General features: G+C 72.1%; 86 protein-coding genes. 41 read left to right on the top strand and 45 right to left on the bottom strand.

The features are described from left to right. Positions 1-621 (top strand): bifunctional 4-hydroxy-2-oxoglutarate aldolase/2-dehydro-3-deoxy-phosphogluconate aldolase (eda, locus tag J0911_RS09635; protein ID WP_207274784.1); only part of this gene is annotated, 621 nt, incomplete at its 5' end. Between the two features lie 108 nt (positions 622-729). Further along, the gene (locus tag J0911_RS09630; protein WP_207274452.1) at positions 730-1,836 is read left to right on the top strand and encodes a sugar kinase; all 1,107 of its coding nucleotides are present in this window, start codon (positions 730-732) and stop codon (positions 1,834-1,836) included. A 37-nt stretch (positions 1,837-1,873) separates the two neighbouring features. On the opposite strand, the gene J0911_RS09625 is transcribed toward J0911_RS09630, so the two are convergent. Then, a complete protein-coding gene (locus J0911_RS09625; RefSeq protein WP_207275252.1) occupies positions 1,874-2,665 on the bottom strand; it encodes an IclR family transcriptional regulator in 792 nt (263 codons plus the stop codon). 176 nt (positions 2,666-2,841) lie between these two features. Between J0911_RS09625 and kduI the strand changes: the two genes are divergently transcribed. The 8 genes from kduI (at position 2,842) to J0911_RS09585 (ending at position 16,615) form a co-directional block, all read left to right on the top strand. Continuing rightward, positions 2,842-3,660 carry a 5-dehydro-4-deoxy-D-glucuronate isomerase gene (gene kduI / locus J0911_RS09620; RefSeq protein WP_207275251.1) on the top strand — a complete coding sequence of 273 codons (819 nt, stop codon included), beginning with the start codon at positions 2,842-2,844 and terminating at the stop codon, positions 3,658-3,660. Beyond that, the gene (gene kduD / locus J0911_RS09615) at positions 3,657-4,448 is read left to right on the top strand and encodes a 2-dehydro-3-deoxy-D-gluconate 5-dehydrogenase KduD (protein ID WP_207275250.1); all 792 of its coding nucleotides are present in this window, start codon (positions 3,657-3,659) and stop codon (positions 4,446-4,448) included. The genes kduI and kduD overlap by 4 nt, the downstream gene beginning before the upstream one ends. Positions 4,449-4,521: 73 nt before the next feature. Further along, entirely contained in the window at positions 4,522-5,604 is a 1,083-nt protein-coding gene (locus tag J0911_RS09610) for a sugar ABC transporter substrate-binding protein (RefSeq protein WP_207275249.1), read from the top strand. Next, positions 5,601-6,620, top strand: a complete 1,020-nt coding sequence (locus tag J0911_RS09605; RefSeq protein WP_307865007.1) for an ABC transporter permease — start codon at positions 5,601-5,603, stop codon at positions 6,618-6,620. The genes J0911_RS09610 and J0911_RS09605 overlap by 4 nt, the downstream gene beginning before the upstream one ends. Further along, positions 6,617-8,179: a sugar ABC transporter ATP-binding protein gene (locus J0911_RS09600; protein WP_207275248.1), complete on the top strand. Its 1,563-nt coding sequence runs from the start codon at positions 6,617-6,619 to the stop codon at positions 8,177-8,179. Before J0911_RS09605 ends, J0911_RS09600 begins: the two co-directional genes overlap by 4 nt. A 2-nt stretch (positions 8,180-8,181) precedes the next feature. Further along, complete coding sequence (locus J0911_RS09595) at positions 8,182-9,174, top strand: ABC transporter permease (RefSeq protein WP_207275247.1); 993 nt, start codon at positions 8,182-8,184, stop codon at positions 9,172-9,174. 73 nt (positions 9,175-9,247) lie between these two features. Beyond that, positions 9,248-10,738: an aldehyde dehydrogenase family protein gene (locus J0911_RS09590; RefSeq protein ID WP_207275246.1), complete on the top strand. Its 1,491-nt coding sequence runs from the start codon at positions 9,248-9,250 to the stop codon at positions 10,736-10,738. A 129-nt stretch (positions 10,739-10,867) separates the two neighbouring features. Next, a complete protein-coding gene (locus tag J0911_RS09585) occupies positions 10,868-16,615 on the top strand; it encodes a LamG-like jellyroll fold domain-containing protein (RefSeq protein ID WP_207275245.1) in 5,748 nt (1,915 codons plus the stop codon). A 69-nt stretch (positions 16,616-16,684) separates the two neighbouring features. Here the strand turns inward: J0911_RS09585 and J0911_RS09580 are convergent, their stop codons facing one another. Then, on the bottom strand, positions 16,685-16,909 hold the full coding sequence (locus J0911_RS09580) for a tautomerase family protein (protein WP_207275244.1): 225 nt from the start codon (positions 16,907-16,909) through the stop codon (positions 16,685-16,687). A gap of 191 nt (positions 16,910-17,100) precedes the next feature. On the opposite strand from J0911_RS09580, the gene J0911_RS09575 reads away from it, so the two are divergent. Both J0911_RS09575 and J0911_RS09570 read left to right on the top strand, forming a co-directional pair. Continuing rightward, a complete protein-coding gene (locus J0911_RS09575) occupies positions 17,101-17,820 on the top strand; it encodes a YcnI family copper-binding membrane protein (protein ID WP_207275243.1) in 720 nt (239 codons plus the stop codon). Beyond that, complete coding sequence (locus tag J0911_RS09570) at positions 17,817-19,490, top strand: copper resistance CopC/CopD family protein (RefSeq protein WP_207275242.1); 1,674 nt, start codon at positions 17,817-17,819, stop codon at positions 19,488-19,490. The genes J0911_RS09575 and J0911_RS09570 overlap by 4 nt, the downstream gene beginning before the upstream one ends. A 49-nt stretch (positions 19,491-19,539) precedes the next feature. On the opposite strand, the gene J0911_RS09565 is transcribed toward J0911_RS09570, so the two are convergent. Together J0911_RS09565 and J0911_RS09560 are read right to left on the bottom strand one after the other, a co-directional pair. Continuing rightward, a complete protein-coding gene (locus tag J0911_RS09565) occupies positions 19,540-20,982 on the bottom strand; it encodes a dihydrolipoyl dehydrogenase family protein (RefSeq protein ID WP_207275241.1) in 1,443 nt (480 codons plus the stop codon). A 1-nt stretch (position 20,983) separates the two neighbouring features. Next, on the bottom strand, positions 20,984-21,544 hold the full coding sequence (locus J0911_RS09560) for a hypothetical protein (RefSeq protein WP_207275240.1): 561 nt from the start codon (positions 21,542-21,544) through the stop codon (positions 20,984-20,986). Positions 21,545-21,689: 145 nt separating this feature from the next. Between J0911_RS09560 and J0911_RS09555 the strand changes: the two genes are divergently transcribed. Further along, entirely contained in the window at positions 21,690-22,295 is a 606-nt protein-coding gene (locus J0911_RS09555) for a TetR/AcrR family transcriptional regulator (RefSeq protein ID WP_307865006.1), read from the top strand. A gap of 113 nt (positions 22,296-22,408) precedes the next feature. Next, positions 22,409-22,558 carry a hypothetical protein gene (locus J0911_RS09550; RefSeq protein WP_207275238.1) on the top strand — a complete coding sequence of 50 codons (150 nt, stop codon included), beginning with the start codon at positions 22,409-22,411 and terminating at the stop codon, positions 22,556-22,558. Positions 22,559-22,714: 156 nt separating this feature from the next. On the opposite strand, the gene J0911_RS09545 is transcribed toward J0911_RS09550, so the two are convergent. Both J0911_RS09545 and J0911_RS09540 read right to left on the bottom strand, forming a co-directional pair. Then, a complete protein-coding gene (locus J0911_RS09545; RefSeq protein WP_207275237.1) occupies positions 22,715-23,200 on the bottom strand; it encodes a hypothetical protein in 486 nt (161 codons plus the stop codon). Between the two features lie 78 nt (positions 23,201-23,278). Continuing rightward, entirely contained in the window at positions 23,279-23,908 is a 630-nt protein-coding gene (locus tag J0911_RS09540) for a TetR/AcrR family transcriptional regulator (protein ID WP_207275236.1), read from the bottom strand. Positions 23,909-24,059: 151 nt separating this feature from the next. Between J0911_RS09540 and J0911_RS09535 the strand changes: the two genes are divergently transcribed. Continuing rightward, positions 24,060-25,340 (top strand): glycosyltransferase, encoded by a 1,281-nt coding sequence (locus tag J0911_RS09535; protein ID WP_207275235.1) that lies wholly within the window; start codon positions 24,060-24,062, stop codon positions 25,338-25,340. A 106-nt stretch (positions 25,341-25,446) separates the two neighbouring features. Here J0911_RS09535 and J0911_RS09530 read toward each other — a convergent pair whose 3' ends face one another. The 3 genes from J0911_RS09530 to J0911_RS09520 all read right to left on the bottom strand — a co-directional run bounded on the left by J0911_RS09530 (position 25,447) and on the right by J0911_RS09520 (position 26,920). Beyond that, entirely contained in the window at positions 25,447-25,725 is a 279-nt protein-coding gene (locus tag J0911_RS09530) for a hypothetical protein (protein ID WP_207275234.1), read from the bottom strand. A gap of 288 nt (positions 25,726-26,013) precedes the next feature. Next, entirely contained in the window at positions 26,014-26,469 is a 456-nt protein-coding gene (locus J0911_RS09525) for an Hsp20/alpha crystallin family protein (RefSeq protein ID WP_207275233.1), read from the bottom strand. A 217-nt stretch (positions 26,470-26,686) separates the two neighbouring features. Beyond that, positions 26,687-26,920 (bottom strand): hypothetical protein, encoded by a 234-nt coding sequence (locus J0911_RS09520; protein WP_207275232.1) that lies wholly within the window; start codon positions 26,918-26,920, stop codon positions 26,687-26,689. Between the two features lie 26 nt (positions 26,921-26,946). Between J0911_RS09520 and J0911_RS09515 the strand changes: the two genes are divergently transcribed. Beyond that, positions 26,947-27,483, top strand: a complete 537-nt coding sequence (locus J0911_RS09515; RefSeq protein WP_207275231.1) for a CGNR zinc finger domain-containing protein — start codon at positions 26,947-26,949, stop codon at positions 27,481-27,483. Positions 27,484-27,518: 35 nt separating this feature from the next. Continuing rightward, positions 27,519-27,944, top strand: coding sequence for an NYN domain-containing protein (locus J0911_RS09510; protein WP_207275230.1), 426 nt, complete (start codon positions 27,519-27,521; stop codon positions 27,942-27,944). Between the two features lie 24 nt (positions 27,945-27,968). On the opposite strand, the gene J0911_RS09505 is transcribed toward J0911_RS09510, so the two are convergent. Further along, entirely contained in the window at positions 27,969-28,757 is a 789-nt protein-coding gene (locus tag J0911_RS09505) for an MBL fold metallo-hydrolase (RefSeq protein ID WP_207275229.1), read from the bottom strand. Positions 28,758-29,018: 261 nt separating this feature from the next. On the opposite strand from J0911_RS09505, the gene J0911_RS09500 reads away from it, so the two are divergent. Together J0911_RS09500 and J0911_RS21070 are read left to right on the top strand one after the other, a co-directional pair. After that, entirely contained in the window at positions 29,019-29,750 is a 732-nt protein-coding gene (locus tag J0911_RS09500) for a dienelactone hydrolase family protein (RefSeq protein WP_207275228.1), read from the top strand. A gap of 224 nt (positions 29,751-29,974) precedes the next feature. Continuing rightward, a complete protein-coding gene (locus tag J0911_RS21070) occupies positions 29,975-32,128 on the top strand; it encodes a cytochrome P450 (protein WP_207275227.1) in 2,154 nt (717 codons plus the stop codon). 44 nt (positions 32,129-32,172) lie between these two features. On the opposite strand, the gene J0911_RS09490 is transcribed toward J0911_RS21070, so the two are convergent. After that, positions 32,173-32,700, bottom strand: a complete 528-nt coding sequence (locus tag J0911_RS09490) for a putative immunity protein (protein WP_207275226.1) — start codon at positions 32,698-32,700, stop codon at positions 32,173-32,175. Between the two features lie 237 nt (positions 32,701-32,937). Here J0911_RS09490 and J0911_RS09485 point away from each other — a divergent pair, with 237 nt between their 5' ends. Further along, a complete protein-coding gene (locus J0911_RS09485) occupies positions 32,938-33,120 on the top strand; it encodes a hypothetical protein (RefSeq protein ID WP_207275225.1) in 183 nt (60 codons plus the stop codon). A gap of 344 nt (positions 33,121-33,464) precedes the next feature. On the opposite strand, the gene arfB is transcribed toward J0911_RS09485, so the two are convergent. Beyond that, entirely contained in the window at positions 33,465-33,911 is a 447-nt protein-coding gene (gene arfB / locus J0911_RS09480) for an alternative ribosome rescue aminoacyl-tRNA hydrolase ArfB (protein WP_207275224.1), read from the bottom strand. 283 nt (positions 33,912-34,194) lie between these two features. Between arfB and J0911_RS09475 the strand changes: the two genes are divergently transcribed. After that, a complete protein-coding gene (locus J0911_RS09475; protein ID WP_207275223.1) occupies positions 34,195-34,335 on the top strand; it encodes a hypothetical protein in 141 nt (46 codons plus the stop codon). A 7-nt stretch (positions 34,336-34,342) separates the two neighbouring features. On the opposite strand, the gene J0911_RS09470 is transcribed toward J0911_RS09475, so the two are convergent. Further along, positions 34,343-35,155 (bottom strand): SDR family NAD(P)-dependent oxidoreductase, encoded by an 813-nt coding sequence (locus J0911_RS09470; RefSeq protein WP_207275222.1) that lies wholly within the window; start codon positions 35,153-35,155, stop codon positions 34,343-34,345. A gap of 92 nt (positions 35,156-35,247) precedes the next feature. Between J0911_RS09470 and J0911_RS09465 the strand changes: the two genes are divergently transcribed. After that, positions 35,248-35,709 (top strand): MarR family winged helix-turn-helix transcriptional regulator, encoded by a 462-nt coding sequence (locus J0911_RS09465; protein WP_207275221.1) that lies wholly within the window; start codon positions 35,248-35,250, stop codon positions 35,707-35,709. On the opposite strand, the gene J0911_RS09460 is transcribed toward J0911_RS09465, so the two are convergent. Then, on the bottom strand, positions 35,710-36,543 hold the full coding sequence (locus tag J0911_RS09460; protein WP_242636533.1) for a CPBP family glutamic-type intramembrane protease: 834 nt from the start codon (positions 36,541-36,543) through the stop codon (positions 35,710-35,712). 44 nt (positions 36,544-36,587) lie between these two features. On the opposite strand from J0911_RS09460, the gene J0911_RS09455 reads away from it, so the two are divergent. Next, positions 36,588-37,169, top strand: a complete 582-nt coding sequence (locus J0911_RS09455; protein ID WP_207275219.1) for a TetR/AcrR family transcriptional regulator — start codon at positions 36,588-36,590, stop codon at positions 37,167-37,169. 15 nt (positions 37,170-37,184) lie between these two features. On the opposite strand, the gene J0911_RS09450 is transcribed toward J0911_RS09455, so the two are convergent. The 5 genes from J0911_RS09450 to J0911_RS09430 all read right to left on the bottom strand — a co-directional run bounded on the left by J0911_RS09450 (position 37,185) and on the right by J0911_RS09430 (position 41,284). After that, positions 37,185-37,793: a histidine phosphatase family protein gene (locus J0911_RS09450; RefSeq protein WP_207275218.1), complete on the bottom strand. Its 609-nt coding sequence runs from the start codon at positions 37,791-37,793 to the stop codon at positions 37,185-37,187. A gap of 219 nt (positions 37,794-38,012) precedes the next feature. After that, entirely contained in the window at positions 38,013-38,909 is an 897-nt protein-coding gene (locus J0911_RS09445; protein ID WP_207275217.1) for an NADP-dependent oxidoreductase, read from the bottom strand. A 154-nt stretch (positions 38,910-39,063) separates the two neighbouring features. Next, positions 39,064-40,479, bottom strand: a complete 1,416-nt coding sequence (pdxR, locus tag J0911_RS09440; RefSeq protein ID WP_207275216.1) for a MocR-like pyridoxine biosynthesis transcription factor PdxR — start codon at positions 40,477-40,479, stop codon at positions 39,064-39,066. Between the two features lie 44 nt (positions 40,480-40,523). Further along, positions 40,524-40,808 carry a hypothetical protein gene (locus J0911_RS09435; protein WP_207275215.1) on the bottom strand — a complete coding sequence of 95 codons (285 nt, stop codon included), beginning with the start codon at positions 40,806-40,808 and terminating at the stop codon, positions 40,524-40,526. Beyond that, positions 40,805-41,284 (bottom strand): hypothetical protein, encoded by a 480-nt coding sequence (locus tag J0911_RS09430; RefSeq protein ID WP_207275214.1) that lies wholly within the window; start codon positions 41,282-41,284, stop codon positions 40,805-40,807. Before J0911_RS09430 ends, J0911_RS09435 begins: the two co-directional genes overlap by 4 nt. A 190-nt stretch (positions 41,285-41,474) precedes the next feature. On the opposite strand from J0911_RS09430, the gene J0911_RS09425 reads away from it, so the two are divergent. The 3 genes from J0911_RS09425 (at position 41,475) to J0911_RS09415 (ending at position 43,806) form a co-directional block, all read left to right on the top strand. Next, positions 41,475-42,413, top strand: a complete 939-nt coding sequence (locus J0911_RS09425) for a GlxA family transcriptional regulator (protein ID WP_207275213.1) — start codon at positions 41,475-41,477, stop codon at positions 42,411-42,413. Between the two features lie 104 nt (positions 42,414-42,517). Further along, on the top strand, positions 42,518-43,234 hold the full coding sequence (locus tag J0911_RS09420) for a GOLPH3/VPS74 family protein (protein ID WP_207275212.1): 717 nt from the start codon (positions 42,518-42,520) through the stop codon (positions 43,232-43,234). Positions 43,235-43,359: 125 nt separating this feature from the next. After that, on the top strand, positions 43,360-43,806 hold the full coding sequence (locus J0911_RS09415; protein WP_207275211.1) for an Hsp20/alpha crystallin family protein: 447 nt from the start codon (positions 43,360-43,362) through the stop codon (positions 43,804-43,806). Positions 43,807-43,897: 91 nt separating this feature from the next. Here the strand turns inward: J0911_RS09415 and J0911_RS09410 are convergent, their stop codons facing one another. Both J0911_RS09410 and J0911_RS09405 read right to left on the bottom strand, forming a co-directional pair. Then, a complete protein-coding gene (locus J0911_RS09410) occupies positions 43,898-44,551 on the bottom strand; it encodes a response regulator (protein ID WP_207275210.1) in 654 nt (217 codons plus the stop codon). Continuing rightward, entirely contained in the window at positions 44,548-45,654 is a 1,107-nt protein-coding gene (locus tag J0911_RS09405; RefSeq protein ID WP_207275209.1) for a sensor histidine kinase, read from the bottom strand. The genes J0911_RS09410 and J0911_RS09405 overlap by 4 nt, the downstream gene beginning before the upstream one ends. Positions 45,655-45,800: 146 nt before the next feature. Here J0911_RS09405 and J0911_RS09400 point away from each other — a divergent pair, with 146 nt between their 5' ends. Both J0911_RS09400 and J0911_RS09395 read left to right on the top strand, forming a co-directional pair. Further along, complete coding sequence (locus J0911_RS09400) at positions 45,801-46,718, top strand: ABC transporter ATP-binding protein (RefSeq protein ID WP_207275208.1); 918 nt, start codon at positions 45,801-45,803, stop codon at positions 46,716-46,718. After that, positions 46,719-47,492, top strand: a complete 774-nt coding sequence (locus J0911_RS09395) for an ABC transporter permease (RefSeq protein WP_207275207.1) — start codon at positions 46,719-46,721, stop codon at positions 47,490-47,492. Between the two features lie 27 nt (positions 47,493-47,519). On the opposite strand, the gene J0911_RS09390 is transcribed toward J0911_RS09395, so the two are convergent. The 4 genes from J0911_RS09390 to J0911_RS09375 form a co-directional block, all read right to left on the bottom strand. After that, positions 47,520-48,536, bottom strand: a complete 1,017-nt coding sequence (locus J0911_RS09390; RefSeq protein ID WP_207275206.1) for a hemolysin family protein — start codon at positions 48,534-48,536, stop codon at positions 47,520-47,522. Further along, complete coding sequence (locus J0911_RS09385; RefSeq protein WP_207275205.1) at positions 48,529-49,899, bottom strand: hemolysin family protein; 1,371 nt, start codon at positions 49,897-49,899, stop codon at positions 48,529-48,531. Before J0911_RS09385 ends, J0911_RS09390 begins: the two co-directional genes overlap by 8 nt. 164 nt (positions 49,900-50,063) lie before the next feature. Then, complete coding sequence (locus tag J0911_RS09380; protein ID WP_207275204.1) at positions 50,064-50,342, bottom strand: DUF7218 family protein; 279 nt, start codon at positions 50,340-50,342, stop codon at positions 50,064-50,066. A 46-nt stretch (positions 50,343-50,388) separates the two neighbouring features. Beyond that, positions 50,389-51,261 (bottom strand): SDR family oxidoreductase, encoded by an 873-nt coding sequence (locus J0911_RS09375; RefSeq protein ID WP_207275203.1) that lies wholly within the window; start codon positions 51,259-51,261, stop codon positions 50,389-50,391. A 113-nt stretch (positions 51,262-51,374) separates the two neighbouring features. Here J0911_RS09375 and J0911_RS09370 point away from each other — a divergent pair, with 113 nt between their 5' ends. Continuing rightward, a complete protein-coding gene (locus tag J0911_RS09370; RefSeq protein WP_207275202.1) occupies positions 51,375-51,611 on the top strand; it encodes a hypothetical protein in 237 nt (78 codons plus the stop codon). 90 nt (positions 51,612-51,701) lie between these two features. On the opposite strand, the gene J0911_RS09365 is transcribed toward J0911_RS09370, so the two are convergent. Next, on the bottom strand, positions 51,702-52,535 hold the full coding sequence (locus J0911_RS09365; RefSeq protein ID WP_207275201.1) for a sigma-70 family RNA polymerase sigma factor: 834 nt from the start codon (positions 52,533-52,535) through the stop codon (positions 51,702-51,704). A 150-nt stretch (positions 52,536-52,685) separates the two neighbouring features. Further along, positions 52,686-54,884, bottom strand: coding sequence for an MMPL family transporter (locus tag J0911_RS09360; protein ID WP_207275200.1), 2,199 nt, complete (start codon positions 54,882-54,884; stop codon positions 52,686-52,688). A gap of 79 nt (positions 54,885-54,963) precedes the next feature. Here J0911_RS09360 and J0911_RS09355 point away from each other — a divergent pair, with 79 nt between their 5' ends. After that, complete coding sequence (locus tag J0911_RS09355) at positions 54,964-55,512, top strand: MarR family winged helix-turn-helix transcriptional regulator (protein WP_307865005.1); 549 nt, start codon at positions 54,964-54,966, stop codon at positions 55,510-55,512. Positions 55,513-55,539: 27 nt separating this feature from the next. Here J0911_RS09355 and J0911_RS09350 read toward each other — a convergent pair whose 3' ends face one another. The 9 genes from J0911_RS09350 to J0911_RS09305 all read right to left on the bottom strand — a co-directional run bounded on the left by J0911_RS09350 (position 55,540) and on the right by J0911_RS09305 (position 67,099). Then, positions 55,540-56,496, bottom strand: a complete 957-nt coding sequence (locus J0911_RS09350; protein ID WP_207275199.1) for an NAD(P)/FAD-dependent oxidoreductase — start codon at positions 56,494-56,496, stop codon at positions 55,540-55,542. Further along, a complete protein-coding gene (locus tag J0911_RS09345) occupies positions 56,493-57,581 on the bottom strand; it encodes a glutamate-cysteine ligase family protein (protein WP_207275198.1) in 1,089 nt (362 codons plus the stop codon). Before J0911_RS09345 ends, J0911_RS09350 begins: the two co-directional genes overlap by 4 nt. Positions 57,582-57,692: 111 nt before the next feature. After that, positions 57,693-59,360, bottom strand: a complete 1,668-nt coding sequence (locus J0911_RS09340) for an HNH endonuclease signature motif containing protein (RefSeq protein WP_207275197.1) — start codon at positions 59,358-59,360, stop codon at positions 57,693-57,695. 321 nt (positions 59,361-59,681) lie between these two features. After that, on the bottom strand, positions 59,682-61,517 hold the full coding sequence (locus J0911_RS09335) for an ATP-dependent DNA ligase (protein ID WP_207275196.1): 1,836 nt from the start codon (positions 61,515-61,517) through the stop codon (positions 59,682-59,684). Positions 61,518-61,647: 130 nt separating this feature from the next. Further along, entirely contained in the window at positions 61,648-62,526 is an 879-nt protein-coding gene (locus J0911_RS09330) for a metal ABC transporter permease (RefSeq protein ID WP_207275195.1), read from the bottom strand. Continuing rightward, positions 62,523-63,368: a metal ABC transporter ATP-binding protein gene (locus tag J0911_RS09325; RefSeq protein ID WP_307865004.1), complete on the bottom strand. Its 846-nt coding sequence runs from the start codon at positions 63,366-63,368 to the stop codon at positions 62,523-62,525. Before J0911_RS09325 ends, J0911_RS09330 begins: the two co-directional genes overlap by 4 nt. Then, positions 63,365-64,360: a metal ABC transporter substrate-binding protein gene (locus J0911_RS09320; protein ID WP_207275194.1), complete on the bottom strand. Its 996-nt coding sequence runs from the start codon at positions 64,358-64,360 to the stop codon at positions 63,365-63,367. The genes J0911_RS09325 and J0911_RS09320 overlap by 4 nt, the downstream gene beginning before the upstream one ends. Positions 64,361-64,724: 364 nt before the next feature. After that, the gene (locus tag J0911_RS21065; protein WP_307865003.1) at positions 64,725-65,666 is read right to left on the bottom strand and encodes a response regulator; all 942 of its coding nucleotides are present in this window, start codon (positions 65,664-65,666) and stop codon (positions 64,725-64,727) included. Beyond that, positions 65,663-67,099, bottom strand: a complete 1,437-nt coding sequence (locus J0911_RS09305) for a sensor histidine kinase (protein ID WP_307865002.1) — start codon at positions 67,097-67,099, stop codon at positions 65,663-65,665. Before J0911_RS09305 ends, J0911_RS21065 begins: the two co-directional genes overlap by 4 nt. Positions 67,100-67,279: 180 nt before the next feature. Between J0911_RS09305 and J0911_RS09300 the strand changes: the two genes are divergently transcribed. The 3 genes from J0911_RS09300 to J0911_RS09290 are packed head-to-tail and all read left to right on the top strand — an operon-like array spanning position 67,280 to position 70,348. Beyond that, complete coding sequence (locus tag J0911_RS09300) at positions 67,280-68,284, top strand: Bug family tripartite tricarboxylate transporter substrate binding protein (RefSeq protein ID WP_207275193.1); 1,005 nt, start codon at positions 67,280-67,282, stop codon at positions 68,282-68,284. Continuing rightward, entirely contained in the window at positions 68,281-68,844 is a 564-nt protein-coding gene (locus J0911_RS09295; RefSeq protein WP_207275192.1) for a tripartite tricarboxylate transporter TctB family protein, read from the top strand. Before J0911_RS09300 ends, J0911_RS09295 begins: the two co-directional genes overlap by 4 nt. Beyond that, positions 68,837-70,348, top strand: a complete 1,512-nt coding sequence (locus J0911_RS09290) for a tripartite tricarboxylate transporter permease (protein ID WP_207275191.1) — start codon at positions 68,837-68,839, stop codon at positions 70,346-70,348. Before J0911_RS09295 ends, J0911_RS09290 begins: the two co-directional genes overlap by 8 nt. A 49-nt stretch (positions 70,349-70,397) precedes the next feature. On the opposite strand, the gene J0911_RS09285 is transcribed toward J0911_RS09290, so the two are convergent. Beyond that, the gene (locus tag J0911_RS09285) at positions 70,398-70,970 is read right to left on the bottom strand and encodes a dihydrofolate reductase family protein (RefSeq protein WP_207275190.1); all 573 of its coding nucleotides are present in this window, start codon (positions 70,968-70,970) and stop codon (positions 70,398-70,400) included. Positions 70,971-71,160: 190 nt separating this feature from the next. Between J0911_RS09285 and J0911_RS09280 the strand changes: the two genes are divergently transcribed. After that, positions 71,161-72,924: an ABC transporter ATP-binding protein gene (locus tag J0911_RS09280; protein ID WP_207275189.1), complete on the top strand. Its 1,764-nt coding sequence runs from the start codon at positions 71,161-71,163 to the stop codon at positions 72,922-72,924. A 73-nt stretch (positions 72,925-72,997) separates the two neighbouring features. Here J0911_RS09280 and J0911_RS09275 read toward each other — a convergent pair whose 3' ends face one another. Together J0911_RS09275 and J0911_RS09270 are read right to left on the bottom strand one after the other, a co-directional pair. Continuing rightward, a complete protein-coding gene (locus J0911_RS09275) occupies positions 72,998-73,594 on the bottom strand; it encodes a DNA alkylation repair protein (protein WP_207275188.1) in 597 nt (198 codons plus the stop codon). A gap of 107 nt (positions 73,595-73,701) precedes the next feature. Beyond that, positions 73,702-75,000 carry a purple acid phosphatase family protein gene (locus tag J0911_RS09270; RefSeq protein WP_207275187.1) on the bottom strand — a complete coding sequence of 433 codons (1,299 nt, stop codon included), beginning with the start codon at positions 74,998-75,000 and terminating at the stop codon, positions 73,702-73,704. Positions 75,001-75,246: 246 nt separating this feature from the next. Between J0911_RS09270 and J0911_RS09265 the strand changes: the two genes are divergently transcribed. Continuing rightward, positions 75,247-79,023, top strand: a complete 3,777-nt coding sequence (locus tag J0911_RS09265; protein WP_207275186.1) for a GH92 family glycosyl hydrolase — start codon at positions 75,247-75,249, stop codon at positions 79,021-79,023. A 198-nt stretch (positions 79,024-79,221) separates the two neighbouring features. Further along, positions 79,222-80,880: a vWA domain-containing protein gene (locus J0911_RS09260; protein WP_207275185.1), complete on the top strand. Its 1,659-nt coding sequence runs from the start codon at positions 79,222-79,224 to the stop codon at positions 80,878-80,880. An 8-nt stretch (positions 80,881-80,888) separates the two neighbouring features. On the opposite strand, the gene J0911_RS09255 is transcribed toward J0911_RS09260, so the two are convergent. After that, positions 80,889-82,190, bottom strand: a complete 1,302-nt coding sequence (locus J0911_RS09255; RefSeq protein WP_207275184.1) for an Nramp family divalent metal transporter — start codon at positions 82,188-82,190, stop codon at positions 80,889-80,891. Between the two features lie 94 nt (positions 82,191-82,284). Between J0911_RS09255 and J0911_RS09250 the strand changes: the two genes are divergently transcribed. The 5 genes from J0911_RS09250 (at position 82,285) to J0911_RS09230 (ending at position 89,021) form a co-directional block, all read left to right on the top strand. Further along, a complete protein-coding gene (locus J0911_RS09250) occupies positions 82,285-83,232 on the top strand; it encodes an alpha/beta fold hydrolase (RefSeq protein ID WP_242636520.1) in 948 nt (315 codons plus the stop codon). Between the two features lie 88 nt (positions 83,233-83,320). Then, positions 83,321-85,750 carry an NUDIX hydrolase gene (locus tag J0911_RS09245; protein ID WP_207275183.1) on the top strand — a complete coding sequence of 810 codons (2,430 nt, stop codon included), beginning with the start codon at positions 83,321-83,323 and terminating at the stop codon, positions 85,748-85,750. Positions 85,751-85,992: 242 nt separating this feature from the next. After that, the gene (locus J0911_RS09240; protein WP_207275182.1) at positions 85,993-86,646 is read left to right on the top strand and encodes a choice-of-anchor P family protein; all 654 of its coding nucleotides are present in this window, start codon (positions 85,993-85,995) and stop codon (positions 86,644-86,646) included. Positions 86,647-86,783: 137 nt separating this feature from the next. Continuing rightward, complete coding sequence (locus J0911_RS09235) at positions 86,784-87,086, top strand: hypothetical protein (protein WP_207275181.1); 303 nt, start codon at positions 86,784-86,786, stop codon at positions 87,084-87,086. 360 nt (positions 87,087-87,446) lie between these two features. After that, positions 87,447-89,021 carry a phytoene desaturase family protein gene (locus tag J0911_RS09230; RefSeq protein WP_207275180.1) on the top strand — a complete coding sequence of 525 codons (1,575 nt, stop codon included), beginning with the start codon at positions 87,447-87,449 and terminating at the stop codon, positions 89,019-89,021. A 7-nt stretch (positions 89,022-89,028) separates the two neighbouring features. On the opposite strand, the gene J0911_RS09225 is transcribed toward J0911_RS09230, so the two are convergent. The 5 genes from J0911_RS09225 to J0911_RS09205 form a co-directional block, all read right to left on the bottom strand. Then, positions 89,029-90,222, bottom strand: a complete 1,194-nt coding sequence (locus tag J0911_RS09225; RefSeq protein ID WP_207275179.1) for an NAD(P)/FAD-dependent oxidoreductase — start codon at positions 90,220-90,222, stop codon at positions 89,029-89,031. A 108-nt stretch (positions 90,223-90,330) separates the two neighbouring features. Further along, complete coding sequence (locus J0911_RS09220) at positions 90,331-90,450, bottom strand: multicopper oxidase domain-containing protein (RefSeq protein ID WP_242636519.1); 120 nt, start codon at positions 90,448-90,450, stop codon at positions 90,331-90,333. A 4-nt stretch (positions 90,451-90,454) separates the two neighbouring features. Continuing rightward, positions 90,455-91,651, bottom strand: coding sequence for a tyrosine-type recombinase/integrase (locus J0911_RS09215; protein ID WP_207275178.1), 1,197 nt, complete (start codon positions 91,649-91,651; stop codon positions 90,455-90,457). Next, positions 91,651-91,896 carry a helix-turn-helix transcriptional regulator gene (locus tag J0911_RS09210; RefSeq protein ID WP_207275177.1) on the bottom strand — a complete coding sequence of 82 codons (246 nt, stop codon included), beginning with the start codon at positions 91,894-91,896 and terminating at the stop codon, positions 91,651-91,653. Before J0911_RS09210 ends, J0911_RS09215 begins: the two co-directional genes overlap by 1 nt. Before the next feature lie 14 nt (positions 91,897-91,910). Next, positions 91,911-93,277 (bottom strand): replication initiator (locus J0911_RS09205; protein ID WP_207274746.1); only part of this gene is annotated, 1,367 nt, incomplete at its 5' end.

Raw genomic sequence — 93,277 nt, 5'->3', positions numbered from 1 at the left:
CGTCTCGGGCGCGCGGGGGTGGTTCCTGTTGTTGTTGTCGATGATGTCGGGCAGGGGCTTGGTGTGGCGGGGGCGTTGGATGAGGGTGGTTTGCCGGTGGCTGAGGTTACTTTTCGTAGGGCTGGTGCGGGGGCTGTCATCGAGGCGATCGTTGACCGGCATCCGGGCATGTTGGTGGGTGCTGGGACGGTGGTGGATGCGCGTCAGGTGGACGAGGCGGTGGCGGCTGGTGCTTCGTTCGTGGTGTCGCCGGGGTTGAGTGTGTCGGTGGTCCGTGCGGCGCAGGAGGCGGGTGTGCCGGTTGTGCCGGGTGTGGCCACGGCGTCGGAGGTGATGGCCGCGCTGGAGCTTGGTATCTCGACCGTCAAGTTGTTCCCGGCCGGTGTCGTGGGTGGGCCTGCCGTGATCAAGGCGCTGTCGGGGCCGTTCGGGCAGGTGCGGTTCGTGCCGACCGGTGGGGTGGGTGCCGGGAACCTGCCGGACTACCTCGGTCTGCCGTCGGTGCTGGCGGTGGGTGGGTCGTGGATGGTGGACAGGGGCTTGGTGGTGGCGGGTGATTTCGCGGAGATCACTCGTCGTACGGCGCGGGCTGTGTCGATCGTGGCGGGGTCGCGTGCCTGAGGTGTCGTGCCTGTGTCCTGTTGCTCCTGGCGTGCCTGTGCCTGGCGTGTCTGGTGTGTCTGGCGGTGTCCGGTGGCCTTGGTGGCCTTGTTCTCGTGAAGGAGTTCGATGATGAATGCTTCGTTGTCTGTCCGTCCCGCGGCCGAGTGCCGGTATGACGTTGTCGCGCTCGGGGAGGTCATGCTTCGTCTGGATCCGGGTGAGCGGCGTGTGCGTAACGCGCGCCGGTTCGATGTGTGGGAGGGGGGTGGTGAGTACAACGTGGCTCGGGGGTTGCGGCGGTGTTTCGGGTTGCGGGGCGCGATCGTGACGGCGTTGGCGGACAACGATGTGGGCCGGCTGGTGGAGGATCTGATGCTGGGGGGCGGGTTGGACACGTCGTGGGTGCGGTGGCGGGAGTTCGACGGGATCGGGCGGCGGGTGCGTAACGGGTTGAACTTCACCGAGCGGGGGTTCGGGGTGCGTGGGGCGTTGGGGGTGAGTGACCGGGGGCATACCGCGGTCTCGCAGATGCGGCCGGAGGATGTGGACTGGGAGGCGTTGTTCTCCTCGGGGGTGCGGTGGCTGCACACGGGTGGGATCTTCGCGGCGTTGTCGGAGTCGGCCGCGGATGTGGCCGAGGCGGCGATGGCGGCCGCCCGCCGCCACGGCACGGTCGTGTCCTATGACCTGAACTATCGGCCTTCGTTGTGGAAGGGGATCGGTGGGGTGGCCCGGGCGCGGGAGGTCAACCGCAGGCTGGCGCGGCATGTGGATGTGATGATCGGGAACGAGGAGGACTTCACGGCCTGTCTCGGGTTCGAGGTGGAGGGCGTGTCGCAGGATCTGACGGATCTGGACACGGGCGCGTTCCGGGCCATGATCGAGCGGGCCTCGGGCGAGTACGACAACTTCCAGGTCGTGGCGACCACGTTGCGGGGGGTGCGGACCGCGACGGTGAACGACTGGGGTGCGATCGCGTGGTCGCGTCTCGAGGGGTTCGCCGAGGCGACCCACCGGCCGGGTCTGGAGATCTTCGACCGGGTGGGTGGGGGTGACTCGTTCGCCTCGGGGCTGGCGTACGGGCTGATGGAACTGGACACCCTGGAACAGGCCGTCCAGTACGGCGCCGCGCACGGCGCCCTGGCCATGACCACTCCCGGAGACACCACCACCGCCACCCTGCCCGAAGTCACCAAACTCGCCCGCGGCGGCAGCGCCCGCGTCGACCGCTGACGCCGGCCACTGCCCGCACGGTCCGGCCCGCAGGGCCTCAGCGCACCAGGCTGTGGCCCTGCACGGCCGCCAGTTTCGCCTTCACGCTGAGCAGGGTCTCGATGATGAGGTCCTCGCGGCCGTTGCCGAGCCGGCTGATCGGTACGGCGACGCTCATGGCGTCGACGGCCCGGTTGCTGAAGGGGAGTGCCACGCCGAAGCAGCGCACGCCCAGGCACGACTCCTCGCTCTCGGTGGCGTAGCCCTGGTAGGCCGCGCGGTCGATGATCTCGAGCACCGCCTCTTTGTCGGTGGTCGTGTGCGAGGTGATCGCGGAGATCGAGTCCGGCACCAGATCGCGGCGGGACTCGACCGGCATCTCGGCGAGCAGGGCGCGCCCCAGCGAGGTGGCGTACGCGGGCAGCCGCCGTCCGACGGCGGAGTGCATGCGCAGCGGGTGCACCGACTCGCGTTTGGCCGTGTAGATGACGTCGGCGCCGTCGAGGCGGCCGAGGTGGACCGTCTCCTGCGTGGCGGCGGCCACCTCGTCGAGCACGGCCGTGGCCCGGGCCAGCACCGGATCGCCGTCCAGATAGGCCGAGCTCACGACCAGCGAATGGATGCCGAGCTGGTAGACGCTCCCGGTGGGGTCGGTCTGCAGCCAGCCCCGGTCGGTCATCGTCCGCAGCAGCGCGTGGAGGCTGCTCTTGGGGATGCCGAGGCGCGTCGACAGTTGCAGCTGGGTTCCGGGGCCGTTGGCCGCGATGTCGTCCAGCAGGTCGAGCGCGCGGGCCGCCGACTTGACCGGCCCGACGTCGCTGGAGCCGGACGTCTCCCTCTGAAGCTGCATGAACGCTCTCCTCTGCTGCTTGCCGCGCGCACCCGGGGCCATCCCGGGTGAAACAAGAGTACCTCTCAGTTCGCATACATGGACAGGTTTCCACCCCTTGACCCGTGACCCGCCTCACGTCTATCGTCGGACGGGTTCACATGGACGAACGCAGTTCACAAACCGAGGGTGACTTCATGATCCAGGTTCGATACTCGACATCTCCGGCCACCGCCGAGACGGCCACCACTGCGGACCTGCGGGAGAACTTCCTGGTCCCAGACCTTTTCGTGAGTGGTGAGGTCCGGGGCACGTACACCCACGACGACCGGATGGTGATCGGCGGCGCCCAGCCCGGTGCCGACGAGTTGGACCTGCCGGCCTGGACCGAGGTGCTGGGTACCGATCACCACCTCGAGCGCCGGGAACTCGGCGTCATCAACGTCGGGTCCGCGGGGCACGTCGTCGTCGACGGGGAGAAGTTCGAGCTGGAGCACCTCGACGGGCTGTACGTCGGCCGGGGGAGCGAGGTGTCGTTCGGCGGCGCCGAGGCCGCCTTCTACTTCGTGTCGGCCCCGGCCCACGCGACGTACCCGACCCAGGCGCTCAGCCACAGCGAGGTGGAACCGGTCTCCCTGGGTTCGGCCGAGGCGGCCAACGAGCGCAACCTCTTCCGCTACGCCTGGGGTCAGGACCTGCGGACCTCGGTCCTCCAGTTCGGGGTGACCGTCGTGGCCCGCGGATCGGTCTGGAACACGTTCCCGCCGCACCTGCACGACCGTCGCACCGAGGTCTACTGCTACGTCGACCTCGCCGAGGACGACCGCGTCTTCCACTTCCTGGGCCGGCCCGGCGCGACCCGGCATCTCGTGCTCCGCAACCGCGAGGCCGTGATCTCGCCGCCGTGGTCGATCCACTCCGGGGCCGGCACCGGGTCGTACGCCTTCATCTGGGCGATGGCCGGAGAGAACAACACGTACACCGACCTGAGCCCCGTGGCTCTGGAGGAGCTGTGACGACCGACCCGGCAGCGCGTCCGTCCGACGCGCCACGCTCTCCCTTCGACCTGACCGGCAGGTGCGCGGTGGTGACGGGCGCGGGGCGGGGGCTCGGCCAGGCGATCGCGCTCGGGCTCGCCCGAGCGGGCGCCGACGTCGTCCTGCTCGGCCGGCCGGGCCGCCAGGACGAGACCCGCGACCGGGTCATCGATCTGGGGGCGAAGGCCGAGACCGTCGATCTCGACGTGAGCGACCTCGACGCGGTCGAGCGGGTCGGCGCCGACCTGAACGCCTCACGCCGGATCGACGTCGTGGTCAACAACGCCGGGATCATCGACCGTGAGGACTCCGTCGCCGTCGGCCGCGGCTCCTGGCAGCGGGTGCTCGACGTCAACCTCAACGGACTCTTCTTCCTCACCCAGCAGCTCGGCCGGCCGATGGTCGAGCGCGGCCACGGCAAGATCGTCAGCATCGCCAGCCTCCTGTCCTTCCAGGGAGGCCTGCGGGTGGTGTCGTACGCCGCGAGCAAGCACGGCGTCGCCGGCGTGACCAAGGCGCTGGCCAACGAGTGGGGGCCGCACGGCGTCCAGGTCAACGCCATCGCGCCGGGATACATGGTCACCGACAACACCACGGCGCTCCGCGAGGACGCGGACCGCGCCCGTGCCATCCTCGACCGCATCCCGGCCGGACGTTGGGGCACCCCCGAGGACATCGCCGGCGCAGCCGTGTTCCTCAGCTCCTCGGCCGCCGACTACGTCAACGGGCACGTCCTGGCCGTCGACGGCGGCTGGATGGCCCGCTGATCCCGTCCCCCGTCTCCTTCCTGCTCAGTCCCACCGCCGGAGTACCGGCACCGAAAGAAATCGAGGAATGACAATGAAGTTCACCTCTCGACACACGGCAGCCGCCATCGGGGTCACCCTGGCCGCCGCCACTCTCACGGGCTGCACCGAGGAGGTCGGCGGGGGCGGACCCGCCGCCGCGGCCGGTGCCTGCGACCCGGCGGACGTCACCCTGGTGGGCCAGGTGCGCAACGAGTCCAATCCCTACGAGGCGGCATGGCTCGACGGCGGCGACACGTTCGCCGAGCAGGTCGGTCTCACGCAGCAGCGGCTCACCTACGACGGCGACTCGACGCGCCAGCAGGAGCAGATCAGTCAGCTGCTCGCCGGCGACACCGAGTGTCTCGTCATGAACGTCCTGCCCAACGGCGACTCCGACACCCCGCCCATCGTCGAGGGGGCCGAGGAGGCGGGCGCCTACCTCGTCACCCAGTGGAACAAGCCCGCCGACCTGAACGTCACCGACTACGACTACTGGCTGTCGCACATCACCTACGACGGCGTGGAGTCCGGCCGGCAGATCGGGGACGCGCTGGCCGAGGCCATCGGCGGCTCGGGCGGCGTGATCGCCCTGCAGGGCGTCCTGGACACCGGCGCCGCCAAGGACCGGTTCGCCGGGTTCGAGGAGTCGCTGGCCGCCAACCCGGACGTCGAGCTGCTCGACGACCAGACCGCCAACTTCTCCCGCGCGGAGGCCCTGGAGGTCACCAAGACACTCCTCACCAAGCACGGCGAGGATATCGAGGGCATCTGGGCCGCCAACGACGACATGGCTCTCGGCGCCCTGGAGGCGCTGCAGCAGGCCGGCCGCACGGACGTGGCCGTGGTGGGTATCGACGCCGTGCCCGACGCGCTCACGGCGATCGAGGAAGGCAGCATGACGGCCACCGTCTCGAGCGACGGCCCCTGGCAGGGCGGTATCGGCCTGGCCATCGGCTACTGCGTGGCCACCGGTGAGCTCGCCGCCGGGGACATCGCCGACGAGGACCGCGCCTGGTTCGCGGAGCAGTTCCTCATCGACCAGGACAACGTCGCCGACTTCGTCTCCCCGGAGACCACCGAGTCGGACTTCGCCTGCGACAACCTGTTCAGCCGTTCGCAGGGTGCGATGTCGTGACCGTGACATCCCCCGCCGACGCCGACCTCGAGGTCGTGCACGCGCGGCGCCCCCGGCCTCGGCGGGGGGTGTCGCTCCGGGACGCGGGCCCACCGGTCGCCCTGGTCGTCGTCTTCGGGGTCTTCGCGGCTCTCAGCCCGGGATTCCGGACCCTCTCGAACGTGCAGAACGTCCTGGACGCCGCGGCCGTACTCACCGTTGTGACGTGCGGCATCACGTTCGTCCTGATGATGGGGTCGATCGACCTGTCCGCCCCCGGGATCATGGGCGCGTCCGCGATCGCGGTCGCACTCCTGGTCGCCAACAACCGCAACGACAACGACTTCGGGCTGCTCGGCGTCGTCGTCGCTGTCCTGCTCGGCGCCGGGCTCGGCTGCCTCAGCGGGCTCGCCCTGGTCACGCTGAAGGTGCCGTCCTTCATGACCACGCTCGGGATCTCCGCGGTGGGACTCGGTGTGGCGACCCTGATGTTCGCGGGGGTGCAGCCCAACGTCTCCGACCGGATGCTGGAGGGCCTGGCCGTCGAACGGTTCCTCGGTCTGGCCCACCTCACCTGGATCGCCTTCGCCTGCGTGCTCGTGGGCTGGCTGGTGCAGCGCTACTCGCGTCTGGGCCGGTACGCGTTCGCGATCGGCGGTGCCGAGGAGGTGCTGGCGCTCTCCGGGGTGCGGGTCGCGCCCTACAAGGTGGCGGTCTTCACGATGGCAGGCGCGTTCTACGGCCTCGCCGGCGTGATGGTCACCAGCCAGCTCGGCGCCGGGCTCGTCCAGGCGGGCAAGGGCTACGACTTCTCCGCCATCGCGGCCGCCGTCGTCGGCGGCACACTGCTCATCGGCGGCCGCGGAGGCATCCTCCACTCGGCGGTCGGTGTCCTGCTCGTGACGGTGCTCACCAACGGTCTCGTCCAGATCGGGGTGAGCCCGTACTGGCAGGGCGGTGTCCAGGGCCTCATCGTCGTCGCGGCCGTCGCGGCCGCGGTCATCCCACAGCGTCGTAGGAACCAGGTGACGAAGTGACCACGAACCTCTCACGCCGGCCCGAGCCACGGGTACCGGCATCCGCGCCCGCCCTCGAGGTGCGCGGTCTGGTCAAGCACTACCCGGGCGTCAAGGCGCTCGACGGCGTCGACCTGGTCGTGCGCCGGAACGAGGTCCTGGGGCTGGCGGGCGAGAACGGCGCCGGCAAGTCCACCCTGCTCAAGGCTCTGGTCGGGCTGGTCAGGCCGGATGCCGGCGAGATCTGGGTGCGGGGGGAGAAGGTGCGGCTGGGCAGCATCACCGACGCCGCGAACCACGGCATCGGCATGGTGTTCCAGGAGCAGTCGCTCGTGCCCAACCTCACCGCCGCGGAGAACATCGTGCTCGGCAGCGAGGGGCCGGGCGTGCGTCACGGCATCTACCGCTGGAACACTCTGCGCCGGCTCGCGCAGGAGCAGCTCGACAAGATCGGGTCGCACATCGACCCGCTCGCCCGCACCGACTCCCTCACCTTCGCCGACCGGCAGATGGTCGAGATCGCCAAGGTGCTCCGCATCGAGGAGCGCACGTCCCACCCGCCGGTGATCATCCTCGACGAGCCCACCTCGGTGCTGGAGTCCAAGGAGATCGAGACCCTCTTCACGCAGGTACGCCGGCTGCGCGAGTTCGCGTCCGTCGTGTTCGTCTCGCACCGGCTCGACGAGGTGCTCGACGTCTGCGACCGGGTCGCCGTGCTCCGCGGCGGCCGGTCGGTGGGCGAGGTGCCGGCCGCGGAGGCCGCGCCGGCCGAGCTGCACCGGATGATGATCGGGTCGACCGGGTCCGACGACCACTACCACGGCGCGGCCGCGGAGCGGCGCGACGAGCCGCGCCGGCCCCGCCTCGTCGTGCGCGGGCTGTCCGGCAGGTCCTTCCGGGACGTCGACCTCGACGTGCACGCCGGGGAGATCGTCGGCATCGTCGGCGTCCACGGTTCCGGCCGCGAGGACGTGTGCCGGGCTCTCTTCGGCGCCGAGCCCACCACGGCCGGCGACGTCGTGCTCGACGGCGAGAAGCTGGACCTGTCCGGTACCCGCGCGGCGTGCGCCGCCGGCGTGGGGTACGTCCCGGCCGAGCGCAAGACGGAGGGCATGGTCGGCCCGATGTCGGTCGCGGACAACATGACGCTCACCAAGCAGAAGTCCCGCTGCACGGGCCCCGTGGTGCGGCCGGGGAAGCAGGCGAAGCTGGTGGACGGATGGATCGAGAGGCTCTCGATCCGCACCCCGGACCGCGGTACCGCGATCCAGCGCCTGTCGGGCGGCAACCAGCAGAAGGTGGTCCTGGCCCGCTGGCTGGTGGCTGGCGACGTCCGTCTGCTGCTGCTCGACCACCCGACCCGCGGGCTGGACGTCGGGGCGCGTTCGGAGGTCTACCGGCTCCTGCGCGAGCTCGCCAACCAGGGCGTCGCCATGGTGCTGCTGGCCGACAGCCTCGAGGAGGCGATCGGCATGTCCGACCGGATCGTCGTGATGAGCGACGGCCGTGCGACCACGGAGGTCGCGGCCCCGACGGGGGACAAGCCGACCCCGCTCGACCTCGTCAAGGAGATGGTCTGACCATGTCCACACCCGTCATCACCACGCCGGCGGCCGAGGCGGCCGTCACCGGCCGTGCCGGCGTGGGCCGGCGTCTCACGTCGTTCATGCCGGTGATCGCGCTCGTCGTGCTGCTGGCGGCGCTGACCGTCGCCGACCCCGGCTTCCTGACCCTCAACAGCCTCACGGCGGCGGCCCGCACCTCCGCACCGCTCGTCGTGCTCGCCGCCGGCGCCACCCTCGTGGTGCTGTGCGGCGGGATCGACCTGTCGATCGCCGCGCTCTGCTCGCTGGCGACGGTCTTCTTCGCGCTGTGGCTGCCCGACGCCGGAGGGCTCACGACCGTCGCGGTCATCGCGGCCACCGCCGCGATCGGCGCGGTACAGGGCGTCGCCCACGTGCTGCTGCGCATCCCGTCGTTCATCGTCACCCTCGGCGGGATGAGCATCTTCTCCGCGATCGCCCTGGTGATCTCCGACGCCGGCCCGATCCGCGTGGTCGACCGGGACGCCACCCACTGGCTCACGCTGTACGTCGGCGGTGTGGTGCCGATGGCCTTCGTCGTCGCGCTGCTCGTCGTGGTGGTCGTCTCCCTCGTCCTGCGCCTCACACCGCTCGAGAGCTGGATCCGCGCCACGGGGTACTCCGAGTCGGCGGCCCGGCTCGCCGGTGCGCCGGTCGACGTGGTCAAGATCGCCGCCTTCACGGTCTCCGGTGCGTGCGCCGGCCTCGCCGCGGTCATGCTCGTCTCGCGCAACTTCAGCGGCAGCCCCACCATGGCCGACAACCTGCTCCTGCCCGCGGTGGCGGCCATCGTGGTGGGCGGTACCGCCATCACGGGTGGTCACGGCTCGCTGTGGCGCAGCCTCGCCGGGGCGCTCGTCGTGACACTGCTCCGCGTCGGGCTGCCGATCGTCGGCGTCCCGTCCGCCTACGAGCAGATCCTCTACGGCGCGATCATCGTCGCCGCCGTCGCGCTCACCCTCGACCGATCGAAGGTGCTGACCATCAAGTAGCCGCCGCACCACGTCACGGCCGGGCACCCCGGCCGGCCATCGACCGACGACCCGACACCACGGAAGGTTCCCCATGTCCGAAAGCTCCCACCTCCTGCCCGCCGTCTCCTCGTTCCTCTCCTCGCCCAAGCAGCTGCTGATCGACGGCGAGTGGGTCGAGGCCAAGGACGGCAGGACGTTCGCCACGGTGAATCCGGCGACCGAGAAGGAACTCGTCCAGGTCTCCCGGGCGTCCGTGGTCGACGCCGACCGCGCGGTCTCGGCCGCCCGCAACGCGTTCGAGCCCGGCTCGGCGTGGTCCCGGATGACCCCGCGCGACCGTTCGCACCTGCTGTGGCGGGTCGGCGACATGATCGACGAGCGCGCCGAGGAGTTCGCCCAGCTCGAGTCCCTCGACAACGGCAAAAGCATCGCGTCCGCCCGGGGTGACGTCGGCGTCGCGGCCGAGCTGTTCCGCTACTTCGCCGGCTGGGCCACGAAGATGGAGGGCACGACGATCCCGATGTCGGTGCCCGGCCGTGACTTCCACGCGTACACCCGCCGCGAGGCCATCGGCGTCGTCGCCGGCATCGTGCCGTGGAACTTCCCCCTCACGATGGCCGCCTTCAAGGTGATCCCGTCGATCACCGCGGGCAACACCATCGTGCTCAAGCCGGCCGAGCAGACCCCGCTCACCGCCCTCCGGCTCGGCGAACTGCTGCTGGAGGCCGGCCTCCCCGCCGGTGTCGTCAACGTCCTGCCCGGCTTCGGGGACGCCGGCGCCGCCCTGGTCGACCACTCCGGTGTCGACAAGGTCGCCTTCACCGGCAGCACGGAGGTCGGCAAGAAGATCGCCGCCGGCGCCTCGAAGAACCTCAAGAAGGTGTCGCTCGAGCTCGGCGGCAAGGCGCCCAACATCATCTTCGCCGACGCCGACCTCGACGCCGCGATCGCCGGTGCGGCGCTCGCCGGCTACTTCAACGAGGGCCAGTGCTGCGTCAACGGCTCGCGCCTGTACGTCCAGCGCGAGGTGTTCGACCAGGTGGTCGACGGCGTCGCCGCCGCGGCCCGCGCCATCAAGGTCGGTGACGCGTTCGACCCGGCGACCACGATGGGTCCGCTGGTCTCGGCCGAGCAGCACGAGAAGGTCATGGGGTACGTCCGTGGCGCGCTCGCCGACGGTGCCACCCTCGCCGCCGGGAGCCCCGACCCGGCCGCCGACCGCGGCTACTTCTTCTCGCCGACCCTCATCACCGATGTCACCGAGCAGATGGCCGTCCAGACCGACGAGATCTTCGGGCCCGTCATCACCGCTGTCCCGTTCGACTCGGAGGACGAGGTCGTCGCCGCCGCCAACAACACGGTCTACGGCCTCGCCGCCGGCGTGTGGTCGCGGGACCTGGGCACGGCGCACCGGGTCGGCAGCAAGCTGCGGGCCGGCACGGTGTGGCTCAACACCTGGCACGCGGACGACGTCACCCTCCCGCGGGGCGGCTACAAGCAGTCCGGCTGGGGCCGTGAGCTCGGCTCGTTCGGCCTGGACGACTACACCGAGCTGAAGACCGTCATCGCAGAGCTGCGGTGAGCACGCGCCACGAGCGCTGACACGGACCGATCCGGACCTACCCAGAAACAGGCTCCGGCCGGCCGGCCCTCCCAGGGACGGCCGGCCGGGCCGCCACCTCCATGAACACCATGCGAAAAGGGATCAACGATGAACCTGTTACGCAGACCTGACCCGCGGCGCGACGCGCACCGCACCCGCCGGGCGCCCGCCCGCCTGGCGGCCGTCCTGACGGCCCTCGCGCTGACCGTGCCCCTCGGCGGCGTCGCACAGGCCGCGCCGGCGCAGGCCGCCGTCGGCTCCGTCGACGACGGCGAACTGCGGGTCCTCCTGTTCTACAAGCCCAACTTCCACGCCTCCCACGTGCAGGCCCGCGAGGCCGTGCGTGACCTGGCGAACGAGCTGGGCACGGAGTACTCCCAGCCGGTCGACATCGAGGAGACCGACGACGCGGCCGCGTTCACCCCGGAGAACCTGGCGACCAAGGACGCCGTCGTCTTCGCCCAGACCGGAGGCGTGCTGTTCGACGTCGAGCAGCGGGCCGCGCTCGAGTCCTACATCCGGGGCGGCGGCGGCTACATGGGCCTGCACTACGCCGGATGGTCGGTCGGGCAGAGCGAGCACGACGTGAACCCGTTCTACGCCCGCCTCGTCGGCGCCGTGTCCGAGGGCCACCCCGAGGATCCCGCCGTCCGGCCGGGGCGCGTCGTCGTCAAGGACACGTCGCACCCCCTGACCGAGGGGCTGCCGTCCGAGTTCACCCGCAGCGACGAGTGGTACGACTGGGTGGTCAACCCGGCGCCCAACGTCCGCACCCTGCTGGAGGCCGACGAGACGTCCTACGGGATGGGCGAGAACGGCAGCAGCCACCCGATCACCTGGTGCCAGGAGATCGACTCCGGCCGGTCCTGGTACACCGGGATGGGGCACGAGGGCTCGGCGTACTCCGAGGCCCCGATCCGCACGCAGATGAAGAACGGCCTCGCCTACTCCGCAGGCCTCCTGCCGGCCGACTGCTCACCGCCGGACAAGGCGGAGCAGGGCTCGTGGAGCGGGGTCACCCCGTGGCCGCTGGTCCCGATCAACGCGGCCCTGACGTCCGACGGGAAGGTCCAGTCGTTCGGCAGCGTCTCCTCGGGCTGCACCGACAACACGCCCTACGACTTCGGCGGCAACTCGTGCGTCACCCAGGGCGGCCAGATGGAGATCGACGTCTGGGACCCCGCCGAGGAACGCACGGCCGCCAACGTCGCGGACAACGTCGTCGCGAACACGACGTACACCGACCTGTTCTGCTCGATGCAGGTCCAGATGCCGCACCGGCAGGCCACGATGACCGTCGGCGGCGACGACGGCCTGGGCGGCAACGCGCCGAACGACGCGTCGCTCGGCGTCACCAGCTACACGACGAACCAGGGCCTGCGCGACGAGGCTCCGATGAACTACCCGCGCTGGTACCCCACGGGGACCACGCTGCCCGACGGCTCCGTCGTCGTGCAGGGCGGCAGCCTCAAGGGCGGCCCGGGTGGTCCAGGCGTCCTGACCCCCGAGATCTACACCCCCGACGAGGGCAGCTCGTGGAAGCTGCTGGAGGGCGCCACCAGTGCGGCGGCGTACGGGGACGGCGGCAACGGCAACGGCCCTGACGAGAACCGCTGGTGGTACCCGCGTGCGTTCGTCGCGCCGGGCAACGGCAACGTCTTCAACATCACCGGCACGCAGATGTACGAGCTCGACCCGTCGGGCGACGGCGAGGTGATCCTCCGGGGCACCCTGCCCGGAGACATCGCCGACCAGGGCGAGCTCGGCAACCCCGTCGGCGCCACGTCCACCGCGACCATGTACCGCCCCGGCAAGATCCTGCAGGTGGGCGGCGGCTGGTGGGCCAACGGCGGCGGTCCGGACGGCGCCCGTGCGGGCTTCACCGTCGACATCACCGGCGGCACCGACGCGCCGGTCGTCGAGGCGACCGAGCCGATGAAGCACGCCCGGCACTGGGCCACCTCCACCGTGCTGCCCGACGGCAACGTGATCGTCACCGGCGGTTCCCGGGACAACAACGGCAACGGCGGCTACGTCACGAACGCCGAGATCTGGAACCCCGACACCGGCGAGTGGACGGAGGTCGAGGTGCCCTACGCGCACGCCCGCCTCTACCACTCGACCGCGCTGCTCCTGCCTGACGGCCGCCTGATGGTCGGCGGCGGCGGCACGCCGGGCCCGCGCAACTACACGGACGTGGAGTTCTACTCGCCGGCGTACCTCTTCGACGGCGACGAGCCGGCGGTGCGCCCGGAGGTCACGGGCGTCCCGAAGAAGGTCGGCTACGACGGCACGTTCGACGTGCAGGCCGACGGGCCGGTCTCGCGGGTCACGCTGATCCGCAACGGGTCGGTGACGCACGGGTTCAACAACGACCAGAATTTCCAGGACCTGGCGTTCGCCCAGGACGGGGACTCCCTGACGATCGAGACCCCGGCCGACGGCACCTACGCCCCGCCCGGTGCGTACATGCTCTTCGTCTTCGACGAGGACGGCACGCCGTCCGTCGCCGACATCCTCCAGGTCGACCCGGAGGTCGAGATGGACGCCCGGGCCCCGCACCTGGTCGACCAGCTCGAGTACCCGCGGATCCCGGCTCAGTGGCGCTCGGCCAACCCGCCGGCGGTCGTCGACGTCGAGCCCGGCAACGGCCGCATGTCCCCCTGGGAGGTCGACAGCGACGTCCAGCTCGTCCGTGCCGCGGCGTCGAGCCAGGGCGGCCTCGGCCTCACGGGGTACCACCTCGGCGTGGGCGACGACGGCAGCCTGACCCGGACGGTCAAGGGTCTCGACCCGGGCCGCGAGTACCGGGTCTCGCTGCGGTACGCCCGCGACAGCCGGTCCGCCGGCACCGCGCCCGGGACCGCCGACCTCTCGATCGGTGACCTGTCGACGACCCTGTCGGCGACACCCGACCTCTCGTCGCAGGAAGCCTTCGGGAAGTACGTCGGGACCTTCGTCGCCGACGCGAGGTCACAGGACCTGACCATCTCGGCCGGGGACTCCGGCGCGGGACTCATGATCGACGACCTCGTGATCATCGGCTCCGATCCCGGCGCCTCCGACGTCCCGGTGCACTACGAGTTCGACGAGGGCTCCGGGACCGACACCGCCAACACCGGTGGGGACATGTCCGTGGGCACCGCCACGCTGACGGGCGCGACCGGATGGAGCGACGACGGCGTGTTCGCCGCCGCCGCCGACTTCGCGGGCGGCTCGGGCGACAACGCGGTGGACCTGCCCGACGACCTGCTCCGGGGCGAGGAGAACTTCACCACCTCGTTCTGGGTGCGGCCCGACACGACCACGGACTGGACCGGCCTGTTCCACATCGGGGACGGGCTCGAAGGAGCGGGGAGCTACTTCCAGATCCAGATGCAGACCAACGCCGCCGGCAGCACCGGGCTCGCGGCCACGTTCAAGGCCAAGGGCGACGCCCTGCAGGAGCGGGTCTACGCCAGCCCGACCCGGGACGTGGCCGTCGACGAGTGGAACCATGTCGCGTTCACCCGGCAGGGTGCGACCGGCACGCTCTACCTCAACGGCGAGCCGATCGCGTCCCGCTCGGACCTGACGATCGACATGGCCGACGTCGGGCCGACGTCGAACAACTGGCTGGGACGCAACGGCTTCCCCGACCCGGCCTACGACGGTCTCATGGACGACGTCCGCGTCTACTCCTCGGCGCTCGGCGACGCCGACATCGCGGCGATGTACGCCGACGGCACGGCGCTCGCCACGACCACGTCGGTCACGGTCGAGCCCGGCTCGCCGTCGCCGTTCGCCGAGCCGGTCACCGTCTCGGCCGAGGTCTCGGCCGGTACCGGCGCGGCCCCCGAGGGCGTCGCGGAGCTGTGGGTCGACGGGTCGCGGGTCGGCGGGCAGGCCGACGTGGTCGACGGCGCGGTGCGGTTCACCGACGTCTCCCTCTCACCGGGGGAGCACGACGTCGAGGTCCGCTTCCTCGCCGACGACGGGTGGCGCGACTCCGCGCAGACCGTGCGGCACACGGTCGAGCGGCCGCCGCCCGGTGAGGGGACGCCGATCCACTACGCCTTCGACGAGGGTCAGGGCACCACGGCGGCCAACACCGGCCTGGACGGCTCCGTCGGGGCGGCGACCCTCTCCGGGGCCGCCGGCTGGAGCACCGACGGGCGCTTCGGTGCCGCGGTCGACCTGCCCGGCGGCGGGTCGGGCACGGGTAACCAGGTGGAACTGCCGGACAACATCGAGGCGGGGATGGACGACCAGTTCAGCGTCTCCGTCTGGGCCCGGCCGGACGCGCTGCCGACCTGGGTCCCGCTGGTGCAGATCGGAAGCAGCACGGACACGTTCTTCCTGCTGCAGTCCAACACCCAGGCCAGTGGTGCCACCGGATTCGCCGCGACGTTCAAGGCACCCGGTACCCCGGGCAGCGCCCAGGAGCGTCTGGTCCTGGGACAGGGCAACGACCTGCCGCTCGACGAGTGGACGCACGTCGTGTTCACCCAGAGCGGCTCGGTCGGCAAGATCTACTTCGACGGCGAGCTGCAGGCCACCCGTGACGACTTCACCATCGACATCGGTGACGTCGGTGTGGGCGGCCAGACGACGGCGAACCTGATCGGCGGTACCAGCTGGCCGGACGCCCGCTGGGACGGGCTGGTCGACGACTTCCGGATGTTCGGCTACGAGCTCACCGCGGAGCAGGTGGGCGAGCTGCATGCCGGGACGCCGGTCAACTCGGCCCCGGTCGGAGCGGCCGACGCCTACGGCACCGTCGAGGGCGAACCCCTCACCGTCGAGGCGCCGGGCGTGCTCGGCAACGACACCGACGCCGACGGCGACGACCTGACGGCCACCGGGCTCACGCAGCCGGCCGACGGCGAGGTCGTCATGGACGGTGACGGGTCCTTCACCTACACGCCCGATGGCGGGTTCGCGGGGACCGACACGTTCACCTACCGCGCCTCCGACGGCACCGCGACGTCGGAGCCCACGACGGTGACGATCACCGTGGAGGAGGACGACCAGCCGCCGGTCAACACGGCGCCGGAGGCGGGTGACGACGCCTACGCGGCGGTGGGCGGGGAGCCGCTCGTGCTGCCGGCACCCGGCGTCCTGGCCAACGACACCGATGCCGACGGCAACGTGCTCACGGCGACCGGGGTCACCCAGCCCGCCAACGGCAGCGTCACGCTCGAGGCGGACGGGTCCTTCACCTACACCTCCGACGCCGGGTTCTCCGGCAAGGACGTCTTCACCTACCGGGCCGACGACGGAACCGACCGCTCCGCGCCGGCCACGGTGACGGTCACGGTGAAGTCACCGGCGGTGACGGCGGTGGCCGGGGTGGCCCTGCCCATCACCTACGGCACGGCGGGCACGGTCTCGGTGGCGGTGTCGCCCGACACGGCCACCGGCTCGGTCCAGCTGAGCGACGGCGACACCGCCCTCGCGACGGCCATGATCGCCGACGGACGGGGAACCCTCGTGCTGCCGGCGACCTCGCTGCCGCCCGGGGTGCACGACCTGACCCTTCGCTACGGCGGCGACGCCGATCACCGGGCGTCCTCGTCGAAGGTGCGGGTCGTCGTGGAGAAGGTGGTGCCCACCATGGAGATCTCCGCGACGAAGGCCAAGGGCAAACGAGCGGTCGTCGACGTGTCGCTGACCGCGCCGCACGACGTCCCGGTGACCGGGGAGGTGCGGGTCGCGATCCAGGGCGGTGAGACCGTCGTCGGAACGCTCCGCAACGGCCGGGTCAGCTTCGAGGTGACGCGACCCCGTGGTCGGGACCTCACGCTGACGGCGTCCTACCCGGGAAGCGAACTCGTGCTGGCGGCACAGACCCGGGTGACCGTCCGGGTGCAGTAGCGCGTGAAAGGGGCGTGGGCCCGGAGAGAAGGNGTTCTCCGGGCCCACGCCCCGTCTCGGTGGAGTCGTTCAGTCGTCGGCCAGGGAGGCCACCACGCCGGCCCGGCTCTCGTCCTCGCTGGCGAGCACGCCACCGTTGGCGACGATGTCGGGAGTGATCTCGCTGAAGACCATACGGACGTCCTGGCGGCGGGCACCGAGGATCTCGACGGCGTTGTCGGCCACGGCCCTGGCGAACTCGCGACGCTGCTCGAGAGTGCGGCCACGCAACAGCTCGACGGTGATGTTGGGCATGTCTTCCCTCCGAAAGGCAGCCGCGCCGACACACCTACGTGTTCACGGACACGACTCTGATTCGCTGACATGAACCACGGTACGCGGAACGCCGGCCCGAGTCCATGGTTCCGGCCATGTGGTTCACATTCTTGACAACAGTTCTGCCCGCTGGTTTGGTATGCGGGCACCTCCATCTGCCGGGAGCCACCATGAATCGCACGACCGTCGTCCGCCGCGTGATCCTGTCCGGACTCGCCGCCGTAGGCCTCGTCGCCCTCGGGACGGCGCCGGCCACGGCGCACGTGACCATCACCCCGTCCACCACCGCGGCGGGCGCCACGGCGGTGCTCCGCGTCGAGATCCCGCACGGGTGCGAGGAGTCGGCGACGACCGCGATCTCCCTCCGGACACCCGAGGGGGTCGGCGAGGTGAGTGCCACCGACCTGGGCCGCTGGACGGTCGACCGGACCGCGGACGGACTCACCTGGACCACCGACGAGCCGTTGCCGGACGGGGAGCACGACGAGGTCGAGTTCTCCCTGCGCCTGCCCGAGGCCGCGGGTGCCACGCTCGTCTTCCCGGTCGTCCAGCGGTGCGAGGAGGGCGAGGTGGCCTGGACCGAGGTCGCCGAGCACGGGGAGGGGCACGACGACCTCGAGCGGCCGGCGCCGGTCGTGGTCGTGGCCGGTGACCCGGAGGCTGCCGGTGCCTCGGCGGGTACCGAGGACGCGGGTGCCCCGGCCGGTACCGAGGCGGCGAGCGCCGTGTCCGGTACCGAGGGCGCGGGCGCCGCCTCCGACGGCGCGGGCGCGGGCGCCGCCTCCGGTGGCGGCTCGCGGGCCCTGGTCGCCCTGGGCGCGGCAGGACTCCTGGTGGTGGGTTTCCTGGCGGCCGGAGTGGGCGTGCTGCGACACCGCCGCCGCGCATGAACCGCCGCGACGCCAGGACGCGCGCCGGTGGCTGGCTGTTCCTGGTCGTCCTCGTCTCGGCGCTCGTCCTCGGCCCGGCGGGCAGTGCCACGGCCCACGCGACGCTCCTGGGCACCGACCCCGCAGAAGGTGCCGTGCTCGACGCCGCTCCCGAGCGGGTCACGTTCACCTTCGACGAGTCGGTGATCGGTGTGCCGGCGGGCATCAAGGTGTTCGACGCGACCGGCGCGGAGGTGGCCTCCTCGGCGTCCGTCCGCGGATCGCGGCTCTTCGTCGACCTCGACGAGGAGGTCGCCGACGGCACGCTCGTGGTCCTGTGGCGGCTGGTGTCCGAGGACGGGCACCCGATCGGCGGGTCGCTGAGCTTCGCCGTCGGCGCTCCCAGCGAGGTGGTGGACGTGCCGGCCGCGGGCGCGGACGCCGATGCCGAAGCCCCCGTCCTGCTCGGCCTGCTTCGCGGACTGGGCTATGCGGGACTGTGCGTCGCTGCCGGAACCGCGGCGTTCGTCGTCCTCTTCCTGCCACGGGACCGCGTCGCCGACCGTTCGCGTGCCCGGCTCCGCCCGGTCGCTCGCGTGGCCGCCGGCGTCGCAGCCCTCGGCTGGTGGACCGCCGTGCCGGTCATCGCGCTCTACCAGCTCGGGCTGCCGGTCCCGGCGATCACCGAGGGCTCGACCTGGTCGTCGCTCGCGCCGGCCGAGTACGTCGTCCCCGCCGCCGTCGTCGTCGGGCTCGCGGTGGCGACCTGGTCGCTGCCGGCGACGGCGGCGCCGAGCCGGACGAGGAGCGCTCTCGTGCTGGCCGGCTGCGCGGGGGCGGTCACCGCACCGGCGTTCACCGGCCACACGAGGGTCGCGACGCCCGAGGCCCTGGTGGTCGGCGTGGACGTGCTGCATCTCGCGGCCGGAGCCCTGTGGCTCGGGGGCCTGGTGGCGATCGCCGCGGTGCTCGGGGACCTCTCGCGCGCGGACGCCGGGGCCGTCGTGCTCGGCAGGTTCTCGGCCTGGGCGGCCGGTCTGCTGGCGGTGCTCGTGGTCGCCGGATCGTTCCTGGCCTGGCGGATCGCCGGAAGCTGGGACGCGCTCCTCGACTCCGGCTACGGGGCCCTCCTCCTTGTCAAGGTCCTCACGGCCCTGGTGGCGGTGGCCGTCGCCGGGTGGAACCGTTTCGTCCTGATACCACGTTCCCGTGCGACGCCGCGTCGCAAGGGCCGTGGCTTCCGGAGCGCGCCCCTCGTCCGGACAGCGCTCGCGGAGGCGGCCGTGCTGGTCGCCGTCCTGGCGGTCACCGGCTTCCTGGTGGACCGCAGCCCCGAGGGTGACGTGGCGGTCGCCGCCGGTGAGAGCGCGGTGGAGGGCGCCGTCGAGTCGGTACGACTCGGCGACGTCTCGGCGCGGATCACGCTCGCCCCGCCGGCCGTCGGGCCCGCTACCGTGACCATCGAGATGACCGACGAGGCCGGGGAGCCCACGGAGGGCTACGAGGCTCCCCGGCTCAGCCTGGCCACCGACGAGGTGGACCTCGGAACCGTCCAGGTCAGTTCCCTGGGCCCCGGTGTCTACGCCGGCGACGTCGTGCTGCCGACGACCGGCGAGTGGGACGTGCGGGTGTCGCTTCGTACCACGGAGTTCGACAACCCGGTGGAGACGGTGACCTTCCGCGTGCCCTGACGGCAGGGCAGCACGGGAACCGGTCCGGGCCGACGCCGCTCCCGCACTGCTACGCCTGCCGTCCGTAGGTCTCGAGGAGCCGCAGCCAGACCTCGCTGATCGTGGGATAGGCCGGGACGGCGTGCCACAGCCGGTCGACCGGCACCTCTCCCGTGATGGCGATCGTCGCGGCGTGGAGGAGCTCTCCCACGTCAGGGCCGACGACGGTGAAGCCGGCGATGGTCTTCCGGTCCTCGTCGACGATCATGCCGGCTCGGCCCGCGTACCCGTCGGCGTGCAGGGAGGCGCCCGCGACGGCTCCGAGGTCGTACTCGACCGCGCGGAAGCGCAGGCCGGCGGCCGCGGCGGTCGCGGCGGTGTGCCCGACGGTCGCGATCTCCGGGTCGGTGAAGATCACCTGCGGCACCGCGCGGTCGTCGGCCGTGACGGCGTGACGTCCCCAGGGCGAGCCGTCGACGGCGGTCCCCTCGGCACGGGCCGCGATCGCGTCCCCGAGCGCCCGGGCCTGGTACTTGCCCTGGTGTGTCAGGAGGGCGCGGTGGTTGACGTCGCCGGCGGCGTACAGCCAGCCGTCGCCGATCGGCGTGCCGTCGGCACCCAGGACGCGCAGGGACTCGTCGACGTCCAGCCAGTCTCCCGCTCCCAGCCCGACGTTCTCCAGACCGATCGTCCTCGTGTTCGGTGTGCGACCGGTCGCGACCAGGACGCGGTCGGCCTCGAGACGCGAGCCGTCGGTCAGGTGGAGGCGCACGGCACCGTCCTCGTCCCGTTCGACACGGGACGGCTGTGCGGACAGGTGCAGCGTGACACCCTGCTCCGTCAGCGAGCGGACCACCAGGTCGCTCGCGAACGGCTCCACGGAGGGGAGCAGTCCGTCGCGGGCGACGACCGTCACGTGGGAGCCCAGCGCCGCGAAGGCGGTGGCCATCTCGGCCCCCACGACACCGCCGCCGATGACCGCCAGCCGTTCGGGCACCGTTCGGGCCGACGCCGCCTCCCTGCTGCTCCACGGGTCGGTGTCGGCCAGTCCCGGGATCGGGGGCCGGAAGGCGCTGGTTCCCGTGGCGACGACGACCGCGTGCCTCGCTTCGAGGACGACCGGCTCGCCGTCGGCGCCTGTGACCTCGACGGTGCGGGTGGCGACGATCCGTCCGGTGCCGCGGTACAGGGAGATCCCGGCGCCGGTCAGCCACGCGACCTGACCCTCGTCATGCCAGTGCGAGGCGAAGGCGTCGCGTCGGGCCAGTACCGCGGCCGGGTCCGGGCCACCCGTCACCGCCGCACGTGCCCCCGGGAGCCGGTGCGCCGCGCGCAGCGCGGCGGCGTCGCGCAGGAGGGCCTTGGTGGGCATGCAGGCCCAGTAGGAGCACTCCCCGCCCACGAGCTCGCTCTCGACGATCGCCACGGTGAGCCCGCCCTGGACCGCCCGGTCGGCGACGTTCTCACCGACCGGGCCCGCGCCGATGACCACGACGTCGAAGGTGTCGGCCATCTCAGGCACCCTTCTTCGCCGCGTGCCGCAGGCGCAGCGCCGAGACGAGGAAGAAGATCCCGCCCAGGGTGGCGTAGCCGGCGACCGCCGTCAGCGTCGCATTCGGTCCGCCGGCCATGAGGATGAAGCTCGTCCCGGCGAACGTCGAGAGTCCGCCGCTGAGGATCATGGCCCACTGGCCGCCGAGCCCGCGGCGGTTGATCGCGACGACCAGCTGCACGACGCCCGCGGCGATCGCCCAGGCTCCCCACACCCGCAGCACCATGGGTACGCCCGAGGTGGCCGCGAGTCCCAGCCCGACGGCCGCGAGCAGGCTGAGCGCCATGTTGAGGTACAGGGCGGCGGCAGGCCGGGAGCTGCCCGAGGTCCGGAAGTCGACGACGGCCGCGGCGACGTCGAACAGCGGGTAGAGCACGAGCAGCGCCACGGTGGCCGGGCCGAGACCCGTGGCGACGGCGAGCACGAGGATCGCCCAGACGACGGCGAAGCCGAATCGGACGAGGTACAGGTGCCGCAGAGCCTTGGCGGTGTCTGTGGCGGATGCTTCCGCGATGGCGGACATGGGCGTTCCCTTCGGAGGCGGCCGCACGGTGGCGACCTTGCTGTGATACCTAGGTAGAATGACTAGTCACTCTACAGGGTGACGGTACACAGCCGCGTCGCGCGGCGCAAGGGGCGGGACGAGAGGGCCACGTATGATCGCGAGCGTGCACGGATCGATGCGGGAACGGCTGATGGAGGCGGCGAACGAGCTCTTCTACGCCGAAGGTCTGCGCGCGGTGAGCGTGGACCGGGTGATCGAGCGCGCGGGCACCACCAAGGTGACCTTCTACCGGCACTTCCGCGGTAAGGACGAGCTGATCGTCGCCTACCTCGAGGCTCGTGCGGAGGGGGAGCGGGCCGGGGTCGACGCGGCGATCTCCCACGGCGACGGCGATGTCGAGGCGACGCTGCGCCTGATGGCCGACCACACCGGCGGGATGGCCTGCACCCCCGGATTCCGCGGTTGTCCCTTCATCAACGCGGCGGCGGAGTACCCGGATCCCGGCAGCCCTGTCCGCGAGGTCGTCCGCGTCCACCGTGAGTGGTGGACCGGTGCCTTCGAGCGACTCGTCGCACCACTGGGGCTCGCCGACCCCGCCGCGGTCGCCGACGACCTCATGCTGCTGCGCGACGGAGTCATGGTCGCCGGCTACCTCGGTGAGCCCGCCCGGGTGGCGCCGTCGTTCCTGCGCAGTTCCTTGGCGGTGGTTCGAGCCGCGTCCCGCGCGCCCTCCGCCGGGGCAGTGCTCGCTCCTCGATCCGGGACGTAGCCCGACGCCGGGAAATCTGGGCGAGATGTCCTGGAGGTGCGAGTGGGTGAGAACGGCGCGAATGTCGAGATAGCGCGACGCGCCCAGCGTCGCCTCGATCGAGGAGGTGAGGTATGCCGTCCTGGCTCATCCTGATCATCATCGGTGTGGCCCTCGTGATTCTGGGGGTCGCTACCGAGATCGGCCAGTTCTTGATCTGGATCGGTGTGATCGTTCTCGTGATCAGCCTGATCCTCGGCCTGGTCCGCCGTACCCGGACCTAGGGCGCGGCTCCAGGGGCCGTCGGCGCGTCACCCGCGCCGCCCCTCGCTGAGCGGTGGGGCGCTTCCGGGCGCCCCACCGCTCAGCGGTGTCGCGGGGCGGGACGGTCGCCGACCTCCTGGCGCTGCTCCGGATCGACGTCGCCGACCTCCGTGGCGCTACTCCAGATCGACAGAGGCCTTGATCGTCTCGGCGACGATGACCGACTCGCCGGCGTACTCCTCGAACACCTGCGGGTCGTAGGGGATCTCGTAGTCCTCCTGGAACTCGCCGAGGGACAGTCGCCGGACGGTGCCGGTGACCTCGACCGTCGTCGCATCCTCGACGAGCGCGTCGGTCACGTCCAGGCCCTGGTCGGAGAAGTCGGCCGACCGGCTCAGTACGAGCACCGAGGGCTCCAGCACGCCTGGGTCGCCGATGAGGAACGCGCCGGGATCGAGGATCTCGAGGACCTGGCCCTCGACCGTGACGACGCGTTCGGCCATGCCTGACTCGTCCTCCTCGCCCAGCTCCGCCTCGGCGACGTCCTCCACCGTCACGTCCTCGCCGGGTGCGGGGGTCTCGTCGCCGCAAGCGCCGAGCGGCCAGATCAGGACCGCCGGCAGGATCGCCGCCAGGAGACGCCGTCTGCTTTCCGTGCGCATCTCTCGATGCTGGCCCGCGGACCGTGTGCTCGCATCCCGCGGTGTGTCCCGAGGGGTGAGGAGGTGTCCCGTGGCCCGTCAGCCGGCGGCGGACCCCGGCGCGAGTCCCGCGGTCAGCGCGTCGATGGCGAGGTCGAGGACGGCGGGGTAGGTGTCTCCGAACTCGTCGGCGTGCAGGGGCACGAGCAGCACCGTGCGCAGCGCGCCGACCACGACGGCGGGATCGGTGCCCGTGACGGCGCCGGCGTCCTGCTGTTCGGAGATGTAGGCGGTGAGGTCGTTCACGAAGTCGACGGGAGCGGGATCCTTGCCGGGCAGCCGGGCGTCCTGGGGGCGGACCTTGCTGACCACCATGGCGAGCTCGTCCGGGTGCGTGACCAGTCGGCGGTACAGGGGATCGGTGGACAGCACGTCGACCGCCGCGTGCAGGAACCGGCGCAGCGCGTCCCGGGCGTCGGTGCCGGCGTGCAGCCCTTCGTCGATCGTGCGGCGCCGGGTCTCCTCCGCCTGCTCCAGCAGAAGGTGGAGGTAGAGCGCCTCCTTGGACGCGAAGAACGTGTAGAACGTGGACTTCACGATGCCCGCGTCGTTCACCAGCGCCGCGAGGGAGGTCTTGCGCAGGCCCACGGAGGCGAACAGCCGCCGCCCCGATGCCTTGAGCGCGGCGGTGATCCGCTCGCGTTCCGCCTCGGTGAACGCCACCGGCATGTCGACGCCCCCTCATGAAAACGCTCCTCGGCTCCGTTTCCAGACCCTACCGCGTGGTCCGCGGCAAGGGCGTTGACGAGTCGCGAGGCCGGGCGCTACGGTCGTAAAAACAGTCTGAGCTGACTGTTTTCACGTTCTGAGGAGGTGGTCCATGGACCGCGGCCGTCCGATGAAAGTCCTGGTCATGACGCTCGGGACCCGGGGTGACGTGCAGCCCTTCGTCGCACTCGCCCAGGGTCTCCGGGACGCCGGCCACGAGCCGTTGCTCGTCGCGCCGCACCGGTTCGCCGGCTTCGCCGAGTCCCACGGCGTCCCGTTCGCCGGTGTCGACGACGGCCCCATGCGACTGCTCGACGGTGACCGTGCCGGGGAACTGCTGGAGGGCGGGATCCGGTCCAGGCTCGAGCTGATGCCGCGGATGGCGGCCATGTTCACCAAGGTCCTGGAGGATTCGTGGAAGGTGGCACGGGACGCCGGCGCGGACCTCGTGGTGCACAACGGTCAGATCGTGGCGGGCCAGCACGTGGCCGAGGCGCTGCGGATTCCCGCGGTGCTGGCGCTGCCGATCCCGATGTACGTACCCACCCGCGAGTTCGCCTGGCCCGGCGCGGAGTTCACCGCGCGACTGCCCGGAATCCTGAACCGGGCCTCGTTCCTCGGCATGCGCGGCGCGACGGCGATGTTCGGGTACGTCGTCGACCGCTGGCGACGGGACGCCCTCGGGCTGCCGCGCCGACGAGGGCGCCACGACCCGACGCGGACGCCTGCCGGCGGCCATGCCCTGGTCCTGCACGCCATCAGCCCCACGGTCCTGCCCCGGCCGGCCGACTGGCCCGCCGAGGCACGGCTCACGGGCTACTGGAATCTCGCCGATCGGCCGTCGTCGCTGCCGACGGACCTGGAGGCATTCCTGGACGCGGGCGACGCACCGGTGTTCGCCGGCTTCGGATCCATGTCGGGCGCCGATCCGGCGGCGACCACCGCCATCGTGCTGGAGGCGGCGCGCCGCACCGGCCGCCGACTGGTCGTCGGGGCAGGGTGGGGCGGCCTGGACATCACGGGCCTGCCCGATGGTGTCCACCCCGTGGCCGACGTCGACTACCGCACACTCTTCCCGCGCGTCGCAGCCGTCGTGCACCACGGCGGAGCGGGCACGACCGGGGCCGCGTTCGCGTCGGGGCGACCGCAGGTCGTCTGCCCCTTCGTCGCGGACCAGCCCTTCTGGGGGCGCCGCGTCGAGAGCCTCGGTGTCGGCCCCGCACCCCTGCCGCAGAAGAGGCTCACCGCCGCTACGCTCACCGCCGCGATCGAGGCGGCGACGGAGCGGGACGCCCAGGTCGGCGCCGAGCGCATCGCGAGGGCGATGCGCGAGGAGGACGGCGTCGCGACCGCGGTGCGGAGCCTGGAGCAGGCAGCGGCTCGCGCCCAATGACCAGAACGACGACGCCGAGACGCTTCGGCGGATGTTCGCGAGCTCGACCGACTCGGGCGAGCTCATCACGCCGTTCGGTGCGTCCGGCCAGGTTGCGGCCTCGCGGTCACGCCGCCAGGCTTCGCGACGTCTCCGCGGGCCCCACGGCCTCCAGTGCACCGGCGAGCGCGTCCTCCATGACGTCGACGTCGACGCTTTTCTCGAGTGCGGTCATGACCTGGTCGGCCGCCAGATACACCGGGATGCCCGCCTCGTCGGCGGCATCGAGCAGTAGTTGGGCGGCCTGGTCCTCCTCCACGCGCCGCGCCACGACGATCACGCTCTTCGCGCGCTCGATCATCGCCTCGCCGACAAGCGTGCCGTGGAATCGATCGTCGGATGACACATGAGCCTCCCCGGGCCGCAAGGACCGCGAGCCGCTTCATGACTCCGTGTACCCCCACCATAGAGCGAAGCGGATCATATGGACAATCCCGTGTTCGACGCCCGGAATATTGCCGGTTCACGCCAGCACGATCAGGAGAGATGCCGCCCCACCGAGTATCAGGCCGGTCACCTGGGTGCGACTCGGCCGCTCGCGCCGGACGACCAGCCCGACGAGGACCGGAACCACCGGATACAGGGCGCGAACTCGCCGGGTCGCACGTCGAGCGCGGCCCGGCGAGTGTCAGGGTCAGCCTTCGATGGTCTGCCGGCCCTCGGACGCGCCGTGTCCGAGGGCGGTCGTGCCCGCCGTGTGCGCCACCTCGATCTTGCGGGGCCTGGCCTCCTCGCTGACAGGGATGGTCAGGGAGAGCACGCCGTCGGCGTACGAGGCGGAGATGCTGTCGAGCGCGAGCCCGCGGCCCACGGTGAGCTGCCGGGCGAACGTGCCCGTGGGACGTTCGCGGACCAGCCACTGCGCGTCGTCGCCCGAGCGCTGCGTGCGTTCGGCGCGGACCGTGAGTGTCCGGTCCTCGACCGAGACGTCGATCGTGCCGGGGTCGACGCCCGGTAGGTCCATGGACAGGACGTAGTGGTCGCCCGTGCGGAACAGGTCCATCGGCATGCCGCCCGACTGCCGTGCGTTACCGGCGAACGAGCTGAACAGCCGGTCCATCTCCTGGAACGGGTCCCAGTAGGTAGCCATCGCGCATCACCTCCTCTAACGGTGCGGCCCTGGCCCCTCCAGGGCCGCGGCGCTCGACGGCGGTTCACGGTTCGCGCCGCCGTCCGGCTACACCCACAGTTTTAGCACTCTCGACCTGAGAGTGCCAGCCCTCTGGTGGGGTGGGCCGAAGTCTCCGGACCCGGCACGGTGGTGCTTATGCCCGCCGATCCGGGCGAGCGCACCGCGGCATGGAGCCCTACGGTGACGGGCGGACGGCGCGAACGCCGGCTGGCCGGCCCAGTGTCGCGGTGAGGGGACGGGGCGGGGCGTCGGAGTGCGCCTGGATGTCGACGCGCCGGTCTCCGCACCGGACGCACCGCACATAGCGCACCAGCCCTTCCGACGTCGGATGGCTCGACTCGGTGGTCCAGGCGTGTTCGTGGGACGGGGCCAGGAGCGGGTGGTCGTCGCGCGTTTCGAGGGTCGTCATGCACACCACCGTGCTGTAATGCCCTTATGCATCTCAACCCTTACGGCGAGTACGCGGTCCTGCTCGCCGCGTCCCTGGCCAACGACTGGCCGAGCACGCGCGCCGGGATCGAGACGCGGACGCGTGAACACGGCATGACCATGGCCTTCCCGGAGCGCCCCGACGACCACGAGCGGACCAGGGCCGTCGTCGACGGGTGGCTGGCCGTCGTGGACGCGGCCGACCCGCCGGAACGTGCGCGGCTTCTCAACACGCAGATGGCCACCGCCGCCGCGTACCCCCGGCTGACCGATCACGACGGCGAGGGCTGGCACCTCCACTACCGCGACCGGGACCAGTCCCTGCCCGAGGTGCTGCTGGCGGTGATCAGTGTGGGCACAGCCCTGCATCTGACCACCAGGGGCATGCACCGCCTCGGCAGGTGCGCGGCCGGACAGGTGCCGGGGGACCCGTGCACGGCGGTCGTCGTCGACGTCACCCGCAACGGACGGCAGCGGTACTGCTCCGTCCGCTGCGCCAACCGGGCGGCGGTGCGCCGGCACCGGGCCCGGGCGGTGCGCTGAGGCGCGCGAGCGTGTCCCTGTGTCAGCCTGGGGCCATGCCTCAGGTGTCCGAGCCGCCGAACGCGCGTGCCGAGGTGGTCGCCCCGCGAGCAGGCGCCACCCTGATCGACGGGATGAACGTCATCGGGTCCCGGCCCGACGGCTGGTGGCGCGACCGTACCGGGGCCATGCGGCGACTCGCCGCCGAGGTCGACCGCTGGGCGGGGCGCACGGACGACGACGTCGTCCTGGTGCTCGACGGGAGCTCGCGTGACCTCGGCGCGGTCGACCGTCTGCGCGTCGTCTGGGCTCCCGGTGCGCGAGACGCCGCCGACCACCGGATCGTGGAGCTCGTGTCGCTGGCCGGCGACCCGGCGGCGGTGCGCGTCGTCACCTCCGACCGCGAGCTGGCGGAGCGAGTTCGCGGGCTCGGGGCTGCCGTTCGTGGCTCCGGATCGTTCCTCGACGAGTTGTCCGGATGACGGCGGAGGCCGCGTGACGGCGGCTCAGCGCGCCAGCGCGGCCAGGGTGAACTCCTCCGGGTAGGGCGACCGTGCCACGGCCCGCTCCGGGGTGAGGGTCCCCGCGGCGACCTCCCGGCACAGCCTCGCGACCGTCGCCAGCTCCGCACGCTGCTCACGGACGAAGCCGCGATCCACCGGGTCGCCGTGTCCCGGCAGGACGACCGGGGCGTCCAGCGCCAGGATCCCGTCCAGTGCGGCCGGCCAGTGCTGCGGAAAGGAGTCGCCGAACTGCGGGGGCGCGCCGTGCTCCACGAGGTCGCCGGCGAACACCGCGCCCGCGTCCGGGACGTGCACCGCCAGGTCGTGATCGGAGTGCGCGGGCCCGAAGTGCCGCAGGACCACAGGCCGGCCGCCGAGGTCGAGTTCCGCGCGGTCGTCGACCAGGTGGTCGGGCAGGACCGGGCGCACGGCCGCGACGCGGTCGGCCGTCTCCTCCTCGCCGCGCTCGCGATAGTGGTGCGCCCACTCCTCGCGCTGCCGCTCGCCGGTGGCCACCAGATCGGCGCGGCAGCGCCGGTGCGCCCACACGGCACAGGGCACGAACGCCTCGGTGCCGAAACTGTGGTCGAAGTGGGAGTGCGTCAGCGCCACCCGCCATGGCAGCGGCGTCACCTCGCGCACGGCGGCGGCGAGTTCCGTGCCCTGCCCCGCGTCACCGCCCGTGTCCACGACCAGGCAGGACTCCCCGCCCACCACGAGCCCGACCGACAGGTCCAGCTCGTCGTACCGCCGTACCAGCACGCCGTCGGCCACCTCGATCCACCGTCCCATGACGCCGATCCAAGCAGACCGGGCCTGTGAACGGGCGCCTATGAGCTCGGCTGTTGGTGGCGGACCGCCCGCCGCACGATGCCGCGCAGAAGCCGTTGAGGGACGACGGCGGCCGCTGCTAGGGTCGCGGAGGCCGTGCGAGAGAACGAGGAGGTGGTACCCGTGAACGCAGTACTGACATGGGTGCTCCCCTCTGGGGTCACGGTCGGGCGATAGGTCGTCCGGGAGCGCCGTTCACGAGCACTCCCGAAAGGCACGACCATGCGATTCACTTCCGAACAGCGACTCGACGACGGCGTCCTCGAGCGCGAGTTCACCCTCGGCGAGATCCCCGGCATCCTGTGGACGTCCGGGTCTGCCTCCGCACCGGCGCCGCTGATCCTGGCCGGCCACCCCGGCGGACTGCGCGCGATGTATCCCCGGCTGGCGGCGCGCGCCCGGCACTCCGTCGCGAACGGCTTCGCCGCGGCCACCATCGAGCTGCCCGGCAGCGGCGACCGGCCCCGTGACCCCGCCGCCGAACAGGCCCGCGCCGACCTCCGTGGGGCGCTGGGGGCCGGTGAGCCCGTCGGCGACGAGATCGTCGACGCCCTCGTGCTGCCACTGGTCGAGAAGGCGGTTCCGGAGTGGCGGGCCGCCCTGGACGCCCTCCTGGCGCTGCCCGAGATCGGCGGCCCGGTCGGGTACTCGGGCGGGGTGATCGCCATCGGGGTCCGGCTCGCGGCGGTCGAACCGCGCATCGCGGCCGCCGGACTCTTCGCCGGAAGCTTCGTACCCCGCACCACGTTCGACGACGCCCGTCAGATCACGATTCCGGTGCACGTCCTGCTCCAGTGGGATGACGAGTGGAACGACCGGCAGGCGGCCCTCGACCTGTTCGACGCCCTCGGCAGCACGGAGAAGACGTTGCACGCCAACATGGGCGGGCACACCGGCGTCCCGCAGCACGCAGGGGAGGACGCGGCCGGCTTCTTCGTCCGGCACCTGAGGTGAGGCCGGGGCGGTCCGGCGGGCGTGAAGACTGTGACGCGGAGGAGTCGTCATGCGGCGGCGACGCCGGACCGCCCTTGTTGTGCATGGCGGTCCCATGGACATAGTTTACGCAATGATCACACTGTGACCGGCATGGATGGAATACGCTGTCCGGTATGAACATAATGTTCAGCGCTGTTCGTTGGAAGACAAGACCTTGTCTTGACTGAAGAGGAGCGTCCTCAGTGCCCGACCGCACCGGCAGACCCTGGACGGCGAACGACGCCGCAGCCCCGTCCGACGACGGCTCACGCGACGCCCAGCGCCGCGTGCGCCAGCTGATCCGTCGCCTTTCCACGCCCGAGGGGCGCGCCGACCCGCACGCGATCTACGACGAGCTGCGGGCCATGGGCCCCGCGGTCCGCACGCCGTGGGGTGCGTGGCTGGTCACCTCGGACGGCGCGAGCCACGAGGTGCTGCGGGGACCCGGCTGGCGCACCGTGGACGCCGCCTGGCGCACCGAGCGTCAGCCGGCATGGGTGCGCCACCCGGGCCTGACGTTCCTGCACGACTCCGCGCTCGGCACCAACCCGCCCGGGCACGCCGCGCTGCGCCGCAGTCTCGGCGCGTTCGTCTCGCCGCAGACGCTCGCGGGGTTGACACCGCAGATCGTCCGGACCGTCCACGAGTACGTCGACCGCTTCGAGGCGGCACTGCGAGCCGACGGCGAGGCGGACTTCGGCGCCCTGGTCGGTGACCGGCTGCCCATGGCGGTGCTCTGCATCGTGCTCGGACTGCCGCACGAGGACATCCCGCTGCTGTGCGACATGAGCCGCGCGCTCTCGAACGTGCACGACCTGGCGCCGGGCCGGGAACGGCTGGCGCAGGCCGACCGTGCCGGCAGGCTGTGGAACGCGTACTGGGAGCAGCTCGTGACCGAGCCGCGGTCCCGTCTCCCGGAAGACTCCCCGCTGGTGCGGTGGCTCGACACGGAGACCGACCCGGCGGTGCGCGCGGTGGCCGGATCGCAGCTCAACGTCATGATCGAGGCGGGACTCGAGACGACGACATCCCTGCTCTCCGAGGGCCTGGTCCAGCTCCTGCGCCGGCCCGACCAGGTCGCCTGGCTGCTGGAGCATCCCGAGTCCGTGAACGGCGCCGTGGAAGAGCTGGTGCGTCTCGTGACACCGGCGCAGCTCCTTTCCCGGTACGCGACCGAGGACACCGAGCTGCCCGGCGGCGTCCCGGTGGCTGCCGGACAGGTCGTGCACGTGGTGATCGCCGCGGCCAACCACGACCCCGCCGTCTACCACGCGCCGCACGACCTGGACCTGTCGCGCCCGCCGCGCCGGAACCTCGCGTTCGGCGTGGGCATGCACTACTGCCTCGGTGCGCCGCTGGCCCGGCTGGAGGCCACCACGCTGTTCCCGGAGCTGCTGCGACGCCTCGACCTCGAGCTCGCCGGGCCCGTGGGCTACGACGAATCGATCGCCTTCCGTGGTACACGGTCGGTGCCGGTGCGCCGGCGCTCGCGGACGACGACGGTACGGACGGGAGCCACGGCGGCGGCGTCGGGCACGGCGACGTCGGGCATCACCGCGCAGACCGTGGCCGCGGCGGTGCCGGTGGCATCGCGGGCCGACGCCGCCGGGCCCGTCGTGGTCGAGCGGGACGACGCGGTGCTCCTGGTGACCCTGACCCGGCCGGACGGTGACAACCGGCTGGACCGCGCAACGCTGACGGCGCTGGCCGGCGTGCTGGAATCGCTGCCCGACGACGTCGACGCCGTCGTGCTCCGCGCCGAAGGGCGCCACTTCTGCGTGGGCGCGGACCTGGACGAGCTCGGCCGGCTCGCCACGGACGACCCCGACGGCTACCGGGACCTCGTCGCGCTCGGCGACCAGGTGCTGCACGCCTGGCGCACCTGTCCGCCGGTGACGGTCGCGGCGCTGCACGGCTTCGTCGTCGGTGCCGGCCTCGGGCTCGCGACCGCGAGTGACCTCCGGGTCGCCGCGACCGGCACGCGCTTCCGCGCGCCCGAGACGATCCTCGGCATACCCGTGGGCGCGAGCGAGATGCTCGACCGTGTGATCGCCGAGACCGGTCCGAGCCGGACCCGCATGATGCTGCTGCTCGGCGACGCCGTGAGCGGCGAGCAGGCGCTGGAGAGCGGCCTGGTGCACCACGTCGTGCCGGCGGAAGACGTGTGGCGCGAGGCCAGACGTCTGGCGCGCCGCGTCGCTCGCCGCGACCGGCAGGCCGTCCGCGTCACCAAGCAGACGATGGCGCGGCTCCCGCAGGACGGACCCGATCCGGCGCACGCGACCGGAGCCGACGCGTGGGAAGCGCCCCAGGCCCGCGCCCTACGTCGCCGGGTCGCCGCCGACGACGCGCGGTAGCGACCCCGCTGCTCCGCGGGCAGGCGGTCCGGCCGCCGACGTCGTCAGAGTTCGGCCTGGATGTCGCGGATCGTGGTGGCGAGCACGCCGGAAGCGAGCAGTCCCGATCCCAGAGGTCCGGACGAGTCCTCGCCGAGGGACGGAAGGCGCCGGAGCGCGGCCCGGACGTCCGCTGTCATGTGCTCGAGCTGCCAGCGGACCTCGGCCTCGCGGGCGCCCGCCCGGCCGGGTGCGGCCAGTCCGGCGGCCTTCGCGGCGTACGCTGCCGCACCCAGGGCGTGGGCGCCCATGTGCGCGACGCCTGACGCCTGGCCCGCGGAGCGAGCAGCCGCCACGGCGGCGGGGCTCGTCGCCGACCGGGCCGCCCGACCGGCGACGAAGCGGCGACGGATTTCCTCGGCGGCACCGAGTTCACCGCGGCCGAACGCCCGTGCCCGGGCAATGCCGTCCCGCGCGCGATCGTCGGTCGGCGCCTCGGCCTCGAACACGGCCAGAACGCGCTCCGCGCAGTCCGCGGCCCACAGGGCCACGAGCCTGCGATCGGCCTCACTGAGCGCCTGCGGGGATGCCATGGCGACACTCTCGCACACACCTCCGTGCCGCGGGCGCGGATCCGGTCCTGGCCGGCCGTCCGTCACGTCGGCGTAGCCGCGAGACCCGCTCGCGCCTGAACTCGGGGCCGACGGGCCGAGCCGCGGTCGGCTGGGAGCACGGGCACCGCGACCGACGCGCCAGAACGCCCTTGCCGATGGCGCCGGGCAGCAGTCCGTGAGCGAGTCGTGTCATGGACCATGTGTATGGTCCCGGCCATGGACCAAGAGCGGTGGAACGACATCGTCGAGTCAGGACGACAGGGTGATTGCGGCCCGTGGCTGTGTTTCGACTGCGACGATCTGACCGTCGAGCAGGGCGTGCGGTTCGGGGACGACGCGGCCGTCGAGATCACCTACATGTGCAACTCCTGCGTAGCCTCGATCACCGTACCGGCCTGACCCGGGCTCCGCTCGACCCGCTCGGTGTCATCAGGCCGCACCACTCTGGCCGTCCGCATCCGATGGCCGGCACAGTAGCGTCCGCAGGCCTCGCGCATCACCCGGTCGGGCACGCACGCAGCGAAGCGGCCCGCTAACGGTCGTGGCGGCGGGCGAGACGCCGAAGCCGGCCGTCGTGCACGTCGCTCACCCCTTTCCAGCCAGGCTTGGCCGACGGGCCGAGCCGTGGTCGCCGGGAACACGAGCGGTGCTACACGGGTGGAACGGACTTCTGCCAGGGGGGCTGAACCGTGTTCCTCGGGAGGCGGGATGGTGTTGCCGGCGAGCCGCGGTCCGGAGGACCGTCAGTCCTCCCGCCCGGGTCTGGACGAGCGCTGCCGCTTGGTCGTGGATCGTTGCTTCTTCGCGGTCAGGCGTCGCTCGTGCGAAGCGCGGGTGGCGCGCGTGGGGCGGCGGGTTCGCGGGGGAGGGGCCAGGGCGTCGGCCACGAGAGCCGCCAGGCGTCGGCCAGCGGCGTCGCGGTTGCGCCGTTGTTCCCGATGCTCCGAGGCGACGACGGTCAGGGCGCCGTCGACGAGGCGGTCGCCGAGCCGCGCCACGAGGCGCCCACGCTGCGCGTCGCTCAGGACGGCGGACCGGCCGACGTCCCAGGTGAGCTCGACGCGCGAGTCCGTCGTGTTGACACCCTGGCCGCCCGGCCCCGAGGAGCGGGAGAACCGCTCGCGAAGCTCGGCTCGCGGGATCGTCAGCGCAGGGCTGACGACGAGACCGGGGCGAACGGGAGACGGCATCTCCTCATCCTCCCGCGATCCGCCACGTCCGTCATCGTCATACTTTCCGTCTCGCCCTGTCGCTGATCCCGTCTGTCTCTCCTGATCGCGAGCGAGGCCTGTAAGTCCTGGCCCCGCGGCCGCCGTCGCCGCGTACCGTGCGAACCTCGTGTACCTCCACCTCGGGCGCGCCCTCGACGGCGGACGCGACGCCTGCCCGCGATGTCAACCGCGTGGAGTGTGATTCGCGTGGTCCGGAGGCGTGCGTAGCCTGAGGGTCCGTTCGTACGCGAGGAGGTCGTCGATGGCTGGTCTGTGGGGCCGGAAGTCACGCGCGAAGAGCTGGAAGCGCGGCCTGTGGGGGAGCACGACGAAGGGTCGTAGCAAGAACCTCGGCAAGGGGTTGTGGGGGAGCAGCAAGCGCCGCAAGCGCGGCCTGTGGTGACCGGTGGCTACGCGGCCTGGACGCGGGCCGAGTCGAGTCCGAGCGTGCGGTTGAGCTTCCCGGTGAGCCGCGCGGTGGCGGTGCGCGGAAGGTACCGGGGGAGCCAGGAGGCGACCTGGTTGAGCCGCCTGCCCGGGTACGACGCGCTCCGGCCCCGGGCGAAGTCGTCCAGCGTCCGGCGTGCGACGGTGTCGGGGGAGTCGGCCATCCTCGGGTCCATGGTGTAAGAGGTCCCGTCGAAGAAGGCCGTGTCCGTCGCCCCGGGGTGTGCCGCCATGATCCGGACACCCTTGCCACGCATCTCTTCGGCCAGGGCTTCCGTGAAGGACAGCACGAATGCCTTGGTGGCGGCATAGCCGGCCTGATAGGGCATCGGCTGGAACGCCGCCGTCGAGGCGATGTTGATGATTCCACCCGAGCCCCGGGCGGCCATCGTGCGGCCCAGCGCGTGGGTCAGGGTCATGAGCGCCGAGATGTTGAGGTCGACCGACGCCTGGTTCGGTTCGAGTGCCCGGTCGAGGAACGGCCCGGCGGTCCCCGTACCCGCGTTGTTGAGAAGCAGATCGATCGCGAAGGGGGAGCCGTCGAGGGTGCGGAGGACGTCGGTGACCTGCTCGCGGTCGGTCAGGTCCGCCGCGATGGTGGTCACCGCGACGTCGTACGCGGTGCGGAGCCGGGCCGCGACCTCGTCGAGGGCGGTCCCCGACCGCGCGACCAGCACGAGGTCCGAGCCGCGCCGGGCGAGTTCCGTCGCATAGGCCGAGCCAAGTCCTCGGGAGGCTCCGGTGACGAGCGTGGTGGTGCCTCGATACGTGTACATGCGACCGCCTCGGTGAAAGTAGTTCGAGTCTCGAAGTAACACCCGGACTCTAGCACCTTCGAGTCTCGAAGTGACGCGCGTAGGATCGCCGGGTGAGCCAGACCGACCTCGAAGCCGTCGTCCGGGCGAACCATGAGCTCTTCATGCTGACGGGCGACAGGGTGACCGACCTGGTCGGGCGGCACGGGCTGACCCTCGCGACGGCGCAGGCGCTGTGGGTCGTCGACCCGGAGGAGGCGCCGCCCTCCATGAAGGTGATGAGCGAACGCCTCCACTGCAATGCGCCGAACCTCAGCTTCGTCACCAACCAGCTCGTCGACCGCGGGCTGGTCGAGCGGCTGACCGACCCGCATGATCGCCGATCACGGGTCGTCAGGCTGACCGCGGAGGGGAGGCGGGTGCGCGGCGAGATCATCGCGGGAACCCTGGAGCGCACCCCGTTCGCCGCGCTGGGCGCGGGCGAGCTGCGGGAGTTGGCCAAGCTGCTGGCGAAGGTGCTCGGCGCGGCGGATCGCGAAAGGGCCGGTGGCACGTCGGCCGTCGCGGCGCGTTGATCAGGCTGCTGCGGCGACGCGGCTTCTCGCGCGACGTCCGTTGCTCAGTACGGATGCCGCCGCGAGCATGAGGGCGCTGCCGATCGCGACGATGGTCAGCTGGTCGCCGAGGCCGAGCTCGCCGGGCTCGGTGAGCAGGTTGAGTGTCGTGAGTGGCGCCGCGTGGGCGAAGACGGCCGGCCAGACGCTTCCCCAACGCATCACGAAGGCGCTCAGCAGGATGCCCAGGGGGAGAAGCGCGAGCGTCGCGGAGACCGCCGTCGACCACGGCAGCGTGCCCTGGACGGCCATCGCCCCGTGGAGCGGGACATGGAAGGCCACCCAGACGAGCCCGATCGACGTCGAGCTCCGCCAGAAGCTCCAGCCGGACCATGCCTGCTGGAGGAACCCGCGCCAGGCAACCTCCTCCCCGAACGTGCTCACCGCGAAGACGACGGCGAACACGGGCACCATGAGTGCGACGGACCCGAGAGCGGCGGCATCGATCACCGTCGCGATCCCCAGGAACTGCGCCAGCAGCGCCGCCACGGCGTAGACGGCGACGAGCACCAGCACACCCACCGCAGCGCCGGCCAGGAGCCGCCTCCAGCCGCCCGGGCGCAGCTTCCACCAGTACACGAGCCCTCCGGGCAGCCGTGCGGCGCGGATCACGGCGAGCGCGACGACCGCCGGGATCCATCGCCCGACGGTCGGGAACCACTCGGGGATCTCCGTGTCGAGGGCGAGGAAGGCCCCGCAGACGACGGTGACGGTGGCGAGCACGGCCACGACGAACCGGAGCGCGGCGCGCCGCGCCGAAGTATTTGTTCGCTGCACAATCAGGGACGCTAGCATTGGCACGGATGACAGGGCAACGACGACGGGGACCACGCGGGGACGTGTCCGCGCAGCGAATCGTCACGGCGGCGGAACGAGTGCTGGACCAGGGCGGGCTCGGCGCCCTCACCCTGCGCCGGATCGCCGCCGAGGCGGACGTGACGCCGAACGCGATCTACACCTACATCCCCGACATGGAGGCACTGCGGACCCGCATCGGCGACAGGTTCCTCGGCACCATCGATCTCGCTCCGCTTCGCGGCCCCGCCGACGCGGCGTCGCTCGAACGGTTCCTCCACGGCGTCCTCGAACGGTTCCGGGCGTCGCCGGAACGGGTGGGGATCCTCGCCTCCCAGCGCGTCATCGGCCCCCACGCCCTCGCGCTCAACGAGGCGCTCCTGCGCTTCTTCGACGACGCCGGGCTGACCGAGGAGCGGGCCTGGTCGGCGACGGCCTTCCTCACGGAGTGGGTGCACGGGGCCGCGATCCTCTCCGCGTCGGAGACGCCGACGCCGCGGTTCCGGGCAGAACTCGCGGCGACCGACCTCACCGACTACCCGCGCACGGCCGCGATGCTCGGAGGGTCACCGACCACGGACGCCCTGGGTCTCGTCGTCCGCGCGTTGCTTGGGCTCGACTGGTAGATGGGGGCGCCTCCCTCACCGCGGGAGGGGCACGTTCCATGCCGTGACCACCGGGCGACCGTGCTCGGCGCCCAGTACCGACAGCGTCCCGGTGTTGAGCCGGAACAGCCGGCCCGCGGCCGGTTCGAGCCCCAGCCAGCGTGCGGTGAGGACGCGCAGGACGTGTCCGTGCGCGACGACCGCGACGTCACCGTCCTGGAGCCGCTTGCGAAGGTCCACCAGGAGGGCGTCCACACGGGCCCCGACCTGCTCGATCGATTCGCCGGGATGGTCCCGGTCGCCGGGGATCACGCCGTCGGTCCACAGGTACCAGCCGGGGTGCCGCCGCTGGATCTCCTCGGTGGTGCGTCCCTCGTAGCCGCCGTAGTCCCACTCCCAGAGCCGGGCGTCGACCTCGGCGCCGTCCAGGCCCGCGAGCTGCGCGGTCCGCCGGGCCCGGGCCGCCGGACTGACCATTGCGTGGGAGACGGCCTCGCGGTGTGCCAGCACCGGTGCCAGCGCCGCGGCCTGCTCCTCGCCGCGGGCGGTGAGCGGCACATCGGTTCGCCCCGTGTGCTGCCCGCTGCGGCTCCACTCGGTCTCGCCGTGACGGACGACGACGAGTTCTCCTGACCTGGTCTGCATGCCGCCAGTCTCGCTGATCGGTACGAGGTCCGTGGCGGGAACCCCTTGCTCCATGCGATCCCGGCCGACGGGCGTGGCGCAGATGGCCGGCCGCTGGACCGACGGCGGCGACGGCACGTTCACCGCCCATGACCTCGAGGGCGAAGGGACGCTCAGCTCGCCGGGGTCACGCAGCCGCTGCCTGTCGTGGACGGCTTCCGGGCGGCGATGTCCCGCCCGTCAGGGCACCAGGACGACCTTGCCGCCCGCGTGGCCGCCGTCGACCAGGGCCTGCGCCTCGGCCGCCTGGGCGAACGGGAGCACCTTCGCGACCGGGACCGACACCTCGCCGCGGGCGACGAGGCCGAGCAGCTCGGCGAGGTCGGCCGGCGAGGGCGTGCCCCCGTCGGTGAACCGGACGCCCAGCTCGGCCGCGGCCGGGTCCGCGATCGTCAGCACGCGGTCCGTGCCGCCGCGCAGCTCGATGCTGTCCGGCAGCGCGCCACGCCCGGCGGCGTCGAGCACGGCGTCCACGGTGGGCGTGATCGAACGGACCCGTTCGACCAGTCCCGGCCCGTACGAGGTGGGCGTCGCACCGAAGGACGCCACCCGGTCGTGGTTCGACGGCGAGGCCGTCCCGATCACCGTCACGCCGGCGGCGACCGCGAGCTGGGTCGCGAGCCCGCCCACCCCGCCGCTGGCGCCGTGCACCAGCAGCGTCTCCCCGGGCTTCACGGCGAGGATGCGCAGGGCCCGCCGGGCGGTCTCGTTCACGACGGGCAGTGCCGCCGCCTGGGCGGCGGAGATGCCGTCCGGCACCGCCGCCCAGGAGCTGAGCACCGCGTGCTCGGCCGCACCGCGCCGGGCCGAGCCGGTCACCCGGTCACCCGGGCCGACGCCCGTGACACCGCTTCCGACCTGGTCGACGACGCCCGCCGCCTCCGACCCCGGCACCCCGGGCAGCGCGGTGCGGAACACTTTCTCCATGGCGCCGGACCGCACCTTCCCGTCGAAGGGATTGAGCCCGACGGCCCCGACCCGCACGCGGATCTCACCGGGTCCCGCCTCCGGCTCGGCGACCTCGCCGACGCGCAGCACCTCCGGCCCGCCGAACCGGTCGAAAACCACTGCTCGCATGCGCTCTCTCCTTCGGATGTCTCCCGGGGGCGACGCGAACGGTACGGCCGCCCACCCGCGCAGTCTCGCAGACGGACCGGCCCGGACGGGCGGGCTCTCCTGATCGGCGTGGCGGCGACGCCGAGCGCGGCCGTGACGGCGGGCCCGGCCGCCGTCACGGCAGCAGCAGACTCCCGAGCACCTGGATGCCCGGCCTGATCGAACCCGTGACGGCGCCTCCGATCCCCAGCACGATCCCGTCGCGGTGCGGCCCCACCGCGAAGGCGCCGAGGGACTCGCACGCGATCGAGCGGCGCCTGGCACGGGCGACGAGCTCCGCCGAACCGACCGGTGCGTCCCCGGGCAGGTAGGCCGTCAGGTGCAGGCCGGCCGCCGACGGTACGGGCTCCACGGGGAGGGCGGCGAGCGCGTCGAGCAGGATCTCGTGGCGCTCCGCGTAGCGCGCGGAAGCCCTGCGGACGTGACGAGCGAGCAGACCGTCGTCGATGAACCGTGCCAGCGCCGCCTGCACGTGCACGGCTCCGTGTCCGTCGGTGAGCTGGCGGGCGGCGAGCAGGGCGTCGCGCAGGGACGAGGGGGCCACCAGATATCCGGCGCGCAGCCCGGGCAGCAGCGACTTCGAGAAGGTGCCCACGTAGATCACGCGGCCCTCGCGGTCCAGTGCCTGGAGGGACTCGAGCGGACGGCGGGCGCGGCGGAACTCGCTGTCGTAGTCGTCCTCGACCACTGCCGCGCCGTGCCGGGCGGCGTGCGCCAGGAGCGCCCGGCGCCGGGGGAGGGAGAGCGGCATCCCGAGCGGGAACTGGTGCGACGGGGTGGTGTAGACCAGACGAGCCCGCTCGGGGATGTCCGCGACGACGAGGCCCTCGTCGTCGACGGGCACGGGGACGACCTGCGCGCCGTGCAGGGCGAAGAGGTCTCGCGCCTCCGGGTAGCCCGGATCCTCCATGGCGACGACGTCGCCCGGTTGGAGCAGCACGCGGGCCACGAGGTCCAGGCCTTGCTGTGCGCCGGTGGTGGCGATGACGTCGTCGGGCCCGGCGTGGACTCCGCGCGAGCCGGCCACGTACCGGGCGACGGCCGCGCGGAACCGCGGCAGGCCCGCGGGGCCGGCATAGGTGCCGGCTGGAGGACCGCCCGCCCGCGACTCGGCGGCCAGCAGGCGCCGCCAGGTGTCGTACGGGAAGAGGCTGGCGTCCGGGATGCCGGCGCGGAAGTTGTAGGTCACGGCGGGGAGGTCGCCGCTCGTGGGATGTGCGGTCCAGCGCCAGCCCGCACGGGGGCGCAGTGCGCCGGGTGTGCGGCGCCGCGGCGGTGGCGGTGTGTCGCGCGCCGCCGCCGTGGCGAACGTGCCGGCCCCGGCTCGTGTCTCCAGGAACCCCTCGGCGGCGAGCCGTTCGTAAGCCGTGGTGACGCTCGCCCGGGAGACGCCGAGATCCCGGGCGAGCTCACGGGTGGAGGGCAGCCGTTCTCCCGAGCGCACCCGGCCGGCCGTGAGGGCGGTGCGCAGGGCGCGGTAGATGGCATCGGTGCGTCCGGTGCGTTCGCTGAGGTCGACGACGAGGTCCACCGGTCGATCATCGCCGATGGCGGGCGCCGGGCCGTGTGCCGGTCTCAGACGTACGCGTCGTCGGGGCCGGGTTCCCACGGGTCCGGCGACGCGGAGCGCGCCGCGAGGAGACCGCCCACTCCCGGGACGAGGGCGAGCAGCCAGGTGCGGTGCCGCCCCCGCATGACGAGGACCGCCACGACCACCGTCGTGGTGTAGGCCAGGCCGTGGACCGGCCCTAGGACGCTCGAGACTTCCGGCGCGTGCACGGTCGCGATGTTCACGAGCATCAGCCCGAGCGTCGCCAGCTCGATCGAGCCGACGAGGTGCAGCAGGCGGCGCGGGCTCACAGCCCGACTCCTGTCGTGGAACCCGGCCGGTAGATCATCAGGACGACGACAACCGCCCACAGCACGTTGAAGACGCCGGCGTGCATGCCCAGCCGGCGGACCGCGGCCCGGCCGGGCGCGGCCGGGCCGCTCCCGTCGCCCAGCGCCCGGACGACGTCCCGCTGGCCGGGCAAAACCGCGGTGATCAGTACGACGGCGGCGGCCGCGGTGAGGATCATCGACACGATGAGCCAGGCGTCGCCGAGCACCCCGATGCTCGCACCGGTGGCGAGCCCGAAGACGGGGACCAGGACGGCGATCACGGAGTAGACCCGGGTGATCCGGTGCAGGACGCGCACGACGGCGCCGCGGCGCGGATCGTCCGGAGCATCGAGCGCCTGGCGGGCGAAGCGCGGGAACATGCTGGCGGCCACCGCGACCGGGCCGATCGTCAGGATGGCGGCCAGGACATGGACGGAGAGAAGGAACGCGCTCATGGCCGCATGAGCCTGACGGTGAGGAGGACGGGGACATCCGGTACGAACCGGGGGTGTGGGTGGGGCACGGTGCCTGCTTCCTGTCGGGGTCGCCGTCGATCCTGGCCCGGTGGCAGGCGGTGCACCAGCGGCTCTCAGGACAGGAAATGCCTGTATCTCGCCATCGGCGCCAGAGGCCTAGAATGCAGGCATGTACACGGTCGTTGTGCTGGCACTGCCGGATCTCATCGCCTTCGATCTGGCCACGCCGATCGAGACGTTCGGGCGGGTTCGCCTGCCCGACGGGCGGCCCGGTTACCAGGTGATCGTCGCGGGCGCCGACGACGTCGTCGACGCCGGGCCGGTCCGCCTGGCGGTCGATCACGGGCTGGACGCCCTCGACCGCGCCGACCTCGTCGTGGTGCCCGGACGCCACGACTCCCTCCGGCCGTCCCCTCTCACGGTCGTCGAGGCCCTCCGTGTCGCGGCCGGGCGGGGGACGCGTGTCGCGTCGATCTGCGTCGGGGCGTTCACCCTGGCCGAGGCGGGCCTGCTCGACGGCAGGCGCGCCACGACCCACTGGCTGGTGGCCGACGAACTCGCACGCCGGTACCCGTCCGTCCGGGTGGATCCCGACGTGCTCTACGTCGACGACCACGACGTCCTGACCTCCGCCGGCGCATCGTCGGGAATCGACCTGTGCCTCCACGTCGTGCGCACCGACTACGGCGCCGCCGTCGCCGCCGATGCCGCACGTCTGGCGGTCGCGCCCCTGCACCGCGCCGGAGGGCAGGCGCAGTACATCCTGCGCAACCGGCCGTCGCCGCGTACCGCGTCCCTGGAACCCGTGCTGGCGTGGATCGAGGCGAACGCGCACCGTCCGCTCACCCTCGCCGACCTCGCCGCGGCGGCGAACACCAGCTCGCGCACGCTGACCAGAAGGTTCACCGAGGTGACCGGTCAGAGCCCCATGCAGTGGGTGTCCGGTGTGCGCCTCCGGCACGCCCAGGAGCTGCTGGAGACCACCGACCACACGGTCGATCGCATCGCGAGCCGGACGGGGTTCACGACGACGAGCAACTTCCGCGCGCAGTTCCAGAACGTCGTCGGGACGACACCGGGCGCCTACCGGCGGACGTTCCACTCCTGACCCGGCGGCGCCGCGGGGAGGGGCACGGATCTCCGGCCCGCGGGTGAGAGGCTTCCGCCCGCGGGCGGATGTTCCGGTGTGCTCCGGCGTGGTCTGCTGAGGACATGACCACCGAACTCACCCTCGCCGAGCAGGTTCTCCTCCTGGCACTGGACGACGAGTCGGGCAGGCCGCTGACCGACAGCACCCGGCTGCACGCGGGGCTCGCGGGCGCGGTGCTGCTGGACCTCATCCGGGCCGGCGCCCTCGAACTGGCCGAGCACGACACGGATGTCCGCGCCGGCCGGCTGCGCCGCACCGGCAGGAACACCCCGGGAGACCCGCTCCTCGCCGAGATCCTCGATCGGGCCCACGGGAAGAAGCCCCGGGACGCGGTCATGGCGGTGGACGGCAGCGGTGGCTGGGTGAACCGCGCCGGCAGGCTGAAGGAACGGATGCTCCACGATCTCGCCGGACGCGGCCTCCTGCGGGAGGAGCACGGCACCTTTCTCAGGATCTTTCCCACGACCAGCTGGCCCGCCGGCGAGCCGGGGCCCGAGGCGGAGATCGTGTCCCGCGTCCGGGTCGCGATGACGACCCCGGGTGCGCCGGACCGGCCGACCGCCGTCCTCGTCGGCATCCTGAACGCCACTCAGCTGCTCCACCGGCTGATCCCGGAGATCCCCAAGAAGGAGCTGAAGCGGCGTGCCCAGGAGGTCGCCGACCAGGGCTGGGCGGGCGAGGCGGTGGACAAGGCCGTCGAGCAGGCGGTCATGACGGCGGTGATGGCGGCGATGGCCGGCGCGGCAGCGGCCGGTGCGGCGGGTGCCGGAGGGAGCTGACGTGGGCACTCGGCTCGCGGGGCCGGCGTCTGCCGGGCGCCCCGCGTCCGCCGTCGGCGAACTCGGAAATTGAGTCTGGTCGACTCAAGTTGTACCGGCTGTACATCTCTTCCGAGGAGGACAGCATGACCACCACCCTGACCCGTTCGTCCCTGGTCCGTTCGCCGTTCGTCGACGCCTGGCTCCGCGACCTGCGGACCCCCGTCCTGGCCAGCGGCGAGCGCGCGGCCGGTCGCGTGCTCCCCGCCGCCGACGTCTACCGCGACGGCGAGGATCTCGTGGCTCGCCTCGACCTGCCGGGCATCGACCCGGCCGAGGACGTCACCGTCGAGCTCGAGGGCCGCAAGCTCGTGGTCCGCGGTGAGCGCAAGGACCAGCGCACGCAGGACGCCGAGGGCCGGCGCATCTCCGAGGTCCGGTTCGGCGAGTTCCGCCGTGTCGTCACCCTGCCGCGTGCCGTGGAAGGCGACGCCGTCCGCGCGTCCTACGACGCCGGAGTCCTGACCGTGACCGTCGCCGGCGTCTTCACCGGCACGACGCCGCAGCGCATCGAGGTCACCACGGTGGCCTGACCCGCCATCCGGTGCCGTACGACGACACACACCGGCGCCCGGCCCACGCGGACCGGGCGCCGTGGCCGTCCTGGGCTCGTTCCTCGCGCGATCACTCGAGCAGGCCGTGGTGCAGCGCACGCAGCACCGCACGAGTGCGGTCCCGGGTACCGAGCTTCATCAGGACGTTGGAGACATGATTCTTCACCGTCCCCTCGGCACGGAACAGCGCCTCGGCGATCTCGCGGTTGCTCAGGCCCGCCGCGACCAGACGCAGCACCTCCAGCTCCCGTTCGGTCAACGGGGCCGGAGGTGGTTCGTCCGCCCCTGGCACGCCGGCCGACGCACCCTCGCGCAGCGCGCGCAGCAGCCGGTCGGTGATCGCCGGGCGCAGGAGCGTGCCGCCGTCGGCGAGCGTCCTCACCGCGCCCACCAGCTGCTCCAGGGTCACGTCCTTGAGCAGGTAGCCGCGGGCACCCGCCCGTACGGCCGCCAGGACCAGCTCGTCGTCGTCGAACGTGGTCAGCACCAGTACCGGCACGCCCGCACCGCTCTCGCGCAGCGCCTCCAGGGTCCAGATCCCGTCGTGCCGCGGCATCCGCAGGTCGAGGAGGACGACGTCGGGCCGGTGCTCGGCGATCACGGCGAGCGCGGCCATCCCGTCGTCGGCCTCGCCGACCACCTCGACCTCGTCGCTGAGGTCCAGCAGCCTGCGGATGCCCTGGCGCACCAGCGTCTGGTCGTCCACGAGGCACACGCGGATCATGCGGGCACCCGCGCCCGTACCCCGAAGCCACCCTCGCCCCGGAACCGGACCGTCCCGCCGAGCGCCTCGACGCGCTCGGCCATCCCGCGCAGGCCGTTGCCCGGCTCGACGGCACGGACGCCGACGCCGTCGTCGCGCGCCTCCAGGACGACCGCGCCGTCCTCGGCGGCGACCTCGATCCACAGGTTCTCGGCGCGCGAGTGCCGGATCGCGTTCGTGACCACCTCCTGCACGCAGCGCACCAGGGCCGCGGCACGCTCCTCGTCGGTCACCACCGACTCGTCGACGCTCAGGTGGACCCGCGGTCGCGGCACGTCGGCGGCGATGCCGTGCAGGGTCTCCCGCAGACCGCGGCCGTCGCCGCGCATCTCGCCCACCGTGGCGCGGACGTCGGCGAGCAGCCCCTTCGTCAGCTCGCGGGCCCGGGCGACCGACTCCGCGGTCTCTCCGCCGTGCTGGTGCGACGCGATCTCCAGCTCGAGCGCCAGGACCGTGAGTTGGTGCCCGACCAGGTCGTGCAGTTCACGGGCGATGCGCAGGCGCTCCTCGGCACGGCTCGACTCCGCCAGCAGGGCGCTCGCGGCGCGCAGCCGCACGTTCGCCTCCGACAGTTGCGACCGGGCCTCCTCCTCCCGAAGCATCGCGACCACGCCGGCGTAGGAGGCGCACTGCAGCACGAGGTACATGCCGGCGCCGAGCACGATGTCCAGGACCGACGACGACGGCAGCCCGGCGGCCGCGATGGCGGCGGTGTTGGCGACGACGAGGAGCGCCGAGACCCTGGCCGGCACCAGGTAGGCGCTCAGCGCCGCGTTGAACACCAGCAGGATCGCCGCCCACCCGAAGCCGGGCGCCGTCACCACCAGCAGGAGGGCCGACACGGCCTGGACCGCGAACGCCGCCCGGACGGTGCGGAGCGGGAGCACCTCCTGCAGCCACATGCTGACGACCAGTCCGCCGGCGAAGGTCGCATAGCACGCGAGCCACCACGGCGCCGGGATCGTCGTGCCCGGCAGCCCGAGCACGACGGCCTGGACGCCGGGCACGAGGCAGGCGAGGGTCACGAGGACCCCGCCGAGGATCTGTGCCGCCGTCCGACTCATCCCGAGCAGCTTAGGGCCGCGGCGGTAGCCGGCACCCGTGCCGGAAGTCATGGACGGGACTCGTGACCTCTCGCACACGCGCCCGCACCACGGAGCGACGTAGCGTCCACGGCGACAGATCGGACACGTCACGAAGGAGATCTCCGGTGGGAGCGATCGAAGCGCGCGGGCTGAAAAAGCGATACGGCGACACGGTCGCCGCCGCCGACGTCAGCCTCGACGTCGGGTCCGGTGAGATCTACGGGGTGCTGGGCCGCAACGGCGCGGGGAAGACCACCGTGGTCGAGATGATCGCGGGACTGCGGCGTCCCGACGCCGGATCGGTGCGTGTTCTCGGGCTCGACCCGTGGCAGGACCGTTCGCGAGTCCGGCAGGTGCTCGGCGTGCAGCTGCAGGAGGCCGCCCTCCACGGCGCCTTGACGGTCGGCGAGCTGGTCCGCCTCCATCGCACGTTCTACCGCGACGGCGCCGATCCCGCCGAGCTGATCGAGCGGGTCGGCCTGACCGGTCAGCGCGGCACCCGCTTCGACAAGCTCTCCGGCGGCCAGCGGCAGCGTGTGTCCGTCGCCCTCGCCCTCGCGGGCAGGCCGCGCGCGGTCATCCTGGACGAGCTCTCCACCGGGCTCGACCCCGAGGCGCGGCGCGGCATGTGGGCGATGGTCGAGCGGCTGCGCGACGACGGCGTCACGGTGGTCCTGGTGAGCCACCTGATGGAAGAGGTCGAGCGGCTCTGCGACCGCGTGGCGCTGATCGACGCTGGTCGCGTCGTGGCCGTGGACACGCCGTCGGGGCTGGTCCGCCGCGCCGGACTGGACCAGGTGATGCGCTTCCGCGCCGCCGGGCCCTTCGACCCGGCCGTGCTGGAGCGGGTCGACGTGGTGCATTCGGTGCGCACGGCCGACGAGCGGGTGGTGGTGACCGGGACGGGCGACCTGCTCCAGGCGGTGAGCACCGCCCTGGTGAGGGCCGACGTGACGGTCCTGGACACGAGTTTTCAGCAGGCCGGCCTCGAGGACGCCTTCCTGGCGCTGACCGGCGACCCCTTCGACGGCGAGGAGCGGTAGATGACCACCACCGAGGACGTCCCGGCCGGGGGGCCGGGACCGCGCGCCTGGGCGAGCCTGACCGTCGCCGAGGCGAAGATGGTCGCGCGGGACACCGCGGGCCTGGTCGTCCCACTGGGCCTGCCGCTGCTGATCCTGGTGATGCACGGGCTCAGCTTCGGGCACGCGACGACCGCCGACGGCGTCAGCCTGTTCGAGCGCTACGTGATCCCGCTGGCGCTCACCATCGTCGTCGCCATGGTCGGGATCGTGAACATGCCCAGTTTCCTCGTCCACTACCGCCGCGCGAAGGTGCTGCGCCGGCTGGCGGTGACGCCCGCACATCCGTCGATGATCCTGGGGGCGCAGCTGTTCGTCGGCCTCGTGCAGTGCGTGCTCGGGGTCGCGATCGGCGTCACGGTCGCGATGCTCTTCTTCGACGTCGGCGCGCCGCAGCGGACGGGGACGGCCGTGGCGGTCCTCGGCCTGGCCACGCTGACGATGTTCGCGGTCGGCATGATCGTCGCGGCCCTGGCGCCGAGCACCAACGCGGCGGTGGCGACGGGGCTCGTCATGTTCTTCGCGTTCGGCGCGCTCGGCGGGATGTTCGGCCCGGCGGAGAGCCTTCCGGCGCCCCTGGCAGCGACCGGGGAGATGCTGCCCTTCGGCGCCGCGGTCCAGGCGATCGGCGCCGCGTGGGTCGGCGCGGACCAGGATCCCGCCCACCTGATCGGGATGGGAGCGGCGGTCCTGGTCAGCGGCGCGATCGCGGTCCGTTGGTTCCGCTGGGACTGACCGGCTCGCATCCGGCCCGGGGCCTTGTCAGACCGCGACGCGCTCGCCCAGCACCCGGCTGATCACGTCGCCGAGCATCGCCGCGCCGAGCACCTCGCCGGCGTCGTCGGTGACCAGCGCGACGTGGGTGGTGCCGGACTGCATCTCGGTCAGCGCCCGGTCGAGCGGCGTGCCACGGTCGAGGCGGACCAGGGAGCGGATCTCGTGCGACGGCAGGGGGCGCTCGGGATCGTGGTCGAGCAGGTCCTTGATGTGGACGTAGCCCGCGATCTCGCCGTCGTCGGTGACCGGGAAGCGCGAGTGCCCGGTCTCGACGCACAGCCGCTGGAACTCGCCGACGGGCGTCTCCGTCTCGGCGGTGACGAGATCGGCCTGGGGCACCATGATCGTCTCGACGGTGTCGGCACCGATCGCGAGCGCCCCGGTCAGCAGGGCGTTCGCCTCGGCGTCGAGCATCCCCTCGCGGGCAGACTCCGCGATGAACCCGGCGACCTCGTCGGCGGTGAACGCCGAGGCGACCTCCTCCTTGGGTTCGACCCTGATGAGCCGCAGTGCGTGGTTCGCGATCCAGTTCACGACGACGAGCAGCGGCTTGAGGATCACGACGACGACGTACAGGGGCGGGCCGAGGAGGAGGGCCGCGCGCTCGGGCCCCGCGATGGCGATGTTCTTCGGCACCATCTCGCCGACGGTCATGTGGAACGCCACCACGATGGTCAGCGCGATGGCCAGGGCTATCGGGTGGAGCCAGCCGTCCGGGACGCCGAGCGTCTCCAGGCCGGGCTCGATCGCGTGGGCGATGGCCGGTTCCGCCACCGCGCCGAGTCCGAGCGAGCACATCGTGATGCCGAGCTGCGCCCCGGCCATCATGAGCGACACCCGCTCCAGGGCACGCAGCGTCAGGCGGGCGCCGCGCCCGCCGGCCGCGGCGCGGGGTTCGATCTGGCTGCGCCGCGCCGAGATGAGTGCGAACTCGGCCCCGACGAAGAACGCGTTGCCGAGGAGCAGCGCGATCCCCGTGATGATTGCCGCCCAGTCACTCACTGTCGTTCTCCTCTGCGGTGGCCGGTTCGGCGGTGAGACGGACGCGGGCGACGCGCCGGCCGTCCACACCGGTGACGGCGAGCCGGGCACGGACGGGGGTCGGCAGCCCGTCCTCGTCGAGCTGGGAGCGGTCGAAGGCGTCGATCGTGATCGCGTCCCCGGTACCGGCGAACCGTCCGAGGCGTTCGGTGATCATGCCGCCGATGGTGTCGGCGTGCTCTGCCTCGGGCAGCCCGACGCCCGTGGTGTCGCCCACCTCGTCCGGTCGCATCAGCCCCGGCAGGCTCCAGGTGCCGTCGGGCAGGCGTCTGGTCCTGCCGGCCGGCCGGTCCTGCTCGTCGTCGATCTCGCCCAGCACCTCCTCGACCAGGTCCTCGAGGGTGACGATGCCGTCGGTGCCGTCGTACTCGTCGACCACCACCGCGAGCTGGAGGCCGCCGCGCAGCTCGACCAGCACGTCGTCGAGGGTCATCGTGGCCGGAACGGCCGCGACGGGCGCCATGAGGGCGGTCGCCATGACCTGACCGCGCCGCTCGGCGGGTACGCCGAGCGCGGCCTTGAAGTGCACGACCCCCACGATGTCGTCGACGTCGTCGCCCTGCACGGGGAATCGCGCCAGACCGGTGCGGACGGTCAGGGCCAGGATGTCCTCGGCGGTGGTGCCGGCCTCGACGAACCGGACGCGGGGCCGGGGCGTCATCACGTCGGCGGCGGTGAGCTGGTCGAACTCGGCGGCCTGTGCGAGCCGGTCGGCAGCGCCGCTGTCGAGCAGTCCCTGCGCGGCGGAACGGGTGGCCAGCGCCGCCAGTTCCTGGGCCGAGCGCGCCGACGCGAGTTCCTCGCGCGGCTCGATCCCGAGCGCGCGCACCATGGCGTTCGACGCCCCGTTGAGCACGGCGATCAGCGGTCGCGTCAGGGCCGTGAACAGGCGCTGGGCGTCGGCGACCGCGCGAGCGACCCGTACCGGCTCGCTGATGGCCCAGTTCTTGGGAATCAGCTCACCGAAGACCATCTGGGCGACCGTGGCGACGACGAGTGCCGCGGTCAGTGCGATGCCGAGGCTGGTGGCCTCCGGCACCCCGGTGGCCTCGATCGGGACCGCCAGCAGCGCCGCGATGGAGGGCTCGGCGATGAAGCCGACGATCAGGCTCGTGATGGTGATGCCGAGCTGCGCACCGGACAGCTGGGTCGAGAGGGTCCTGAGCGCCTTGCGCACCGAGTCCGCGCGCTTGTCACCGGATTCGGCGGCGCGCGAGATGGTGGGCCGGTCGACCGTGACGAGCGAGAACTCGGCGGCGACGAAGAGTGCGTTGAGCGAGATCAGGACGACGGTCAGAAGGACCAGCAGCCATGCCGCCGTCACCGGGGAACGCCTTCTCGACGTGACGGCGGGCGGGGTCTGTGCGCGTCGGCGTCCATGGCTCAGAACGTACCCGACGCCGACCACGGTCTGCCAACCGGCGACGACGTGAGCGCGGTGTCGTCATGCCGTCGCCGGTGGCGCCGCGGGCTCCGGGGGCCCGGCCGTCAGCGGTTGCGCAGGGCCGAGATCAGCTCCTCCTTGCGCATGGTCGAACGGCCGTCGACGTCGAGCTCGGCGGCACGCCGGCGCAGGTCGTCGACGGTCCACTCCTCGTAGGGCTCGGCCTCGCCACCGCGCTTGCCGACGGCGGAGCGGCCCGAGGCGTTGCTCGCGTTGGCGATGCGGGCCGCCTTCTCCTTCCCGGCGCCCTCGCGCCGGAGGGCCTCGTACACCTCCTTGTCCTTCACGCTGGGGCCGGGGTCTTCGCTCCGGGACTTGGCCATGGTGATCTCTCCTTCGTCCGGTGGTGACGACAGCGGTGAGGACGGGTCAGAAGACCGCCTTGCCGCCGGTGACCCCGAGTACGGTTCCCGAGACGTACGAGGAGTCGCTCGGCGAGGCGAGGAACACGAACGCCGGGGCGACCTCCGCGGGCTGCCCCGCGCGTCCCAGCGGTGTGTCGGCGCCGAAGTTCTCCACCTTCTCGGGGGGCTGGGTCGCCGGCTGGAGCGGCGTCCAGATCGGTCCGGGGGCCACCGCGTTCACCCGGACACCGTCCGGGCCGAACTGCGCCGCGAGGTTGACGGTCAGGTTGTTGATCGCCGCCTTCGTGGCCGCGTAGTCGAGGAGGCTCGTCGACGGCGAGTAGGCCTGGATGGAGGCGTTGTTGATCACGCATCCCCGTGCCTCGCGCAGGTGCGGTGCGGCGGCTCGGACGAGCCAGAGCAACGCGTAGAGATTCGTCTTGAGCGTGCGGTCGATCCGCTCGTCGGTGAACTCGTCGATCGTGTCGTCGCGCGCCATCTGGAACCCGGCGTTGTTGACGAGGATGTCGAGCTTGCCGAGTTCCTTCGTCGTGCGCTCGACGGCCTCGTCACACGCGGACCGGTCCATCAGGTCGAGCTCGAGCGGGAGCGGTGTGCGCCCGGCCTGCCGGATCAGGTCGGTCGTCGCCTCGGCGTCGGGCTTCTCCTCCGGAAGATAGGTGAACGCGACGTCGGCGCCTTCGCGGGCGTAGGCCAGGGCGACCGCCCGGCCGATGCCCGAGTCGCCTCCGGTGATCAGGGCGACCTGCCCTTCGAGGCGTCCGTGGCCGACGTAGCTCTGCTCGCCGTGGTCCGGCTCCGGGCGCATCTCGTCGGTGAGCCCAGGGGGCTCCTGCTGCTGAGGGGGGAACTGTGTTCCTTGGTCTTCGGTGCTCATACCGGCCCGGTACCCACTGGGCACGATCTGATTCCGGTGCACCGTGAATACGGGGCGGGCGTCGGGGTACCGGAGAGACGACCGAGCAAACCGACACGGAGGGAGCGATCCCGATGACCGCAATCACGCCCGAGACCGGCGACGTCACCGGCACCCGAGACGCCCACTACGACCTGGTGTGGTACCTGCAGTCCTGCCTCGAGAACGCGCTGCGGCTGGAGCAGTTCCGCGCCGACGCCGAGAGCGCGGGGGACCAGAGCCTCGCGGACCTGTTCACCAAGGCGCAGGCCGACAGCAAGAAGGGCGCCGAGTACGCGAAGGCGCTGCTGCGTGAGCGGCTGGCCGGCTGAGTCACGGTCTCCCCGGGGCCGGCGCCCACCGGACGTCGGGGCGGGGCGGTGTCTCGCCGTCCCGGCCCGGCGGTTCCGGACGTCGCATGCTCATGCGGCGTCGACCGACGTACCGGCCGGGGTCCCGGGCGCATCGCCCGTGGTGATGGACCGACGCAGGTCACGCAGGATCCGGTGCAGCAGGCGGGAGACCTGGACCTGGGAGATCCCCAGCCGTTCGGCGATCTGGGTCTGGCGGAGCTGCTCGTAGTAGCGCATCCGCAGGATCTTCCGGTCGCGCGGGCCCAGCCGGCGGCAGGCCGGCGCGAGCACGGCGATCGCTTCGCTGCGCGAGTACCCCCGCTCGTCGTCCGCGATCTGGTCGACGACGGTGGCACTGTCGGTGCCCGGCAGGACCTCGTCCAGCGAGGTGGGGCTGGCGCAGTCACCGCACTGCCAGGCCTCGCGCACCTCGTCCTGGTCGCAGCCCAGGTCGTCGGCCAGCTCGCGAGGCCGGGGCGGGCGCCGCAGCTCCTGGGCGAGCCGCTCCTCGGCGGCGAACACCCGCGGACGCAGCTCCTGGACCCGCCGGGGTGGGCGGACCGTCCAGGTGGTGTCGCGGAAGTGCCGGCGCAGTTCGCCGAGGATGCACGGCATCGCGAAGACCAGCAGGTCGTCGCCACGGTCGGGCCGGAACGCGTTGACGGCGTGCGTGAGGGCGAGACACGCGACCTGCTCGAGGTCCTCCAGCGGCTGGCCGCGGTTCCGGTACCGCGCTGCCAGCGATCTGGCGACGGGGATGTTCAGCAGGACGACCTCGTCGAGCAGGCGTTGTCGTTCTGCGCCCCGGACGTCCTGGGCTTCGTCGAGGAGTCGTGCGGTACGGCGCTTGCGCTCGGCGGGGGCCAGTTCGGGCCGGTCGGCGAGAAGGAAGGAAGCAGGCACAAGGATCAACTCCCGGGTCGAGAGCGACAGGTGGCAGTTTGCTGAGCCACGGGTGTGCTTCGCCTCGAACCTAACCCACCTCCCGCTCGCATGCGACCGCAGGCGGCGGCCGCATGCGCCGGCCGAGAGCGTGCCCCGGTGGTCGCCGTCTCACGCCGCGCCGCGGGCGAGCCGCGACGGCCACCAGATCTTCCGCCCGACGTCGTAGGCGAGCGCCGGGACGAGCAGGGAGCGGACGGCGAACGTGTCCAGCAGCACCCCGAAGGCGACGATGAACGCGAGCTGCACGAGGAAGAGCACCGGGATCACGGCGAGCGCGGTGAACGTGGCCGCCAGGACGAGCCCGGCGGACGTGATGATGCCCCCGGTCAGGCGCAGTCCACGCAGCACGCCCTCGCGGGTGCCGTGGAGCAGCGTCTCCTCACGGACGCGGGTCATGAGGAAGATGTTGTAGTCGATCCCGAGTGCCACCAGGAACACGAAGCCGTACAGGGGGACGGCGGGGTCCGCACCGGGGAACCCGAGGGCCTCGAACACGAGGCCGGCCACGCCCATGGCGGTGCCGAAGGACAGCACGGTGGTGAGGATCAGCAGGACCGGCGCCACCACGGCGCGCAGCAGCAGCATCAGGATGACCAGGATCACGACGAGCACGACCGGCACGATGAGCGTCCGGTCGCGGATGGACGCCTCGTTCGTGTCGAGGTCGGTGGCGGACTCCCCGCCCACGAGTGCGGAGGGAACCGTGTCCGTGTAGGCGGCGCGCAGGTCGCGGACCGTCCGCTCCGCGGCGGCGGAGTCGGCGGCGTCGGTCAGCGTGCCCTGGAGCAGCACCGTGCCGTCGGAGACCACCGGTTCGGGCGCCGGTGTCCCCGGCGGCCCGAACGCGCCGATGCCGTCGGCGGTCACGGGGGCGGTCATGGCCGGCGTGTCCGCGGTGACCGCCACGTCGGCGATCCCGTCCTCCTCCAGCAGGACGTCGGCCGCGGGCTGCAGCTCGCCCTCGGGAGCGACGACGTAGACGGGAGTGCCGGAGCCGGCCGGGAAGTGCTCGGCGAGCCGGTCCTGCCCGATGCGCGCCTCGGAGGTGCCGAGCACCAGCTCGGACTGGGGCACGCCCGAGGCCTGGAGCTGGGTGATGCCTACGCAGCCGAGGGCGAGCACCGCGGCGGTCGTGATCCACACCGCGCGCGGCCGGCCGCGTACCACGCGTGCGACCCGCCCCCACAGGCCGCGATCGCTCGTGTCGTCCTGTGCCGCGGCCGGGTCGTGGCGGGGAACCCGCGGCCAGAACGCCGCCCGGCCGAGCAGCAGGAGCAGGGCGGGCAGGAGGGTGAGCGCGGAGAGCATGGCGAACGCGATGCCGATGGCCGCGACGGGCCCGAGGGTGCTGTTGGACCGCAGTTCGCTCAGGAGCAGGCACAGCAGCCCGGCGATGACGGTGCCGCCGGAGGCGAGGACCGGCTCGAACGAGCCGCGCAGCGCACGGCGCGTGGCGGTCCACCGGTCCGGGGTGCGGAGGAGTTCGTCGCGGTAGCGGGCCACGTACAGCAGCGCGTAGTCGGTCGCCGCTCCGATGACGAGGATGAAGAGGATGCCCTGGGTCTGCCCGCTGAGCAGCAGCACTCCCGCGTTCGCGAGGTGCCAGATCGTCAGCAGCGCGACACAGAGTGCGAACAGGCTGGTCGCCAGCACGGTGACGGGCAGCAGGAACGAGCGGTAGACGATCACCAGGATGACCAGCACCGCCGCCAGCGCCACGCCGAGCAGCAGCCCGTCGATCCCGGCGAACGCCGTGGTGAGGTCGGCGGCGAAGCCGGCCGGCCCGGTGATGGAGACGTCGATGCCCTCGGGCAGGTCGCGGGTCAGGGTCTCCCGCAGCTCCGCGGTGGCCTCGGCGACGTCGGCGGAGCCGGACAGCGGGACGAACGCCTGGGCGGCGGCGCCGTCGTCGGAGGCGATGGCGGGGGAGATGTCGCCGTCCACGGTGCTCAGGCGGCCGGCCGCGGCGAGGCGGTCGTCGACGGCGTCGAGGTCGCCACCGGTGAGGCCGTCGGGGGCGACGAAGACGACGACGGCGGGTACGGCGTCGCCGTCCGTGAAGCCGGACAGCCTTTCCTGGACCTGTGTGGCCTCGGCGGTGGCAGGAAGGTACGCGGTGCGGTCGTCGGAGGAGACCTCGTCGACCCGGCCGAAGTAGGGCCCGCCGACGGCCGCTGCCGCGAGCCAGACCAGGATCAGCAGGGCGGGCAGGGTGACGCGGAGCCAGCGCGGTACGCGGGAGACCGGCGGTGCGGCGCCGCCCGCCGTGGGGGCGGACGAGCCGAGGCGGGAAGGGGGCTGGGGCATCGCTGGGGTCCTGTCCGATCTTGTGATCCGAAATTTAGCTAGCCAAGCTAGTGATCACCCTATGGCATAAAGTCGCGGCGTGGAGCACGAACCCGCGCCGCGCGAGGCGGACGAGCTGTCGATGCTGGACCCTCGGGTCATCGACCCGAGGCAGGAGATCGTCCGGCGAGCAGGCCTGGACGACCGGGACGTCGACCAGGTCGTCCGCGTGATGCAGGCGCTGCGCCGCTGGCGCGAGGCCGATCGTCGCGCGAGCGAGGCCTCGCGTCGCTACATGCGGCTCGGCGAGACCGACATGCGCGCGATCCGCTACCTCATCGCGGCGGGACACCAAGGGCGTGCGGTGACGCCCGGGGCGCTCGCCGAACACCTGCAGATCTCCACCGCGTCGACCACCAAGCTGCTCGACCGCCTGGTCGCAGGCGGTCATGTGCTGCGTCGCCCACACCCCTCCGACCGCCGCAGCGTCGTGGTCGAGGTGACGGCCGAGACCCGGAACACGGCACGGCTCACGGTCGGCCGTCGACACGCGCGCCGGTTCGACGTCGCCGCGCGCCTGTCCCCGGCGGAGCGCGACATCGTGGCGGGCTTCCTCGAGGACCTGGCGAGCACCGCGGACGAGGAGTAGCCGGCCGGGGCTCGGGCCGCCGCGCGGCTACCCGAGCGGGCCGGCCAGGCGCTCCGCGAGCCGCCGCCCGATCCAGGCCGCCGAGCGCACGGCGCTCCCGCAGCTCGCGGCGAGCAGTCCAGGGGCCGGTTCGGTGACCGCGAGCGTCTTGTGCCCGGCGTCGCTGCCCCACAGGATGCGCTCGACCCGGGCGTCGCGCAGCCACGGCAGGACGTCGCCGACGCCGCTGTCCAGCAGTTCGTCCCAGTGGTCGACCGGCCCGGAGGTGTCGTGGTCCTCCACGACGTCCTCCTGTCCGACGACCACCCTGGTACCGCCCTCCGTCCGCTTCAGGAAGACGTAGGCGAAGCCCTTTCCGACGGGCACGATCGTGTGGGGCAGGCGTTCCCGGAGCTCGCCCACGGGCAGGTCGAGCACGAAGAGCTGCCGCTTCTCGACCTCCGGGTCGTGCTCGGGCACGACCCGTGGCGTGCGCGCGCCGAGGGCGACCAGCACCCGCCGTGCCCGTACGGTGCCGCGTGAGGTCTCCACGACGTGGACGCCCTGCCCCGGGCGGACGGCGGTGACCGTCGTTCCCGGATGCCACGAGACGCCGCCCGCCCGCGCCGTGTCGACGAGATGACCCACCAGGCGGGCGGCCGAGACGTTGAGAGCGGGGATCAGCTCCCCCGTGTGCAGCAGGTGGTAGGTGTTCTCCAGCGCGTCGAGCTCGACGCCGTCGGCCAGGAGCTCTCGGACGAAGCGTGCCGTCTCCTCGGTCATCTCGCGCTTGACCGGGTCGTCCCAGGCCCAGCGGATGCTGCCGCCCGAGTAGCGGTAGGTGGCGAGGTGCTCGGGGTCGTCGGACCGCTCGTCGGTGACGAGCGTGACGCGTAGCGCGGGACGGTGCCGGGTGAGGAAGCAGGCCGTGGCCGCGCCGATCGGGCCCGAGCCGCAGATCGCCACATCCGCGTCGCCGCTGAGCGGGGTGCTTTCGGTCGTCATCGGAGTCCTCCCTGGTGGAACGTTCGGCCGGTGCGGGCGTAGGCGTCGAGCAGGTCGTCGGCGGGGGTCCGGCCTCGGTCGAGCAGGTCGGCGAAGGGGCGCAGGAGCTCCGCCTCGTCCGGCAGTCCGGCGAGTGCCGTGCGCGCGGCTTCCAGGACCTCGGCGGCGCCGTCGGCGATCCCGGGGGAGTCGAAGGCGCGGGCCGCCGCGAGCTGATGGAGCTCGCGGCTCGGTACGTCGTCGCGTCCCGGAAGTTCGTCCGACAGGCAGACACCGAGCACCAGAGCGGCGCCGGCCAGGAGGTGCGCGCGGCTGAGGAAGGCGTCGTACGCCTTGAACTCGATCCGGCCGCGTTCTGCCGGGACTCGCGGGCGGTAGACGAAGACGGGCTCCACGGAGGGAGCCGGCTCCCGCTCCACGAAGCAGCGGGCGGCGACCCGGCGCCAGGTGCGCTCGTAGGTGCGGCGGCTCGGGCCGCCCCATGGCCCGCCGTCGAAGAACGGCGAACTGAAGCTGAACGGGACCAGGTACGGGCTGTAGTGCGTCAGCTTCCGCGTCAGGTCGACGACGCCGTCGGCGTTCAAGCCGGGGAAGGAGAGGTTCACGTCCGGCCCGAAGCTGACGTTGGAGACGTTCGCGTATCCGTACTCGTGGTGCTCGGCGCGCATGGCGCGCTCCCAGTCGTTGAGCGGCGGCTCGATCCGGTACTCCGTCAGCGTGGGGTGGAAGCCGACGATCCCGAGACCGAGCCCGAGCGGTGCCAGGCGTGCTTCGAGGTCGTTCTGCAGACGGAGCAGGTGGTCCGCGGCGCCGGTGAGGGTGCCGGCGATCGGCGTGCGAACTTCCGCGCCCTTGACCCGCAGGTCCAGGAATGTGCCGTCCGGGCCGAACCGCTCGTCGCCCTCCAGGTACCAGTAGCCGGACTTGATGCTCAGGTCGCCCCGCGTGAGCGAGTCGTCCTCCGTGCCTTCGCCGTCCGCCAGGGCGCGGTCGAGCTCCCGGAAGTCCAGGCTCGTGAAGTCGCGAATTCTTTGCGAAGAGTCGACCAGGACATACTCGAACTCGAACCCGCATTTGTACGGCACGGACCCACCTTAGATGGCCGATGACCGCTTTGTGCCTGGTCGCGCGGGTGAGAGTTGTTCGCGGCGCGCGAAGCGTCATCGGGCCCGGCCCACGTCGCGGTACCGCACCCGTCAGAACGGGGGTGGGCCGTGTGCAGGTAGCTCCTTCCCCGGCGGTGTCGTCGATGGCTCGGGTGGGGCGGCGAGTGTCATGCCGTGGGCGAGGCCGTAGCGGATCACGGGATCGACGATCGTGGGCTCGACGACGGCGGCCGCGCCGGTGGGCGCGGTCCAGCGGGTGGTCCCGGTATCGGGATCACGAGTGACCTGCCAGTTCGCATGCGTTTTCAGATTGTGGTGTCTTCTGCACAACGGGTGCAGGTTGTCCGCGCGGGTCTGGCCACGTTCGCCGGGACGACAGCGGTGGTCCTTGTCGAAGGGCTCGATGTGGTCCAGATCGAGGGCCGGCCTGCCGCCGGTGGCCGCGGGGCGGTCACAGCCGGGGAACGTGCAGGTGCGGTCGCGGGCCGTGACGGCAGCGCGCAGGGTGACACCGGGAGCATAGGTGCGGGTGGAGTAGTCGGTCAGGACGCCCGAGGCGGGGTCGGTCAGGAGCCGTCGCCAGGTGCCGTCGGCGGCGATGCGTGCGGCGTGGTCGGCGGGGATCGGGCCGAAGCCGTCCAGGATGCCTGGAGTGGCGTCGTCGGGGTCCAGCAGCATGCCGGCGGGCACGGTCACGTGCACGCTCGCGGGCACGTCGATGACGCGCAGGCGCGTGCCCGTTGCATGACCGGTGCCAGGGCCGGGGGCGCGATCGGGTGCGGGTCCGGTCAGGTGAACGCCGTACGGGTCGTCGGGGACGGGGACGAGGTCGGTGTCCAGGACCGGCTCGACCAGCCTGGGCGGCTCGGCCGGTGGATCGCCGGTGTCGCGCGAGCCGTCCTGGAGCGGGTCCTCTCTCAGCGGGTCCTCTCCGAGCGAGTCGTCGCCGGGCGAGTCCCCGGGGCTCGGCAGAACGAGGCGTCCGGTGGTCAGGGCGGTGAATGCGGCGGCGCGTAGTGCGCCGAGAGGGCGCCGTTCGCCGGGGGTGTCCTTGAGGGTCTTGGCGGCGGCTTGGATGGCGTTGAACGTGCGTGCGGCGTCGGTCACGGGCAGGTCGGCGACGATGCGGCCGCGTCCGGGGCCGGCTTGTTCGGCCCACACATTGCATCGGTCGATCACCTCCCGGCGTCGTGCCTTGGCCCCGTGCAGGGTCGCGGCGCGGGCGTTCATCCGTTCGCTGATCCACTTCCAGGTGCGCCGTGGCGCGGCCGGCAGCAGGTCATCGATCGCCTGCCCCCGTTCCTCGGGTGTCAGGTCCGCTCCGGCGCGCAGGAACGTGTCGGCCTTCTTCGCGTCCACCCGCCCGGTGGCCAGTGCGTCAGCGAGTGCCGGGTACTGGCCGGTGCCCTCGCCACGCATCGCGATCTGCCACGCCTCACCGGTCGTGGCATGCAGTTCGGCGGCGATCTCCCCGGCCACGGAGTCGCGCGCCAGCGGGCCATCGGTACGGGCCATCAACTCGCGCGCCACTCGCGCCTGAGCGGCCCGCGCCCAGGAGGCGACGCGATCCCACGCTGCGACGACGGCCCGCAGGCCGTCGTCGGCCAGGGCATCGAGCGCCGACTCTCCGTGGGCGGTGGCGGACGGCTCTGGGCCGGTCAGCCGGTCCAGCACGGTGGCCAGGGCGACGCCCGGGGCCAGGCGCTGCAGATCCTGCGGCGGCAAGGACGTGTCCGGAAGTGCCTGTTCGGCGTGCATCGGAACCACCCCCTTGCCTCTCGTCCCGCCTGGTCCGCCGTTGATGTGATCGCACAGCTCTTTCGCTGATGTGTTCGATGCTATGTATGGCCAGTACCTACCGCTACCTGAAGATCGGATCTGTGGATAACTCGCCGACGCGGGATCGACCACGCCGGCCGGCTGCGGCATGGACCGGAATGTGCTCGGCGCCTGGTGGTCCTGGCGCTGTATGGTGGCGCCCCGCCGCCTGATCGAGCACCGCTTCGATCCGAACGCACCCGGGTGCGACGTGCTCAGCTCTCGGATGCAAGAACCCTGGGACCGGTCGCGGTGACTCGTTCACCCCGCGAGGGCGCGCACCGTCTCGATCGTGTCGGCCTCGGTCGCGGTCTTGTCCTCGCGGTAGCGCAGGACGCGGGCGAGACGGAGGGCGAGGCCGCCGGGGTAGCGGGTGGAGCGCTGCAGGCCGTCGAAGGCGATCTCCACGACCTGTTCCGGGCGGACGTGCACCACGTGGCCCTCACGTGAGGTCTCGAGGGCGAGGAAGCGCTCGGTCTGCCACTCGAGCATCGTGTCCGTCATGCCCTTGAAGGTCTTGCCCAGCATCACGAAGTCGTCGGTGCCGTCCGGGTTGGGCCGGCGGGCACCGAGGTGGATGTTGGAGAGCTTGCCGCGGCGGCGGCCGGAACCCCACTCGACGGCGAGAACCACCAGATCGAGCGTCCGGCGGGGCTTCACCTTGATCCAGCCGGCGCCACGCCGGCCCGCCGCATAGAGGGAGTCGAGCGACTTCACGACGACTCCCTCCTGGCCTTCGCGGACCGCCCGCTCGAAGAAGTCGGTGAAGATCGCCGCGGTGTCCTCGGTGGTGGTGTCGGCGCCGCCGGAGTCCACCCCGGAGCCGACGACGGCGGCTGCCGCGGTCTCTGCGCCGGCGTCGGCGCGGTCGGCGTCAGCTACGGGCTCGGGCCCGGTGCCAGGCTGCATCAGGCGGTGGACCGCGTGCCGGCCGGCGATGCGGTCGAGGACGGCGAGCCGGTCACGCAGGGGCGCGTCGATCAGGTCGTGGCCGGCCGCGTGGAGAACGTCGAAGAAGAACGGGGTGAGAGTGACGGACTCCAGCGCGGCTACAGGCTCCGCTCCCGCTCCCTGGCCGTCGGCGGTCCCGTCGGCTGTCGCACCGGACGTCGCGTCAGCCGCTTCGCCGACAGTCGCGTCGCGTGTCCCGCCGGCGGTTCCACCTCTCGCCCCGCGCGTCGCCGACCGCGACGCCGTCTCCTGGAACGGGCGTGGTGCGCCGTCGGGTCCCAGCACGATCGCCTCGCCGTCCAGGACCAGCTGCGGCTCCGGGAGGGCACGCACCGCCGCGACGATCTCCGGTACCCGGCCCGTGATGTCGTCCAGCGAACGCGTGAAGACGCGGACGTCGTCGTCGGACCGGTGCACCTGGATGCGGATGCCGTCGAGCTTGACGTCGACGCAGGCTCCGCCGGTCCCGCCGGTCCCGGGAGAGGGCAGCTTGTCGAGCGCGGCGCCGACGTCGGGGGCCGACTGGGCGAGCATCGGGCGCACCGGCCGGCCCACCTCCAGGGAGAACCCCGCGAGGGCGGCGAGCGGTGTGGGGGAGAGGAGCGCGGCGCTCGCGACCGGCCCGGTGGCGCCGCGCAGCATGACGGCGCGGCGGACGGCGTCGGCGGGGGCGTCCGCCGCCTCGGCGACGGCGTCCACGACCACCGAGTCGAGCGCGCCCTGCCGCAGCTCGCCGACGATCAGGGCGCGCAGGAAGGACTGCTCGCGCCGGGTGGCCGCGGCGAACAGGGCCGACGTCGCGGCGCCGCGGGCGGCCTCGGACCCCGTTCCGGCGAGCCGGGAGAGGTCCGCGAGGGCGGTATCGACGTCGTGCAGCGTGAGGGTCGCGGACGTGGCGGGCGGAGGGAGGTCCCGCAGCGCCGCCCAGCCCAGGCCGGTGCGGCGCTGGCGCAGCTCACCCGAGAGGTAGGCGACGGCGATCTCCAGCTCGTCGGCGCCGGTGTCGTCCGGGCCGGTGTCGGCGCCGGGACTCGCGGCGCCGGCGGCGCCGCGCCGCAGGCACTCGGCGATGGCGGCGCGCTTGGCCAGGCGGGAGCGCGTGGCGGAGACGGCTTCGGACGTGTCGACGACCTCGGCGAGCAGCATGCGTCCATGATCCCGCCGCTCGCGCCGGACCGCCGCCGCACGAGGAGGTGGAAGAATCTCGGGCGCGCAGGAAAAGTGTGCCAAGCGCGGAGCGCCATGCGCGGCAGGGGGCCGAGGAAGGCGCCGACCGTCAGAGCGCTCCCGGGCGGGACCCGATCCGGCGTCGGCCCGCCGCCAGTCGCGTGCCGAGGAGGCCGTGGCGCGGGGCGAACAGGTAGGCCACGGCGAACGCCGCGCCCTGGGCGACCACCACGAGCCCGCCGGACGCCGCGTCGAGCCAGTAGCTGAGGTAGATCCCCACCACCGAGCAGGCGGCCGACAGCGCGGGCGCGATCACGAGCATCCGCCCGAACCGGTCCGTGAGCAGGTATGCGGTGGCGCCGGGGATGATCAGCATCGCGACGACCAGGATCACGCCGACCACCTGGAGGGCGACCACCGCGGTCAGGGCCAGGACTCCGAGCAGCAGCGCCCCGAGGAACCGGGGCGACAGCCCGATGGCGTGGGCGTGCATGCGGTCGAACGCGTACAGGGTCAGGTCGCGGCGCTTGACGACCAGCACCGAGAAGGCGATGGCGGCCAGGACGGCGATCTGGAGCAGGTCCGCCTCGGAGACGCCCAGGATGTTGCCGAAGATGATGTGGTTGAGGTCCGTCTGGCTCGGCGTGACGGAGATGAGCACGAGGCCGAGCGCGAACAGGGTCGTGAACACGATCCCGATCGCGGCGTCCTCCTTGACGCGGCTGGTGCCGCGGATCGCGCCGATCAGCGCGACGGCGAGGAACCCGAACACGAGCGCCCCGACCGCGAACGGCGCGCCGAGCACGTAGGCGAGGACGACGCCGGGCAGCACGGCGTGGGAGACGGCGTCGCCCATGAGCGACCAGCCCACCAGCACGAGCCAGCAGGACAGCAGCGCGCACACCACGGCCGCGATCACGGTCGTCACGATCGCGCGGACCATGAAGTCGTACTGCAAGGGCTCCAGCAGCAGGTCGGCGGGGCTCATGCGGACTCCTCCTCCCTGGACGCGGGCGCGTCGGGCAGGACGTCGTCGGCGGGCCCGCCGACGTCGGGCTGGTCGGCGCCGGACTCACCGCCGTCGGGCACGCTCCCGTCGACCGCGTCGAGGCCGAACGTGCGGGCCAGGTTCTCCGGCCGCAGCGCCTCGGACACCTCGCCGTGGAACAGGACGCGGCGCAGCAGCAGCGCGGCCTCGTCGGCCAGTCGGGGGAGGGCGTGCAGGTCGTGGGTGGAGACCAGGACGGTGCGACCGTCGTCGGCCAGTTCGCGCAGCAGCCGGACGATGGTCGCCTCGGACCGCTTGTCGACACCCGCGAACGGTTCGTCCAGCAGCAGCATGCGGGCGTCCTGCGCGATGCCGCGGGCGACGAACGCGCGCTTGCGCTGCCCGCCGGAGAGCTGTCCGATCTGCCGGTCGGCGTAGTCGGCCAGCTCCACGCGTCCCAGAGCGTCGGCGACCGCCGCGTGGTCGGCGGGGCGGGGCCGGCGGGTGAGGCCCTGGCGCCCGTAGCGACCCATCATCACGACGTCGCGCACCGAGACGGGGAAGGCCCAGTCGACCTCCTCGCTCTGCGGCACGTATCCGACGAGTCCTCGCCGCCGCGCCGCGGCGGGCTCGGCGCCGTCGAGGAGGACGCGCCCCCGGTCGGGTCGGACCATGCCCATGACGGTCTTGAACAGGGTCGACTTGCCGGACCCGTTCATCCCGATCAGCCCGGTCACGCGGCCGGGACGCACGCGCAGGGACACGCCGTCGAGGGCCAGGACCTCGCCGTAGCGGACGACGACGTCGTCCACCTGGATCGTCGGGATGGTGGTGGCGGTCACGAGTCAGCTCCGCCGGAGGTCGCGTCGTCGGACGTCTCGTCGCCCGAGCCGCCGCCGTCGGACGCCTTCCCGCCCAGCGCATCCAGGATGGTCCTGGTGTCGTAGCGGATCAGGTCGAGGTAGGTCGGCACGGGACCGTCGGCCTCGGAGAGGGAGTCGACGTAGAGCGTTCCGCCGAAGGCCGCGCCGGTCGCCTCGACCACCTGCTGCATCGGCTTGTCCGACACGGTCGACTCGCAGAACACGGCCGGGACGTCGTCGGCCTCGACGAACTCGATCATGTCGGCGATCTGCTGCGGGGTGGCCTGTTGTTCGGCGTTCACCGGCCAGATGTACCGCTCGGTCAGGCCGGCGTCCCGGGCGAGGTAGGAGAACGCGCCCTCGCAGGTCGCCAGCGCGCGCTCGTTCTCCGGCAGGGCGGACAGCCCGTCGACGAGCTCGTCCTGCACGTCCTGCAGCTCGGCCTGGTACTCCTTGCCCCGGGCCTCGAAGTCGGCCGCGTGCTCCGGGGCGAGCTCGCTGAACGCGTCGACCATGTTGTCGACGTAGATCTGGACGTTCAGCGGACTCATCCACGCGTGCGGGTTCGGCGTGCCGGCATACGCGTCGGCGGCGATGTCAATGGGTTCGACGCCGTCGGACACGACCACGTGCGGTACGTCCACCGTCTCCACGAACTGGCCGAACCACGCCTCGAGGTTCAGCCCGTTGTCCAGGATGAGGTCCGCCTCGGAGGCCTTCGCGATGTCGCCCGGCGTGGGCTCGTACCCGTGGATCTCCGCACCGACCTTGGTGATCGACTCCACCCGGAGGTGGTCGCCCGCCACGTTCCGCGCGATGTCCGCGAGCACGGTGAACGTGGTCAGCACCACCGGCCGGCCGTCGCCCGAGGCGCGGCCCTCGACCACCGCGCCGCACCCGGACAGGGCAACGGCGAGCGCCAGCGGGAGGGCGAGACGGAGGGCGTCGGCCGCGCGCTGCAAAGTGAGCATGTCCAAACCCTAAAAGTTCGGACACCCGAAAACAACCCGAACGAGTCCCCTTCCCGACCGGAGCCCCGGCCCGGCCCACGAGGGCCACCCCGCCGGCACCTGCGGTGCCCCCGCCGGTGCCGTGCCCCTGCTGGTGGGTCCGGCGGCTCCGCCGATCGGCCCGGCTCCGCCGATCGGCCCGGCTCCGCTGGTGGGTTCGGCTCCGCTGGTGGGTTCGGCTCCGCTGGTGGGTCCGGCTCCGCTGGTGGGTCCGGCTCCGCCGTGGATGCGGTCGGTCCGATGTCGATGCGGTCGGTCCCTCGGGCGACCGACCGCATTGACATCGGACCGACCGCTCGACATGGGACCGACCGCACCTTCCGGCTCACACGGGCCGGTAGCGGTTTTCCGGGCGACCCGTCGCGCCGTAGCGGGGCGCTACCCGGGCGTGGCCCTCCGCGACGAGGTGCTCCAGGTAGCGTCGGGCGCTGACCCGTGACATCCCGACTGCCTCGGCGACCTCGGCCGCGGACGCGTCGCCCTCGGCCGCCGGCACGTCCTGGTCCGCCGGTGAACTTCTGCCGGCCGACGGGCCTTCGCCGACCGACGGTTTGCTGCCGACCGACGGTTTCCCACCGACTGGCGACCTCCCGCTGACCGAGGGTCTTCCGCTGACCGAGGGTCTCCTGTCGGCCGAGGCGCGCCCGTCGGCCGATCGGTCCCCGTCCACCGGCTGGTCCTCGTCCGCCGGCTGGTCCTCGTCCGCCGGCTGGTCCCCGTCGGCCGAGGCGTCCCGGGAGTCGCACAGGCGGGCGAGTGCCTCCCGCACCAGGGCGAGGCTCCGCACCGACAGCCCCTTGGGCGGCGCGGCGGTGGCGGACCGCGGGCCGGCGAGGAGCAGATCCACCTCGTCCTGGTCGAGCGTGTCCCGGGCGCGGCGCAGGTCCTCGCGCCGCTGCCACACCTCGTCGAGCCGCTCGCGCAAGGCGGCGGACGTGAAGGGCTTGACCAGGTAGGCGACCACGCCACCGGCCATGGCCTGGCGCACGCTGTCGAGCTCGCGCGCGGCCGTGGTGGCGACGACGTCGATCGGCTCGCCGGGCAGCAGGCGCAGCCGGCGGAGCACGTCCAGGCCGCCGATGTCGGGCAGGTGCAGGTCCAGCAGAACCAGGTCGGGCCGCAGGGCGGACGCGAGGCGCAGTGCGTCCGTTCCGGTGCGCGCCTCGCCGACGACGACGAACCGCGGGTGGTTCTCCACGAAGCCGCGGTGCACCAGGGCGACGGTCGGGTCGTCCTCCACGAGGAGCGTGCGGGCCGGGGCGGTCACGGCGTCGTCCCCCCGGGGCCGACCGGTGGGGTGGAGATCACGGGCCGGGCGCCTGCGGGCGCCGCGGAGCTGCCGAGCGCGGCGTCCACGGCACGGGAGTCACCGACGGCGGGGACACCGGCCAGGGGTTCCACGGGCGGCGGGCCCTCGTGAGCGGCGGACGACGCCGGCAGCCGCACGGCCACGCGCGCCCCGCCCAGTTCTCCCGTCCCGACGGTCACCTCGCCGTCCCGGCGGTCGACCACACGCCGCACCAGCGCCAGCCCGATGCCGCGGCCGTGCTCTCCCGGGCCGGCCGTCTTCGTCGTGAACCCGGCCTTGAACACCTGGTGGCGCAGCTGCTCGGGGACGCCCGGGCCGTCGTCGTCGACCTGGAGGAGCAGGTGGGCTCCGGCGGTGCGCACCAGGACCCGTACCCTGCCCTCCCGGCCGCTCGCGTCGACGGCGTTGTCGATCAGGTTCCCGAGCACGACGAGCGCATCGCTGTGCAGCGAGGACGCTTCGGGGTCCGCCGGTGCGCCGAGCGCGGAGTTCGCGTCGACGTCGAGCGTCACGCCGTGCTCGCGCGCCGTGATCGTCTTGACCAGGAGCAGCGCCGCAAGCTCCGGAGAGCGTACGTTCGGGGCGACCGAGGACGCCGTGAGCAGCCCGCCGTGGCCCGACCGCTCGATGAACGCGATCGCGTCCTCGACACGGCCGAGCTCCAGCAGCCCCGAGATCACGTGCAGCGTGTTGGCGAACTCGTGCGACTGCGAGCGCAGGGCGTCGGTGAGGCCGCGGGTCTCCAGCAGGGTCGCGATGTCCTCGGGTTCGAGCTGGTAGATCCGGCGGCGGACCAGCCGGGTCACCCACGCCGCACACAGGACGCCGACCACGGTGGCGCCTGCCAGCGCGACGAGCAGCCAGAAGCGGTCCTCACGGAGGTCGGCGCGCAGCTCGGACTCCAGGATGCCCACGCTGGCGGTGCCGATGACGGGGGCGGGGGAGGCGTCGTCGGCGGCGTCCCCGAAGATGGGCACCTTGACCCGCCACGACGTGCCCAGTGTGCCCGTCTGCGTGCCGGTCCACACCTGCCCGGACAGCGGCACCGACGGGTCGGTGGAGACCCGCTCGCCGATCCGCTCGGGGTTGGGATGGGAATAGCGCACCCCCCGGTCGTCCGTGACCACCAGGTAGGTCACGCCCGACGCCTCGCGGATCACCTCGGCGATCGGCTGGATGGTCGCCGACGGGTCCTCGTCGTCGAACGCGTCGTGGATCGCGGGAAGATGTGCCACCGACTGCGCCACGCCCGTCATCTGGTCCACGGAGGCCTGGCGGAGCTGGCGCTCCTGCAGCGCCGAGGCGACCACGCCCGTCACGCACACCACCGCGAGCACGATGACGACCTGCAGCACCAGCAGCTGCGCCCGGAGCGTCATCGCCCTTCTCACGACGTCAGTGTGCACCGGTTCCCGGCCGGAGCGGTACCGGGCCGTGACCGCAACGACCACAACGTTCGTTGCGACCAGAACGCGAACCCGGCCGGCGCCCCTTCCTACGCTCACGCCGAAAGCGGACCGAGCGCCGGCGACGTGGCCGGCGCCGAGCACGCATCCGCTCAAGGAGGAGACATGCGCATCAGCCGAACCGTGGCCGCCCCCGCGGGCATCGCCCTGGCACTGGCGCTCGCGGGCTGCGGCAGCCTGGACGCCAACACCGACGGCGGCGGGGACACCGCCATCGACGAGCTCAGCATCGTGGTTCCCGCCGCGCCCGGCGGCGGCTGGGACCAGACCGGCCGCGCCCTGCAGGCCGACCTGCAGGCCGAGGGCCTGGTCGGCCGGGCCACCGTGACGAACGTCGACGGCGCCGGCGGCACCGTGGGCCTGGCGAACATCGCCAACGCGACCGACCCGAACACACTGCTCGTCATGGGCCTGGTCATGGTCGGCGCCGTCGAGACCAACGAGTCCCAGGCCCGCATCGAGGACACCACGCCGATCGCCCGGCTCACCGAGGAGCAGGAGGTCGTCGTCGTGCCGAAGGAGTCCCCGTACGACACCGTCGAGGACCTCGTGCGAGACATCGAGGAGAACGGCAAGGACGTCACCGTCACCGGCGGTTCGGCCGGCGGTGCGGACCACATCCTCGCCGGCATGCTGCTCAAGTCCGCGGGCATGAGCGAGGACGACATCGCCGCCGACCTCAACTACGTCGCCTACTCCGGCGGCGGCGAATCGCTCGCCGCGCTGCTCGGCAACAAGGTCGACGCCGGCATCTCCGGCGTCGCGGAGTACGCCGAACAGGTCGAGGCGGGCGAGCTGAAGGCGCTCGCCGTGTCCGGCGGGGAGCGCGTCGCCGCCCTCCCGGACACGCCGACCCTCACGGAGTCCGGGTACGACGTCGTCCTCACCAACTGGCGCGGCGTGGTGGCCCCCGGGGGCATCGACGACGCCGACCGCGAGGCGCTGGTCGCCGCGGTCACGGACCTGGCGGAGTCGGACGCCTGGGCGAGCACGCTCCAGGAATACGGCTGGGCCGACGCGTTCCTCGCCGGCGACGAGTTCGACACCTATCTCACCGACGACATCGCGGAGGTCCGGACCACGCTGCGCGACATCGGGCTCGTGCGGTGAAGGGCGACGCCGGAACGTCCGAGCCACCCGTCGCCACGGATGAGTCGCGCACTGCCGCGCGGCCGGAGCGGCGCTGGGGCGAACTCGTGCTCGCCGCGGTCGTGACCGCTCTGGGCGGCTACGTCCTGACCACGGCCGGGAGCATCGTCGTCCCCGGCTCGACCAACACCCTCGGCCCTCGCGCGTTCCCCTACCTGGTCGGCGTCATGCTCGCCGGCATCGGCGTGGTGCTGGCCGTACTGGTGCTGCGCGGTCGTGCCGGGCAGCAGGAGGAGGGCGAGGACGTCGACCCGGAGGTCCGCACCGACTGGCTCGCCGTCGGCCTGCTCGTCGCGGCCCTCGTCGTCCACGTGTTCGCGATCAACGTGATCGGCTGGCCGTTCGCCGCCGCGCTCCTGTTCGCGGCCGCGGCCGTCGTCCTGGGCGCGCGTCCCTGGTGGCGGGCCGCCCTGATCGGGCTCGTGCTCGGCCTGGTCATCCAGGTGGTCTTCGGCGGCGTGCTGGGACTGTCCCTCCCGGCCGGACCGCTCCTGGAGGGGGTGCCGTTCCTCCGTGGATAACTTCCAGGCCCTGATGGACGGCTTCACCACCGTCCTGGATCCGGTCTACCTGCTGTACGCGCTGTTCGGCGTGTTCGTCGGGACCGCCGTCGGCGTGCTGCCCGGCATCGGCCCGGCCATGACCATCGCCCTGCTCCTCCCGCTGACCTACAGCATGGAGCCCACGGCGGCGATCATCGTCTTCGCCGGCATCTACTACGGCGGCATGTACGGCGGCTCCACCACGTCCATCCTGCTCAACACGCCCGGAGAGTCCGCCTCGATCGTCACCGCTCTCGAGGGCAACAAGATGGCGCGCGCCGGGCGCGGGGCGGCGGCGCTCGCGACGGCCGCGATCGGCTCGTTCGTCGCCGGGTCGCTGGCCACGGTGGCGCTCACGTTCGTGGCCCCCTTCGTCGCGCGGCTGGCGGTCCAGCTCGGTGAGCCCGACTACTTCGCGCTCATGGTGGTCGCGTTCGTCACCGTCAGTGCGCTGCTCGGCAGCTCCGTGCCGCGCGGCCTCGCGTCGCTGTCGCTCGGCCTGTTCCTGGGGCTGGTCGGCACGGACACCCTGACAGGGCAGCAGCGGTTCACGTTCGGCGTGCCCAACCTGGCGGACGGGATCGACGTCGTCGTGGTCGCCGTCGGCCTCTTCGCCGTCGGGGAGGCCCTGTACGTGGGGTCGCGGATGCGGCACGGGCCGGTCGAGGTCATTCCCGTCGAGAAGGGCCGGCGCGCCTGGATGAAGCGCGACGACTGGCGCCGCTCCTGGAAGCCGTGGCTGCGTGGCGCCGCGATCGGGTTCCCCGTGGGCACCATCCCGGCCGGCGGGGCCGACGTCGCGACCTTCCTGTCGTACGCCGCCGAGCGCCGGCTCGCGGGGAAGGAACGGCGCAAGCAGTTCGGCAGGGGCGCGATCGAGGGTGTCGCGGGTCCGGAGGCGGCGAACAACGCCGCGGCGTCGGGCGTGCTCGTACCGCTGCTCACGCTCGGCCTGCCGACGACGGCGACCGCGGCGATCATCCTCGTCGCGTTCCAGTCGTACGCGATCCAGCCCGGCCCGTTGCTGCTCGTGAACGAGTCCGCTCTGGTGTGGGCACTGGTGGCGAGCCTGTACATCGGCAACGTCATGCTGCTCGTGCTCAACCTGCCGCTGGTGGGCATGTGGGTCAAGGTGCTGCGGATCCCGCGGCACCACCTGTACGCGGGCATCCTGCTTTTCGGCGCGCTGGGTTCGTACGCACTGAACTTCTCGCCGGTGGACGTGCTGCTCCTGGTGCTCGTGGGCCTGGCCGGTTTCCTGATGCGCCGGTACGGCTATCCGGTCGCGCCGATGGTGGTGGGCATGATCCTCGGCCCGATGGCCGAGGACCGGTTGCGCCGTTCGCTCGCGATCAGTCAGGGCGATCTGAGCTATCTGGTCACGAGTCCGTTCGCGGCCGCCGCGTACGCGGCGATCGCGGTGGTGCTCGTGGCCGGCCTCTGGCTGAGGCGGCGGGAGCGGACGACGGGGGCGCGCGTGTGACCGCCGCACCGTGTGACCGCCGCACGGTGAACGACCGGGCCGCGCGACGTCAGCGTTCGACCTCGAAGATCTGCTTCTGGATTCCGTTCCGGTAGGCCTCGTGCTCGACGAGCCGCAGCTTCTGCGCCGGCTTGTCGGCGTCGCTGAACAGCGGCTTGCCCTGTCCCAGGAGCACCGGGAAGACCAGCAGGTGGTAGGCGTCGATCAGGCCGGCGTCCCCGAGCGCGCGGGTCAGGCTGACGCTGCCGTGCACCTGGATCTCCCCGTCGCCGGACTCCTTGAGCCGGGCGACGTCGTCCAGCGAGCGCAGGATCCTGGTCTCGCCCCAGTTGTCGACCAGGTCGTCCTCGCCGAGCGTGGTGGAGACGACGTACTTCGGCAGGGTGTTGTACCGCGGGAACTCGTCCATGCTCGGCCAGACCGGCGCGAAGCTCTCGTAGCTCCTGCGCCCGAGGAGGAGCGCGCCGGCCTCTTCCTGCTCGCGGCCCTTGAGCTCGTAGGCTTCCGGGACGGCGTCGACGGTCTTGAACGTCCACGCCGTGTCGTGCAGCGCGGGGTCGCCGCCGGTGGGGTCGACCTTGCCGTCGAGCGAGACGAAGTGGGTGGCGACGATGGTGCTCATGGGGGGCTCTCCTCGGATCGTGACCTGACGGTCGTCATCATGGTGTGGTCGTCGCGGCCGCACGAGGCGGCGCGCTGTGTGGATGGACGGGGCGGCCACGCGAAACTCATCGGTGCTGTGTCGTGCGTCTGCCGGCGGCCACCCGTGCCGGAGCACGCCGACGACGGGCGCTGCGCATAGCATGGAGCCCATGCCTGAGAAAGCGCTTACCGACGTCCGGGTCGACAGCTCCCGTCCTGCCCGCTCCGTCCTGCGCCTCCTCGCCCGCAGACCAGGTCGCATGGCGATCGCCGTCGCGGCGTTCACCCTCAAAGAGATCCCCATGTGGTTCCTGCCGGTGGTCACCGCGGCCGTCATCGACATCGTCGCCACCGACGGGCCGGTGCGCGAGGTGCTCGTCTGGTTCGCCGTCGCCGCCGTCCTGCTCCTGCAGAACTTCCCCAACCACCTCGTCTACACGCACAACTTCATGACGGTCGTGCGCGACACCGGGGCGGACCTCCGCAACGCGCTCGCGGCGCGCCTCCAGAGCCTGTCGATCGGCTACCACTCGCGCGCCAGTTCGTCGGTCGTGCAGACCAAGGTGGTGCGCGACGTCGAGAACATCGAGGTCATGCTCCAGCAGGTGGCGCATCCCCTGCTCTCGTCCCTCATGGTGCTCGCCGGCGCCGTGACCATGACGGCCGTCAAGGTTCCCGAGTTCCTGCCCGTCTACCTGCTCGCCGTACCGCTCGCACTCGCCATGCGGTGGGCCACGGCGCGCCGTTCCCGGGACCGGAACGAGCAGTTCCGCCGGGAGATCGAGGGGTTCGCGTCGCGCGTCGGAGAGATGGCCTCGCTCATCCCGATCACCCGTGCGCACGGGCTGGAGCGGACCGCGGTCACGCGCGTCGCCGCGGGCGCCGACGACGTGCGCCGTGCGGGGCTGCACCTCGACATGATGAACGGGCGTGTCGCGTCGCTGTCCTGGGTCACCATGCAACTGCTCGGTGTCACCTGTCTCGCGCTCGCCGCGACGTTCTCGCTGACGGGCATCCTCCCGGTCACGGCGGGTGAGGTGGTGCTGCTGTCCAGCTACTTCGCCCTTCTGACCCAGGGGCTCACGCAACTGCTCATGCTCATCCCGGTGACGGCGCGCGGGATGGAGTCCGTGCGTTCCATCGCGGAGGTGCTCGAGGAGCCCGATCTGGAGGAGAACGAGGGCCGTCGCACGGTCGAGTCCGTCGTGGGCGAGCTGGTGCTCGACCATGTGCACCACCGTTACCCCGGTTCCGACGGCGACGCCCTGCACGACGTGACGCTCACCGTGGCGGCGGGCGAGACCGTCGCCTTCGTCGGCTCGTCCGGGTCGGGCAAGTCGACGCTGCTCAACCTCGTGCTCGGCTTCATCCGCCCGACGGCGGGCCGGGTGCTCGTCGACGGCGCCGACGCGCAGGAACTCGACCTGCGCACGGTCCGACGGCACCTGTCCGTGGTGCCGCAGGAGTCGGTCCTGTTCGAGGGCACGATCCGGGACAACGTCGCCTACGGGATCCCGGACGCTCCCGACGAGCTGATCCGCGCCGCGTTGCGGGACGCCAACGCCCTGGGTTTCGTCGACGCCCTGCCGGAGGGGTGGGACACCGTCGTCGGGGAGCGCGGCGCGCGCCTGTCGGGCGGGCAGCGGCAGCGCATCGCCATCGCTCGCGCGCTCGTGCGCGACCCGCGGATCCTGCTGCTCGACGAGGCGACGAGCGCGCTGGACACCGAGTCCGAGAACCTGGTCAGGGAGGCGCTGGGGCGTCTCATGCACGGGCGGACGACGCTCGTCGTCGCGCATCGGCTGTCGACCGTCCGGCAGGCCGACCGCATCGTCGTGCTGGAACACGGCCGGGTGGTCGAGCAGGGGTCGCACGACGCGCTGCTCGCCCGGGGCGGCCGCTACGCGGCCCTGCACGCCACCCAGGCGAGCTAGACCCGGCCCGCGCCCGAGCGGATCAGGGTGCGCGGTACGCCGGCTCATCCACCCCGACGGGCGTTGGCCGGCGTCACCGTCGTCTCGCCGCGTGCGTCCGGTAGATCTTCACCGCCGATCGGACGCGGGGATGTGTGTCGCCGTCGAGGGTCTCGGCGATGGCGAGACCGCGCTCGACGTCGGCGTCGGACCCGTACCGGGCGAACCAGAGCGGCGCCGTGATGGCCGACCGGCGCCGGAGCGGATCCGCGGAGCGCGCGAGATCGTCGAGGACCCGGCCGTCGACGGCTCCGACGAGGATGGGCAGCCCGAGGACGCGCGGAGCCGCGCGGTCGACCATGTCCCAGGTGGTGATGGCGTCGTGCCGGTCGAGATAGGTACGCGCGAGGCCGGCACGGGCGTCGTCGTCGAGCTTCCGCCGCGCGCGGAAGTCGAGCACGCAGAACGCGACCAGGCGCGGCTCGTACGCCTCGTGCCCGAACAGCGTGCCGAGTTCGGCCTCGGGCAGACCGGTCGCCCCCTTCGCGATGTCGAACAGCGTGCCCATTCGCACACCGATGACCGGTTCGCCCTCGGCGACGCGACCGCGGATCTTCGCCTCCTCGCTCGGGTCCGCGGCATCCCGCAGCGCCTGCTCGACACCGGTCGCGGTGGAGAATGCGGGCCTCATGGCTGCCATCGTAGGCGCAGGACCCCGGACGGCGTCCGGCGGGCCGGGCCGGACGCCGTCCGAGTCGACGCGGGCTCGGGCCGCTCCGCGACCCGACGCTCCGGTCGTCAGTGGTCGGTGACGACCTTCGTGCCGTCGGACTTGTCCACCGTGAACCCGTCCACGACGGTCCCGTCGGTCGTGCGCGCCTCGTACGCGAGCTCGTCGTCCGTCACCGACACCACCTGGTACGTCTGCGTCTCGCCGTACTGTGCCCGCACCTCGGCGCCGCCGGCCCGCCAGTCGGTGGTCACCGGGTCGTAGAACTTCGGGCCCGTCACCGCCACCGTGTAGACGGGGCCGGTGTGGGAGTGCTCGTCGACGTGGTTCGCCCGCAGGTTCCCGCGGCCGTAGGAGTGGTCGTGGCCCTGCAGCACGAGGTCGACGTCGTGATCCTCGAAGACGTCGAGCCAGTACTCCCGCACCACCAGACCCGTGCGGCCCGAGCTGTTCGCGAACACCGGCTGGTGGAAGGCCACGACGGTCCACCGGTTCGGGTTGTCCGCGAGCACGTCCTCCAGCCAGGCCTCCTGGTCCTCCATCCAGTCGTGCACGTCGAACCAGGGCGCGTTCGTGTAGTTGCTGTTCAGCACCACGAACCGCACGCCCTGGTAGTCGGTGTACCAGACGGTGTCGTCGAGGTCGTCGTCACCGGGACCGTTGCCCGTCCCGGGGAACTGCAGGTTCCAGAACCCCGACACGTCCCACGAGTCGTACTCGTGGTTCCCGATGGCCGCGACGTGGTTGACCGACGCCGACCGCGACCCCTGGGCGGCGAACCACTCGCCCCACTGGCCGTCGTCGTCGGCGTCGTTGATGAGGTCGCCCGCGTGCACCGCCACCTTGGCGTCCGGGACGGCGTCGTACGCGGCCCGGACGACGGGTGCCGCGCCCGCCGTGATGTCGTTCTGCACGTCCCCGAAGTACAGGAAGCGGAAGGGCTCGCCGGCGGTGCCCGCCGTGGTGAACTCGGTCCAGGAGCTCCAGGTGGCGCCGTCGCCGACGCGGTAGCGGTATGCCGTGCCGGGCTGCAGGCCCTCCAGCGTGGCGCGGTGGTAGATGCCGCCGCCGGCCGCGCCCGTCGTGCGGCCCTCGGTGGTGACGGCACCGCCGCCCGAGACGAGCTCGTGCTGCACGAGCGACGGGGCGTCGGTGGCGGTGCGCCAGGTGATGGTCTGGCTGGTGGACGGCGTGGCCGTGGGACTCAGGGTGACGCGGTCGGGCGGGGCGGCGGCCTGGGCCGTCACCGCCTGTCCGCCCAGCGCGACGGCGGCGGCGACCGCCATCGTCACCGCGGCTGTCCGGCGTCGGTTCGTGGTGCGGTTCCCGCGGGCGGGTGCGGTGGTGGGCACGTCGTGGGACGGCATCGTTCCTCCAGATCGTGTCGGGATCGGGCTTCGCGTGCGTGTCCATGCTGGCGGGACGGGGTGGCGAGGCGGTGAACCCCCGCTTGCCGCGGCGGGACGAACTGCCTACGCAGTTCCCGGCGCCGTGACACCGACCTCCGTGGCACCCACCCGTTGACAGCGGTGTCACCCGTCCGGTTGCATAGGGCGTGCTTCACCCGCACCGCCGCGTGGGCACGGTCGCTCGCGCCGATCACTGGGGGTTCCATGCGCCTGCGCTCCGTCGTACCGCCCGCCGCCGCACTCGCCGTCGTCCTGGCTCTCGCGCCCGGCGCCGCGGCGGCGCCCGACCCGGTGCCCGGCGACCCGCCCTGGGTGGTGGATCCCGCCGCCCACGTCGACCCGTTCATCGGTACGGCGAACGCCGACAACACCCACCCGGCCGCCGTCGCGCCGTTCGGCATGCTGGCGTGGGGTCCGGACCAGAGCTTCTACGACGGCCCCACCGAGGGGGAGAACGCCGGCCGCGGCACGCTGCGCACGGCCTCACCCAGCGGCTACCAGTACGGCCGCGACACGATCCGCGGTTTCGGCCTGACCCACGTCTCCGGCGCCGGCTGTGCCGGGATCTCGGGTGACCTGCCGTTCTTCCCGGTGGCGGGGGAGGTCGACGTCGCCCCGCCCGCCGCGGACGCCGCGCGGCGCCCGTACGAGTCCACGTTCTCGCACGACGCCGAGCACGCCGAGCCCGGGCGGTACGACGTCGCGCTCGACAGCGGCGTGGACGTCTCGCTCGCCGCCACGACGCGCGCGGGGTCGGGACGTTTCACGTACCCGGCCGGCGACCCGGCGACGATGCTGGTGCGCACGTCCGACTCGCTCGTCGGCTCCGGCGCCGCCGACGTCACGATCGACCCGGCCACCCGCACCGTCTCCGGCTCGGTGACGAGCGGCAACTTCTGCGGCCCGTTCACCGGTGACGGCATCCTCCAGCGCAGCTACTACACCGTGCACTTCACGGCGGTCTTCGACACGGAGTTCGAGGCCTGGGGCACCTGGGAGGACGACGAGCTGCGGCCCTCGACCACCCGTGCCGCGGGCGGTACGGGCTACGAGGGCGGCCTGTCCGGCAGCGGCACCCCTGTCGCCGGATTCCCGCCCGCCGGCAAGGGCTCCGGCGCGTACGTGTCGTTCGCCGACGACGGCGACGGGGCCGACGTCGGCGTCCGCGTCGGTATCTCCTACGTCAGCGCGGAGAACGCCGCCGAGAACCTCGCCGCCGAGATTCCCGACGGCACGGCGCACGACGACGTCGCCGCGGCGACCCGGGACGACTGGAACACCGAGCTGAACCGCGCCCGGGTCGCCGGCGGCACCGAGGACGAGCTCACCACCTACTACAGCGCGCTCTACCACGCGCTCCTGCACCCCAACGTGACCAGCGACGTCAACGGCGAGTACACCGGCTTCGACCTCGCCACCCACCGGGTGCCCGACGGCCAGGAGGCGCAGTACGCCACGTTCTCGGGGTGGGACGTCTACCGGTCCCAGATCCAGCTCCTCACGCTCCTGGACCCGGGCCGGGGGTCCGACGTCGCGGCGTCGCTGCTCAACCAGGCCGAGCAGAACGGCGGCGTCTGGGACCGCTGGACCCACAACTCCGGCGCGACCCACGTCATGGTGGGGGACCCCTCGGCGATCGCCGTGGCCGCGATCCACGCGTTCGGCGGCACGGACTTCCCCGTCGAGCGGGCGTACGAGTCCCTGTTCCGGGCCGCCACGGTGCCGACCGAGCTCGACGGGTCGCGCCGGGGCTGGAACGTGGCCGTCGAGGGGCAGCGGCCCTCGCTCGACCAGTTCCTGGAGCACGGCTACTACCCCGAGGGCTGCAACGCGTGGGGCTGCCCGAACGAGACGCTGGAGATGGCGGCGGCCGACTACGGGCTGGCCACCCTCGCCGAGGCCCTCGGACGCGACGCCGACCACGCCGAGCTGATGGTGCGTGCCCAGTCCTGGCAGAACCAGTTCAACCCCGACGCGACCGAGGACGGCGGCTACTTCCAGGGCCGCACCGCCGACGGCACCTGGACGGGCGGCTTCGACCCGGCCTCCTCCAACGGGTTCGTGGAGGGGACCGCGGCCCAGTACGTGTGGATGGTGCAGCACAACCCGGCCGGCCTGTTCGACGCGATGGGCGGGCGGGACACGGCCGTCCGCCGCCTCGACGGGTTCTTCCACGCCGAGGACGGCAGCTGGCGTCTGACCGGTCCCTGGGACGGCAACGTCCACGCCAACATGGACAACGAGCCCTCGATCGCCACTCCCTGGCTGTACAACTACGCGGGCGAGCCCGCGAGGGCCCAGGAGACCGTGCGGGAGACGATCAAGCAGCTCTGGCTCGTCAGCCCCGACGGCGTGCCGAACGGGCCCGACGGGATCCCCGGGAACGACGACCTCGGCCAGATGTCGTCGTGGCTCGTGTTCGCCGCGCTCGGCCTGTACCCGCAGAACCCGTCCCGGGCCGACCTCGTCGTGGCGGCGCCGCTGTTCGAGCGGGCGCAGATCCGCCGTGCGAACGGTGTCACGGTCACGCTCTCCGCCCCCGGCGCCGACGTCGACACCCCGTACGTCGCCGGCATGCGGGTGGACGGTGAGGCGACGACGCGCACGTACCTGCCCGCCTCCGCCATCACGACGGACACGAGCGTCGAGTTCGACCTGTCCGCGACCCCGACGGACTGGGGCACCGGAACGGACGACGCCCCGCCGTCGGACCGCGCGGGGGAGCAGCCGTACCTGGCGTCCCTCTCGTCGGGCCGCACCTCCGCCTCGCCCGGCGGGCCCACGCAGACCGTGACGCTCGGCGTGCGGGCCGCCTCCGCGTCGGCGCCCGAACCGGTCACCTACCGGATCGAGGCGCCCGACGGGCTGACGCCGCTGGACCCCTCGGGTCCGGTCGAGATCGGTGACGACGGCACCGGCGAGGTCCCGGTCACCCTCCGGGCCGGCCGGGACCTGGCCCTCGGCAGCTACGACGTGACCGTGCGCCTGGAGGCGGGCGGTGACGCGCTGCGGGACCAGACGCTGCGGGTGGACGTCGTCGAGCAGGTGCGGACCCTGGCGCGTACCGGGTTCGAGCCCGGCCAGCCGCAGGCGCCGTTCAACGAGGTGTTCGAGAACGGCGGGTTCGGCGAGTACTGCTGCGGCATCGGCGGCGTCGAGAGCAAGGTGCAGGGCGGCGACGCGAGTGACGGCAGCCAGGCCGTCATCTACTCGGCCCGTGCGCTCGAGGCGGACGCGCACGCGTCGAACGTCCTGCTCGACGTCGACGAGCCGGTCCAGGGCGGCGAGACGCTCTCCTACACGCTGCGCCCGCAGCGCGACGGCGGCCCCTTCGGCGACTACGTGCAGAACGCCAGCTCGTACGCGGCCGTGGACCTGCTGTTCACCGACGGGACCCGGCTGTCCGACACCGGCGCCGTCGCGTCGAACGGGGCGCCGATCGACGCGCTGTCCCAGGGTGCCGTCCTCGAACCGGACACCTGGAACCGGGTCTCGGTCGCGCTCCCGGAGGAGACGGTGGGCAGGACGGTGGACAAGGTGCTGCTCACGCTCTCGACCGGGGACGTGTTCGCCACGCCCGGCGCCCAGGACGGGTACCTGCGCGGCTGGGTGGACGAGCTCTCCCTCACCGCACCCGTGCCGCGGCTGGAGGTCCGGCCGGCGCGGGTGCGGCCCGTGCGACCGGGCGTGCCGCTGGAGGCGGTGCTGGCCCGCTTCGAGGGCGGGGCGGGGACCGGTGCCGCGGACTACGAGGCCACCGTGGACTGGGGCGACGGGTCCGCGCCGGAGCAGGTCGTGGTGCGTGACCGGGGTGACGGCTACGAGGTGGCCGGGACGCACACGTACCGCGCGGCGGGTGTCTACTCCGTGCGGGTCACGGTCGCCGACGCCGACGACGTACGCGCCGGCGTGGACGTCCGGGTGCGGGTCCCCGGGCGTCCGGGCGGACGCCCGTCCCCGACCACCACGGGCACCCTCTGAGACCCGGGGCGGGCGGTGCGTGTCGCCGCGGCGAGATGCGGGCCGCGGCGGCATGAACTTCAGGTGAACGGTGTGTTCCGGCGGGCATGTCGGACATGGGCCGTCTGGTCGTTCGTGCCACCCTGACGCAGGTCAGGGCGTGTTCGTCCGGGTCCGGAGGCCGGGCGGAACGCTGGTCTCGCTCGGAAGGGTTCTGGCATGAACAAGGTCGCGGTGTCGGTCGGGGCGGTGGTCGTGCTCGGCGTCGTCGTCCTCCTCGGCTGGGTGTTCTGGCGCAACGCCACCAGCCCGCACGACCCGGTGACGCTCACGGTGCTCGCGGGATCGGAGCTGGAGAGCGTGATCGAGAACGAGGAGATCGCCGAGGACCTGCGCCGCTCGACCGGCGTCACGCTCGTGCCGACCTACGAGGGCACGCTCCAGGGCGCGGAGTCGGTGGTGAGCGGCTCGCCGACGTGCGACGTGGGCGGTGAGCGTGCCGCCTGCGACCTGGCCTGGTTCTCCTCGGACCGTTACATGAACCTGCTGTGGGAGCGGAAGAAGGCCGAGAACCCGGCGGCGAGCCGGCCGTGGAGCGACAGCAGCGGCGAGACGGGCCGGTCACCGGTGGTGCTGGGCGTCCGACCGGCCGCCGCCCAGCGCCTCGGTTGGGAGGAGGGCACCACGGTGCCGTGGACCACGATCGCGGACACCGCCCGGCGCGGCGACCTGTCGTTCTTCATGACGAACCCGGCGGCGTCGAACTCCGGGTTCTCGGCGCTGGTCGGTGTCGCGTCCGCGTTCGACGGCGGCGCCTCGCCGATCACCGTCGAGGAGGTGGACGACGCCGCCGTCACCGGCTTCTTCTCGGGGCTGGTGCGCACCGCGGGGAGCTCCGGCTGGCTGACCGACGAGTTCGTCGCGCGGGAGGGCGAGGCCGACGCCATCGTCAACTACGAGTCCGAGCTGGTGGCGCTCAACGAGACGGGCGGCCTGGCGGAAGACCTCGTGATCGTCTACCCCGACGCCGCCGTCTACGCCGACTACCCGCTCACCCTGCTCACCCCGCAGCGTGCCGAGGTGTTCGAGCGCGTCGACGAGTGGCTCGCCGAGACCGACACCCAGGAACTCCTGACGCGGGTGTCGTACCGGCGTCCCAGGACGTCCAGCGCCGCCCTGCCGGACCCGGCGATCCCGCGGGCCGATCCGGCGCCGGTCGCCCTGCCCGAGGACCTGAACACCGCCGACCGGCTGATCGACAACTATCTGAAGGACTACCGCGACCCCGCGAACGTCGTCTACGTGCTCGACGACTCCCGCTCCATGGCGGGCACCCGGCTGAACCAGCTCCAGCAGGCGTTCGGCGACCTGACGGGCAACGACACGTCGGTGACCGGGGAGTTCGCGCGCTTCCGCCAGGGAGAGCGGGTCTCGATCCTGCCCTACGCCTCCGAGCCCGGCGACACGGTCCGCTTCGAGCTCGACGACCCCGACGCGAACCCGGGCGAGCTCGGCCCGATCCGCGACGCCGTGCACGCGCTCCGCGCGCGCGGCGGCACCACGGCGGTGTACGAGAGCCTCGCCCAGGCGTACCGCGAGGTCCTCGACGACCCCACGAACGAGGGCTACTACACCTCGATCGTCCTGATGACCGACGGCGAGAACAACAACGGCATCTCGCTCGACGAGTTCGAGGCCGCGTACGAGACCGAGGGCTGGGCGGCTGCCGGCGTGCCGACGTTCGTCGTCATGCTCGGCGACGACGAGCGGGCGCGAGCCGACGTCGCCCGTGTCGCCGAGCTCACGGGCGGCCGCGTGTTCGAGGCCGCCGAGGGATCGATCGGCGAGGCCTTCAAGGAGATCCGGGGATACCAGTAGGCGGCGCCTCAGAACCCGAGTGCCGGCAGCGGCACCACACCCTCCAGCGCGCCCGCGAGCTGGTCGTAGCCGAGCACGAGGAACATCGCCGCCACCGCCGCCAGGACGAGGTTGACCCACCAGCGGTTGCGCCACGGCCGCGGCACGCTCGACGAGTTGTTGAGGAACAGCAGCGTGATCGCCAGGAACGGCATGAACAGCGAGCCGAGCGCCCCGTAGGCGATGACGAGCGCGATGGGCCGGTCCAGGAACAGCAGCGCCATCGGCGGGATCGTCAGCCACAGGATGTACGCGCGGTAGTAGAGGCCGCCGGCGCCACGACGACGGTCGTCGGCGGGCAGCCCGCGCGAGGTCGCCACGAAGTCGGCGAACATCAGCGACACGCCGTGCCAGACGCCGAGCACCGAGGAGAACGCGGAGGCGGCGAACCCGATCAGGAACATCGGGGCCATGAAGTCGCCGTAGCGGTCCGCGAGGACGCCGGACAGGTCGACGAGCCCGGCGCCGCCGTCCTCCACCGTGATCCCCGAGGCGTACAGGAGCTCCGCGCCCACGATCAGCATCGCGATCACGAAGATCCCGGACATCACGTACGCCCACGCGTTGTCGATCCGCATGACCCGCATCCAGCGGGGCGTCGACCACCCCTTCTCCGAGAGCCAGTAGCCGTAGGCGGCCAGCGTGATGGTGCCGCCGACGCCGCCCGCCAGGCCGAGCGTGTAGACGACGCCGCCGTCGGGGATCCGGGGCACGAGCCCGCTCACGATGCCACCGAGGTTCGGCACCGTCATCACCGCCGAGCCCACCACCGTCACGAACATGACGCCCACCAGGACGGCGATGATGTTCTCGAACGGCTTGTACCTGCCGAACCAGACGAGCAGCAGGCCCGCGACACCGGCCGCCATCGCCCACCAGCGCAGCTCGACTCCCGGCATCAGGCCGTTCAGCGCCAGGCCGGTCGCGGACATCGCGGCCGCGCCGTAGCTGAAGCCCCACACCACGATGTAGATGCCGAAGTAGATCGTGGCCCATCGCCCGAGCTGTCTCCAGCCGTCGAAGATCGTGCGGCCGGTCGCCAGCGTCCAGCGCCCCGCGCCCTCCACCAGCACGATCTTGATCACCACACCGGCGACGGCGGCCCACAGCAGGGCGTAGCCGTACTGGCTGCCGGCCACCATGGTGGCGACGAGATCGCCCGCTCCGATACCGGTGGCCGCGACGACGATGCCCGGTCCGATGATGCTCCAGCGGGGGACATCCGGAGATGTCGCGTTCGCACCCGGAGTGACCTCATTGTCCTTTTTCATCCAGCGACTGTACCGAGCCGGTCCGGGACCGCGGAACCCTCCGCGACGGGCGAGGCGTCCCGCACCGGCCTCGTCGTCATGTACGAATGAGGGGATGACGATCGACACACGAGCGGAGACGAACATGGAGACGACGACCACGGGCACCGGCACGGCAGGAGGGAACGGTGGTACCGAGCGCCTCGTTCCCCTGCCCGACGGCGGGCACCTCTGCACGGAGTCCTTCGGCGACCCCGCCCACCGCCCGCTGCTGCTCATCTCCGGGCTGTCGGCGTCCATGGACTGGTGGGACGCCGGATTCTGCCGGGCTCTCGCCACCGGCGGACGCCTCGTCATCCGCTACGACCACCGCGACACCGGGGCCTCCCGCACCGACCCGCCGGGCGAACCGTCGTACACCGGCCGGGACATGGCGGAGGACGTGCTCCGGGTGCTCGACGCGTACGACGCCGACCGGGCCCACCTGGCCGGTGTCTCCGCCGGCGGCGGTATCGCGCAGACCGTCGCCCTGGAATGGCCCGAGCGCGTCGCCTCGCTCAGCCTGCTGTCCACGTCGCCGGCCGTCCCGCTCGCCCCGGGCAGGAGCGTCGAGGACGCGGGGCTGCCGACGAGTTCCCCCGAGATCGAGGAGCTCTTCGGCAACCCGCCGCCGGACCCCGACTGGAACGACGCCGACGCCGTCACCGACCATCTCGTCGAGCAGGAGCGAATCTTCGCCGGGGCCGGGTTCGACGAGGGCTGGACACGGCGCATCGCCCGCCAGGTGGTCGCCCGGTCGGTGGACCCCGCGTCGTCGGGCAACCACTGGAACCTGACCGACGGCGACCCGCTCGCCGCCGGCCGGACCCTCGCCGACCTCCGGACGCCCACCGTCGTCCTGCACGGCGACGCCGACCCGTTCTTCCGCCCCGAGCACGGCGAGGCGCTCGCCGAGGCCGTCCCGGACGCGCGGTTCGTGCCGCTGGAGGGGGTCGGCCACCAGTTCCCGCCGCCGGCCGCCTGGGGCGTCGTGGTCGCCGAGATCCTGCGTGTCACCGGGTGAGCGTGGGCCCCAGGGCCCGGTGGGAATAGGCCCGGAGTAAGCCGCTGGACCGTCGTGACCTGCGTGGACCGTCCCTACGGTGAAGGGCATGACCACCACTGGCGGCGGGCGTCGTGCCCACGACGACACCGGGCAGGCGTTGCCGGAGTACGTGGGCGTGATCGGGCTGGTGCTCCTGATCGTGAGCATCGTGTTCGCGGCCGCGACACCCGTCGGGGCCGAGGTCGGCGAGCAGCTGATCTGTGCGGTGTCGCCGATCGTGAAGGAGGACGGGCAGGACGACTGCGGTGAGGGGACCGGCGGCGAGCCGGGCACCCCCGGCGGCGGTGACGGCCCGGGCGACGAGTACAGCCCTCCGACCGGTGACTGCGAGGAGGACGTCACCTTCGACTGGGTGGAGGTCAACGACGAGTGGACCTCGTCGGTGGTGGAGATCGGCTGCGAGTGGCAGCCGGTACCGGTCGACTGCCTCTTCCTGCACCTGCCCGGCGGCTGGCTCGACCGTGAGGAGGGCGACCGGGTCTACCGGGGCGACCAGATCCAGGAGTTCGTCGACTGCGTGACCGACGGTCGTGGCGGGCCGAGCGAGGACCCGAACGACGAGAACTGCGTCGACGCGGTACCCACCAGCGGTGAGCTCGACGAGGACGCGCCGCCCACGGTGCAGGTCGGGTGCCGCGAACTGCCCGTGCCCAAGGGGTGCGAGGAGGAGTGGGCCGCCTACGAGGACGCGGCCACCGAGAGGGAGCGTGCGGCCGCGTCCGGCTGGCTGGCCAACTGCGTCGCGGACCGGTACGACTCGATGGAGCCGCCGTGCGTCGTGGAGGCCACGGGACGCGTCGACGAGACCAAGATCTCGTTCCTCTTCTTCCGCTGGGGCGGCAGCAACGGCACGCTGATCGAGAAGCTGGGCGACGGCCGCATCCGTATCCACATCCTGCGGGGCGTGGAGTTCGGCGCCGGTGTCAGCGGCGACGGTGTCGGCGGTTCGCCCGTGAGCTTCGACGTGGCCGGGATCACGGGCTACTCGAAGGACAAGACCTACGAGTTCACGGACATGGGCAAGGCCCAGGAGTGGATCGACTGGTACAAGAAGTACAACAACGTGAACGGTAACGCGCCCTACTGCTGGACCTCCGGCACCATCCCCGCCGTGCACTGCGACCACAGCGACCAGGAGCGCGCCGACCAGCTCGCCCAGGAGGAGCCGGAGCACCACGAGCTGGCCGAGGCGGAGAGCGACACCAAGAAGGTCAAGCTCAAGGGCGGGTTGAGCCTGAAAGGTGAGGCAGGCCAGTTCAGCCTGGCGGGCAGCGTCGAGGGCGGCTACGAGGGCGAGGTCCAGGTCGAGGAACGCCTGTTCTCCGACGGGAGCCAGACGGCCACCTACACCTCGTCCGACGTCGGCGGGTTCCTGATCGGCGCGAAGCTCGGCGGCAAGCAGCCGTTCACGAAGCAGGGCGACAAGACCACCAGCAGCGGCGGCGCCGGCGCGGGCGGCAAGGTCGGGATGGAATGGAAGGGCACCACGAGCACGACGGTGGCGTGGGACAAGGACGGGCAGTTGTCCAAGCTGATCATCACCATGGACGACCAGGTGATGCGGACGTTGTACAACGCCGGCATCAACGTCGACGTCGCGCTGCCGTACGGGTTCTCCGTGGGCGGCGGCTACAAGAAGTCCGAGGAGGCCGGGACCGTCTCGACCCGGCAGCTGATCATCGACTTCAACCAGTACCCGGAGCTCCGTGAAAAGCTCGGCCCGGAGATCGACGCGGTCTTCCCGCGCGACGACGAGGGCCGCCTGATCAAGGACGACGTCGAGATCGACGGCAACGACTCCGAGGGCGGCGAGTTCTACGAGGCCGCCGAGGACTACGCGAACGTCCGAGAGCTCACGTACGACGCGAGCAAGGTCACCGAGGGTGGCGAGGGCGGGCTCTCCTGGCAGGGCCTGGACCTGTTCAAGCTGGAGTTCACCGAGATCGAGGAGGAGAAGACCCTCAAGGAGTCCTCGTTCGAGGTGACCGACGTCGACGGGAACAAGCAGACCACCTCCCCGGCGCCGCAGTGCCGGGCCGAGGACTTCGAGCAGCCCGAGGGCTACTACTCCGACGACTTCTCCGACCCGCCGACGGCGAACGCGGACTCCGATCACGACCTCGGCGCCGAGTACTACTCGAACGAGACGCCGAAGTACACCGAGGGCACCTACCCGGGCACGGACTACGAGGGCGACGTGCCCGGTGACCGGGCCGAGCGGGTGCACTCGCTGCTGGACGAGTACTCCAAGGCGTTCCCGGACAAGAACATCCTCGTGGTCAAGGACTTCGGGAACTTCTCGTTCCGCGCGGCCACGGGCTGGGAGCACCTGGCGACCGTCGACGGCATGGACGTGATCGCCCTCGACGAGGGAACGGTCAAGAACAAGGGCGACGGCGGCTGGATCAACTGGGGTTTCACCGGCAGCTACGACTACGACCCCGACACGAAGACCGTGAAGTTCCGGCGGCGGTGACGGGCGAAAAACATCCTCACCCGGGCGGCAATGGCGGTCTCAGCGTCACTGAATGAATGGGTCAGCAACAACGCGGGTCACGTTTTGTCCACTCATGCGGGCGATACGCGAAAAGCGCGACGCATCAGAAGATAGTGGGGCGGTCGAGGTGCGCATGGTGTTGACGTGATGCCCAGTTCCCCCCGAACCAGTTCGCCACGACGCATGTCCGCAAGAAGCAACTCCATGGGGAGGAATATCGAATGCGAATGATCAAGCTGGTGCCGGCCGTGGCGCTGCTCGTTGCGGGGGCCGCGGTGCCGGCTACGGCGCAGGCCGCCGAGACCGGGACCACGGCGCAGGCCGCGGAGTACTACAGCGGCCAGGCATACGGCGCCGCCGTCGATCTGCTCGGGGCGGTCGTCCTGCCGGCGCAGCCGGACACCGGTGAGGTCTCCACGTCCGAGGACATGACCGCGGACGCGGGTTGCACGGCGTCGGTCGAGTCGAGCCTGCTCGACGCCGGCGTGCTGTGCCCGAGCGTGACCGTCGACACGGCGGCCGGCACGGTGGTCTCGGAGACCACGATCGAGGAGGCCTCGGTCAACCTGCTGGGTGTTCCGGCGATCGTCGTCGAGGACCTGACGACGACGGCTGTCGCCTCGTGCGACAGCGTGTCGGGCGACGTCGACCTGACGCTGCGGATCGGCAACGAGACGATTCTCGTGGACGACCCGAACGTCGAGATCCAGATCCCCGGCGGTGAGATCGTCGTCAACAAGCAGGTTCCCACCGAGATGGGTACCGGCATCGCGGTGACGGCCGTCGTGGTCAAGCTGAACGGCCTGGCGGACATCACGATCGGCCACGCGGAGGCCTCGGCGCACGGCTGCATGTCGACGCCGCCGGTGAGCTGATCCCTGGCTTCTCGCGATAGGGGCAACGCCCTCGCGGTGGTTCGACGCACGTGCCCGGCATGTGCGTCGAACACACCGCGAGGGCGTTCTCGTGTGCGGAACGTCCTGACGGCGCGGGGCCGTGGAATACTGCCCGCGTGGATCTCGAAGCGTTCTCCACGGAGGTGCTCGGCGGGCTGGCCGGCGGCCTGCTCGCGGCATTCGCCGGGGCACTCCTGTTCCGGTTCGGACGGCGGGTCGTGTGGCTGATCCTGGGTGCCAGCGTGGTCGTGAGCGTCGCCCTCGGCGTCATGGCGTTCCAGACCCGCGACAACGGCTACACCGTGGCGGCCGCGCTGGTCCTGCTCGGTGGACTGATCGGCGGCGCGACGGTCCTGCTGCGGCCGGACGCCGGGGAGGCGGACCGCCCGTCGTCGCGGGCGCGCCGTTCCCGCCGCTGAGGCCGACCTCCCCGCACGCGACGACGGGGCGCCCCGGGAAAGGGGCGCCCCGTCGTGTCATGCGACGCCTGGGCAGGCTCAGAACGGCAGCGGCGGCAGCGAGATCGGCAGGCCGAGGCCCTCGAGGAGGGACATGATCGCCGCGATGATTCCGTCAAGAATGCCCATGATGGATCTCCTTCGTGTGTCGGAACGACGGCCTTACCACGCTGCCGCCGGATATCACGTTAGGCGCGCCGCATGTGTTGCGAGCTTCACAGCGCGGAAATGCGGTCACCCGAGAATGTGACGTAATAGGCATGGCGTTCACGACGAATACAGCTGAGAACAGCCACGACCGGGATACGCGACAATGTCGATATGACCAACAGCCTTCCCAGCCGTTCCGGGTACGACGTCGTCATCGTGGGAGGTGGGCACAACGGCCTCACCGCGGCCGCGTACCTGGCGCGTGCCGGCCTCTCGGTCGCGGTCCTCGAACGGCTGGACCGCACCGGTGGGGCCGCGGTCTCCGCCCAGGCGTTCCCCGGCCGGCCGGCGCGGCTGTCGCGGTACTCGTATCTCGTCTCGCTGCTGCCCCAGCAGGTGGTGCGTGAACTCGGCCTCGACCTGCGGCTGGCGCCACGCGTCACGGCGTCGTACACGCCCGTCGTCCGCGACGGCGTGCCGGGAGGCCTGCTGGTGGAGCGGCCCGAGGGGGCGGCGACGGCCGCCGCGTTCCGGTCCGTCACCGGATCGGACACCGAGTACGAGGCCTGGCGCGCGTTCTACGCGGAGGTCGGCGACCTGGCCGGCGTGGTCGCGCCCACGCTCACCGCGCCGCTGCCCCGCGCGAGCGAACTGCGGGCGCGGGTGGACTCCGGCATCTGGCGGGATCTCGTGGAACGTCCCCTGGGCGAGGCCGTCGAGCGGCGTTTCGCCGACGACACGGTGCGGGGCGTCGTCGCGACGGACGCCCTCATCGGGACGTTCGCCGCCATGCGCGACGCCTCGCTGGTGCAGAACCGCTGTTTCCTCTACCACCTGATCGGGAACGGGACGGGGGAGTGGCAGGTGCCGGTCGGCGGCATGGGCGCGGTCACGGGCGCCCTCGCCACGGCGGCCGAGGACGCGGGCGCCGAAATCGTGACCGGTGCCGACGTCACCGCGATCCACCCGGACGCGGAGGGCGCCGAGGTGAGGGTCGCGGGGCGGACGGTGCGAGCCCGGTACGTGCTGGCGAACGTCGCTCCCTGGGTGCTGGCGGGACTCCTCGGTGAGACCCGCGACCCGGCGGACAAGCCGGTCGGAGCCCAGCTGAAGGTCAACCTCCTCCTGGACCGGCTGCCCCGGCTCACGTCGGGCGAGGACCCGCGGGTGGCGTTCGCCGGCACGCTCCACCTCGGCGAGGGCTACCGCGAGCTGGAGACCGCTTACGCCGAGGCCGCGGCCGGCCGCGTACCGAGCCGCCTGCCCGGCGAGGTCTACTGCCACTCGCTCACGGATCCGACGATCCTCGGCGACGTGGCCGAGGGCACCCAGACGCTCACCTACTTCGGCCTGCACCTGCCCGCCACCCTGTTCGACGATCCCGCGACCCGTGCCCGGCGCAAGGCCGAGGCGGTGGCGCGCGCGATCGCGTCGCTCGACGAGCATCTGGTCGATCCCGTGGAGTCCGTCGTGGCGCGCGACGCCGACGGGGCGCCGTGCATCGAGGCGAAGATCCCGCAGGACATCGAGGCCGACCTGAACATGCCGGGCGGCCACATCTTCCACGGCGACCTCGCCTGGCCCTGGGCCGACGACGACACGGACCTCAGCGGTCCCGCCGCTCGCTGGGGCGTGGCCACGGACCACCCGGCCGTGCTCCTGTGCGGCTCGGGCGCGCGCCGCGGTGGAGCGGTCTCGGGCCTCGGCGGCCACAACGCGGCACGGGCGGTCCTCGAGTCGAGGTGAGGCGCGATCAGGAGGTCACGCGCGCTTCCGTCCGCCGGCGCAGGTACCGGCTGCGCACGTCCTTCCGTACGAGCCGGTGCAGCGTGGACTGCCCGGGCCTGCGCGCCTCGTGCCTGAGCTCCTTGACCGTGGACGTGCACACCAGTTCCTTGAGCCACGCGCCGGCGCGGCCACCGCCCAGGAACCTCCGGCCCGCCCGGTCGTCCAGGCTCGCGAGCTGGAACAGCCCCGCGGTCCGGCCGAGGCTGAGGCACTGCCCCGCGAAGACGACGTTCGCCGGACGCGGCGGGCGTCCCGCGAGCCGGGCCAGTACCGTGTCGGCGGCGATCGCGCCGAGCGGCAGCGCCGCCTGGCAGCTCATCCGGAACGGCGTGCCGGACGGCGCGGCGGAGTCACCGGCCGCGACGATCCGGTCGTCGTCCACGCTGGTCAGGGTCTCGTCCGTGATCAGCCGCCCGACCTCGTCCGTGGTCAGCCCGCTGCGCCGCGCCAGGTCCGGTACACCGAACCCCGCGGTCCAGATCGTCAGGCCGCTCCTCAGGTCCCGCCCGTCGGCCAGCCGGACGGCCCCCGCGGCCACCTCGCGCACCGTGGCGCCGGGGCCCTGCAGCACCGTCACGCCGAACCCGTCGAGACGGTCGGTGACCACGTCCCGCACCCGCGGATGCAGGTACGGCCCCACGGTGTCGCCGCAGACCAGGGTCACGGCGTGCCCCTGCTCGCCGAGCTCGGCGGCCGTCTCGATACCGGTCGGGCCCGCGCCCACGACCACGACCGGGGCTCCGGGCGCGGCACCGTGGAGGAGCGACCGCAGCCGGCGCGCGTCCTCCACGGTCGCGATCGGGTGCGCGTGCTCGGCGGCCCCGGGGATCTCCGGCGCGGCCGCACGGCTGCCGACCGCGTACACGAGCCGGTCGTAGCCGATCCGCCCGCCCGAGGCCAGGTCCAGTGCCCGCCCGGCGACGTCGATCCGGTCCACGGCGTCGACCACCAGCCGCACCCGCGGGGCGAGGACGTCCGCGAGGTCGACGACCGCGTCGTGGTTGCCGGCGACGAGCTGGTGCAGGCGGATGCGCTCGACGAACTCGGCGCGCGGGTTGATGAGGGTGACGGCGACGTCGTCACGCCGCGTCAGCCGGTTGGCGGCGAGAACGCCGGCGTACCCGGCGCCGATCACGACCACCTCGGTCCTCGTGCCCATGATGCTTCTCCCGTGCTCGATCTCGTGCTGGTTGCCCTGCCGCCCCGACGACGCCACGGGACCCGCGGATGTGACAACCGCGCCGAGTGAGCTGTCACACCTCCGCCGTCAGTGGTCGTGGGAGCGCTGCCCGGGCGTGCCCGGCTCCACGGCGTCGCCCGGCTCCACCACGAGGAACTGCCCCATCATCCCCTCGTCCTCGTGCAGCAGCATGTGGCAGTGGGACATACCACTATGCGGCCCTGACCTGCCCGTTCGCATCGTCGTCGGGCTCGCGTTCCACATGGGTTACACGAAACATCTCGTCGACGGCGCGGCGGGTGCGCTCGGCGCTGCCCGGCATCAGGTGCGTGTAGACCCGGAGCGTGAACCCGGGGTCAGCGTGCCCCAGGTACTCCGACAGTGCCTTGATGGACTCGCCGTAGTGCAGCAGCGTCGACGCGTACACGTGGCGGAGCATGTGGCACCCGTTCTCCCGGTCGTCGAGCAGGCCCACTTGCTCCAGCACACGCTTCCAGATGTTGAAGTTGAACGTGCTCGCCTTCACGGCGTCGCCGTTGGCGTTCGTGAGGACGAGGCGCGCTGTAGTTGGCTCGCCGTCAGCATCCTTCCACGGCAGAGACACCGAAACCGGCGAATGCTTGGCAAGGTGGGCACTAATCTCATTGCGAACCGACTTGGGCAGCGGAACGTCTCGGGTCTTGTCATGTTTTGGAAGCCCGAAAACCCGGGTGCCGCCAATGGATTTCACCTGTCGACGGATGGTAACAATCCCCTTTTCGTCGTCGATATCTTCCACTGCAAGCCCAAATATCTCCCCCTGCCGCAAGCCGAGCCCAGCGCCCAGCGTCGCCACAATCTTGTAGCGGTCAGGTAACCCATCACGGACCGCTAGAACTGTCTTGCTCTCCCAGGGGGCAATCTTCTTTTGCAGACGCTTGGGTTTCGCAACCGACTTCGCCTTGCACGGATTCCTCTTGATCAGTTCATCATCGACAGCGGCAGCCAGCACCGACGAGACGTGCCCAAAGATCACGCCGCGCGTCGAATCGGCTGCCTTCACGTCAGCGAGCCACGCACGAATTGTCGATGGCTTGATGTCGCTCAGATGGCGCGACCCCAGGGCGGTTTCGTAGACGTGATTCTCCAGCCGACTCTTCACCGACTGCCGCGTATTAGGATCAAAGGTTTTCCCCTTAAGCCATTCTTCGGCGTACTCGCTAAAGGTTACCTTCCCGGCGTCGACGGTAATATATTCACCTCGGTGAATGTCGGCTTCGATCTCATCTAAGAAATCTTGAGCAAGCCCCTTTTTCGGGAATGACTTCGACGGCTGGCGATCGCTCCCGGGTTCACGCCAACGCGCGACCCAGAAGGTTGTCTTGGTCCCGTTCTTGTTGGTGCGGGTGCGCTTCTCGACGGACCCCATCAGGCGGCTTCGTCCTGTTGGGCGCGGAACCAGGTGATGACGTCGACGCGGGCGTAGCGCAGGTGTCGGCCGATGCGGGCGGCTTTGGGTCCGTCGTTGTGGGTGCGCCACCGGTAGAGGGTGGCGACGGGGACGCGGAGGAACGCGGCGACCTCGTCGATAGTCCACAGCTCGTCGATGGCGACGACGGCGGGCGGGTTGTTGTGGGGGTTCTTGGTCTTGTTCCGGTAGTTCTTGCCTGCCATGACTGCCCCTTCCCTCATGCCGCGTACGCGGTTGCCGAACGGTTATCCACAGGCCCCGATGGAGGGCCCGAGCCTGGAGGCGAGGCCGCTTGTTTCGCGGCGTCGTACTGGGCACGGCGTGTCATGGCCTGCCGGAGCGAGGCCGCGATCACGTCGACGTAGGTGGTCTCGGCGATGTGGTCGGGTTCTCGCCACACGAACCGGGCCGTGCCGTCCGGGAGCGTCTTGGACGCGGCGAGCCGGTCGGCGTCTTCGGGAGTGATGCCCGCGGCTTGCAGGACCTCACGTACGACGGCGGCGCGGTCGGCCCGGTGCTGGGTGAGGGTCTTGCCCGACCACTGCCGCGAGACCAGCACACGCCGCCCGCCAAGGCCGAGGTTGTCCCGCTCGTGAGCGGGCGACAGGCAGCCAGCCGACAGGCCAGCGGTGGGGTGTTTGGGCTGGACGCCGTAGCGCAGCCAGTTGCCACACTCGGGCGAGCAGGGCAGCACGGAGGTGTGCGCGTGGAGCCGGTCTACGTGTGCCTCATAGTCGGCGGCGCGAGCCGCCTGGAGAGCTTCCCAGGCAGGGTCTGGCACCACGTCGTCGCCGTCGAGGGATTCGGCCGGCGTGTAGGTGCCCGCGATGGACTTGGTGAGGTACTTGCACAGGTACCGCACCGCCCGGTCACTGTCGGGGGTGCCACCCAGCAGGCCCTTGATGTCGATCTGCTTCCCGAGGGTTGCCACGTGTGCGGGCTTCGCGAGGTCGCGGGTCGCCTCATCCCAGGTGGGAAGGACTTCCCCGGTGCCGGGGTCGACGTAGCCGCCCAGCGCCGCATCCCATACGGGCATGCCTTCGGGGTCGTCGGGCGTGTAGACCTCCACGTCTACCGAAGGCCACCAGGCGGCGAAGTAGGTCCCAGCGGCAACGGCCTTGATGGTCGCCCGAGGGATCGCACCGCGCACGGCGGCGTGCAGGTGGGGGGCCAGGCGCTTCTGGGCTTCCACAGCAGCGAAGTACTGGACCTTGTATCCGGCACAGCGGCGCATGTTCTGCCAGAACCGGTCAACCAGCCGGGAGAACGTGAGCGCGTCCAGCGCGGCACGCCGGTAGTCGTACGAGGCCGGGTCGACGGGCACGCCGTCACGGATCTTGCCGTAGGAGCCGAGCGTCAGGGTGAGGAACATCGAGGGACGGTGCTCACGGCCGGTCTTCTCATCCACGAACACCGCCCCCGTGGTGCCCTGCCCCATGGCCTTCTTGGGCAGGTCGGGAAAGCCCTCCAGGTGGCGGGTAGAGCGTGAGACGGTGCGGCGGCGGATGCGGCGTGCGGGGGCCAGGTTGCCGCCGTCGTCGGCCCAGCGAGCTTCGTCGAGGTCGTGCGGGTGCGGGTCCGCGT

It is taken from the genome of Myceligenerans salitolerans (assembly GCF_017349295.1).
Taxonomy (GTDB): domain Bacteria; phylum Actinomycetota; class Actinomycetes; order Actinomycetales; family Cellulomonadaceae; genus Myceligenerans; species Myceligenerans salitolerans.
The sequence above is the reverse complement of the archived record's forward strand: the minus strand, read 5'-3'. Positions and strand labels throughout refer to the sequence as shown.

Bases quoted from the DNA above. Each gene is read 5' to 3' on its own strand.
- J0911_RS09630 (WP_207274452.1), top strand. From the start codon at position 730: ATGATGAATGCTTCGTTGTCTGTCCGTCCCGCGGCCGAGTGCCGGTAT.
- J0911_RS09625 (WP_207275252.1), bottom strand. From the start codon at position 2,665: ATGCAGCTTCAGAGGGAGACGTCCGGCTCCAGCGACGTCGGGCCGGTC.
- kduI (WP_207275251.1), top strand. From the start codon at position 2,842: ATGATCCAGGTTCGATACTCGACATCTCCGGCCACCGCCGAGACGGCC.
- J0911_RS09610 (WP_207275249.1), top strand. From the start codon at position 4,522: ATGAAGTTCACCTCTCGACACACGGCAGCCGCCATCGGGGTCACCCTG.
- J0911_RS09595 (WP_207275247.1), top strand. From the start codon at position 8,182: ATGTCCACACCCGTCATCACCACGCCGGCGGCCGAGGCGGCCGTCACC.
- J0911_RS09590 (WP_207275246.1), top strand. From the start codon at position 9,248: ATGTCCGAAAGCTCCCACCTCCTGCCCGCCGTCTCCTCGTTCCTCTCC.
- J0911_RS09585 (WP_207275245.1), top strand. From the start codon at position 10,868: ATGAACCTGTTACGCAGACCTGACCCGCGGCGCGACGCGCACCGCACC.
- J0911_RS09580 (WP_207275244.1), bottom strand. From the start codon at position 16,909: ATGCCCAACATCACCGTCGAGCTGTTGCGTGGCCGCACTCTCGAGCAG.
- J0911_RS09575 (WP_207275243.1), top strand. From the start codon at position 17,101: ATGAATCGCACGACCGTCGTCCGCCGCGTGATCCTGTCCGGACTCGCC.
- J0911_RS09570 (WP_207275242.1), top strand. From the start codon at position 17,817: ATGAACCGCCGCGACGCCAGGACGCGCGCCGGTGGCTGGCTGTTCCTG.
- J0911_RS09565 (WP_207275241.1), bottom strand. From the start codon at position 20,982: ATGGCCGACACCTTCGACGTCGTGGTCATCGGCGCGGGCCCGGTCGGT.
- J0911_RS09560 (WP_207275240.1), bottom strand. From the start codon at position 21,544: ATGTCCGCCATCGCGGAAGCATCCGCCACAGACACCGCCAAGGCTCTG.
- J0911_RS09550 (WP_207275238.1), top strand. From the start codon at position 22,409: ATGCCGTCCTGGCTCATCCTGATCATCATCGGTGTGGCCCTCGTGATT.
- J0911_RS09545 (WP_207275237.1), bottom strand. From the start codon at position 23,200: ATGCGCACGGAAAGCAGACGGCGTCTCCTGGCGGCGATCCTGCCGGCG.
- J0911_RS09540 (WP_207275236.1), bottom strand. From the start codon at position 23,908: ATGCCGGTGGCGTTCACCGAGGCGGAACGCGAGCGGATCACCGCCGCG.
- J0911_RS09535 (WP_207275235.1), top strand. From the start codon at position 24,060: ATGGACCGCGGCCGTCCGATGAAAGTCCTGGTCATGACGCTCGGGACC.
- J0911_RS09525 (WP_207275233.1), bottom strand. From the start codon at position 26,469: ATGGCTACCTACTGGGACCCGTTCCAGGAGATGGACCGGCTGTTCAGC.
- J0911_RS09520 (WP_207275232.1), bottom strand. From the start codon at position 26,920: ATGACGACCCTCGAAACGCGCGACGACCACCCGCTCCTGGCCCCGTCC.
- J0911_RS09515 (WP_207275231.1), top strand. From the start codon at position 26,947: ATGCATCTCAACCCTTACGGCGAGTACGCGGTCCTGCTCGCCGCGTCC.
- J0911_RS09510 (WP_207275230.1), top strand. From the start codon at position 27,519: ATGCCTCAGGTGTCCGAGCCGCCGAACGCGCGTGCCGAGGTGGTCGCC.
- J0911_RS09505 (WP_207275229.1), bottom strand. From the start codon at position 28,757: ATGGGACGGTGGATCGAGGTGGCCGACGGCGTGCTGGTACGGCGGTAC.
- J0911_RS09500 (WP_207275228.1), top strand. From the start codon at position 29,019: ATGCGATTCACTTCCGAACAGCGACTCGACGACGGCGTCCTCGAGCGC.
- J0911_RS09490 (WP_207275226.1), bottom strand. From the start codon at position 32,700: ATGGCATCCCCGCAGGCGCTCAGTGAGGCCGATCGCAGGCTCGTGGCC.
- J0911_RS09485 (WP_207275225.1), top strand. From the start codon at position 32,938: ATGGACCAAGAGCGGTGGAACGACATCGTCGAGTCAGGACGACAGGGT.
- arfB (WP_207275224.1), bottom strand. From the start codon at position 33,911: ATGCCGTCTCCCGTTCGCCCCGGTCTCGTCGTCAGCCCTGCGCTGACG.
- J0911_RS09475 (WP_207275223.1), top strand. From the start codon at position 34,195: ATGGCTGGTCTGTGGGGCCGGAAGTCACGCGCGAAGAGCTGGAAGCGC.
- J0911_RS09470 (WP_207275222.1), bottom strand. From the start codon at position 35,155: ATGTACACGTATCGAGGCACCACCACGCTCGTCACCGGAGCCTCCCGA.
- J0911_RS09460 (WP_242636533.1), bottom strand. From the start codon at position 36,543: ATGCTAGCGTCCCTGATTGTGCAGCGAACAAATACTTCGGCGCGGCGC.
- J0911_RS09450 (WP_207275218.1), bottom strand. From the start codon at position 37,793: ATGCAGACCAGGTCAGGAGAACTCGTCGTCGTCCGTCACGGCGAGACC.
- J0911_RS09445 (WP_207275217.1), bottom strand. From the start codon at position 38,909: ATGCGAGCAGTGGTTTTCGACCGGTTCGGCGGGCCGGAGGTGCTGCGC.
- J0911_RS09430 (WP_207275214.1), bottom strand. From the start codon at position 41,284: ATGAGCGCGTTCCTTCTCTCCGTCCATGTCCTGGCCGCCATCCTGACG.
- J0911_RS09425 (WP_207275213.1), top strand. From the start codon at position 41,475: ATGTACACGGTCGTTGTGCTGGCACTGCCGGATCTCATCGCCTTCGAT.
- J0911_RS09420 (WP_207275212.1), top strand. From the start codon at position 42,518: ATGACCACCGAACTCACCCTCGCCGAGCAGGTTCTCCTCCTGGCACTG.
- J0911_RS09415 (WP_207275211.1), top strand. From the start codon at position 43,360: ATGACCACCACCCTGACCCGTTCGTCCCTGGTCCGTTCGCCGTTCGTC.
- J0911_RS09410 (WP_207275210.1), bottom strand. From the start codon at position 44,551: ATGATCCGCGTGTGCCTCGTGGACGACCAGACGCTGGTGCGCCAGGGC.
- J0911_RS09405 (WP_207275209.1), bottom strand. From the start codon at position 45,654: ATGAGTCGGACGGCGGCACAGATCCTCGGCGGGGTCCTCGTGACCCTC.
- J0911_RS09395 (WP_207275207.1), top strand. From the start codon at position 46,719: ATGACCACCACCGAGGACGTCCCGGCCGGGGGGCCGGGACCGCGCGCC.
- J0911_RS09380 (WP_207275204.1), bottom strand. From the start codon at position 50,342: ATGGCCAAGTCCCGGAGCGAAGACCCCGGCCCCAGCGTGAAGGACAAG.
- J0911_RS09375 (WP_207275203.1), bottom strand. From the start codon at position 51,261: ATGAGCACCGAAGACCAAGGAACACAGTTCCCCCCTCAGCAGCAGGAG.
- J0911_RS09370 (WP_207275202.1), top strand. From the start codon at position 51,375: ATGACCGCAATCACGCCCGAGACCGGCGACGTCACCGGCACCCGAGAC.
- J0911_RS09360 (WP_207275200.1), bottom strand. From the start codon at position 54,884: ATGCCCCAGCCCCCTTCCCGCCTCGGCTCGTCCGCCCCCACGGCGGGC.
- J0911_RS09350 (WP_207275199.1), bottom strand. From the start codon at position 56,496: ATGACGACCGAAAGCACCCCGCTCAGCGGCGACGCGGATGTGGCGATC.
- J0911_RS09340 (WP_207275197.1), bottom strand. From the start codon at position 59,360: ATGCACGCCGAACAGGCACTTCCGGACACGTCCTTGCCGCCGCAGGAT.
- J0911_RS09335 (WP_207275196.1), bottom strand. From the start codon at position 61,517: ATGCTGCTCGCCGAGGTCGTCGACACGTCCGAAGCCGTCTCCGCCACG.
- J0911_RS09330 (WP_207275195.1), bottom strand. From the start codon at position 62,526: ATGAGCCCCGCCGACCTGCTGCTGGAGCCCTTGCAGTACGACTTCATG.
- J0911_RS09320 (WP_207275194.1), bottom strand. From the start codon at position 64,360: ATGCTCACTTTGCAGCGCGCGGCCGACGCCCTCCGTCTCGCCCTCCCG.
- J0911_RS09300 (WP_207275193.1), top strand. From the start codon at position 67,280: ATGCGCATCAGCCGAACCGTGGCCGCCCCCGCGGGCATCGCCCTGGCA.
- J0911_RS09285 (WP_207275190.1), bottom strand. From the start codon at position 70,970: ATGAGCACCATCGTCGCCACCCACTTCGTCTCGCTCGACGGCAAGGTC.
- J0911_RS09280 (WP_207275189.1), top strand. From the start codon at position 71,161: ATGCCTGAGAAAGCGCTTACCGACGTCCGGGTCGACAGCTCCCGTCCT.
- J0911_RS09275 (WP_207275188.1), bottom strand. From the start codon at position 73,594: ATGAGGCCCGCATTCTCCACCGCGACCGGTGTCGAGCAGGCGCTGCGG.
- J0911_RS09270 (WP_207275187.1), bottom strand. From the start codon at position 75,000: ATGCCGTCCCACGACGTGCCCACCACCGCACCCGCCCGCGGGAACCGC.
- J0911_RS09265 (WP_207275186.1), top strand. From the start codon at position 75,247: ATGCGCCTGCGCTCCGTCGTACCGCCCGCCGCCGCACTCGCCGTCGTC.
- J0911_RS09260 (WP_207275185.1), top strand. From the start codon at position 79,222: ATGAACAAGGTCGCGGTGTCGGTCGGGGCGGTGGTCGTGCTCGGCGTC.
- J0911_RS09255 (WP_207275184.1), bottom strand. From the start codon at position 82,190: ATGAAAAAGGACAATGAGGTCACTCCGGGTGCGAACGCGACATCTCCG.
- J0911_RS09250 (WP_242636520.1), top strand. From the start codon at position 82,285: ATGACGATCGACACACGAGCGGAGACGAACATGGAGACGACGACCACG.
- J0911_RS09245 (WP_207275183.1), top strand. From the start codon at position 83,321: ATGACCACCACTGGCGGCGGGCGTCGTGCCCACGACGACACCGGGCAG.
- J0911_RS09240 (WP_207275182.1), top strand. From the start codon at position 85,993: ATGCGAATGATCAAGCTGGTGCCGGCCGTGGCGCTGCTCGTTGCGGGG.
- J0911_RS09230 (WP_207275180.1), top strand. From the start codon at position 87,447: ATGACCAACAGCCTTCCCAGCCGTTCCGGGTACGACGTCGTCATCGTG.
- J0911_RS09225 (WP_207275179.1), bottom strand. From the start codon at position 90,222: ATGGGCACGAGGACCGAGGTGGTCGTGATCGGCGCCGGGTACGCCGGC.
- J0911_RS09220 (WP_242636519.1), bottom strand. From the start codon at position 90,450: ATGTCCCACTGCCACATGCTGCTGCACGAGGACGAGGGGATGATGGGG.
- J0911_RS09215 (WP_207275178.1), bottom strand. From the start codon at position 91,651: ATGGGGTCCGTCGAGAAGCGCACCCGCACCAACAAGAACGGGACCAAG.
- J0911_RS09210 (WP_207275177.1), bottom strand. From the start codon at position 91,896: ATGGCAGGCAAGAACTACCGGAACAAGACCAAGAACCCCCACAACAAC.